The following is a 115,343-nucleotide window of genomic DNA, read 5'->3' on the forward strand; positions in this document are numbered from 1 at the left end:
ACATCCTGTTCGCCAATGCCGGTACCGGCGAGTTAGTACCGCTCGGCGAAATCACGCCGGAGCATTACGACCGGACGTTCGACGTCAACGTGAAAGGTCTGCTGTTCACGGTGCAGAAGGCATTACCGCTGATGCGGTCGGGCGGCTCGATCATCCTCACCGGGTCCAGCACGAGCGTCATGGGAACGCCGCGGTTCAGCGTCTACAGCGCGACCAAGGCGGCGATCCGCAATTTCGCGCGCAGTTGGGCGCTCGATCTGCGCGGCACCGGCATTCGCGTCAACGTACTGTCGCCGGGACCGACCAGGACCGAACTCGCGCTCGAGGTGGTCGGCGAGGATGCGATGGCGGAAATGGGTGCCGGTACCCCGATCGGCCGGATTGGCGACCCCGCCGAGATCGCCGCTGCCGCCGCCTTCCTGGCGTCCGCGGACAGCAGCTTCATGACCGGCAGCGAGATGTTCGTCGACGGCGGCGTCGCACAGATCTGAATGACGCGAGGCTGCGCCGCGAGCGGTGCAGCCTCGCCTAGTTTAGACGGAGCTTCGAAAGGGCCGAACGCGCGCGCTCGTTGCAGTTCGAGCGGACACGAGCGGCGCTTGCGGGAAATCCTGCCGCATCCTACCCCCGTGTCATCGCATCCAAAGGAACACGCGTTGTCCGTCAAACTGCTGCTTGCCGCTTTCCTGTCCGCGACCGTCTGCAGCGCCGCGGCGAGTGCGCAGGCGTTGCCGCCTCCCGTCGCGCAGCCGGGCGAGAGTGCGGACGATGCGCGGCTCAAGCGGGTGTTCTACGACAGCGACGAGGCGAGCCTGAAACGCAATCCGATCGAGGGGATCTTCCGCGGCGATTTGCGCTATGCGGACCGGCTCGGCGATTATCTGACCGATGCGTATCTGGCCGCCGAACGCGCGGCGATCGAGCATGATCTGGCCGCGCTCAAGACGATCGACCGGACGAAGCTGACCGCGACCGACCAGATCGCGTACGACGTGTTCAAGACGCGCAACGAAACCGACCTGGCCGGCTATGCCCCCGCAATCGTCAGGGTCGAGCGCGACTTGCCGATCGACCATTTCAACGGGTTCCAGACCTTCTATCCCGACCTCGCATCGGGCAAGGGCGCGGCGCCGTTCAAGACGCTCGTCGACTATGAGAACAACCTGAAGCGCAACGCGCAATATGCCGCGGTGCTCGACCGCGCGATCGGGCTGTTCCGCCAGGGCATGAAGGACAGGATCGTCCAGCCGAAGCTGGTCGTGACCAACATGATCCAGGAGTTCGACAACCTCATTGCGGAGGGCGTCGAGGGATCGACCTTCTACGGCCCGGTGAAGACCTTCCCCGCGTCAATCCCGGCGGCCGACCAGACGCGGCTGGAAGCAGCCTATGCGGCGCAGATCCGCGATGTCATCACGCCTGCGCACCAGCGGATGCGGGACTTTCTCGCCAAGACGTATTTGCCAGTTGCGCGCGAAACGGTGGGCTTGTCCGCGCTGCCCGGGGGCGATGCTTATTATGCCTATCTGATCCGCAAGAACACCACGCTGCCGATGATCGCAGAGCAGGTCCACCAGCTCGGCCTGTCCGAGGTCGCGCGGATCCTGAAGGGGATGGAGACGCAGAAGCAGGCCGTCGGGTTCAAGGGCGACCTCCCCGCGTTCTTCACCTTCCTGCGAACCGACAAGCAGTTCCAGCCGAGTTCGGTCGCGCAGCTTCGCGACGGCTATCAGGCGATCGAAAAGCGCATCTATCAGCGCATTCCCGAACAATTCTCGCTGACGCCGAAGACCGCACTGGAGATCCGACCGGTCCCAGCGTTCAAGGAAAAGGGCGCGGCCGGCGGCTCCTACGAAGGCGGTACGCCGGACGGATCGCGGCCGGGCGTGTTCTACTACAACAGCTACGACCTGCCCTCGCGCTACATGTGGGAGATGGAGACGCTGTTCCTGCACGAGGGCGTGCCGGGACATCATTTCCAGATCAGCCTCGCGCAGGAAAACACCGCGCTGCCGGCCTTCATGCGGTTCGGCGGCAATACCGCCTATGTCGAGGGCTGGGCGCTGTATGCCGAGAGCCTGTGGAAGGAACTCGGCATGGAGACCGATCCGTATCAGCGGATGGGCGGGCTGAACGACGAGATGCTCCGCGCGATGCGGCTGGTGGTCGACAGCGGCATCCATGCCAAGGGTTGGACGCGCGATCAGGCGATCGACTATATGCTCGCCAATTCGCCGATGGCGCGAACTGATGCGACTGCCGAGGTCGAACGCTACATCGCGATTCCCGGCCAGGCGCTGGCCTACAAGATCGGTCAGCTGACGATCGCGCGGACCAAGGCGAAGGCGCAGGCCGCACTCGGCGCCAAGTTCGATCCGCGTGATTTCCATGCGCAGGTGCTCGATACCGGATCGCTGCCGATGCCGGTGCTCGAACGCAAGATCGACGCCTGGATCGCTGCCGGCGGCGGGGCAGCGAAATAATCGTGCGGGCGCTACCCTGCTAGAATGGTTCGGCTGGCGCCTGGTGGGCGGTTTTACCCTGCCTCACCAAGCGCCGGTCATGAACCGCGGCGGGGACGACGCGTGAGCAGCTTGCCCGCCTAGCGCCTAGGCCTTCCGAAGCGATTTGACCGCATGATCGGCGGCGCGCGCGGTCAGGGCCATGAAGGTCAGCGACGGGTTCACGCACGAGATCGACGCCATTTGCGCGCCGTCGGTGACGTAGAGGTTCGATGCCGCGTGCGCCTGGCTCCATTCGTTGAGCACCGAGGTGCGCGGGTCTCGCCCCATGCGCGCGCCGCCCATTTCGTGGATCGCGTCGCCGGGGACGTGCTCGCTCTCCGAACTCTTGACGTTGGTGAGCCCCGCACCTTTCAGCATCGCCTCGCCCTGCGCCCGCGCATCGGTCATCATCTTCAGTTCGTTGTCGCGGAAGCGGACGTCGAAGCGGACGAGTGGCACACCGAACCGGTCGACCTTGCTGGCGTGCAGCGAAACCTTGTTGTCGGCATAGGGAAGGCATTCGCCGAACGCGCCCATGCTGAACCGCCACGGCGCATATTTGCGCATGCCCTGCTTCATCGACGCGCCGAACCCAACCGGAGCGGCGGGGTTGCGGTACGCGCTGCCCTGATAGCCATAGCCGCGCTTGAAGCCGACGCCCTCGTCGCCACCGATGTTGCGGAAGCGCGGGACGTAGACGCCACCTGGGCGGCGACCGAATTCGATGAACTCCTCCATGCCGGGGATGTCGCCTTCGATTCCGACGCGGAAGATGTGGTCCATCACATAACGCCCGAGCGTGCCGCTCTCGTCGAAATAGCTGCGGTCGCTGCCCGGTGCGCGCGAGTTGAGCAGGATTTGCGTCGAGGCGATTGCCGAAGCACAGAGGAAGACGAGATCGGCGTTGACCGTTTCCGCTTTGCCGGTCTTGGCGTCGATGTAGCGGACGCCGGTGACCATTTTGCGCGTCGCGTCGTACATGAGGTTGGTGACGACCGAGTCCGACTTGAGCGTCAGGCGGCCCGTCGCGCGCGCAGCCGGCAAGGTCACGGCCTGGGTCGAGAAATAGGCACCGAACGAGCAGCCATTGCCGCACTGGTTGCGGAACTGGCATTTCGTGCGGTTCTGGTCGGGCTTGTCCTCGGTCATGTTCGACAGCCGCGTGTTGATCAGTTTGCGGCCGGGGAACTTGGATTCGAGACCTTGCTTGAGCCATTTCTCGGCGACGTTCATCGGCATCGGCGGTTGAAATTCGCTGTCGGGGAGATAGGCGAGGTTCTCGCGCGAGCCGGACACGCCGATGTATTTCTCGACATAGCTATACCACGGCGCGACGTCGTCGTAGCGGATTGGCCAGTCGCCATCGAGGCCGTCGCGCTTGTTCGCCTCGAAGTCTTGCGGGCTCCAGCGGAAGCACCAGCGGCCCCAGATCAGCGACTTGCCGCCAACCGCGCCCGGCCGGATCCAGTAGAATTTGCTGCCCTCGTCATAAGCGTACGGATTCAGCCGGTCGTCGTTGTGGAACTCGCGGTTGCTGGGCTGGACATAGCCGTGCTTGGCGATGAAATAGTCGCTGTCCACCAATGGCTTGGGCATGATGTTGCGCGCGGGTACCTCGTAGGCGGGCTTGCCATCATAGGTGTAGCCTTCGCCGTGCTCGACCATCTTGCCGCGGTCGAGCATCAGGACGCGGAGGCCCTTTTCGGTCAATTCCTTCGCAGCGAAACCGCCGCTGACGCCCGAACCGATTACGATCGCGTCGAACCTGTTGGTCTCAGCCATGATCTTCCTCTCCTAATACTCAGAAACGCGCCTATTCAGCAGCAGCCGATCAGAACCGAAGCGCGCGCAACGTCCGGAAACTCGTGGTGATGTCGGGCAGGTACGGTGCAGGGGCCTGATCGTTCTCGACGTAGAAATGCCGGACGCCGGCGCTGCCCTTCAGCTTGAACAGCGCGGCGAAATCGACCGTCCCCGCGCCGACCGCCGCCATGCTGCGATCGGGGCGCATATCCTTGACGTGATAGGCGTAGATCCGCTGCGACAGGCGCTTGATCAGCGTCGTCAGGTTCTCGCCGGCATGCAGCGCCCAGTAGAGATCGAGTTCGAGCTTCACGAGCGCGGGGTCGGTCTCCTTCAGCAGCCGCTCGTACAGGCTGACGCCCCCTGGCTTCGTGGTGAATTCGAAATCGTGGTTGTGATAGGCGAAGCCCAGCCCGGCCTTTTTCAGGTCGGTGGCGAACCGGTTGAAGTTCGGCAGTGCCGCGGTCCAGCCCGCTTCGTTGCGATGCTCGTCGGTCATGTACGGCAGCACGACCGTGGTCGCGCCGAGCGTCTTGGCCATCGTCACCGACTGGTCGAACCGCTGGAGCAGCGCGTCGTAGCCGATATGCACCGAGGGCGCGGTCAGGCCGAGCTTGTCCATCGTCCGGCGCAGCATCGCGTGATCCATGCCCTCATAGCCGCCACCGCCGAACTCGACCTCGCGGTAGCCGATCTTCGCAACCTGCCCGAGCGTGCCGACCGGGTCTTTCGAGAAGATGTCGCGGATGGTGTAGAGTTGCAGGCCGATCGCCTTCAACTGCGCCGCGGAGGCGGTCGGCACGAACGCGAGCGCTGCGACCGCGCCGGAGCCAGCGAGCAGGTTTCTACGGCTGAGGATCATGCGGAATACACCTTGTTGACCTGAGAATAGGGGAATGCGCCGTTATACTCGCCCGGCACCGGCAGATATTCGCGCTCCTGCGTCATGCCGATCTCCGACGTGTAATAGCCGGTGACGACGAGCTGGCGGAACGCCTCGAAGAAGACGCCGCCCGACGGGATCTGGTCGTTCATCGCCAGCGTGAGCAGCGCGTCCTGCTGCGCCGCGGTCGCCTTTGCACCGGAGATTTTATAGTCCTTCAGGCTGCGCGCTTCGATCGCATCGAGCCCGGCAAGGATCGGCACGCGGTCGGCGGGTACGGCCCAGTCGGCGAGCAGCTTTTCGATATAGGCGGGTACGCCCGCGGCGATGGCGCCCGGCGTATCGGTGGTCGGCAGGACGCGTTCGCTGAGCGCGGTCATCAGCGCGCGCTGGGGGGCTGTGAAGACCGCGACACTTGGCGGGCCTTCGCTGATGACGGGGATGCCCGCCGCCGCGCCCGGTGTTGCCGCGACCCCGGCTGCGCGTGCGATCGGCGCATACAAAGCTGTGCCGAACATGGCGACGACACCGGCGAGTGCTGTTCTGCGGTCGATCATTTACCGTCCTTCTTCAGGTCCTGCGCGATCGCCGCTTCGGTCAGCGGACGGACCCAGATGTTGCGGAACGACACCGGCGAGTCGTGATCCTGGAGCTGGATCGGTGCGGCATCGGCGTGCGCGGTGTAACTGGCCACCTTGCGCCAGATCGTGGTGCCGAGCATCGCCTGGTGGTTCTGGACCAGCACGCCGTTGAGCAGCGCAGTGACATAGGCCGGGCGGAGCAGGCTGCCGTCGGTGGCAAAGCGCGGGCGCTCGAACACGATGTCGTAGGTCTGCCACTCGCCGGGACGCCGCGCCGCGTTCACCAGCGGTGGCTTCCAGCCATAGACCGCGCCGACGGTGCCATCGGCATAGGTCGGGTTCTGCGCGCCATCGAGGATCTGCAGTTCGTAGCGCTGCATGAACCAGATGCCGCTGTTGCCGCGATCCTGCGAGCTCTTGGTCGGCGGGTTGGGCGAACGAAATTCGAGGTGCATCTGCACGTCGCCAAAACTCTGCTTCGAAACGAGATTATTCTCGCCGCCGCTTTTCGCGCGCGAAGGGATCGTGAGCGCACCGTTCTCTATCGGCCATGCGATGCGGTCGGGCTTCCAGGCGTCGAGCGAACGCCCGTCGAACAGCACGACCGCGTCGGCAGGCGGACCACCGGGGGTGGCGGCCGGCGCGACCACGATCGGCGCGGGCCGGTCGGCGTCGTGGACCCGCCATTGTCCGTCGGGCAGCATCGGCGTGTCCTTGAAGCCGGGCTTATCCTGCGCCGCAACTGGCCCCGCCAGCGCCACGATGACGCTCGCCATCAACACCGTCTTCATCCCCATCCCCCTCATGCTGCGTCGATCACGCGGTAGGCGGCGATCAGGCGATCCTCGCCCGCGCGTCCGGCGATCGAATTGCCGTGTTCCATGCCGATCACGCCGGTGTAGCGTTGCGCCTTCAGCCACTTCACGATCGAGGCGAAGTTGATCTCGCCGGTCGACGGCTCGTTGCGACCCGGATTGTCGCCGAACTGGATATAGCCGATCTCGCTCCAGCAGGTGGCCAGCGTCGGGATCAGATTTCCCGACTGGATCTGCTCGTGATACAGGTCGGCAAGGATCTTCACCGCCGGACTGTTGGCCCCGCGCGCGACCGCATAGCCCTGCGAAATCGTCTGCATGTAGACGCCGGGATGGTTGGTCCGCGTGTTGAGCGGCTCCATCACCATCGCCGTGCCCGAGGACGCGACGATGTCGCCGGCGCGGCGCATCACGTCGATCACGCGCGCGGTCTGGATATCGACCGGCACCTTCGGATCCATGAAGCCGGTGACGACGGTCATCCGCGTCGCGTTCAGCCGCTTGGCGACGTCGAGCGAGGCGCGGATGTCGGCGAGGAACGCCTCGCGCTCGGCGCCGTCATTGGCACCGAGCAGCGGCCGCGACTTCGACCATTTGGGCATGCTGGCGACGAACACGCCCATCGTCATGCCGCGTTGCGCGAGCGCCTTGGCCATCTGCTCCTGCTCGGCCACGGACCGCGTTGCCGCCTCGTTGTCCTCCCAGGCGGTGAAGCCCTGGTCGGCGGCGTAGGCGATCTGCTCGATCCGACCGCCGCGACTGGCGAAGCTGCCTTCGTGTGGGGCGTAGCCGAGCGAGAACCGTGCGCCGTTCGAGTTGCGGCGTTGCCCCGCGGCCATGCCGGGTACCAGCGAGGCGGCGGCACCTGCCGCGAGCCCAGCCCCGAGCAGATTTCGGCGGGAGAGCGTCATGCGAGCAGTACCATCATTTCGAGCCCTCGGCCTTGAGATAGGCGATGATCGCCGCGCGCTTGGCCGCATCGGGCGTCGCGATCGGCATCCGCGTGCCCGGCACCTTCTTCTGGGGGGCCGCGAGATATTCGTTGAGCGTCTGCTCGTCCCAGCGCAGCTTCGACGCCTTCATCGCGGCGGAATAATTGAAGCCGGGCGTCGCGGCGGCGGCACGGCCGACCACGCCGTACAGGTTCGGGCCGATGCCGTTGCGGCCACCCTTCACGACGGTGTGACACGCGCGGCAGGCGGCGAACGCCGGGGGTGAGGTTGCGGTGGATTGCGCGGTGGTCGGCACGGATATCGTGACCGCCGCAACCGCCGCGATGCTTCCCGCGACGAAAGCCATGAGCAACTTCATTCATTCTCTCCCGGATTTACTGAAGTCCATTTCTGGTCCGATGCGGCGTTGGCGATCACCGCTTCGATGAAGCGCATCGTGCGCAGGCCATCGGTCACGCCTGGAAACCAGCGGTCGGTGCCATCGCCGCGGATCGCTGAGGCGAATGCGCGATAGAGGTTGGCGAACGCCTCGATATACCCCTCGGGATGCCCCGCCGGAGTCCGCACCAGCGTGGCGGTCGCGTCGAGCATGCCGGGGCCACCGGTTCGCACGATCTCCGCCGGACGGTCGAGCCAGCGCAGCGTCAGCGTGTTCGGCTCCATCTGCGACCAGTCGAGCCCGCCGCGTTCGCCGTGGATGCGGAGTCGCAACCCGTTCTCCTCGCCCGCCGCGACCTGGCTCGCCTTGAGCACACCGCGCGCGCCGCCCCCGAAGCGGAGCAATGCGCTGACGTCGTCGTCGAGCCGCCGGCCTTTGACATGCGTGGTGAGGTCCGCCGAGACCGACTGCACCGACAGCCCTGAGACATGCTCGGCGAGTTGAAATGCGTGCGTGCCGATGTCGCCGAGACACCCGCCGAGCCCCGCGCGGGCGGGATCGGTGCGCCATTCGGCCTGCTTGTTGCCGTCGGTATCGATCGATTGGCTGAGCCAGCCTTGTAGATATTCGACCTGGACTAGGCGGATCGCGCCGAGATCGCCGCGTTCGATCCGAGCGCGTGCCTCTTCGATCATTGGGTAGCCGCTATAGGTGAACGCCAGCGCAAAGTGGCGGCCGCTGGCCTTGGCGGCGGCGGCGATCGCTTCGGCCTCGACGACGCTCATCGCCATCGGCTTTTCGCAGAAGACGTGGAAGCCGGCGTTCAGCGCGGCGATTGCCATGGGCGCGTGGAGGTGGTTCGGCGTAACGATCGCGAGCACTTCGATCCGTTCGTCCACGGGCAATGTGCGTTCGTGCGCGATCAGTGCTTCAAGCGATGGATAGACACGCTGCGCGTCCAGTTCGAGCTGCTCGCCGGTACGCGTGTTGCGCCCGCCATCGGTGCTGAACGCACCCGCCACCAAGTCCCAATCGCCGTCGAGCGCCGCCGCCATCCGGTGGACGGCGCCGATAAAGGCCCCCTCCCCGCCGCCGGCCATACCGAGACGAAGCCGAGTCATGCCTGCTCCTCCGCCAGCCCGAGCAGCTTGCGGATCGCGGCGCGATCGACCCCGCTGGCGGCGAAGTCGTCGAACGGGTGTTCGGTCAGGCGAATGATGTGATCGCGGATGAACGGCGCGCCTTCGCGGGCGCCGTCATCGGAGCGTTTCAACGCGCACTCCCATTCGAGCACTGCCCAGCCGTCATAGCCATACTGCGCCATCTTGCTGAAGATGCCGGAGAAATCGACCTGCCCGTCACCGAGCGAGCGGAACCGGCCGGCGCGGTCGACCCAGTTCTCGTAGCCGCCATACACGCCGGTTCGCCCGTTCGGGTTGAACTCCGCATCCTTGACGTGGAAGCACGAAATCCGGTCGTGATAGCGGTCGATGAAGTCGAGATAGTCGAGCTGCTGCAACACGAAATGCGACGGATCGAACAACAGCCGCGCGCGCGGATGGTTGTCGACGGCCGTCAGGAACCGCTCCCAGGTCGCGCCGTCATGGACGTCCTCGCCCGGATGCACCTCGAACGCGCAATCGACGCCGACATCCTCGAACACGTCGAGGATCGGTGTCCAGCGACGGGCGAGTTCGGCGAACGCTTCCTCGATTAGTCCGGCGGGACGTTGCGGCCATGGATAGACGTACGGCCATGCCAGCGCGCCCGAGAACGTCGCATGCGCGGACAGGCCGAGATTGGCGCTCGCCCTCGCCGCGAGCTTGACCTGTTCGACCGCCCAAATCTGGCGCTCGGCGGGCTTGCCGTGGACTTCGGGGGGCGCGAAGCCGTCGAACAGCGTGTCGTACGCGGGGTGCACCGCGACGAGTTGTCCTTGCAGATGCGTCGACAATTCGGTGACTTCGATGCCGTGCTTTGCCAAACCACCGCGAAGATCGTCGCAATACGTCTTGCTCTCCGCCGCGAGCTTCAGGTCGATCAACTGCGCGTTGCAGGGAATCTGGACGCCGACATAGCCAAGCCCTGCCGCCCATTCCGCCAGACCGTCGAGCGTATCGAACGGTGCCTCATCTCCAAGAAACTGGGCGAGGAATATCCCGGGGCCCTTCATACCGCTCATGCTGCAGTCTTTCTGGTGTCGTCGCGGAACGTGAACTGGAACAGCAGCGCGATCACCGCCGCGGCGATCGCGGGATACCACCACATATGCTGCCAGTCGGCGATCGACGGCGATGCGGGCAATTGCGCATACAACAGCGCACCGATCTGCGATCCGAGCAGCATCCCGACGCCGTAGGTGAACAGCGTCAGCATGCCCTGTGCCTGCGCGTTCACACCCTTGGGCGTGGCGATCGTGCCGGTGTAGATCGCGCCGGCGACGAAGAAGAAATCATAGCACACGCCGTGCAGCGCGACGCCGAGATACACCGCCCAGATCGACGATCCGCCATCGCCGATCGCGAATAAGGCGTAGCGCAACGCCCATGCCGCCATCCCGACCAGCAGCAGCGGCTTCACCCCGAACCTTCGGTACAGCCACGGCATCGAGAACATGAACACGAGTTCGGACATCTGCCCGATCGCGAGCGTCCCGCCGACGTTGCTGATGCCGGTCGCGCCGACATAGGGCGACGCATAGGCGTAATACATCGCCAGCGGGATCGAGATCAGCGTCGCGCAGGTCATGAAGATCAGGAACGAGCGCTGCTTCAGCAATCCGAACGCCTCGACGCACAACACCTGCCGGAGCACGCTCTCGTCCCGCGGCGCATCCGCCGTCACGTTCGGCAGCGTGAAGCTGTAGAGCCCCAGCGCGATCGAGACGACCGCCGCAACGCGGAAGATCTCGGGGCTCGCCGATAGCCCTGCCCATCCGATGATCAGCCCGGCGGTAATCCAGCCGAGCGTGCCGAACGCGCGGACGAACGGGAACTTGTCGGTGCGCTCGCCAAAACTCTTCAGCGCGATCGTGTTCGCGAGACCGACCGTCGGCATGTAGAGAATCATGTAGCACAGCAGCAGCCAAACGAAGGTCCCGCCATTCTCCGGTGTCACCAGCGACGGCAATACGAACAACAGCACGCCGCCGACCAGGTGCAGGATCACCATCAGCATCCGCGGGCTGACATAGCGCGCCGCCGCCATGCCGAGCAGGAACGACCCGACGATCGACGCGATCGGCCCGACCGAGAACGCGTTGCCGATGAGGTTGCCGATCCCGACCGTCTGCATGACGAGGCCAAGCGTGACGGTCCAGGCGCCCCATACGAAGAACTGCATGAACATCATCGCGCTCAAGCGACCTGTCAGCAGACCACCCGACTGGGCCATGCCTGTTGGATATTGTGCAGTGTCCGCAACGGCCATTCGCCACCTCTCCGATCGCAGTTTTACTGCTTGTCGGACATGAAGCTACGGAGCCTCCAATCGAATGTAAAGGATTACATCGGATATAGATCGACAGTGCCGACGACCGGATACATGACGGCCTTATGCCGACGATCATCGAAGTGGCCGCTCTCGCAGGCGTCTCGACCGCCACGGTTTCGCGCGTTCTCAGCCGCCCCGAACAGGTGTCCGAGAAAACGCGGCGACGCGTCCTGGAGGTCGTTCGCGAGTCCGGCTACACGCCCAACGTCGCCGCGCGCAGCTTGCGGACGTTGCGCGCCGCCAAGATCCTGCTGACCGTCCCCGACATCTCCAACGCGTTCTTCGCGAGCGTCATCCGTGGCGCCGAAGAAGCCGCACGTGACGCCGGCTATTCGGTCGTGGTCGGCGACACGCGGCACGATCCGGAGGTCGAGGATCAATATGCTGACATGCTCTCGCGCCGCGAAGTCGACGGGCTGATCTTCCTAGGCCACCGCCTGCCCGCCAGCCTCGCGCCGCTGCTGGCGCGCAAAGGCACCGCCGCACCGATCGTCAACGGTTGCGAATACAGCTCCGACCTCGGCGTCCCTAGCGTCCACATCGACAACGCCGCGGCGAGCGCCGACGCGATCGAGCATTTGATCGGCCTCGGCCACCACCGCATCGGCGTGGTCACCGGCCCGGAGATCAGCCCGATCAGCCGCGACCGCCTTGCCGGCGCGATCGACGCCGCGACCCGCGCCGGCCTGCGCGATGGCCTCCACATCCGGGTCGGCGATTATTCCGCCGGCTCGGCTGTCGACCAGACCCGCGACCTGCTCGCGCACGACGTCACCGCGATCTTCTGCTTTAGCGACGAGATGGCGATGGGTGCGCTCAGCGCCATCCGCGACGCAGGGCTGTCGTGTCCGAGGGACATCTCGGTGATAGGCTTCGACGATCTCCCGCTCGCGCGTTATTTCCAGCCGCCGCTTACGACGATTGCCCAGCCAAAGGGCATGATCGGTCGCCGGACCGTCGAACTTCTGGTCGACATCCTCCGCGGCGTCGAAAGCCCTTCGCCGCAAGTCACGCTCCGCCACGAACTCGTAATACGCAACAGCACCGCGCCCCCTGCTTCGGGCCTTTGACCAGCATCGAACTCAGCGATCGGCACTTTCCGACGAAGGTTCCGACGAAGGGTCTGGCTCTACACTTGTCTCTTGCGGAGAATCGAGTTGGCGACGAACATTGGACGCGATGATCGACGAGATCGTCCACCCGCGGTAAGAGACCTGTCCTAAGCGACCCTAACCCACGAGGCACTCCGAAATTCCGAAAAGCAGCAGGCGGCATGCTTTGATACCGCGAAGCTGAACCTAGCCGCTACAGTCCGGCTGTCATTGTCCGCTATCGGTAAATGGCAGTTCGAACCAGTTTCGAAGATACCGACGATTTCTGTGAGGTGGTGCCGCTTACAGGACTCGAACCTGTGACCCCCGCATTACGAAGGCTAGTGACGCAGCCGGATTTGTCGAACGTTTACATGTGGTTATGCGCCAACACCCTGTGCCCCGGCGGCGGCACCCAGCCGCTTCCCAGTTTGGCATGAGACGGCCAAAAGGTCGCTTCCTAGCGAAAGCGCTCTGGCTTGGGAAAACCGGAAAAGTCGACCTGTGCTATACCTGCGGAGGAACACCAGGATCGTGCAATTCGCCTTTGCTCGAATTTTCTGAGCGTCGACGGGCGGTGAACCTTTCGGCCTCTACAAAATCAATCGCATCGTCCAAAGCGGGGAAGCAATGGCCTTTCCATATATACTGACCGTCAGAACGCTCTATCCCTAAGCTGACGGCATACCGCTTCCGATCAAGACTGCGGGTAGCTGCCGCTTCATCAAACGGATCCACGGCCGGAGCTGCGGGCGCGCCTCGCCTAACAAACAACAATATGACGCCGGCGATGATCATCACGCTTGAAACAATAAGTAAGTTTTGCTGATCTCTCATTAGTCCTAGGTTATTTACTCTTCCGCCGATTGACTGGACGGAGGTATCCATTAATAGGGCGTACCCCATTAAGATCGCCCCGGCGGCTAATACCACTTTTGCGAGACCATTACTCGCCGGTGCATATTCATTTGTGGCCGGAACCTTCTTCGAAGGGTAAAAATAGCCCACACAGCCACCAGCGATTAGCCCGATGATAGGGCCAACGATCGGTACAGGTATGGCAACGACCGCTCCCACTAATGCGCACCCGATAACTCGGCCAGCAGACCCCCGATTCTTTGCCACGTACTGAGACCCCTTCAATGGTTCTTATGGTTTACCGATCATAGGCACCGAGGACCAAGCCTCTTAGGCCTGCCCCGCTGATCGATTGGGCGTGAACGTATCGGATGAAGTCCTCATTTCGAGAATGCTTTAGGACTGATCGTCAGTTGATTGCCGGTCTTTGTGCCCGTGCGCTGTCCAGACCCGAGCAAACTCCATACCTGCTTGGGCGAGGGTAAAGCGGTGAAGGACTGGAAGGATGATACCGTCCCTTCGACGTCCTCCAGAGAAACCGAATATATTCCGCTTTTATTGATCTGTCCCATGATGGACGGATACACGCTGACGACACGACCTGCGTCGTACAACGCGAGCACGTAGCTGCCGGAAGCACCATCTGGTCGATACATCCCGTATTCCATGCGCGCGTCCCCGTCGCGACACCAAGTCGCACGAACGGAAGGCTCGGACTTAGCTTCTGCCTTCTTCTTGGCTGCTAGACTACTGCCCATCAGAGACATCAGCAGGTCTGCTCCATCAGGCTTGGCCAGCTTCGCTTTACCGAACGTCAGGGGTGTCGCGCATACTTTCAACGACGCGGCGGCGGGCGCTTCGGTGCCAACGGCATTAGGCCAACGAATGGCGGCGATCACCTGCTGAAGACGTACGTCTAGTTGCGCCGCCGTCAATGCCTTCGCGCTCATACGAATGCTAACGAGCCAATCACCGACCGGCATTACGGATAGCGCAGTACTCCGGTATTGACCCGCAGGAGTCGCATAGACCTGGCGCAACGAAGACGCAGTCCTCGCGCCGCCGACGGCGAAGGCGATCGGATCGGCGGTCGCGGGCGACGCGTTCTTGAAAAGGTCTCGCGCTTCGAGCGCCGTTTGCGATCGGTCGAACCAGAGACTGACGTCGGCTATCGCGGGGTGAAACAGGTAGATGGTCGCAAAGGCGCTCTTATCCGGCGTGTCATACTGCGCGGCGACGTCGTGCTCAGTCTGCGTCGTATCGGTGAGCGCGGTACGCGACATTCCAGCCAGTTGTGGCATCAGGATCAATCCTGTTTCGGCGTGCTTCCAGCCCTTGTCCGGTGGCACCGCTAAGTCCCGGGCCGATACCGGCATTGCGAGCCCCAACGCGACAGCCACCATCAACCATTTCATGCGCGCCCTCCCCCTGTAGATCGTGATCATGATCGACAGTGTCGAGGACGACAAGCACCACCTGAAGCTCGTGCGGCCTTGCGCCCTGCTCCAAGATCATGGCGGCAGGGGCAGTTGTCCCGTCTCGACATTCAGCGGCTGGTACAGCGCGCTGTAGACGTGTTCGGCAACCTCGCGTCGTGCGTCGGCCCTCAAGCGCTCCTGCGGCACCGTGAGCCCCACTAGAGCCCAGCCTGGAGCCTGCTCGATCAGGTCCGCTATACGTTCGGCGGTGATCGAGCTCGCCATCAACCGAACGTTATCGCATGGGGCTGACCGCCAGTTCTTTCTGAGGCGGGCTTGGTTCAAGTTGGAAAAGGCGAAAGGCAGCCTAACTAGCGCACGAGACTGCGGTCCGTGGACTGACTGACCGTACCCATTGGAGTTGACACGTCGGTAGTCCGCGAAGACATTCCACAGGGGTTTAGGGGGATTACATGCGTCGGTTCATCGTACTTGCTTCGCTTGGGTTCACGACCCCTATCGCGGCACAAACAATCCGTGACTCGGTCGTGCCGACCTTGGGCACTCCCGCGATCGTTTCCGTCGGCGATACGGTGTATGAGAAGAGTCACCTCACGGTACTTCCGGCCTTTGTAGTCGATCAGTCGTTTTCAGGAAAAAACGTTTTTGCGCGGGTTACGGTCTCACCTGGCGACAAGTTCGTACAGGTTTCCAGCAAATCGAATTTGAAGGCGTGCCGCTCGCCATCGGTGGATGCGTTCTTGAAGAAACTATACGACGCTTGCCTGTACGACGATAACGGCGATGGCGCCTTCGATCGATACGGCGGCAACGAAGTTCAGGGGGGTAAGAGCTTGCCGACGCCTATGCCCTATAAACCGTCTGAATTCATCAATCCGACTTCTGATGCCTTGAAGCAGACGGTCATCTTCCTTGGTTCAACCAAGGATTCGCTGCGACTGTCGTATCGAGAGTTCATCAACGACATGGCTCGACCGGCATTCACGGAGGAATACACATTCCCTCTCGGCACGACATTCCCACAAACCATCAGCTTCAAAAGCGTTAAGCTTTCAGTCACCTCCATAGATGGCGAAGGATTACACTACTCGATTGTGTCGGTTCCCGCGAATTAGGCAGACTATGAGGAGCGATTTGTGGTTGAGGATGATCGCGTCGATACCGTCAGGCGGCTGCTCTTCGATTACGTGAAGAGCCCATCTCTACGGCACATCAAAGACCCTTACATGCTGATCAAGCTAGCTCAGGATATCGTCAAGAAGCTCGATCGGGGCAACTCGCCCTGGACGAAGTGGACCGGTCCTCGCGAGCAACTCGTGGAGTCCGCCACCGCCTGCTGGATTCCGATCGGCGACCTGCAGGACCATCTGAACCGCATGGAAGGGCCGAAGCTGTCGATCAGCGACGTGGAGCAACGCCTGAAGGCCTTCGCCGATGAACGCTACAGTGAGTATCCGCGCGACGAGCTACAGGAAGGCTGCCTTGCCGTTTACAAAGCAGAGAAAGCGATGGGGACCGAAATGCCCGCCATCGTTGGCGTGTTGCGGGATCACATCGAGAAGGAGGAAGAGCGACTTAGGTTAGAACAGGACGTGCATTTCCGGCAGCTTAGGGAGGCAGAAGCGGCGGCCGCCGAGCAACGGCTTCTATCAGGCGCGGACTGCAAGTGGACGCCTCGGCAAGGGACCAAGGACGTTTTCTGTCGCGTGAACGGGCGGCTCTACAGGCTGTCGACCACGCCGGATAAACGGGTCGCACTGTATCGGTCGGAAACCCTCGAAGCCGACAAGGGAACGTTGCTCGGTCAGTACTTGAAACGCGGCGACGCGACTAAGGCCGTTGCGCAGATCGCGTATCAACCAGAGTTCCATCGCTGACCGGAGGGGTGCGTCGTATCTTGGGTGATTCTCAATACAACGGCGCCGTCATGCGGCAGCGCACCCATATTTGTCACTCAGGCCTATCGCGGTTGCAAGTTGGCGATGCCCTGCAGGCTCTGCTCCGCCTCTGTAAACAGTTGATCTGCGTGCGGCGGAATAAGCGTCCTACCGATGGCTTCCTGGAAGTCTTCGCCAGCAATGACGTAGACGCCGTTCGATACCGCATCGCCAAGCTCTGACGCTATCTCATCATGCGGAAGCGTAGTTGCCATTACCGGCAAGACACGCACGTGTGTGTGCCCGGACTTCGAAAGTTGCTCCCGCACAGCAGCGGTCCTCGCCAACAGCTTATGCATTTTGCTGTCCGCCTTGAGCGTGCCGATCGTGCACTCGACGACGATGAATTGGCCCGCGGGCGTCTCGCCAAGGATGTCTGGTCCGTCCTGCAAGACCTTCGTCCCGCCCAAATGGCAGGTATTGAAGCCCAGCATCCAGAGCAAGCTAGCAACCGCGGGTTCGACGTCACGGGCCCGTTTCCGGTCGCTGGTGGCCAGTGCCTCAGCGAGCGCCTTCAGCTCGGGATCGAACCGTTCGTATGCGGCCCGCCTCGGGTTCTGAAACAGAGATGGATCTACGATAAAGCCGCTATGGTAGGTGACATCCTCGTACCGAGCATAACAGTTGATAATCGATGCCGGCGGGACTGCGATCTCGGTCGACGCGACGTCGCGCAGCTCTTCCTCGACCCAGTTGAGGACGTCACCAGCTACCGTCATTCTTGCCGTAACCACACCCTTGTCGAGCACGCGGTAGCCGATCGAGACCTTGGACCGATCGACTCCTTTGATCGCCAATATACCGATGCTCGCGGTATCGCCCGTCACTTCGTTGCTAAGGTCGATAGCGACAACATTCGGCGCAACGGCCTCGATGATGGTCGATTGTTCGATCAGGCCGCCAAGTCCGAAGTCGGTACTGAGCTCGTTGAGGTTATCATAGGGAACGTTGGCCGAGCGTAGCGTCCAGTCCAGCACTTGGTTCTGCCAGTGATCGGACTGATCGGTACCGCGAATTTGCAGCACGCCCGTCCGCGACTGCTGCGCGAGCAATTCGGGGTGAAGTGGAATGAAGGTTGCAGCGTAGCCGCCAGTAATCTGAGCGAGGAAGGCGTATTCCCCACTTGGGGTGGCGACCTTCCCGTCCAGCGCCGCATTCACCATGTCGCCTGGAGTTAAGCCGATCGCTGACAGCAGGAACCTCTCTGCGACGATCTTCGGCGACGCGAAGTATCTCGGCGCGAGGTCTGCTCCCTCTCCGTGGAAGTTGAGGCGCGCCTTGATGATGTGTGGCTGGTCGCATCCCACTCTTGCGATATAAGTCAACGACGCGACCATCGTTGTAGGGAGTCCAGCCGTCGCTGCGGCGAACTGATCGAGGGCCCGTTCGTTGCTCATACCCTCAACTGAAGCAAACCGGCGCGCTGGTTACAAGGGACAGCGCCCCGGCCCCAATTATAAACGCAGCGCCGTTCGTCACTTGTAGCAACTTCCACCCTGTGGCTCGCAGCCTGCGATCAAGCTTGTCGATCGGGGATAGCAAATTGACCCGGCCGAACGCCGCCATCCGATTTATTACAGCGGCAAACGAAGCTGCCCCACCTCAACATCGATCCGCCGGTAAAGGGCGCTGTAAACGTGTTAGGCGACCTCCCGTCGTGCGTCTGCCCGCAACCGTTCCTGCGGCACCGTAAGACCCACGAGGGCCCCGCCGGGAGCCTGCTCGATCAGGTCCGCGATCCGTTCGGCGGTGATCGAGCTCGCCATCAACCGAACGTCATTGCGTGGGGCGACAAGCCGCGTCTCGCGAACTCCGCGTCGATCGGCGCCAGCAGGCTTTCGGGGCCGTCCCCCATGCATTGGAAGTACACCGTCTGTATTTCATCGGGCCGCAGTTCAGGCAAGATTTCCGCGATCAGATGGTGCGGCTGAGAGAGCGGTTCAGCGTCATTGCGCATTAACTCGTGTGGGTATTTATAAGAACAAATGTGGAACACTAGGCTGATAGACTCAACGCGGTACGAAAGATCGTTTGACGGCTTAGGAACATGCAAAAGCGCAAAGGCGTCCCGGTCAGCTGATCACCACCTGTGAAGGTTCTGGCGCTCCTGCATCACGCTAAACCGTCAGAATAACCACTGTGAGCTCGCAAGAGGAGGCCCCAGACGCTACACGACGACCCCGTGTTGCGATCTGGCAGCGGTAGTGACATCATGACCGCGATTTTGGGGGGAATCAATGAAGCCTTTTACGCGATCAATCATCGAGCTTTTCGACGGTAAAAAACGGTTCCTCATTCCCCTCTATCAGCGGCAATACGCATGGCGCGTGCAACCGCAATTGGAACTCCTCTGGGAAGACATTGAGCGCGCAGTTGCCCGCGTCGAAACTGACCGGGCATCGCTATCGCCGCACTTTATGGGCGCGATTGTGGTCGCCCAAATCAAAACATATGGCAAGCAAGTCCAAGCTTTCGAAATTATCGATGGCCAACAAAGGCTTACGACTTTCCAACTTTTAATAGCGGCATTTCAGGACGTCGCGAGGGGATCCGACTCGCGTTATGCCGACGAGCTTCGAAAGTATCTCCTCAACGATGGTGTTATGGAAAATCCAGAGGTCGAACGCTTCAAGCTTTGGCCGTCGTTAACAGATCGTCGCGCATTCGCCGTGATCGTCGCGCCTGAAGTGAACCTTGATCGCATCGCGTCAAAGCCAGCTGATGAGGAGGGATATGTTCGGCGCGCCACGAGCGCGTACGAATATTTTCGCGAACGGATCAGTGCCCACGTCTCACCGGATGGCATGTTTCATGAAGAGCGCTTGGAAACACTCTTTGAAGCTATGAAAGACGGGCTTGCGATCGTCTCCATTGAGCTTGAAGGGGGTGATGATCCGCAGACTATTTTTGAAACCTTAAATAGCCGAGGGGTAGATCTGACGGCGGCAGACCTCCTTCGCAATTTTATTTTTCAGCGCGCCAAGGGTCTGGGTCAGAGTAACGGTTCGCTGGTTATCGACGAGCTCTATGAGCAGCATTGGCTACCTCTTGATCGAGCTTTCTGGAGTCAAGCCGCCTCACGCGGACGGCAAACCAGATCACGCCTCGATTGGATGTTGACTGACCACCTATCTATGCATCTTGGCGACATTGTTTCGGTTGAAGTTCTTTTTGAACGGTACCGAAGATGGGTATTAAGCGATCAGCCGTTTTCATCGGTCGCCGATGAGCTTGCTTCAATTTCCGCGACAGCAGCAGTAGAGCGACGTCTTTTCGAACAAGCTGACTTCGATCCCATCGGCGATTTTGGCCGCTTTGCGGACGCGTTCGATGTATCCACCGCAATGCCACTCGTTGTATATTTGGCGACTACGGCACACATTGCCCCCGATTTGCCAAAAGCGTTGAACGCGCTCAAAAGCTATATCCTGCGCCGAGACATCTGCAATCTCGGCACGAAAAGCTACAACCGGTTTTTTGTGGGGATCGTCGATCGCTTGCGGCGCCTTTCGTCGGGGCATATTGATGCATTGATTTCGTACCTTGAGGAGCGGCAACTCGACCTTGATCGATGGCCAGCAGATGACGAGTTGCGCCGGTCCTGGCTTAATCGACCTCAATACAAAGGGCCTCGACAACCTCGACTGAGATACCTGTTTGAAGCAATCGAGCGAGCCAAGCGCACTTCGCTGAATGAAAATATCGAAATTCGATCCGCTCTGACCATTGAGCACATCATGCCCCAAGGGTGGCAAGCCGCTTGGCCTATACGAGGGTTTGGTTCGGCAGATGAAGAAGCACAGAATGACGAGTATCAGCGTGCTAGCGCCGGTCGAGATAACCTCGTCAACACGCTTGGCAATCTAACATTGCTGACACAAGCGCTAAACTCATCGGTTTCTAACGGCCCGTATTCCGTCAAGATGCCAGCTGTGCGAGCACATAGCAGTCTTGCACTTAACCGGGAGCTGGCCGATCGCGACAGCTGGGACGAGGATGCCATTTTAGAACGTGGGAACGCCTTGTTTGCGATTGCAAAACGAATCTGGACTGGGCCGACAGAGCCTCAATTTCCCGTTGGCAAAAGTCAGGATGTTACCGTCTCGGGCTTATCGCTTCATCAAGGCCTACCCCACGATGGCACTGTTTGCCGCTTTGAATACGGCGGAAGGAACTTCCAAGCTATCGTTCAGGGGGGAGCGTTGCGCGTGGAAGGAGACGACGGGCTCTATTATTCTTTCTCAGCCGCATCAAAAGGTGTGACGGGAACAAGCCGAAACGGATGGATGGACTGGCAAATCCAGGCCCCGAGTGGGGAATGGCGGATCGCAGACGACTGGCGGCGTCGGGAAGCCGAGCCAGCAAGAATAGCGCAGGATTGAACCCAATGAATGACATGACGATTGCCAAGGTGGCTACGCGCCGGGAGATTGGAGACAAACTGGATCGCCTCGCCGTCTCCGCGGACGTCAAGCTGCTGATGACGCAGCTGGCGGCTATAACTATGAAGGTCGGAGACGAAGTTGTGGAGGTCGGGCGACGCATCATGTCGTTTGTGTTTGAGACAGTGAAGCTGTTCCCGCACATCACGCTGGGCGTGGTCGTCGGCTTCACTATGTGGTGGCTCATTGGTTCCGCCGCGATCCTAGGCGCTCTGCTGGGACCGATCATCGGCCCGCTGCTCGTCGCGTTCGGCCTCGGGGTGGGTGCGATGGCTGACGTCGCGGACGGCGGTCTTCGTGCCCGGGTCGAGAAATTGGCGCGATCGTTTGATACGCCCGGCCAAGGTTGAACACATGGAAACCGACTTCGACCAGGTGATCGCTGATCCCCTTCGTCTCAAACGCAAGCTGCGCATTGGCGAGGACGCCTACAAGCTTCTTCGCACACGCAAGACGCTGAACTCACTTTGGGAGACCGGCGGCGCAGGCTGGACGGGCGTTGGCGTCGCCAAATCGACGTGGGTCGCGAGTTCGTTCTTTGCCCCCGCGGCTTCCACCGGCGTAATGGGATGGCTTGGTCTTGCGGCTCCCGCCGCCGCCGTCACCCCGATCGGATGGGTGGTTGTCGCCGGCTTGGTTGCCGGCGGTGGCTACTACGGCGTCACGCGATGGCTCGCGAGCGGCACCGACCGCTTCGTCGACACCATCCCGACTTTCATCAACACGCCGATCGACCTGCTCGGAGCAGGACTGTTCGACCTGACGGCTCCACTGGCTATGCAGGTGGCCCGCGCCGACGGTTTCGTCCACGACGCCGAACGCGAGACGATCACCGAGCACTTCGTCCGGGATTGGGGGTTTGATCCGGCTTACGTGGCGGCGGGTTTGCGGCTGATCGAGAGTCAGCCGGACGCCGGACGGGTGACTGGGCTAGCCAAAGCTTTGGCGGAATTCCAGCGAGCGAGCCCCGACTGCAATCCGCGGGCGATGCAGGACGAGTTGATGCAGTTTCTCAGGGAAGTGATCGAGGCCGACGGCGTAATCAATCCGCGTGAGGAGAGGGCGTTGGCCGCGATAGACGCGGTCTTCAAGTCGGAACGGGCTATGGTCTCGCGAGAGACTTCTCGTCGAGCACGGTCGATGGCCATTGGCGTGCGAAACACAATAGAGAAAGGAGCCGCGGCGGCGGGTGCCGCAGTCGTGGACGCGACCAAAGCGGCGGGATCGTCGTTGGAGGTAGCGGCAACCGCGGTGCGTACCACCGCTGAAGAGATGGCGAAGCGCTCCACCGCCGTCGCCGATCGGATCAAGCAAAGTCGGCATCAGGGCTAGGCCATCCACAAACGGACAGATCGCGTGCTTTCGGGTGGCGAACCCGTGGCCGGTTTGGATAAACCAGGAACGTGAGTCGGCGGCATGCGCGGGCAACTCCGCCGAACCTGCCTTCTCGCGCTCCTGGAACAGGCAAATCGAGTTTTCACGAACGTGGCTCGCACATAACCGGGCTCAGCGCGCGAGCCGAGCGCGGCAGCCCTGCATCGCCGCCGTCGCCCCCGGGGGCACAATGACTGCCCGACCAAATTGTCGCCGAGCAGCCACTTAATCAACGTGCTTCATAAGCCGTCTGAATGATGTTGCTTAGAAAGGTCGGGTCTACGTTCAAACGCGGTCGATGACGCCGTATCATGGGCCAGAGTAGCTTTGAGGTGAGTGCCCGAGCTGCCCCGTCGCTACCCATAACGGCCACTTGAAGGCCAAGCTCATCCAGATGAGCGTTAATATATTGCCCAGCGCGATATCGCCGGCCACTGTCGCCGGGGCGGCGAAGATCGTAGAGGCGTTCGAGCAGGCCCGTGTGCATGCCCGCGCCCTTGCCTATGAACATTATCTCACCGTTCAAAGTGGCCCGGTAGAGGCCCGCTTTGCCCCACAACTCTGGGTGCGGCACCGCAAAACCGCCCGGCATATCAACCCAACGATCGTAAGTTTCCAGCGACTTGCCGTCGTACAGCGCCGGTTTCAGTTGTTTGGTCTTACTCATATGAAATCCTCAATCGTCGTCACGCGAGCAAAAAAAAAAAAGGGGTTCGAATGGTTTCCCCTCTCCGCCCACCGACCGAAGTCAGCGAGCAGAGAGGGGAAGAGTTGGTTGATCAGGTCGGTTGCGCTTGCTTGGCGGCGCCCGCCTCGACGGCGGCCAGCAGCGTGTCGTTGGCGAGGTGGCTATACCGGGCGGTGCTGGCGACGTTGGCGTGACCCAAGACCTTGCCCACCGCGAACAGATCGACACCCGAGTTGACCATGAACGAGGCCGCGGAGTGTCTTAAATCGTGAATCCGCAGCCCCGGCAGTCCGGCGACGTCTCGGGCCGTCTGCCACCCGTGCTTGATCGTCGTTAGGTGTTTCGCCGGATCGCGCGGGTTCGGAAACAGAAACTCTCCCCGCGGCAAGTTATCGATGACGTCCACCGCAGCTTGCGCCAATGGGACGAAACGTGAACGCCCCGTTTTCGAGGTCGGCACAAATAGGGTGCGGCGATCGAGGTCAACGTTCGCCCACTTAGCGGACAGCAGTTCCGACACGCGCATGCCGGTGAGCAAGAGGAGGCTTACGATCGCGGCCAACTGCCGGTTGCGGGATGCCTCCGCCGCCGCGATCAATTTTGCGGCTTCGTCCGCCGTTACGTAGCGTTGGCGCGCGTTGTTCACCGGCTTTGACTGCACGGCGCGGATCGGGTTCTTATCACAGCCGGAAATTCCCCAGCGCGCCCCCAGCTCGAACGAGCGGCTGAAAATCATTTTAATCTTCAGCACGGTGGCCGGCGCGAGGCCCTCGTTCCTCTTCGCCGCCAGCCAGTGCGCCACAGACCGGCTGTCGATGTCGGTCAAGCGAACCTTGGCCCACTTCGGAATTATATGCTTTTCCATATATCCTTTAGTGGTGGTGAACGACCGTTGGTGCAGTTCAGCGTCGGCCATGTGCATTGCGGCCAGTTCGGCGTAAACCGGAACTGCTTTCGCTTCCGCCTTCCTCGCGCTGGGGTCACCGCCCATCACGACCTCGGATCGAAGCTTCTGCGCGGCTTTCTTCGCGGCGGCAAATGTAATATCCTCGAAACGCCCTATCTTGAACTGCTTTTGTCGACCGGCCTGGTCAAAGCGAAGGTAATAGCTTTTACCTCCACTAGATCTACATTCTAGTACGAAGCCAGTAACTGTATCATCATAGTAGTCCGTCTTGCGTTTTTTTGGCTCGCATTGGGCGAGTAACGCTGAAGCACTTGTCAGTGTTAATTTGGGCATGAACTGAATCCTTTGTGTTGGTGCGTCGGCGGGGAGCGGCTGAGGGCCCCGAGACGGTGGGTAGATGTTGCGGCCACGGGCCGGCGGGTCGGCGCCGTGAGCTCAGGCAAATCGCGTTCTAGTGAAGGGTGGGCGTGGTCGAGCCGAGTGGTCGGACCGCCCCGAACGCGGTTGCGCACGGGCATCGGGTCGCGACGCATGAGACCGGACACAAACCTTCAGCCAGCCGGGAACGAAGCCCCGAGGTGGAACCGGGACAACACGAAACATTCCAAGCGGTTGGCGAACGCCGGGGCGGTGGTGGGGGGAGGGGCGGCAGCGCGGGAGACTTCTGGTACACCCCGAGGCCCGGTCGACCTGTCCCAGGGGTTTTCAGAATTGCTACCCCTCCCCCCACCTACTCAGTCAAATTTTGACTTATGACCTTCCGATTTCACCGGGGGCGGTACGAGCCTATGTCGAGCGCAGCCAGCAGACCATCAATACTAAAGCCGAAATTATGCTCGACCACTTCATTCCCAGGGTAGTGAACGCCAAGAAGCTGAAGGGCCAGGCGCGCGGCATGGTCGTCACCCAGAATATCGAAATGGCCATCCGCTACTACAAGGCGATCAACCGCGAGCTGGAGAAAATGGGCTGGCCGTTTAGGGCGTTGGTGGCGTTCTCAGGCAGCAAAGAGGTTGATGGTATCGAATATACCGAAGCCGGACTGAACGGAATTTCGGACGACCGGACGCGGGAATATTTCGATGGGTACGACCGCGACGGAAAGCCGATCGTGGTGAACGGTCAGTCAATCGACAATACCTATCGCTTGCTGATCGTCGCCAACAAATATCTTACCGGGTTCGATCAGCCGAAGCTTAGTGCCATGTATATAGACAAGAAACTACAAGGGGTAATGGCGGTGCAGGCACTATCCCGCCTCAACCGATCGGCCTCCAAGCTGGCGAAGAAGACCGAGGACCTGTTCATACTAGACTTCTTCAACACCGTTGACGACATCAAGACCGCCTTCGATCCCTTCTACACCGCCACCAGCCTGTCTGAGGCTACCGACGTCAACGTGCTGCACGAACTGAAGGCCGCACTTGATGACGTTGGCGTGTACGAATGGTCCGAAGTGGAGGACTTCAACACGCGCTATTTCTCGAACGAGGATGCGCAAAGGCTGAGCGCGATTATCGACCTTGCGGCGAACCGGTTTACGAGTGAGTCGGAGCTGGAAATCGACGCCCAGATCGACTTCAAGATAAAGGCGAAGCAATTCGTGAAGATCTACGGCCAGATGGCATCGATTATGCCGTTCGAGGTGGTGGACTGGGAAAAACTGTTCTGGTTCCTAAAATTCTTGATCCCCAAGCTAAAGATCGACGACCCCACGCAAGTCTCCCTCGACGCGCTGCTGGAAGCCGTTGATCTGTCGTCATACGGGCTGGAACGAGTAAAGCTCAATCACGCCATCGGGTTGGACGCCTCGGAGACGGAGCTTGAGCCGCAGAACCCCAACCCCAGAGCATCGCACGATACGGATGAGCAAAGGGACTCACTCGACGAAATCGTGCGCAGCTTCAATGAACGGTGGTTCCAAGGTTGGAGTGCGACGCCAGAAGAGCAACGGGTCAAGTTCGTGAACATCGCCGCCAGCATTAAGGCTCACCCTGATTTTGCCGAAAAGTACGAAAACAACCCAGATCCTCATAACCGAGAATTAGCCTTCGCGAAGATGCTCAGGGAAGTGATGTTATCGCGCCGGAAGGATGAGCTTGAGCTTTACAAGCTGTTCGCAAATGATACCGCATTCAAGGCATCTTGGCAGCAAAGTTTAGAGAGAATGGTAAATAAGCCGTCGCCCGCTAATTTGTGATTCCTAGGCGTACACTTAACCCGCAGATCTCAATAGAATATGGGGCTCCGACAATTGAACGCAGTATTTTAGATCGTGGCAATTGCCAAAGACGATTTACAGGTTGGTCGGAGAGCCTCGCATTTTGGTGGTAATGAACCGCAGATCCCTTCACCCGGCGATGATCTCTATCAGGTCAACTACGGGGTACTCTTTCTGCTGGTGCAGGTCTGTGGCCCGTTCGGAAATCTTTCAAAAGGCCCGCAGACACACCCTGCCCTAAATGGGCACTGCGTAGGTCGAGCCCGCTTCCCTACCAAAGCGTCCCAAGCAGGACCCAAACGGCTGCCCAGCCAAACAACCTTCCAGCCGCAACTGCCGCCGTTCGCTTGTGGAAGTGCCATAAAGTAGGTGGTGCCGCTTACAGGACTCGAACCTGTGACCCCCGCATTACGAACGAAGCCGTTAGCCCGGACTTCTAACGTTCTTGCTTGGGAAACTCTTGGAGCCCTGCACCTGCTAGCCTGCAGAAATCCGTTCTTCAACGCGGACTGCACCGGAAACGCACCGGAGGCGAAACCATCGACATCGAGCCCCGCAATCTCGGCGCCCGCGCCGTTCGATTGCCTGCCATCGACTTCCTCCGGGAGCCGACACGATGTCGAATTCACTGCTCACTGCCACTTCCCGCCGCGCTCCTTCCAGCACGGGCAACATCGCCCGCTCGTTTAGCGAAGTGACCACCGGCATCCGCGACCGCGCGCGATCAAACTCTCCAGTGCGCCGCAACAGCCACAACGCCGGCGGGTCCGAGGCGTCCCTCTGGCGTACACATAACACGTTTCCCAAGACCGAACATAACGCGCGGATGCGCGCAGCCGAGGCGTTCGAGCATGAGACCAAGCTACCGGGCAAGCGCAACGGTGCGCTGGGCGCGATCGGCCTTGAAGTGCTGCGGTGCCTGCTTCGCCTGCGCGGTCGTAAGGACGGCCGGCTTGATCCGACCTATCAGTGGATTGCGGACAAGATACATCGCTCGCGGAGTGCCGTTGGTGAGGCGCTCGATCGACTCAAGGCGTGCGGATTTCTCAATTGGATCCGCCGCTGCATACCGATCGAGAATGCCGAGCCTAACGAGCAACAGAGCGAGCAGATCTCCAACGCCTTCATCCTGCTGCAGCCGCCCACGGTGCGCGAGTGCGTGCGCCGCATGCTCCGTAAGCCGAGCGAGTTTGTCCGCGTTGTTGCCGAGAAGCTCGCGCTCCAGAAGAAGCTGGACACCGCGACGGTCGACGACGTCATCGCCGAGGTCCAGAGTCCCGAGCTGCGCGCCATCCTTGCCCGCGTCCGCGCTTTTGTTCATAGTGCAAATCCGCCGAGCGGTCACACAGAGGCCCTGTAAGATCTAAGAATAGACGGAACGCCTATGGCGTGCGCAGTTTGATGCGCCACCAAGCCTCCGAGGCCTCCCACCCAACGGGTTCAGCATCCGGCGACCGCGGTTGAGCGCGCCGGCTACAGCCGGCACGTGCATCCGGACGGGATGCGCAACTTCGGTGCCGATTATAAAAGGCGTTTTGCACAGACGAGGGTGAACACTGCCCGACCGCTTGGCAGATTCAAAACCCGCATATTGCCTCAAATATGATCGATTTACATTTGAGGTGATCGCAAATGTCTGCCAGCACCGGTCGAGCGCCGGCTGTCGCCAACGCGTTGAATTCCGGGGGGGGGCATTACGTGCGTTTCAGAAGCTTGCTAATTGAGTCTTGGAGACAATTTGATAGGGTTTCCATAGAGTTTGATCAGCGTGTTACGATAATAACCGGGGCAAATGGCGCCGGTAAAAGTACGCTGCTTCGAATATTGTCTCAACATTTTGGATGGCCGCACTCCCTTTTAGGGACACCCAAAATACAGAAAGATGGGGCTCTAGGCTACTCGTACCTGCGCTCATATCAGACGAAACGTGCAGATCCAGTTATGCTCTTCGGCTTATCTGATCGGATCGGTGAACTTACCTACAGTACGGGGTCCGTGACTCCTGTACTGATTCCTCAGTCTGGTGGTGTAATTTACAACGTCGCATTTCCGTATCAACAGACCGTTGATGGCCTTTTTATTGGTTCGCATCGCCCAGTACAGGGCTATCAAGTCGTTTCGAGTATACCGACGACTTCGCTCGGCGCCCAGCAGGCGTACCAGCAATACTATCAAGAATCACTTAATCGTTTTAACAATGGGTACACTCAGTATAGCCCAACCTATCGGATGAAAGAGGCTATTATTTCGATGGCGACTTTCGGGCCAGGCAATCGAAATGTAACGGGAAATCCCGAAACCGACCGGGTTTATTCAGATTTTGAAAAGGTACTAAGACTCGTTCTTCCTGAAAGCTTAGGATTTCAGAGGCTGACAGTGCGAATACCTGATGTAGTCCTCGAAACAACGTCCGGTGAGTTTGTTTTGGACTCAGCTTCTGGTGGCATTATGTCACTGGTTGATTTGGCGTGGCAGGTTTTTCTGTACTCGCAGGGCAAGCAAGAGTATACCGTAATACTTGATGAGCCAGAAAATCACCTACATCCGTCAATGCAACGAAGTATTATACAAAGCTTAGTATCAGCTTTCCCTGAGGCCCAATTTGTAGTGGCAACACATAGTCCATTTGTTGTCTCGTCTGTTAAATCTGCGAAGGTTTACGTTTTGCAGTACGGAACCCAAGTGGGAAGCGGCGAGCGTACCGTTAGTTCGGTACATCTAGATCACTTTAACCGGTCGGGTACCGCAAGCGACATTCTAAGAGATGCTCTCGGAGTGCCGGTTACTATGCCAATGTGGGCAGAGGATGAGCTTCGACGGATCACATCAGATTTGTCGGTGGAAAGCCTTACCGACCAAGGCATAGCAGCTTTACGTTTAAGGCTCCAGGAGGCGGGGCTGGACGAGTTCTATCCAGAAGCTCTGAGCCAGATTGCGCGACAGATATGATCCCGCTGGCGAAGACCGCTGAACCACTGGTCCTCGTAAATAACGGCGTAGCCTGGACCAAAGTTCTGACTGACAAACTTTCGATTGGTGAAAAGCCTACTGATGCGGAAAAGTCGAAATACCGCCACCCTGACATCAAATCCGCTCTAGTTCTTGAGACAAGCAACAAATGTGCTTATTGCGAGAGCAAACTTCAGCACATACATCACGGTGATGTTGAGCATATCTTCCCAAAATCATTGGAGCTATCAAAGATATTGTTATGGGATAATCTCACTCTAGCATGTGAGGTTTGCAACCAAAACAAGTCGAATCTGGACCCTAACGCTAATCTCATCATTGATCCCTACACTACAAATCCACGGAACCATCTGATTTTTCAGGGCTCATTTGTCTTTGCACTCGGCACTGCTACAGGCCAATCGACTGTAGCAATTCTTGATTTAGGACGGCCAGCGCTTATTGAGGAGCGCGGTGAGAGGCTCAAGTACCTGATGGGCATCTTCGAAAATGTCCTCCGAACTGATTTGCCCCTAGCCGCCCGTCGAGCAATCTATAAAAATTTAGTTCAACGAGAGGCGACGCCAGACAAAGCTTTTAGCGCGATGGCAGAGGACGTTATCACGGCAATGATAGCTCATGTGCCAAAGGCCGTACGAAACGGAATTCGTTAGGGGCATGAACCGAAAATAATGAAGTCCGTCCTGAAATCACAGCCGACTTTACCGGAATCATGAACGATCAAGTATGACGGCCGCAACAGCTAAACGGTGTACCCGTCCTGATCTGACTGACCTGCATTGCTTGGGGCGGGCAAGGCGGGTGCGCCTGTGCCACCGATGGCGTTACGGCATTGTTCGGAGAAGATGGGTAACGCCTCTAATTTAAAAGCCAAATGCGCACCAAATTGCACCCCGACGAGGCGGCCTCCGATCATGATGCAGCCCAAGACTTCGCCTGCCTCTTCAACGGTTCTCAAGTGCACCTTTTGCGACACGAAAAGACCGCGGGCGAGGCGGGGGGAAAAGCGTGTTTCTCGGGGTGGCAGGTTCGGGGGGCGGCGGGGCCGGCCTCGTCGATTTTGTAATTTTCTTTCGCGTAATTTTATTGCGTTGACCAGCCCTACCCTGCGCTTGGCGTTCCCTTTCTGTTCCGCTATAGCATCGGCATGGAACACGCACCCGAGTCGATGCGCCACGGCGCACAGCCCTTCAGCCAGACGCACAACCTGATCGCTGAAATCTTGCCCGACATCCGCCCCTGTGAGATGCAGACGATTTACTTCCAAGCAATGGAGGATGGGCCGCAGACGTTGCTCGCGCCGATAGAGGCGGAGTTCGCCCGTCGTGGCCTGTCGCCGTACGCGACCTACTCAACCGACTACCGCTGATGGGTGGCATGATCACCGCGGAGCGGATCGCTTCGCTGATCGAGAATGCCCCGGCGTGGGCGCTGATCGGCCTCGCCGCGCCGGGGGAAAGTCTGCGTGCGGCTGCCCAGCTCGAAGTCGCGCAGCATGTGTACGGCGGTCTATTCCAGCCGACGAATGTCGAAGCGACACAGATCCCTTTGCCTTGGTGACCTATGGGCAACGCGCGCTTCAGGACGCTGGGCGACTTTGCCAAACATGACGCGAATGTCGGTGCTGTCTGTGGCCATTGCGGACGCAAAGGCGTCGTACTTCGAGACGTTCTCGCCCGGTGGTGCTTTCTCAAGCGGGTGAACAGTGTGATCGAGAACATACCGCGATACCTGCGCTGTTCGAAATGCGGAGGCCGGCCGGACAGGATCGTGCCTACGCCACTGCCACCATCCTTTCCGTTATACGGTCGGGACGAACGGCACTGGAAGCGGTTCGAGCGAAGGCTACGAGGCTAGACTGAATACAAACACATTCCCTTTGGACATGTCAGTCGAGGAATTGTAGCGTAATCAAATGGGAAGACTCCTTAAGATTTTGGCATCGACCCTCGGTGGTTTCGGTGCGCTTTTGATCGCTGCCGCCCAAACCAAGCCTGAAGATGCTTTATCAAACGGAGCGGGATGGGCGAAGCTGATCGGGGCAGATCAATTAGTTGAGCTGTTGTCCCGCCCTTATGCCGATCGGGTAATGACCGGCATTGGGGCATGTCTACTTATAGTAACGTTAGTCGCTTGGGTATCAAAACGACCTGCGAAGCAACCTGCCGTCATCGAAGCAGCACCTCCACCGAACACACTGTTATCAACGCATGACGAAATTTTCAAAGACCCCATTGATAAGATTCGGCAAAAGCGAGCAGCGCGACACGTTGAAGAAGAAAACGAGATTGCTCGAAATTGGGCAACAAGGGAGGCTGCTGGAAATCGATTGAAGGACTGGTCCCAGCGACTTGCGAACATAGAAGGGAGCTGGGAGCGATATACTCAAGCTGGTTTACCCGCCGAATATAGTGAACGGTATTGGGAGATATGGCGTGACGACCGTGTGATGGGCAGAGAGGTTTTACCGAGAATAACCGTCGATCTGTCGTATGACGAATATGCTCATCTGGTGGAGGGCAAGCCCCCGCTACAGCGGGCCGGTATCAAACGAACATACCAAAGCTATCAAACCGCCAAACGATCTTTAGAAGCTGGTATAGCGAAGACAAAATCCCAACTAGACCATGCAAGTGAGGCTATTGAGCGCGGGGGGATTTTGGGTCTTAACCGACAATCTGATATTACACAGAGCCACTCCGGTTCTGGGAACAACATTATCAACAGAGGGGGGGATGTGTGAGCGAAAAAATAATTCAAAATCATTCCGGCAGCGGGCACAACATAAGCGCCGAAACGGTCTATTTTGGACGTCCCCAATTCGAAATGACCGAAGATGTCATGCGTGACGTTTTGCAACAGGTGGAGGGCGTCAATGACCTCACTATCCAACCAGTTGGAAGCAACAGATCCGGCGACATGGTACTTAAGCTAATGACCTTTCTCAGGTCAAACGCCGTAAACATTAAGTTGGAGGGAGGTGCACGGTATTTGACCCCACCGCTTGAAAGGCCGATAGAACTGCGTGGCGGACATCGTCTTTTCGTTGATTCTTCGAAATAACGAGCGCTGATGCGCCCGCTCCGATCGCGTGGTGGTTGGATGGTACCAGCCTAACAGCGGTTGAATTCGTTAGCCGGGTGAGGGGCGGCGAGAGGCCGCCCCGGCCGTCATCGTAAGTCGAAGTTCGAGATAATCAGCTCAGCGGCCTTCACGCCCGCGCCTACGCCGACTGTGTAGGTCGTATCAGCCTCGATCATGTAAAACGCGGCGAAAGTCGCGCGCGCACCAGGCGTATCGTTGATCGACAGCAGGAACTTGCCCTTGATGTCGGCGAGCTGCGCCGCGAGCTGGCCGAAGTCGTCGCGGCCGAACACGTCCTGGCCGTAGTCCTTCTCGCATCCCCAGTAGGGTGGATCGAGATAGAACAACATGCCGGCGCGATCGTACCGGCGGATGAACTGGGAATAGCCGAGCTGCTCGATCATAACTCCTGCGAGCCGTTCGTGGATGTCGGCAAGCATTGGCTCAAGCTTCGCGACGTTGAACCGTGCGCCGGTCGTCGTGCTGACGCCGAACGAGCGGCCTGCGACCCGACCGCCGAATGCCAGTCGCTGGAGATAGAGAAAGCGGCATGCGCGTTCGAGATCGGTCAGCGTCTCGGCCGGTGTAGCCTTCAGCCGCTCGAACTCCGCGCGGCTGGCCACACGGAACCGCAGCATGTCGATCATGTAGGGATAGTGCCGTTGCAGCACGCGGAAGAACGTCGCGACGTCGCCCGACACGTCGTTGATGACCTCGACCTTCGGTCGCGATCGGCGGCGGAGGAAGACGCCGCCCATCCCCACGAAGGGCTCGGCATAGCCGTCATGGTCGACGCGCTCGATCATCGCGACCAGGCGCGATGCCAGATTACGCTTGCCGCCAATATATCCCGCCGCGGGTGCGACGGGACGAATAAGATTTAGAGTGTTCACTTTACGTTCTCGCGTCATAAGTGCCGCACCCCGCGAATCGTGGGGTGCGGGACGGCCGGTGGCCGATGGTCGTGGCGAGAGTGATCCTCGTCGGTTTGCCGGGCTCCACCCCGGCATCCCCCGCTCGGCTATGCCGGACGTGAAAGCTTAGCTGGCTGGTGCTGGCACCCGCCGCGGCGCGAAGGCGACGGCTTCGACGCCCACCGCCTCGTTGATGTCCAACAGGCGTGCCTGGATCGGTTCGATCTCCAGCTCGAAAAACATATCGACCGCTTCGCTGGGCTTGCCGAGCGTCGAGCCCTGCGCCGGCACAATGCCCAGCAGCACAGGGGGCGTGCGGTGCGCCGCCAGTACGTCGTCGCGCGTCGCGTTCTTGATCCCCATGAACTCGTCGTTCGCGCCGACCTGGGCGATCGGCAGTATCTTGATCCCGCCATCCTTGCCGCCAGGCTGGTGGACGAAGAGGTTGCGGAAGTTACCCGGCCCCTTTGACCGCTTCAGCGCGTCGCGGATCGCATTGACGTCGCCATCGGAGAATTCACCGGTCGCATGTAAAATGAAACCGGCATGACTACCATTCAGATAGTATTTGCGGCGAAACAGGGTGGCGGCTTCATTGAGCAACGCGGATTGTAGCGCAGAGATATACTCCGGCACGCCATAAATCTCTTGGTTGATGTCGGGCTGCATGATCTGGATAACGCTGCCGGGTCGAAACTCGAATTCCGTCGCTAGGTTTTCCACGAAGAAATACCGGCCCTCTTCGATCCCGCGGCGTGTGAATTTAGCCAGGGAATGATCGAGGCGCATGAGTCCGCCTAGGACACTGCGGCGCTGCTCGACGAAGCCGAAGCCGAACACCAGATAATCAAACACCAGCTTTTCGAACGCGCCGCGCGACAGCCACGGCGTCGGCGTGAACGACCGCACCAGCAAATTGCGCTTCAGCAGGATGGCCGAGCTATGATGCGGGCTCGCGCGAAACGATCGGGCCAGGCCATCGACGCTGATCGGCGGTTCGAACCATCGACCGTTATGAGGGCATTCGAGCATATCGAGGATCTCGCGCCGGCTGTTGACCGGCTCGGGATCCCCAAACGAAAACGCCGCTACCGACGTCAACTTCTCCGGCGTCGTGACGATCGCGCCGGCTCGGCCGGCCTCGTGACGGCCCATGCGGCGTGCCTTGCCCATTATAGAATCTCCATAGTCGACTTGGGCGCTTCGCGGCCGTCGAGCGGTTCGTTGTTAAGGACGTGCATGATCGACCAGGCGAGATCCGCGTGGCCGTCGTCGCCGCCCCGGCCGGCCTTGAACGTGACGTTCCGGCCGCTGGTGGTCAGCGTTTTCTTGATCGAGACGAAGGACGAGACGACATCGAGCCAGCTCGCATCGAACGTCATGCGCCCGCGCGAGATCACGTTCTGCGCCTTCATGATCATCATCGCCTTCACCTCGAGCGAATATTCGATCTTGGTGACGCCCTTGATCCCGGCATCGGGTTTGGCGAGCAGCTGGTAGACGCCGGCGCCGACGCCCGACGCGTCGATGCCAAGGAACGTGCAATTGTACCGCGACAGCATACCCTTCACGAAGGTGGCCTGCTGTTCGAAGTCGAGACCGCGCAGCGGGTGGCGTTCGAGCAGGCGGAAAGCGCCGCCCTGGACGAGCGGCGGTGCCATGATCGACAGCGACGCATTATCGCCGTTCTCACTGTTCTGCGGATCATAGCCGGCCCACACGGGGCGCTCACCGTACGGGCGTGCGGCCTCCGGATTGAAGTCGGTCCAGTCCTCCATAGAGTCGCAGCCGCATTTAATCAGGTCGTTGAACCGGAACGCGGACAGGCTGTCGTCGACGAAGTCGCAGTCGAACAGGTTGGCAAACTCGTCTGGCGCATAAGCGACCAATCTACAAGCCACTTCCCGCCCGCCAAGTGCAACGCCAGCGGCGCACCCGAATCGGTGTCGAGGAACTGGCGAAGATGTTCGCCTACCTGTTGCGCCACAGCCTCGCGACGCTCGTCCGTAACAATGGCGCGAAGAAGTGGGACCTGGAGGGCTTCATGGGCCACCGCGACGGAAGCCAGACCGAGGTCTACGCGATTGGCGAATTCCCCACCGTCGTGCGCGCCCTGAATCGCATCATCGCCAAGATCGAGAAGCTTGCTCCGGGCTCAACGCACCGGAACCCTACCGGAGTCGGCGTCGCCGAAAACTCGGCGGGAGTGATAAAAATGTGAGTTAAATCAACCACTTGTCGATGGTGCCGCTTACAGGACTCGAACCTGTGACCCCCGCATTACGAATGCGATGCTCTACCAGCTGAGCTAAAGCGGCCCGACGACGGATGTATCCGGTCGAGGGGGCGGCAACTACCAGCGGTTTTGCGGGCTGACAAGCGGTTTGCGAGTTTACTCTGTGTTTACCAAGAGCAGTGCACAAGTGCGGTAACGATACGGGGATCTTTGGGCATGACGACGGCGCGCAGCGTAGAGGATGGACGCGCGGCGGACGCGGATAGCGTGACGCTAGCGCGGGATGCGTTAACGACGCCTGCACATACCGGCGCGTCCGATTCGACCGATGCGGGCGTCAACGACGTGATGTTCGATCTTGGCGGCGATGAACGGCGGATGCACGTGCGCGCCTACAACCATTGGGTGTCGCTGCTGAAGGATCGGCCCTACCCGTCGATCGCCGATCTCGAGCCCGAGACGATCACCGATTTCGGGCCGCACAGCGTGCTGCTCGATTTCAGTCAGGGCATGGGCGATCCGAAGATCGCGTATCTCGGACGGGCACTGCGCGAGGAGTGCGGGCTCGAGGGGCCGATCGCGACGATCGCGGACGTCCCGAGCCGGTCGCTGCTGTCGCGGTTGACCGATCATTACCTGCAGATCATCGCCAATCGCGCTCCAATCGGCTTCGAGGCGGAGTTCGTCAGCAGCCGGGGGCGGACGACGCTGTACCGCGGGATCCTGATGCCGTTCGCGTCGGGTGGGGTGACGATCGACTTCATCTACGGCGTGATCAACTGGAAGGAGCTCGCGGACGCGGATCTTCAGGCGACGCTGTCTGCCGAGCTGGATGCCGCCGTGCATGCGTCTCCGCACGGCTCGGGCGCGACCGCGCAGGTCTGGGCGGATGGGCCGAGCGGTGGCTTCGATATCATGCCTGCCGAGCCGACGCCTGCGGCCATGCAGGAGCTGGTGTTGGATGACCCCTTGCCCGCCGACTATGTGCTTGTCGGGCGGCTTGGCGAGCAACTGGCGATGGCGCGGGAGAGCGCGGCGCAGGTCCGTGCGGCCGAAGCGCGTAGTCGTGCGGCGCTGCACCGGACGCTAAGTCGGGCGCATGATCTTGCGGTGTCGGCCGTGCAGGACGACGATGATTTCAGCGCGATACTCTCTGCTGCCTGCATGCCGGGTGGGACGGACGCGATGACGCAGATCGTCGCGCTTGTGTTTGGCGCAAATTTCGAGGCAGCGCGGTTGGAGACATTCGCGACGGTGCTGCGACACGCCCAGCGGCATCAGGTGCCGACAGGTGGTTTCGCGAGCTTTCTCGGCGGGTTCGACGGTGATCTGGCCGCAATTGCAGTGGCCGAGCGGTCTGAATTCTAGGTGCGCCGCAGCATAACCCTTCGCACCTGCCACAAGGGTTGAGATAGGCGAATAGCGGGCGCATAGGCCCTGACCTATGGCGAACCAATCGTTGAACACGCTCACCGAGACCCTTGCGGGCCGGTTGACCGAACGGGCCCTTCCGGGCGAACTGAGGGACTTCGGGGCAAGCGAGGTCGCGCAGGCCGCGGCGTTCGTTGCCGCGACTGCCGCACACCGCGACGACGGTGCGCCGGCAATCGCGATCGAGCCGATCAGTGGCGACGACACGCGGCGGCGAATGCGTCTTGCGATCGTCAACGACGACATGCCGTTCCTGGTCGATTCGATCGCAGCGGCGATCGGCGCGCAGGACATTGCGGTCGACCGGATCATCCACCCCGTCGTCCGCACGACTCGCGCGCCCGACGGCACGCTGCATGCTATCGACGCCGATGGCCAGGGTGCAGGCCGCCCCGAATCGATGATCTATCTGGAGATGGAGCGCGCCGATGCGCGTGACCGTCGTGGGCTGATTGAGGACCTCACTGCGGTGCTGGCCGACGTCCGTGCGGCGGTAACCGACTGGCGCGCGATGCAGGCGGCGCTCGACGACGATATTGCGATGCTGCCCGAGGGCGAAGGTGCTGCGCTGCTGCAGTGGTTCCTGAACGGGCATCTGACGCTGCTCGGGCATCAGATCTGGCATCGTGACGGGAGCGGTCACGCCGCGCTCGGTATCGCGCGCAACGAACATCGCGTGCCGATCCTTGCCGAGGCCTCGCGCGCACTCGCGATCGAATGGTTCGAGGCGGGCAACGATGCACCGTTGCTGCTGAAGTCGAATCTTATCTCGACCGTGCACCGTGCGGTGCCGCTCGACCTCGTCGTGGTGCCGGTGATGGAGGGCGCGACGGTCGCCGGGCTGTCGATCTATAGCGGGCTTTGGACCAGCGCTGCGCTCGCCGCGATGCCGCGCGACGTGCCGGTGTTGCGCACGCGACTTGCGGCGATGAAGGCGAAGTTCGGCTTCGATCCGCGCGGTCATGCCGGCAAGGCGTTGACGCATGCCTTCACCGCGCTCCCGCACGACTTGGTCATAGCGTTCGCGCCCGATGCGCTGGAGGATCTGGCGCTGACCGCAATGAGCATCGCGGATCGGCCGCGACCTGCGCTCGTGCTGGTGGAGTCTGCGCTCGGGCGGCATTTGTTCGGCTTCGTCTGGTTGCCGCGCGACGACGTCACTACCAGCCGCCGCGTCGCTATCGGCGACATGCTGGCCGAGGCAGCGAATGCGAGCGTGCTCAACTGGTCGATCGCGCTGGAGGACGGCGAGGTTGCGATGATCCGCTACACGCTCGATCTGCGCGGCGATGGCCGGATGCCCGACGTCGCGCCGCTCGCGCTCCGGTTGCAGCGGATGGTGCGCGGCTGGGTGTCGGACGTCGAGGCCGCCTTGGTCGAGACGTTGCCGCCGCCGCGTGCCGCGCGGCTTGCGCTGAAATGGGCGGCGGCGTTCCCGCAGAATTATCGCAACCTCAGCACGCCTGCGGAGGCTGCCGAGGATATCCAGCGGATCGCCGCGCTGGCCGATACGGACGCGCGTGGCGTGCGCCTCGTCCCGGGTGAGGCCGGTGCCGATCCACAGCTGAAGATATACAAGCTGGGTGGCGCCCTCCCCCTGTCGGACGCCGTACCGGTGCTGGAGAATTTCGGCTTCCGCGTGATCGGCGAACTGCCGACGCGGTTGCGCGACGACAGCGTGCCGTTCGTGCATGACTTCGTGCTGGAGGCGAACGACGCGGCGCAGCAGAGCGACGCGCCCGTGCTCGAAGGCGCGATCGCGGCGGTGCTGGAGGGCGCGGCCGAGAATGATGCGTTCAACCGGCTGATCGTCGAACTCGGGATGCGCCCCGAGGCGATCGTGCTGTTCCGCGCGTGGTTCCGGTATCTGCGTCAGGCCGGGCTTCCGTACGGGCTGACCACCGTAGTCGATGCGCTGCGGCGTGCGCCGAAGGTCGCGGCCGCCCTGATCGCGCGGTTCACCGCGGTCCACCATCCAGATCATCCCGGCAATGCGATCGAGGCGGATCAGGCGATCGAAGCCGGGCTCGACGCGGTCACCGCGATCGACGACGACCGTATCCTGCGCGCGTATCGCAACCTGATCGCGGCGACACTGCGGACCAACGCGTTCACGCCGGCCGCGTCGGAAGCGCTCGCGTTCAAGCTCGACAGCCATCTGATTCCCGGCCTGCCCGCCCCCGTGCCGTGGCGCGAAGTCTGGGTGTATTCGCCGCGCGTCGAAGGCATCCACCTCCGCGCCGGCCCGGTCGCACGTGGCGGCCTGCGCTGGTCCGATCGTCGGGACGACTTCCGCACCGAGATCCTCGGGCTGATGAAGGCGCAGCGCGTCAAGAACGCGGTGATCGTGCCGACCGGCGCGAAGGGCGGCTTCTATCCGAAGCAGCTCCCCGCCCCGTCGAACCGCGACGCATGGCTCGCCGAGGGTACCGAGAGCTACCGGATCTTCATCCGCACCTTGCTGTCGATCACCGACAACATCGTCGAGGGCAAGGTCGTCCATCCGGACGGCGTGACGATCCTCGACGGCGAGGACCCATATTTCGTCGTCGCCGCCGATAAGGGCACCGCAACGTTCAGCGACGTGGCGAACGCGCTCGCGCTCGAACGCGGCTACTGGTTAGGCGACGCGTTCGCGAGCGGTGGCTCGGTTGGGTACGACCACAAGGCGATGGGGATCACCGCCAAGGGCGCATGGCTCAGCGTCCAGCGGCACTTCGCCGAACGTGGCCTCGACGTGCAGAGCGAGAGCATCACCGTCGTCGGCTGCGGCGACATGTCGGGCGACGTGTTCGGCAACGGCATGCTGTTGTCGAAGACGTTGAAGGTGATCGCGGCGTTCGATCACCGCCACATCTTCCTCGACCCCGATCCCGATCCGGCGACCAGCTGGGACGAGCGCAACCGGATGTTCGCGCTGCCGCGGTCGAGCTGGGCGGACTACGACGCCAGCCTGATCTCGAAGGGCGGCGGCGTGTTCGCGCGCACCGCCAAGGTCGTGAAGCTGTCGCCCGAGGTGCAGGCTGCGCTCGGCGTAACGGCGAGCGAAATGGAGCCGGGCGCGCTGATCTCGGCGATCCTCAAGGCGCCCGCCGACCTGCTCTGGTTCGGCGGCATCGGCACCTATGTGAAGGCCGCTTCCGAGGCGAACGTCGCGGTCGGCGATCCGGCCAACGACCGCCTGCGCGTCAATGCCGAGGATCTGCGCGTGATCGCGATCGGTGAGGGTGCGAATTTGGGCGTCACGCAGGCGGCGCGTATCGCGTTCTCCGCGCGGGGCGGGCGGATCAACACCGACTTCATCGACAATTCGGCGGGCGTCGACTGCTCGGATAACGAGGTCAACATCAAGATCGCGCTCAACCGCGAGATGATCGAGGGGCGGCTGGAGTACGAGGACCGCAACACGTTGCTCGCCAGCATGACCGACGACGTCGCGCATCTGGTGCTGGAGGACAACCGTCTCCAGACGCTGGCGCTGTCGATCGCCGAGGCCGACGGTGCGGTGGCCGTGCCGAGCTATGTGCGCGTGATCGAGATCTTCGAGGGCGGCGGCAGGCTCGATCGTGCGGTCGAGGGGCTGGCGTCGAACGACATCCTGCTGCGTCGAGGCCAGGATGGGCTGGGCCTCACGCGGCCTGAGCTGGCGGTGCTGCTGGCGACGGCCAAGCTCGGGTTGCAAGATGCGATCGAGCATAGCGACATCGCCAAGGACGACGCACTCAAGCCCGACCTGCATGCTGCCTTCCCGGCAGCGATGCGCGAACGGTTCGCGACGGCGATCGACGAGCATCGGCTGCGGCCGGAGATCGTCGCGACCAAGCTCGCCAACCGGATCGTCAACCGATTGGGCATTCTCTACCCGTTCGAACTGGCGGAAGAGGAAGGCGCGGCGATGGGCGATATCGCGGCGATGTTCGTCGTCGCCGAGCGCCTGTTCGACCTGCCCGCGTTGTGGGCGGAGATCGAGACCGCGGTGATGCCCGAGGCGGCACGGATCGCGCTGTTCGACGAGGTCGCGGTCGCGACCCGCTCACAGATCGCCGACCTGTTGCGCGTGTCGGCGCCGGGCGCCGTGCCAGGCGAAGTCCTCGCGCGGCTGGCGAAGGGGATCACGCAGCTCGACAGCCAGACCGCGGCGCTGCTGCTCGAAGAGGCGAGCGCGCAGAGCAGCCGTATTGCGGGGCAACTCGAAGCGGTCGGCGCGCCGGGCGATCTGGTGCGGAAGGTCGTTCGCCTGTTCGAGATGGACGGCGCGGTCGGGCTGGCGGATCTCGGCGAGCGGATGGCGCTCGACGAGGCGGTGGTGACGCGGGCCTTCACGCATCTCGGGCAGGCGCTGGGGCTCGACTGGGCGCAGGCGAATGCGGCGCGGATCAGTCCGACCGATCCTTGGGAGCGGTTGCTGGTTGCCGGGCTGGCGCGCGATTTCCAGCAATTGCGGCTGGAGTTCCTCGCGCGGTGCGGTGCGCAGGATCCGCAGGGTGCGGTCGAGAAGTGGCTGCTGACGAACGCCACGCGGGTGGCGCAGTTCAAGGCGGTTATCGACCGTGCGCGCCATGCGGCAGTGCCGAACGCGGCGATGCTGGCGCAGATCGCCGGTCAGGCGCGGGTGTTGCTGGGGCGGTGACTTCGAAACCCCTCTCCCCGCCGGGGGGAGGGAGGGGCCCGCGTGCTCTTGCGCGTGGGAGGGTGAGGGAATGAGGCTCGGGACGCGAGTCCCCACCACCCCTCACCCTCCCGTCGCCGAGAGGCTCCTCCTTCCCTCTCCCCGAAGGGGCAAGGGGCGAGTCACGTCCGTCGCGCCGCCAGTTCCGCCTTCCACTTCCGCGCGCGCCACCACATGATCACCCCGGTCACGGCCAGTACCGCGGGCAATATCCCGCCCAGGAAGATGATCACCTGCCACAGCGCACCCATGTCGGTGCCATCGTGGATCCGTCGCATCCACGGCGCCACGCCGCCCTGAGGCCGCGCCGGTGCCGCGGTCGCGCCGCCGGTGTCGTCCGCCACCTTCACCCCGATCGGCGCGCCGCCGTTCTGGCCCCTGCCCTGAAACGTCACCGTCCAGTCCGCGCTGAGGTCGGTCGGCCACGTGACGCTCCGTAACGGTGCATTATCGACGATGCCGCGGGCCTTGCCGATCGCCACCGCCAGTGGCTGCGCGGGCGACGCCAGCGGTTTTGCGCGCATCATCGCGCCGCGGTCGGGCCCCCCTCTCGGCCGCGACGTCTCGCCGGTGAGCTTCCCGAAAAACTGCGGGAATGAGATCCACGCGCCGGTCAGCGACAGCACGAACAGCGGCAACGCGATCCAGAACCCGAACAGATGATGCAGGTTGGTCTCGACGTCGCGGTGTCGCCGGAACCGGAACCCGCGCGTCCACTTCCCGACCGTCGGCCACCACAGCCACAGCCCGGTAAAGCACGACACCATCATCGCCACGCCGATCCAGCCGACGATCGAACGCCCGATGCCGGATAGTTGCAGGCTTCCATGCAGGACGTGGAGGAACCGCACGAGCCCGCCGTTCGACGGCGACACCTCCAGCACGCGCGCGGTCGGTGGATCGAGATACACCATCGTCCGCTGGGGAGGCCCTGGCCGGGTCGGCGCGCTGGCTGAACTGGCCGCAACGACCACCGGACCGCCGTCGTCGGGCATCGTCAAATTCGCGATCTGCTCGCCATTCCTCAGTACCGCGCGTGCCGCGGCGACATAGCTGTCCGGCCCAACCACGGTCTTGCCCGAGACTGCATAGCGCGCCGGATCGACGATCCGGTCGAGCGCGTCATGCCAGACCAAGGCCGCACCGCTGAGCGACAGCGGGATGATCAGGATCGCCAGCACCAGCCCGATCCACTTGTGGACCTGGAACCACGCGCGCCGCATCGCCAGCTTGTTCATTATCTACTCCCTGTGTGGGGAGCGTGGCATGGCGAGTGCGCGCAAGTCCATCCACACACACCCGTCATCCTGACGAAAGTCAGGACCCAGGCTCACGCGCGGTGCACTGCTTTGCTCTGGGTCCTGACTTTCGTCAGAATGACGGGGCGGGATTACGCGTCGGCCCAGCGGCGCAGGAGATTGTGGTACACGCCCGTCAGCCGCACCGTGGCCGGATCGCCCTGCCCTTGTGCCGCCGCGACCGCCTGCACGCCTTGGTCGAGATCGAACAGGATCCGCCGGGCGCCGTCGTCACGCACCATCGACTGGAGCCAGAAGAACGACGCAGTACGCACCCCGCGCGTGACCGGCGTCACCCGGTGCAGGCTGGAAGCGGGGTAGAGAACCATATGCCCGGCCGGTAGCTTGACCGATTGTGGCCCGAACTGGTCCTCGATCACCAGCTCGCCGCCGTCATAGGTCGCGGGGTCGTCGAGGAAGAGCGTTGCGGACAGGTCGCTGCGGATGCGAAAATCGGTGCCGCGCTTCATCCGGATCGCGTTGTCGACGTGCAGCCCGAAATCCTGTCCGCCGGTGTAGCGGTTGAACAGCGGCGGGAACACTTTAAGCGGGAGCGCCGCCGCGACGAACAGCGCGGACCTGCCGAGCGCATCGAGGACCATCCCGCCAGCCTCGCGCGCGGCGACCGAGTCCTCGGGCAATTGCTCGTTGCGCTTGGCGAGCGCGCTCTGTGGCCCCGACGTCGCGTTGCCGTCGATCCACTCGGCGTGATCGATCAGCGTGCGGACACGGGCGACGCCAGCAGCATCGAGGACATCAGGGATCGCGATCAACATGGCGTCACTCTAGAATGCGGCGGCGATACCGGCAAACTGCCCGCGTCGCCGCCGAGCCTCACAGGCTGTAGAACAGCGTCAGCCGCACCGAACGCGCCTCGCCCGGCGTCGCCCAGCCATTGTTGCGGATGCCGGTGTAGTATTTTTCGTTGGTGAAGTTCTGCACGTTGAGCTGCGCGGTCAGGCCGTTGCCGACGGTGTACGACAGGAACGCGCGGTGCGTTAGGTAGTCCGCCGAGTCGAAGACGGGAGTCACCACGGTCGTCGGCGCGAGTGGGGTGGCCAGCGCGCTGTTGTTGAGCGCGAACGCCCCCTGATAGGTCAGGCCGTAGCCGAGCTGGAGGCCGAACGGCAGCGTGTAGGTAGTGAACAGGCTGCCCGAATGCTTCGGTGTGTTGGTGAGCTCCTGCCCCGCCTGCGTATCAAGGATCGCGGCCGAGTTGCCGCATGGGTTGGTCGTCGTCGTGGTCGTGCCGACGGTCGTACGGACCGGACCCGGATTGGCGAGACAGAAGTTCGAGACGCTCTGGATGACCTTCGCCTTCAGATACGTGTAGTTGGCGAAGATCGAGAACGCGTGCGAGATGCTGCCGCTGGCGCCCAGCGCGATGCCGTCGACGCGCGAACGGCCGTCGTTGACGCCCAGCGTCGTGACGATCGGGTCGTTCGTGGCGACACGGTAGTTGGTACGCTCGTTGCGGAACACCGCCGCCGTCAGCTGCAGCTTGCGCGAGAACAGGTCCGCCTTCGCGCCGAATTCGTAGTTCACCGCCTTTTCCGGCTTCACGTCGCATGGGTCGAGCTGGCCCGCGGGTGCGTTGATCAACGTACCACAGCCGAGCCGGACGGTCGCCGACGTCGGCGTGGTCGCGTTGCCGTACGACGCGTACAGGCTGACGGTCTCGATCGGCTTAAAGTTAATGCCGCCGCGGTACGAGAACAGCGTTTCGTCGCTCGTCTGGTTCAGGCCGCGTGCATAGGTGCCGAGCGTCGCGTCGGGCACGACCGAGAAGGTATCGGCGCGGAAACGGCCCTTGGCATGCTCGTAGCGCAGGCCAAAATTGACCTCGATCTGCGGGATCACCTTGATCGTATCGAAAGCGTAGACCGCCGCATTGCTCGTCGTGCCCTCCGACCGGCCGGCCTGGATGAAGTTGAACGGGCCGGTGTAGTCGGTGTTCGGGTTGGCGAGGTTGATCGGCGGCTGGGCGACCGTTGCGCCGGCCGCGGTACGCAACGTGTTGCCCGTGACGATCGTGTAATCCTCCTGCGAGACCGACGCGCCGAGAACCAGCGTATGCTCGAGTCCCGCGGTATCGAAGACCGAACGGAGATCGGTCTGGTTATAGAGGATCTGGTTTTCCTGGTTTCGGACGAAACCGCGAGGGCCGCTCGGGTAATAGGAACCGGGTATGTTCTGACCCGGAGCGGTTGCCGTCGGGGCGGGACAGGCCGCCGGCGTCGTCGCGACGTTGGTCAGCGGCTGGGGCTGGAACCCGGTCGACAGGCAGAACACACCTTGCGGGGCGCTCGTCAACGAGTCCTGCTGGACGCGCTGCCACCGGCTCAGGTTGCGGATCAAGACCTTGTCGGAGAAGCTGTGGCTGACCGTCGCGGTGGCCTGGTCGACGGTGATGTCCTGCTTGTCGAGATTCCGGATGCCGTAATAGGCGGAGTTGTCAGCACCCGGCAGCGGCCCGTTGTTCACCGCATTGCGGAAGTACGGCACGCCGTAGACGGGGACGTTCTCGTCCTCCTGATGCAGATATTGCAGCGTCAGGCTGGTCGGGCCCTCGACGCCGACGATCAGCGACGGCGCGACCGCCCAACGCTTGTTGTTCTCGACGTCGCGGCCGGGAATGTCGTTCTTGTGCGCGACCGCATTCAGACGGACCGCGACGAGGTCACTGACGCGGACGTTCGAGTCGAGTGTCGTGCGATAATAATCGTCGGTGCCGACGCCGCCGGACACGACCGTCAACGTTTCCGCCTGCGGGCGCTTGGTGATGAGGTTGATCGTGCCGCCGACCGATCCGCCACCGCCGAACACGCTGTTCGCGCCATTATAGACCTCGACCTGTTGCAGGTTGAACGTCTCGCTGCGGCTATACTGCGCGCTGTCGCGGACGCCGTCGATCGTGATGTCGTTATTGGCGGAATAGCCACGCAGGTTGATGCTGTCGCCGTAGCCGCCGCCGCCTTCGCCCGCACCGAAGGTGATGCCGGGGATCGTCTGCAGCACATCGCGCAAGGTGAGCAGGTTCTGCTTGCGGATCGTCTGGTCGCCGATGATGGTGACCGTCTGCGTGGTGTCGAGCAGGCTGCGCGTCGCCTTCGGGCTCTCCAGCGTGGTCGCGGGAACGGTCTTGCCGTTGACGACGATTTCGTTGCGGTTGAGCTGCTTTTCCTGGTCGTCGGCCGCGTGGACCTTTGCCGATTCAGCTGGGCGGTCGGCAGCGTAGGCTGGTGCGCTGGCAATGAACCCTACGCACGAAAGCGCAAGAAATGCAGGCGCGACGGACGAACGCGACGAAGGACCAGACATGCGAAACCCCTTATTGTTGCGGGTTCGCTATTGAGAGTCGTTTTCACTGTCAACGCTATTGCGACTAATTCTCATGAATCGTTCGAGAACAGCCATGATCTCAAGGCGCTAGCGAGATTGGGGGGATCGTCAGCCAAGATGCGTATCGCGTCGATTTCTGCGACCAGCGCAGACAAGGGCAACGCGAGGCGCGCCGCAGAAGCCTCCAGCGCTTGCCAGAAGATGGGTTCGAGGCTGATGGACGTCTGGTGGCCTGCAATGGTGATCGAGCGTTTGACGGGTCCGTGGAACCCGCCCGCGGGCGCCGTAATGCCGCCGCCCGCGATCACCGGCGGATCATTCGGTATCGAACAGCGAGGCCAACTGCTCGATAATCGTGCCGCCAAGCTGTTCGACGTCCATGATCGTGACGGCGCGCGCGTAATAGCGGGTGACGTCGTGGCCGATGCCGATCGCGACCAGCTCGACCGGCGACTTGCTCTCGATCCAGCCGATCACCTGGCGCAGATGGCGCTCCAGATACGAGCCGGAATTCACCGAGAGCGTCGAATCGTCGACCGGTGCGCCGTCGCTGATCACCATCAGGATGCGACGCTCTTCAGGCCGCGCGACCAGCCGCGCGTGCGCCCACATCAGCGCCTCGCCGTCGATATTCTCCTTCAGCAACCCCTCGCGCATCATCAGCCCGAGTGAGTTGCGCGCGCGGCGCCACGGCTCGTCGGCGCGCTTGTAGACGATGTGGCGAATGTCGTTGAGCCGACCCGGCTGCGGCGGACGCCCGGCGGCGAGCCAGGTCTCGCGGCTCTGCCCGCCCTTCCAGGCGCGCGTTGTGAAGCCGAGGATCTCGGTCTTCACACCGCAGCGCTCCAGCGTGCGGGCGAGAATATCCGCGCTGATCGCCGCGATCGAGATCGGGCGGCCGCGCATCGAGCCGGAATTGTCGATCAGCAACGTCACGACGGTGTCGCGGAAATCGGTCTCGCGCTCGGCCTTGTAGCTCAGCGACAGCGTCGGGTTGACGATCACGCGCGCCAGCCGCGCGGCGTCGAGGATGCCCTCCTCCTGGTCGAAATCCCACGACCGCGACTGCTGCGCCATCAATCGCCGCTGAAGCCGGTTGGCAAGCTTCGATACGGTCGATTGCAGATGCACGAGCTGCTGGTCGAGATAGCCGCGCAACCGCGCCAGTTCGTCGGCGTCGCACAGCTCGGTGGCGGCGATCACCTCGTCGAACTGCGTCGTCCACGGCTTGTAGTCGAACGCGCCGCCCATGTCCGCGAACGGACGGTTCGGGCGGACCGGCTGCATGCCTTCCTCGCCGTCGTCACCGGGCTCGCCGTCGATGTCGTCCATCGATTCGTCGCTCTGCTCCTGGCCGTCGCTTTCCTCGTTCTGCTGCTCCGACTGTTCGCCGCGCGCCTCGACTTCGCCCTGGCCGTCCTCGCCCTGGTCGTCGCCTTCGTCGCCCTCGTCCTGCTGCTGTTCGTCGGTGCCCTCGTCCTCGGAGCCGCCTTCGTCGCTTTCTTCTGGGACCTGATCGCCTTCGACCAGTTCGAGTTCCTGCAGCATTTTCCGCGCAAGGCCCTGGAACGCCTTCTGGTCGTCGAGCGCATAGGCGAGCGCGTCGAGATCGGTCTTGCTCTCGATCCACTCGCGGACCAGCGCGAGACCGGGTGCGGCGATCGCGGGCGATTCCTGCCCGGTCAGCCGCTCGCGCACCATCAGGCCGAGCGCGGTTGACAGCGGCACCTCGTCGCGATTGCGCGCGCGTGTGATGGGGTCTGCACGCAAACGAACGTCGAGCGCCCGTTCAAGGTTCTCGGTAATCCCCGCATAACCGCGCGACCCAAGCGCCTCGACCCGTGCGGTTTCGACCGAATCAAACACGGCGCGCGCAACCGCCTCGACCGGCGCCGCACGGTTGTGCAGCGCGATGTCGTGATGCTTCAATCGCAGCGCGAAACCGTCCGCGAACCCACGCGCCTCGGCGACCTGCTCGAGCGGCAGGGCACGCGCGGGCATCGGCACCTTGATGTGCTTGCCGCTCTGAGTCGGCGCGTCCGCGGTGAAGGCGAGTTCGACCTCCGGCTCCTCCGAAATCGCACGCGCGGTGCCGGCAAGAACCGCCTTGAAGCGATCGAGAGGGGTTTCGTTGGCCAAAGGTTTAGGCCTTGCCCACCACGCTCTCAGGCAAGTCCTTGCCGAACACGCGCTGGTAATATTCGGCGACCAGCGGCCGTTCCGCCTCGTCGCACTTGTTGAGGAACGACAGGCGGAACGCGAAGCCGACATCGCCGAAGATCAGCGCGTTCTGTGCCCAGGTGATCACCGTGCGCGGGCTCATCACGGTCGAGATGTCGCCGTTGACGAAACCCTTGCGCGTCATGTCGGCAACGCGGACCATGTTCTCGACGGTCTTCTTACCCTCGGGCTTGTCGTATTCGCCGGACTTGGCGAGCACGATCTGCGCCTCGACCTTGGCGGGCAGATAGTTGAGCGTGACGACGATGTTCCAGCGGTCCATCTGGCCCTGGTTGATCTGCTGCGTGCCGTGATACAGCCCGCTCGTGTCGCCGAGGCCGACCGTGTTGGCGGTCGCGAACAGGCGGAACCATGGGTTCGGGCGGATCACGCGGTTCTGGTCGAGCAGCGTCAGCTTGCCCTCAGTCTCCAGCACGCGCTGGATCACGAACATCACGTCGGGGCGGCCCGCGTCATATTCGTCGAACACTAGCGCGGTCGGGGTCTGCAACGCCCAGGGCAGCAGGCCTTCGCGGAACTCGGTGATCTGCTGGCCGTCCTTCAGCACGATCGCATCGCGCCCGATCAGGTCGATACGGCTGATATGCGCGTCGAGGTTGATGCGGATGCAAGGCCATTTCAGGCGCGCCGCAACCTGCTCGATATGCGTAGACTTGCCGGTGCCATGATAGCCCTGGACCATCACGCGACGGTTATGCGCAAAGCCCGCCAGCACGGCGAGCGTCGTGTCGGCATCGAAGACGTACGCCGGATCGAGATCGGGCACGCGCTCGTCGGCTTCGGAAAACGCGGGCACTTCCATGTCAGAATCGATCCCGAACATCTCTCGCACCTTCACCATGCGGTCAGGTGCGTCGAGGATCGTGGTCTCGCGGCTGTCGGGCTGGGTATTCGGGATATCGGTCATGTTGGCCTCGTGTTCCCGGTAGCTCTAGGCCAAGCGCGGGCAGTTACTCAACCGCCGCTGTACGATTGGTCGGGCGATTGACCGGAAGAGTTAGACGAACCGCTCGCCAGCCGTGCGGTTCCGGCTGGCGGGTCGTGAAATATCGATCAGAGTAAGTATGGATCACATTCCCGCTTCGTCAGGCAAACGCGGTCGCGCCTTTCAGGTGCTGGTAGGCCGCGATCACCTTCTGCAATTCCGCTTCGTGCGCCCGGTCGCCGCCGTTGCGATCGGGGTGATAGCGGCGGACGAGTTCGCTGTAGCGTTTGCGCAGCGCCGTCCGGTCGGTGTCCGTGCCGAGCCCGAGCACGCGCAACGAGCGCCGCTCGCCGTCGGACAGCACGCGGCCGTCCTTGCGCGCCGCCGCCATCCGCTCACCAAAGCGCGCGCCGATCGCGTCGATCGGATCGGCGAAGTCCGCCCATTTCGGCGGCGTATCGCCGCCGCCGTGCGCGAAAGCGCGCGTCTCGCGTTCCCAGCCCGCCAACGGGCGCTGCGCGTAGTGGATCTCGTCCGCGGTCATGCCGTCGAAGAAATTATACCCCGAATTGAATGCGCGGACATGCTCGAGGCAGAACCAGCGGAACTGCGGCGGGCCGCCGTCGCTCGGTCCTTCGAGCGGGGGCGCACGAAATTCGCCAGGCTCCTGGCAGTCGCGCCACATGCAGACGCGACCCGTCCCTTCCACGCGGCCGTGAAACCTTGGACTGGGGCGCTCTTTCCGCTCTTTTCGATCCTCGTCCGCCACCGGCTCCCCGCGCTTCCAAAACGGGCTATATAGGGAGCATGACAGACCTCGCCACCGGCTCCGTACAGGACCAGATCACCACCCGCCTCACCGCGACCCTCGCCCCGACGCACCTGACCGTCGTCAACGAGAGCGGGCTCCACGCCGGCCACATGGGCGACGACGGCACCGGCGAGACGCATTTCCGCGTCGAGGTGGAAACGTCGGCGTTCGAAGGGCTTAATCGCGTCGCGCGCCAACGCCTCGTGAACCAGGCGCTCGCCGAACTGTTGAGCACGAAGATTCACGCGCTCGCCATCAAGGCCCGCGCGCCCGGGGAAAGCTGATGTCCTACAAGCTCTGGTACTGGCCCTCCATCCAAGGGCGTGGCGAGTTCGTCCGGCTTGCACTCGAAGGCGCCGAGATCGCCTACGAGGATTGCGCGCGCAGCGTAGGCGAAGAGGGTTTGCTCGCCGATCGCACCGGCCGTACGCCGTTCGCACCGCCCTATCTCGAACTCGACGGCCTGGTGATCGCGCAGGTCGCCAACATCCTGATGTATCTCGGCGAGCGTCACGGTCTTGCGCCGTCGAACATGGCGGACCGGCTGTGGCTCAACCAGCTCCAGCTGACGATCGCCGACCTCGTCGCGGAGGTCCACAACGTCCACCATCCGGTCGCGATGATGGACTATTACGACGACCAGAAGCCCGAGGCTGCACGTGCCGCAAAGCAGTTCCGCGAGGCGCGGATGCCGAAGTATCTCGGCCATTTCGAGGATGCCGCGCAGGCCAACACCGGCGACTGGCTGATCGATCACAAGTGGACCTACGCCGATACGTCGCTGTTCCAGGTGATAGAGGGGCTGCGCTACATGTTCCCGAAGCGGATGAAGACGCTAGAACCCGATTACCCGAACCTGGTCCGCATCCACGATCAGGTCGCCGAACTGCCCGGCATCAAGGCCTATCTGAAGAGCGACCGCCGCCTCGCCTTCAACACCGACGGCATCTTCCGCGCTTATCCAGAGCTGGATTCGGCATGAGGCTTGGCAGCGTCCTACTCAGCACCTCGCCAACCAGCACCTCCCTGGCGAAGGCCGGGGTCCAGTTGGGAAACAGGGGTAACGACGGGCTGCCCTCCGCCATATCGACCTTTCCAACTGGGCCCCGGCCTTCGCCGGGGTGGTGCTGGCTGTGAGAACCCCACGCCCAGCCGCGCGCATCCTGCTCGTCGACGGCCAAGACCGCGTCCTGATGTTCCGCTTCACGCCGACCGATCGCCCCCCGCTCTGGTGCACGCCCGGCGGCGCAGTCGATCCCGGCGAGAGCTACGCCGCCGCTGCTCGCCGCGAACTCTGGGAGGAAGTCGGCCTCGACATCGACTGCGGCCCCGAAGTCGCGCGCCGCGTCGTCGACTTCCGCACCTTCGAGGGCGTCGAGGTCACCGCCGACGAACGCTATTTCCGGATCGACGTCGACACCTGCGACGTGAAGGCGGGCAACCTCACCGAACAGGAGAAGCAACTGCTCGTCGGTCACCGCTGGTTTTCCCGAAACGACATCGCGGGCTTCCACGAAACGCTCTATCCAGCAGACTTGGTCGAGCTTCTCGACGCCACGGAACCTGCCAAGGGATAACGCCATGCTCGATGATTTCGTCCTTCAGACCATCCTGCCGTCGACGCACGATCTCGGCGGGTTCAAGGTCCATCGCACGCTGCCGAACAAGGAGCGGACGATGGTCGGCCCGTTCCTGTTCTTCGACCAGATGGGCCCGGCGCATCTCGACATCGGCCAGGGCATCGACGTGCGCCCGCACCCGCATATCAACCTGTCGACGGTTACCTATCTGTTCGACGGTGCGATCGACCACCGCGATTCGCTCGGCACGCAGGCGCGAATCGAGCCCGGCGCGGTCAACCTGATGACCGCGGGCCACGGCATCGTCCATTCCGAACGCTCGCCCGGCGACGAGCGTGCCGAGGGCCCCAACCTGTCGGGCATCCAGACCTGGCTGGCGATGCCCGAGGCGGTCGAGGAGATCGATCCCGCGTTCGAGCACGTCACCAAGGCGCAACTGCCGACGATCGAGGCGCACGGCGCACGCTCGCGGATCATCATGGGCAGCCTGTGGGGCCAGACCGCGCCGACGACGACCTATTCGGGGACGATCTACGCCGACATCGCGCTCGATCCTGGCGCGAGCGTGCCGATCGACGCGGCGGCGGAGGAGCGCGCGATCTATCTTGCGATGGGCGAGGCGACGCTGGAAGGCGTGACGCTGGAGCCGCAGGTGCTGTACGTGCTCCGGCCCGGTATCGCGGCGACGCTGCGGTCTGCGACTGGCGGTCGCGCGATGCTGTGCGGCGGCGATGCGTTCACGACGCCGCGCCATGTGTGGTGGAACTTCGTCAGCTCGAACCGGGATCGTATCGAACAGGCCAAGCGCGACTGGAATGCGGGCAACTTCCCGAAAGTGCCCGGCGATGAAAAGGAGTGGATCGAAATCCCCGCGATCCCAAAGACGGTCAGCTATCCGTAACTCCTCCCCTCCCGTTTACGGGAGGGGGTAGGGGGTGGGCACGTGCTATCGCCGCCCGCTCCGTTTGAAACTGGCCGCGAGCCCACCCCCGGCCCCTCCCGCGTGCGGGAGGGGAGATACGTCTTCTGCTCCCCTCCCGCTTGCGGGAGGGGTCGGGGGAGGGCATGCTCCAAGGGCAGCGCGACGGGCAGGCCCTCCCCTACCCCCTCCCGCCAGCGGGAGGGGAACGATGACACTGAAACGCATCCCATTATCCCCCGGAGTCGACCTGGACGTCGCGATCAGCGGAGACCCCACGAACCCGCCCGTCATTCTCCTCCACGGCTTCCCCGAATCGCACCGCACCTGGCGCGCCATCGCCCCGGACCTCGCCCGCGACCATTACGTGATCGCCCCCGACCAGCGCGGCTTCGCGCGCTCCTCCAAACCCGAGGGCGTCGACAGCTACACCCCCGACAAGATCGTCGCAGACCTGATCGCGCTCGCCGATCACCTGGAGATCGACCGCTTCACACTGGTCGGCCACGACTGGGGCGGCGCGGTCGCGTGGATGGCCGCGCTGCGCCACCCCGAGCGCATCGGCAGGCTCGTCATCATCAACGCCCCCCACCCGCTCGTCTTCCAGCGCACCATGTTCGACGACCTCGAACAACGCGCCGCCAGCCAGTATATCCGCGCCTTCCGCAACCCCGATCTCGAAAAGCATATCGAGTCGATCGGGCTCGAAACCTTCTTCGACACCAGTTTTTCGAAGCACGCCGATCTCGCTGCGATGGCCGAGGACAAGGCCGCCTATCTCGATGAATGGGGCCAGCCCGGCGCGATCACCGGCATGCTCAACTGGTACCGCGCGAGCGCGATCGTCGTTCCCGAAATGGACGAGACGCCGCCCCGCCCCGCCTTCCTCGATGCACCGTTCCCGCCGACCAGGATGCCGGTGCTGGTGATCTGGGGAATGCAGGACAGCGCGCTGCTCCCGAGCCAGCTCGACCTAGCCGATTACGTGCCCGACCTGACGATCGAAAAGATCGATGCGGGGCATTTCGTGCCGTGGCAGAAGCCCGACGCTGTGATCGCCGCGATGCGCCGCTGGGGTGTCTGAGCACTCTTCCAATCCTCCCCCGCAAGGGGGAGGTGGCGCCGAGGGCGTCGGAGGGGGAGGACGCGGAACAGAGGTTGCCCTAACCGCCCCCTCCGTCTGGCAAGCGCCAGCCACCTCCCCCTGGCGGGGGAGGATCAAGACATTGCCGCTGATCCGTATTCGACCGTGCCTTCGCCACCTGTCTGAATCCTGACCAGCGCATTCTGTGATCGTTCAGCGGCGCTGGAGCAAAAGCCCGTCCATGCCGTTGATCCGGCGTCGATACAGGAGAGCAATCATGCGTAAAATGATCCTTGCGGCCGTAGCCGCCGCCACCCTCGTCCCCACCTTCGCGACCGCGCAGAGCTATGGCGAAGTCCGCCGCGACCAGCGCGAGATCCGCGAGAGCCGTCGCGACCTCGATCGCGCCCGCCGTTACGGTGACCGCGGCGACGTCCGCGAAGCCCGCCAGGAACTGCGCGAGGATCGCCGCGAGGCGCGCGAGGACTGGCGCGACTATCGCCGTACGCACGGCAACCTCTATCGCCGCCCGGCCTATGCCGGCCCGCGCGGCTATCGCTATCGCCCGGTGAGCGTCGGCTACCGGTTCGCGCCCGAATATTACGGCCGCAACTATTGGGTGAACGACTACCAGACCTATCGCCTGTCGCGCCCGGCCTACGGCTATCAGCGCTGGGTCCGCTACGGCCGCGACGTCGTCCTCGTCGACACGCGCAACGGCCGCGTCGCACAGGTCAACAACGGCTTCTTCTACTAAGACCTTCTACCAAGTTTGGGCGGCCCGGGAGCGATCCCGGGCCGCTCGCGTATCCGACGCCTCAGTCCTTCTCGTAGGCGCCACGTCGCATGACGTAGTCCCGCGTCTCGTACGGCGCCGAGAGCCCTTCGACCCAGGCGCCATGCGCATGTGTCAGCGCGACCAGTTCCATCGGCCGTTCGCCCGGCCAGCCGCGTACGCGGACCTCGTGGCGGTGCAGATCGCGGTTCGGCTCCATCATCACCCAGCCGAGCGGTCGCTCCACCGTCGCGCGCGCGCCCGCTGCGTCCATCGCGACCCGGATCCGCTCGCGGGAGGTCGCGGGCAGATACTGCCACACCACCGAATGCATCAGCACGCGCGTAACGCCGTCGGGCTGCGGTTCGGCCAACCGAGCCTCGACCCAGTCCGCCGCATCGCCTTCCGCCAGATCGACGCCGCCGTCGCGCACCATCGTAATCGCCGCAGCCAGCCGCGCCTGCCGCTCGACCGCGTCGACCCAGACATACGCCTCGAGCCGCGCCGCTGCGGCCGGATCGGCGACGTCGACCGGGTGGATATCGACGCCGCGTGTCGACTCGATCTCGACCGGAGCGCCTGGCGGCGGTGTACCCCGCCATTCGGGGTGGATGGTCACAGGCGACGCCGATGGCCCGACATCCACACCGCCAAGGTCGAACCGATAGCGATCGATCAGCAGATTGAGTCCCGCGCTCGAGCCGATCTCCAGCACCTCGAACCGCGGCCCGTACCGCTCGGCCAGATGCAATATGCCGGTCATCATCCCGGCGGACCGCGCCGCCTCGTTGGTCTGCGGCGGTCCGTCGAGCCACGGCAGCAACGCCGCATCCTGTGCGACGAGCGTTGCCTTTAGTATCGCGACGATCCGCGCCGGGTCGGTTTCTACGCCGGCGAATACGGCAGCAAGCTCCGGATCGACGCCCGCGCGATGCAGCGCGTGCAGTCCACCCACCAGCCGTAACGCCAAGGCATCCGCGACCGGCTCGCCCGACCAGTCGAGCACCCGCCGCCCCGTCTCGCTGTCTCGATCGAGCGCGTCCGCCAGCGCGCCGCAAACCCGCGCCGTGATCGGCGCGTCCATCGCGGCGCAATACCCCGCCTGGATTCCGAACGCGGAGCAACTTGCCATTACATTTGCCATACGCACGTTGTTGCACCCGCCATGCCCCCCCCGTAAAGCCCGGCGCGTGCCAGAGTCCCAGATCATCATCGCCGTCCCCAAGGGACGTATCCTCGCCGAGGCCCTGCCTTTGCTCGCGCGCGCCGGGGTGCATCCCGAAGCGTCGTTCTCGGACGAAAATTCGCGTGCGTTGCGCTTTGCGACCAACGATCCTGCGATTTCGCTGATCCGGGTGCGCGCGTTCGACGTCGCTACCTTCGTCGCGCACGGGGCGGCGCAATTCGGCATCGTCGGGTCGGACGTGATCGCGGAGTTCGGGTATTCGGAACTGTACGCACCGGTCGATCTGGGCATCGGCCATTGCCGGCTGTCAGTCGCCGAGCCTGCCGAGATGGCGGCGCGGGACGATCCGCGCGGCTGGAGCCATGTTCGGGTCGCGACCAAATATCCGCATGTTACCGCGGCGCATTTTGCCAGCCGTGGCGTGCAGGCGGAGTGCGTGAAGCTCAATGGCGCGATGGAGTTGGCGCCGACCTTGGGATTGGCGCCGCGGATCGTCGATCTCGTTTCGTCGGGGCGGACGTTGCTGGAAAACGGACTGGTCGAGGTCGAGACGATCATGGAGGTCACCAGCCGCCTGGTGGTCAACCGCGCCGCGATGAAGACGCGTGCCCGGGTGGTGCCGCTGGTCGAGGCTTTCCGTCGCGCGGTCGATGCGCAGGAGATGGCAGCATGAGCGCGCTGTTCTGCTCCCCTTCCCGCATGCGGGAAGAGGTCGGGGGTTGGGCTCGCGCTATCCTCAGCCGTAATGCCCGCGGTGAGCGCGTGCCCACCCCCAGCCCCTCCCGCTCGCGGGAGGGGGGCAAGTGATCCGCCTCTCTACCTCGGATGCGGACTTTGCAACGCGCTTCACCGTGCTGGTCGAGGACCGTCGCGAGTCCGATGCAGGCGTCACGCAGGACGTCGCCGCGATCATCGCGGCCGTCCGCCGCGACGGTGAAACCGCGATCCGCGACCTGACGCAGAAGCACGACCGCCACGACCTCGAAACCACCGGCTGGAAGATCGACGCTGCCGACTGCGAGGCCGCGTTCAAGGCGCTTGATCCGGACCTGCGCACCGCGCTCGAACTCGCCGCGACCCGCATCCGCGCGTATCACGAGAAACAGCGTCCACTCGACAGCGACTCGGTCGACTCCGCGGGTGTGAGGCTCGGCGCGCGCTGGCTCCCAGTTGACGCCGCTGGCATCTACGTCCCCGGTGGACGTGCCGCCTACCCTTCGTCGCTGCTAATGAATGCGATCCCCGCCAAGGTTGCGGGCGTCGGCCGTCTCGCGATGGTCACGCCGACTCCGGACGGCCAGATCAATCCGCTGGTCCTTGCCGCCGCGCACCTCGCCGGCGTCGATGAAGTGTGGCGCGTCGGTGGCGCGCAGGCTGTCGCCGCGCTTGCGTACGGCGCGGGCCGGGTCAAGCCGGTCGACGTCATCACCGGCCCCGGCAACGCCTGGGTCGCCGAGGCCAAGCGCCAGGTCTACGGCGTCGTCGGCATCGACATGGTCGCGGGTCCCTCGGAAATCGTCGTCGTGGCGGACGCGCTCAACGATCCCGAATGGACCGCCGCCGACCTGCTCAGCCAGGCCGAGCACGATGTGACCACGCAGTCGATCCTGTTCACGGACGATGCCGCGTTTGCCGACAAGGTCGCGGATGCCGTCGACCGCCAGTTGCGCGAGCTGGCTACGGAGGCGGTCGCGCGCGTTGCTTGGGAAACCAATGGGGCGATCGTGGTCGTCGACACGCTGGCGGACGCGATCCCGCTGGTCGACCGCCTTGCCGCCGAGCATCTCCAGCTGGCGATCCCCGATCCGCAGGAATTTTTCGACCGTATCCGCCATGCGGGTTCTGTATTCCTTGGCCGCTACACGCCTGAGGCGATCGGCGATTACGTCGCGGGGCCGAACCACGTCCTCCCGACGGGCCGTCGGGCGCGGTTTGCCTCTGGGTTGTCGGTGCTCGACTTCATGAAACGCACCAGTTTCCTTGCTCTGGACGAAGCCGCCTTGCGCGAACTCGGGCCTGCCACCGTCGCCCTCGCGAATGCCGAGGGCCTTCCCGCACACGCAAAATCAGTGGCTTTGCGGCTGCGGCTCAACAGTTAGTTTGGTTCACGCGGAGGCGCGGAGACGCGGAGGTATCGACCTCGCCGCGTAGCGGCCCTTCAATCACTAGCGGATGAGGAGATCGAAGCGGCTGCGCCGCACGCAACAGCTCCGCGCCTCCGCGTGAACAAACCTTCTTGCCGTTCCGTTCGAAACGCAAAGGGCTGACACACACGCGCCCCGCGCCTACAGGCAACCGCTTATGACTCGAACCGCCCCCCGCACCAAGGCGCGTGCCGCCGCTCGCCTCGCCGCCGTCCAAGCCACGTACCAGCACGAGATGGAGGGCACCGCGATGCCCGTCCTGCTCAACGAATTCCACCAGCACCGACTCGGCGCGACGATCGAAGACGTCGAATATGCCGAGGCCGACGTCGATTTCTTCGACGACCTGGTGTCCGGGGCCAACGCGCGCGCCGGCGAGATCGACGTGCTGATCGAGGGCAAGTTGGCCAAGGGCTGGACGCTCGCCCGCCTCGACAAGCCGATGAAGGCGATCATCCGCGTCGGGACCTATGAGTTGCTCGCGCGCCAGGACGTGCCGGTCGCGGCCGTGATCAGCGAATATGTCGACGTCGCGCACGCGTTCTACGACAAGCGCGAGTCGGGCTTCGTGAATGGGTTGCTCGACGGCATCGCGAAAGAGGTGCGGGCGTAATCTCCCTCTCCCCGAAGGGGAGAGGGAGCAGTTGGTGCCCCTCTTCCCGAAGGGGAGAGGGAGCAGTTGGTGCCCCTCTCCCCGGAGGGGAGAGGGAGCTAAGAATGACCGAAGCCGAGTTCATTGCGGCCTTACGCGAACTCCCGCTGCATCCTGCCGCGCGTAGCCTCAATGACGACACTGCGCTGCTCGACGCCGGCCCGCTCGTCGTCACCACCGACACGCTTGTCGAAGGCGTCCATTTCCTCCCGACCGATCCCGCGCAGGACGTCGCGTGGAAGCTGGTCGCGACCAACCTCTCCGACCTTGCCGCCAAAGGTGCGAAACCGGAAGGCATCCTCCTCAACTACCCGCTGGGCGACGACGCGTGGGATCGCGCGTTTCTCGAGGGGCTCGCCGACGTCCTGGCGACGTTCGACACGCGCATCATCGGCGGCGACACCGTCACGCTTCCCGCGAACGCCCCTCGCGTCCTGACCGTCACCGCGTTCGGGAGCGATGCCGCAGCGCCCGCCCGTAGCGGCGCACGTGAAGGCGACGCGCTCTACGTCACCGGCACGATTGGCGATGCGGGCGCGGGGCTCGCTATCGCGCTTGCAAAACAAGGCCCGGCCGAGCTCCTCGCTGCCTATCGCCGTCCGCAGCCGCGGCTCGCCGACGGGCGCATCCTGGCCCCGCATGTCCGTGCGATGATGGATGTGTCCGATGGCCTGCTGATCGACGCGTCCCGCATGGCGCGCGCCAGCGGCCTAGCCGTCACGATTGACCTCGCTCGGGTTCCGCTTTCCTGCGCCTATCGCACCTTCTCAGGCGACCGCCTCGCCGCAGCCACGGCGGGAGACGACTACCAACTCCTCTTCGCGGCGCCCGAAGAGTTCGTCACCGACGCCACCCGCATCGGCGCGTTCTCGAGCGGCTCAGGCCTTACCCTGCACGACGCGGGTGTACCCGTCCTGCTGCCGCCAAGTCTCGGCTACGAACACCGTCCGCGCGGATAGCTTGCGCAATGCCCCTGCACTGATAGGTTCCTTACATCGGGACTCGGCAAAGCCGGGACCGGAGAGGACCTGAAAAGAGGGATAGCGCCGTATGACGACCGTCTATTTGGCCATGATCTGCGGCGTGATCGCCGTCCTATATGGTTTCGTCACCAGTCGACAGGTGCTTGCCGCCTCCCCCGGCAACGAGAAGATGCAAGACATCGCCGCCGCCATCCAGGAAGGCGCGAAGGCGTATCTCGGACGGCAATACACCACGATCGCGATCGTCGGCGTGATCGTCGCGGCGATCCTTCTCTTCACGCTCGGCTATATCTCGACGGTCGGCTTCGTCATCGGCGCGCTGCTGTCGGGCGTCGCCGGCTATGTCGGCATGAACATCTCGGTCCGCGCCAACGTGCGCACTGCGGAAGCCGCGCGGACGTCGCTGCAGGCCGGGTTGACGATGGCGTTCCGATCGGGCGCGGTCACCGGCATGCTCGTGGCGGGTCTCGGCCTGCTCGCGATCAGCGCGTTCTTCTGGTACCTTACCGGCCCTGCAGGCCATGCCCCCAACGACCGGATCATCGTCGAGGCGCTGACCGCGCTCGCGTTCGGCGCGTCGCTGATCTCGATTTTCGCGCGATTGGGCGGCGGCATCTTCACCAAGGCGGCGGACGTCGGCGCGGATCTCGTCGGCAAGGTCGAGGCGGGCATCCCCGAGGACGACCCCCGCAACCCCGCCGTCATCGCGGACAACGTCGGCGACAATGTCGGCGATTGCGCGGGCATGGCGGCGGATCTGTTCGAGACCTACGTCGTCACCTTGGGTGTGACGATGATCTCGATCGCGCTGCTGATCCAGGCGAGCGGCGCCGAGCTGATGCGGCTGATGACGCTCCCGCTGCTCGTCGGCGGCGTGTGCATCGTCACCTCGATCATCGGTACGTACATGGTGCGGCTCGGTGGGGGCAGCATCATGGGGGCGCTGTACAAGGGCTTCTTCACCTCGACGATCCTGTCGATCCCGGCGATCTATCTCGCGACGCAGTACGTGCTCGGCGACCTCCACCGCGTGATCGGTGGCGCGGGGTTCCTCGATCCCGCGAGCGACGATCTCACGACGCAGGCCGCACCGTCGCTGACGCAGAGCTTCACCGGCATGGACCTGTTCTGGTCGATGATGATCGGGCTCGTCGTGACTGGGCTGATCGTGTGGATCACCGAATACTACACCGGCACCAACCACCGCCCGGTCCAGTCGATCGCGAAGGCATCCGAGACCGGCCACGGTACCAACGTCATCCAGGGCCTCGCGATCAGCCTCGAATCCACCGCGCTGCCGACGCTGGTCATCGTCGTCGCGGTGATCGTCGCGTACCAGCTGGCCGGGATCATCGGCATTGCGTTTGCGGCAACGGCGATGCTCGCGCAGGCCGGCATGGTCGTCGCGCTCGACGCCTACGGCCCGGTCACCGACAACGCAGGCGGGATCGCCGAGATGGCCGGGCTGCCCGACGACGTCCGGCAGAGGACCGATGCGCTCGACGCGGTCGGTAACACTACCAAGGCGGTCACCAAGGGCTATGCGATCGGCTCGGCCGGGCTCGCCGCGCTGGTGCTGTTCGGCGCCTACACTACCGATCTTGCTACGTACTTCCCCGACGTCACGGTCGATTTCAGCCTCAGCAACCCGTACGTCATCGTCGGCCTGCTGCTCGGCGCGCTGCTCCCGTACCTGTTCGGCGCGTTCGGCATGACCGCCGTCGGTCGCGCAGCCGGTGCGGTCGTCGAGGAGGTCCGCGAGCAGTTCCGCAACAATCCCGGCATCATGCTGGGCACGAGCCGCCCTGATTACGCACGGACGGTTGATCTCGTCACCAAGGCGGCAATCCGCGAGATGATCGTCCCGTCACTTCTTCCGGTCCTGAGCCCTCTCGCGGTGTATTTCATCATCACCGCAGTCGCGGGCCAGGCCGCCGGCTTCGCGTCGCTCGGCGCGATGTTGCTGGGCGTGATCGTCTCCGGGCTGTTCGTCGCGATCTCGATGACGAGCGGTGGCGGCGCGTGGGACAACGCCAAGAAATACATCGAGGACGGCCATCACGGCGGCAAGGGGTCCGAAGCGCACAAGGCCGCGATCACCGGCGACACCGTCGGCGATCCGTACAAGGATACTGCCGGCCCTGCGGTGAACCCGATGATCAAGATCACCAACATCGTCGCACTGCTGCTGCTCGCAGCTCTGGCCGGCGGCGGCGTGGGGTGAACTGAACTGGATCGCCGATCGGTCAGCTACGCTGGCCGCTCTGCGATCCATTCACTGCCCGGTGCTTCAATGTTTGCCATCCATTCCCGCGCGATAACAAGGCAGTGCGCCGCGCGCGCAATTTTCGCTCAGTCCGATCGACCTCGGCGCTGCACTGATCCGCTGCAGCCTCCTCTTGTGCCGGCTACCGAACGCGATACTCTGCGTAAACGGTCGTTGGGGAATGGCCGGGGGGGACTGATGATGACGTGGCGTATGGGTCTGCTGGCCGGTGCAATGATACCGGCGATCGCGGCGGCACAGACCGCGCCACCGCCGGCCGCCACGCCGAAGGCGAACGCCACGCTCTCGGACCGGGTGCCGGTCGAAACCTTTGCCAAACTGCCCGGCATCGCCAATCCGAAGCTATCGCCCGACGGCAGACGTATCGCCGCGAAGATGGCGATCGACGGCGTCCAGGTGCTGGTCGTCGCGCCGCTGTTTCCCGGTGGCAAGCTCACCGCAATCAAGGTCGGGGCGACGGTCGACATCAACTGGTGGCGCTGGGTTGGTGACGACTGGCTCGCGGTCGGCATCGGATCGCAGGACATGCTGTACGGCGAGGAGATCTACGTCACGCGCACGCTGGGCGTCAAAGCCGACATGACCAAAATCAACCGAATCGACTGGAAGAATTCGGGTGTCCGCGCGGACGAAATCCTGTGGGCGGCGCGCGACGGCACACCGCGTGTCCTGCTGTCGCGCCAGACCGGGATCGAAAGCGAAAGCCAATGGTATCCCTCGGTCTCCGAGGTGGATCTGTCGACCGGCAAGACCAAGACCGTCGCCGGCAGCCAGACGAACGTCTTTGACTGGTATGCCGATGGAGCAGGCGTCGTCCGGATGGGCTATCGGTACGAGGACGACACCCGCAAGGGCTCGCTTCTGTATCGCAGCGCCAATCGCGATCCGTTCAAGGTCATCGCATCGGCCCGCGGCAAGCAGGATATCGTCATCCCGCTGACGTTCCGCGCCGACGGCACGGCCATCGCGACGGACGATTCGGGCGGTCGCGACGAAGTGTTCGAGGTGTCGCTGCCCGATCTGAAGCTCGGCAAGAAGCTGTACGGCGCGGACGGCTACGACGTCGATGGCGTGGTCGAGAACGCGACTGGCGACGACATCGACGGTATCACCGTCACCGATCGCTTCGGCCATACCGTCTGGCTGAACCCCAAGCTGAAGGAAATCCAGGACTCGGTCGACAAGGCGGTCGGCGAGCGACGCGCGCGCATCGTGTCCTGGGATCGCACCCGGTCGAAGTTCCTGGTACAGGTCGGCTCGCCGTCGCAGGCGGGCGCGCTGTATTTCTACGACCCCGCGAACGGATCGATGCAGCGCTATTCCTGGCAGAACAACGATCTTAAGGCGCGGACGCTGTCGCCGGTATCGACGATCCGGTACAAGGCGCGCGACGGCGTCGAGATCGAGGCGCTGCTGACCCTGCCGCGAGGACACAGCCCGAAGAACCTGCCGCTGATCGTATTGCCGCATGGCGGCCCGTTCGCACGCGATTCGGAAGATTGGGACTGGTGGACTCAGTATCTGGCGGAAACCGGCTATGCCGTCGTCCAGCCCAATTACCGTGGATCATCGGGGTATGGCACCAGTTTCGCCAAGCTCGGCGAGGGGCAATGGGGCCTGAAGATGCAGGACGATCTCGACGATGCGATCACGCATCTGGCCAAGCAGGGCATCGCCGATCCGAAACGCGTCTGCATGGCGGGGGCGTCCTATGGCGGCTATGCGGCGATGCGCGCTGTGCAGCGGAACGGCACCGGCGACGCGGCGCTCTATCGGTGCGCGATCTCTTATGCCGGCGTGTCCGATCTGCAGGCGATGCAGCGCTATGACGGCAAGTTCCTGTACGGAAAGACTCGCGGCGACTGGCTGAAGAAGCAGGCGCCCGATTATCGCAGCGTCTCGCCGCGCTTTGGTGCGCAGACCTTCTCGATCCCCATCCTGATGCTGCACGGCAAGGAGGACAAGCGCGTGCCCGTGAAGCAATCGCGGATGATGGCAGCGGCACTCAAAGAGGCGGGCAAGCCGTTCGAGTATGTCGAACAACCGCTCGGCGATCATCATTTCACGCGTGGCGAGGACAGACTCGAGTTCCTGAAGGCAATGGGTGCATTCCTGACGAAGTATAATCCAGCATAACGCACGGATACTGCCCGCCAAAACTCCATAACGGAGCATATACGCCGACTGTGGATGCATCTTGTTTGGACGAACGCAGTTTTGTCTCCGCATCATCACCGAATGAGCAACCGTCCCGAGAATCACCTCTTCTACGGCGACAACCTCGCCGTCCTTCGCAAGGAGATCGCCGACGAGAGTGTCGACCTGATCTATCTGGACCCGCCGTTCAATTCGAACGCGAACTACGGCATCCTGTTCAAGGAACCCGACGGCAAGTCCTCCAACGCGCAGATCGAGGCGTTCGAAGACACCTGGCACTGGAACGAGACCGCCGAGGACGCCTTCGACCAAGTCGCGCGGAGCGGCAGCACCAAGGCGTTCGACCTGTTGAACGCGATGCGCGGGTTCCTCGGCGACAACGACATGATGGCGTATCTGGCGATGATGGCGGTCCGCCTGCTCGAGTTGCACCGCGTGCTGAAGCCGACCGGCAGCCTGTATCTCCACTGCGATCCGACCACGAGCCATTACCTAAAGCTCCTGCTCGACGCGATCTTCGGCAAGCGGCACTTCCAGAACGAGATTATTTGAAGCTATCGACGGTGGCCATCGATCTCGCATCGGTTCCAGCGGATGCACGACTGCCTGCTATTCTATACCAAGAGCGAGACAGGCAATCTGTTCAACACGCTCACTGGGCCGCAATCGCCGAGTTCGCTCAAGCGATGGAAAGGCGCGATGCAGAAGGTCACATTCATGCCCGACGGCACGCGGAATCCTACCCGGGAATCGGGTATCTCGCTGGGCGTCGCGATGAACGACGTCTGGGAGATCCCAATTATCGCGCCGGTCTCGAAGGAACGGCTCGGCTATCCGACGCAGAAGCCGGTAGCGCTGCTGGAGCGCATCATCGCCGCCTCGTCGAACGAGGGCGACGTGGTGCTCGACCCGTTCTGCGGCTGCGGCACGGCCGTGCACGCCGCGGAAAAGCTCAAGCGGCAATGGATCGGAATCGACGTCACGCATCTTGCCATTTCGCTGATCGAAAAGCGGATGAAGGACGCGTTTCCCGCCGTCACGTTCACCGTCGAGGGAACGCCGAAGGATCTCGCCTCCGCCTATGATCTGGCGTTGCGCGACAAATACCAGTTCCAGTGGTGGGCCGTCTCGATGGTCGACGCACTGCCGTACGGCGGCAGGAAGAAGGGCGCGGATGGCGGGATCGACGGGCTGATCTATTTCAACGACCATGACCAGGCGTCGGGCAAGATGGTGACGCACCGCGCGATCGTGTCGGTGAAGGGCGGCCTCAATCCCGACACTGCGATGGTCGAAACGCTCGCCGCGACGATCGCGCGCGAGAAGGCGCCGATCGGCATCTTGATCATGAATGCCAAGTCAACGCGCGAGATGGAGCGCCGTGCCGCTGCGGTCGGGATCTACCGCGCGGGTGTCGACGAGGCGTTCCCCAAGCTCCAGATCCTGACGCTCGCCGATCTGTTCCAGGGCAAGCGGCCACGCATCCCCAATGTCGACCGTGCCGCGTTCCGGCGCGCTGCGCGGGAAGCGACCGCACTCCAGCCGAGCTTGCTATGAGCCGCATGCCGCCGTCCGCTCGTCATTCCGCGGAGGCGGGAACCCGGACTGGCTAGCCTCGCGATAGATCGTGGACCGTAGAGGATATGGGCCCCCGTCTCCGCGGGGATGACTGAGCGGTAGCGGGACGGCAGAAGCGACGAGATCGGACGCCCTTGTTTCCACCGCGCGGAACGCCGATATCTCGTTCACGCGCGGGTATGGGCATCAGGCCTGTGACCGTGCGTCGGCCGTGCTTTCCTTTTTCGCGAACCTGCGGTAAGGGCGCTCGTCCCGAAATTCCCCCAATTCAGAGATTATATTTGGCCAAGGAAGAACTGCTCGAGATGCGCGGCCGCGTGGTGGAACTCCTCCCCAACGCGATGTTCCGGGTTCAGCTCGAAAACGACCACGAGATTCTCGGTCATACCGCCGGCAAGATGCGCAAGAACCGCATCCGCGTGCTGGTCGGCGACGAGGTGCTGTGCGAACTCACGCCGTACGATCTGACCAAGGGTCGCATCACCTACCGCTTCAAGTAAAGCGCCACGCGCCGTTCGCGCGGCGCGTAGCCCAAAGATCGAGGCACCAATGCTGGTCCTAGCCTCTTCCTCGCCCCGCCGCCGCGACCTGCTCGCGCGGCTCGGCGTCGTGCCGTCGCGCGTGGAATCCCCCGACATCGACGAGAACCCGCGCAAGGCTGAACCGCCCCGCGCCTATGCACTGCGCCTCGCCGTCGAAAAGGCCAGCGCCGTTGCGCGTGCCGAGGGTGAGATCGTGCTAGCCGGCGACACGACGATCGCGCTGGGCAGCCGTATCCTGCCGCCCGCCGACACGATCAAAATCCAGCGCGATCTGCTTGGCAAGCTATCGGGTCGACGTCACCATTGCCTGTCCGCGGTCTGCGTGATCGACGCGGCCGGCAAGGTGCGGACACGGATCGCCGACACGATCGTCGCGTTCAAGCCGCTCTCGCCTGCCGAGATCGACGATTATCTCGCGTGCGGCGAAGGTCTCTGCAAGGCCGGCGGCTATGCGATCCAGGGCCGCGCGGAGGCGTTCGTTCGCTTCCTGTCGGGGAGCCATTCAGGCGTTGTCGGTTTGCCCCTGTTCGAGACGCGGGCGCTGTTGAAGACCGCTGGCGTCGCACTTGCCTGATACGGGGCCTGCATGGCTCTACGAGGCCGGTATCGGCGAAGCGCGCGCCGCGCTGGTGGACGATGATCAGATTGTCGAAGCTGCGATCGAACTCGACACTGAGGCGCTGAAGGTCGGCCTCATCGCACGTGCGCGGCTCGTCGAACTGCTGCCGGGCCGCCGCGGTCGCGTCACGCTCGACGGCGGCGAGGCGCTGATCAACCACCTCCCCCCCGGCATCACGCAGGGCGCCAGCCTTACCGTCGAGATCGTCCGAGAAGCCCTCCCCGAAGCGGGTCGTGCGAAGCTCGCCAAGGCCGTCCCCAGCTACCTGCCGCCCTGCCCCGCCCCGACGCTGTACGAGCGCCTCGTGGTGACCGGCCTACCTGTCCTGAGCCCCCGCTCCCACGAAACTGACGCGCTGGAAGCGGCGGGCTGGTCCGAACTGCTCGACGAAGCAGTGAGTGGCGAGATCGTATTTCCACTCGGCGCGCTCCGCCTGTCACCGACGCCGGCGATGACGCTGTTCGACGTCGACGGCGCACCGCCGCTGGACACGCTCGCGATCGCCGCCGCGCATGCCGTGGCGCGGGCGATACGCCGACACGGCATCGGCGGCTCGATCGGGATCGATTTCCCGACCATCGGCGGCAAGGCGCAACGCAATGCCGTCGCCGCCGCGATCGACGAATCGTTGCCACAGCCGTTCGAGCGGACCGCGATGAACGGGTTTGGGTTCCTGCAGATCGTCCGGCCCCGCCCGCGCGCGTCGATCCCTGAGATCCTCCGCGCTGATCCGGTAGGTGCAACGGCCCGCGCGACACTCCGCACGCTCGAACGCACCCCGCCGACCGCCTCGCGCCGTCATACCCTGCCCGCAACCGTCCACGCGCGCCTCATGGCGCGTCCCGCGTGGCTGGCGGAACTCTCGCGCCGCACGGGCGTCGTCCACGAACTGGAGAGCGCCTAATGCCTATCAAATGCCCGATCTGCGACCAGCCCGCGGTGCCCGAATACAAGCCGTTCTGCTCGAGCCGGCACCGCGACCGCGACCTGTTGCAGTGGCTCGGCGAAGGCTATCGCATTCCCGGCCGCGCAATCTCGCAAACGGGGCTGGACAGCGCCGAAGACCCCGACTAAACGCGCCCTTCCGATCGCAAGGTCGGACGCTTCTCCGGTCCCCGACCGGACGTGCCCGGATAGCTCAGTTGGTAGAGCATGCGACTGAAAATCGCAGTGTCGGCGGTTCGACCCCGTCTCCGGGCACCATTTTCTCACCTGATGATCAGCGCTGCGGTCTTGCTCTCGGAGGCACGCATAATGCTGCCCAAAATCCGTTCGTGCTGAGCGAAGTCGAAGCACTTTCGCTTGGGGCACACCCTTCGACTTCGCTCAGGGCGAACGGAGGGAGTCTCGAACGGAATTGGGGGGTATCCCTCTGATGGGGAGCCTTTAGCGGCGGATCCGGGTGACGTGACCCATCTTACGCCCAGGCCGCGCTGTGCCCTTGCCGTACAGGTGGAGATGCGCGCCGGGCTCGGCGAGCAGCTCCGCCCAGCGGTCCGAATCGTCGCCGATCAGGTTTTCCATCGTCGCCTCACGCCCGGTCAGCGTCGTCGCGCCAAGCGGCAGGCCGCAGATCGCACGGATGTGGTTTTCGAATTGCGAGCATTCGGCGCCTTCGATCGTCCAATGGCCGGAATTGTGTACGCGGGGGGCCATCTCGTTGAAGACCGAGCCGTCGGCGCCGACGAAGAACTCGCAGGCCAGCACGCCGACATAGTCGAGTTCGGCAGCGATTCGTTCGGCTAGGGCGGCGGCTTCGTCGGCCTGGGCCAGTACCTCGGCGGGTGCGGGCACCGTGGAATGCCGGAGGATCGCATCGCGGTGGACGTTGAGCGGCGGGTCGTAGCGCGCGATGCTGCCGTCGAGGCCGCGGGCGATCAGGATCGAGAACTCGTGCTCGAACGGTACGAAGGCTTCGAGCACCGCGGGACCGCCGATCGTGTCCCAGGCGGCCTGCGCGCCTTCGGGCGTGTCGATCTTGACCTGCCCCTTGCCGTCATAGCCGAAGCGGGCGGTCTTGAGGATGGCGGGGGTGCCGATCGCTTTCAGGCCCGCCTCCAGGCTATCGAGGCTGTCGACCGCGGCCCAGAGCGCCGGACGGCCGCCGACGCTCTCCACGAAGCGTTTTTCGCCGATCCGTTCCTGTGCGACGCGGAGCGCGCGGGGGCTCGGGTGAACGGGGACGCGGTCTGCGAGCCATTCCACGGGCTCGACCGCGATGTTCTCGAACTCGTAGGTGATGACGTCGCAGGCGTCGGCGAAGTCGGCGAGGACGATGCGGTTGTGATAGTCGGCGCGCGTCATGGTCGAGGCGGACTGCGCGGCGACGCTCTCCTGGTCGGGCGCGAGGACGTGCGTGTGATAACCGAGCTGTGCCGCGGCGGTCGCGAGCATGCGGCCGAGCTGGCCTCCGCCGAGGATGCCGATGGTCGATCCGGGGGGAAGCGGCGTCATGTCAGCGTCTTTCAGGCTATCGTCTTCAAGCGGGGTCGGTGGCGACGGCGTCGGTCTGTGCGGCGCGCCAGGCTTTGAGGCGTTCGGCGAGCGCGTCGTCGGAGGTGGCGAGGATCGCGGCGGCGAGCAGGCCGGCGTTGATCGCGCCGGGCTTGCCTATGGCCAGCGTGCCGACCGGGATGCCGCCGGGCATCTGGACGATCGAGAGCAGGCTATCCATGCCCTTGAGCGCCTTCGATTCGACGGGGACACCAAGCACCGGGAGATGCGTCATCGAGGCGGCCATGCCGGGGAGATGCGCCGCGCCGCCTGCACCGGCGATCACCACCTTGAGGCCGCGGTCGGCGGCAGTCGTCGCATAGTCGTAGAGGCGTTGGGGCGTGCGATGCGCGGAGACGACCTTGGTCTCGTAGGCGACGTCGAGCGCATCGAGCGTCTCGGCGGCGTGGCGCATCGTCTCCCAATCGGAGGTGCTGCCCATGATGATGCCGACTAGAGCCACGATCGCCCCCTGGTTCAAGGAGCGCCGTGCCTAGCGACGTGGGGGGGCTAGGGCAATGTTGTTGGTGCACTGCTCCCCTCCCTGGAAGGGAGGGGTTGGGGGTGGGTTGGCTACTTGGCAACCACGACGTCCGCCAACCGGCCGCCCCACCCCCGGCCCCTCCCTTCCAGGGAGGGGGAAGTAGAGGCGCGGTGTCAGCGCTCGCTGAGGTAGTAGCGGTCCGTGGCGTTCAGGTCGGCGTCGAGTTCGTAGACGATCGGCTGGCCGGTCGGGATCTCGAGGCTGGTGATCTCGTCGTCGGGGATGTTCGAGAGGTGCTTGACCAGCGCGCGGAGCGAGTTGCCGTGCGCGGAGATCAGGATGCGCTGGCCGTCCTTGAGCGCGGGGGCGATGCGCTCGTCCCAATAGGGGAGGACGCGCGCGATGGTGTCCTTGAGGCTCTCGGTCTTGGGGATGGCGATGCCATCGTAGCGCCGGTCCTTGGACAGGTCGAATTCGCTACCGTCGTCGAGCACGGGCGGCGGGACGTCGAAGCTGCGGCGCCAGATGTGAACCTGCGCGTCGCCGTGCTTGGCCGCGGTCTCGGCCTTGTCGAGGCCGGTGAGGCCACCATAGTGACGCTCGTTGAGACGCCAGTCCTTCTCGACCGGGAGCCAGAGGCGGCCCATCGCCTCCAGCGCGATGTTGAGCGTCTTGATCGCACGGGTCTGAAGGCTGACGAAGGTCTGGTCGAAGTCGAGGCCCTTGGCGGCCATCAGCTCGCCTGCGGCCTTGGCCTCGGCCTCACCCTTGGCGGTCATGTCGACGTCCCACCAGCCGGTGAAGCGGTTCTCGAGGTTCCAGGTGGACTGGCCGTGGCGGATCAGGACTAGTGTCGGCATTCGGGCTCCTGCGATGGCGGGACTGAACGGAAGGGTTCAAAGGTTAGGATAAGGTTAGGCCAACGCACGGTCCGCAGCGCTTGAACCCAAGCCTCCAAACCGTGCCAAGCCGTTGTTATCGGGTCAGATTTCGTCGATCATGCCGGCGAGTGTCTCAAGCATCGCATGCGCGAGCTGTTTCGAGCGCTCGGGCGACCAGCCGAATTCGGGATCGGCATTGGCGTCGTGATCCTTGAACGGCATCTCCAGCGTCATCGACACCGCGCCGAAGCGCTCGGCGAGCTGGTTGGTCGACATCGACAGGTTCGCGGTCCCAGGTGCGGACTTGGGATAGCCCTTCTCGGTCTGGAAATCGGGCGTGTGCGCCGCGAGCCGACGGCCGTACTCGTAGAATTTCTCGCCGTGCGCGTCGGTCCAGGACGGGATGCCTTCGAAGCCGGCGATGAAGTTCGCCGGGATCGCCTCGTCGCCGTGGATGTCCATCGCGACGTCGACGCCGGTCAGGTCCATCGCGTTGCGCACGCACAGGACTTCGGGGCTCTTCTCCGGCGTCGGCGTGTGCCATTCGCGGTTGAGGTTCACCCCGACCGCATTGGTGCGCAGATGACCCCGGCGCGTGCCGTCCGGGTTCATGTTGGGGACGACGTTGAAGGTCGCCTTCGCCAGCAGGTCCGCCGTGATCGGGTCGGCCGAATCGGTCAGCCGCTCCAGCGCGCCTTCCATCCACCATTCGGTCATCGATTCGCCCGGATGCTGGCGCCCATAGATCCAGACCTGCTTCGGGCCCGAGCCGATCGTGAAGCAGTCGATCGCCTGCCCGTCGAGCGACTGGCCGAGTTCGCGGTGCACGACACCCGGCAGCAACGCGGTGCGCGCCACCAGAGCCTCGTGCATCTCCATCGTGTACGGCGCGAAATACGCGAACCAGGCGAGATCCGTGTCGGCGGTGAAGTCGAATTCGAGCACGCCATTGTCATAGCGCGTCTCGATCATCCGCCACGCCTGGTGATCGGTGCTGGCGCGCGTCTTGTAGCCGGGCCAGCCGAACGGATAGGCCGACTTGCCCGCATTCAGGATGCGGTAGGTCAGCGTGCGGCCGGCCGCGCCCGCCACGCGGAAGTAGAACCACTGGAAGAAATCGGACTGGAAATCGGTGACGATCTCCAGATCGATTCGGTCCCCCTCGATGACGACAACACGGATGTTGCCGCCATCGAAGGCTGCGTTGACGGTGACGGGGTTCATGGTCTGTGCGTTCATTTCACCTGGATAGTGCGACCGGACTCGCCGGGGAACCCCATGAACAATGCGCGGGCGAGCTTGTCGGCCTGGATATCGGTCCGGGCGTCCTCCTTGCGAGCGTCGGCGAATGACTGCGCGCGACCTTCCCAGACGGGCGACTGGTCGGCGGTGCGCTTGATCGTGACCGACAGTTCGGAGACGAGGATCGCGGTGCTGCCGCCGCCGCCGATCGGGAAGCCGACGCCACCACCGAGCCCGACGCCACCGCCGCCACCACGACGACCACCGCCGCCGCTGAAGCCGCCGCCACCGATGCCGATGCTGATCGGCGACTGCTTGGGTGGCCCTGCCTGCGTGGTGCGGGTGAAGCCGACGGTCGCCACCAGCAGCGGCTTGGCGCCGGGTGCGGGGACGCTGTAGCCGGCCTGGAGCAGCTGGCCCTGTACGGCGGCGGCATAGGTCTTGAACTCGATGCTGGCCGGGCCGCCGGCGGTCAGCGGCTGGACGGCGATGGTGCCGCGGTCGATCGGCTCGCCGAGGTGATAGCGCAGCACTTCCGTGGGCGGCAGCGACGGGCCGGTCGCACACGCGGTGAGGGATGCGCTTGCCAGCGCCAGGACCAGGATCGAACGAACCGCCATCGGGACTTCCTTAGAATGTTGCGCTATAGTAACGCTCCGACCAGCCGAGTGGGTTCCCGGATGGTAGGAGCGTGTCCGTTGCTTGACTTGGACACACCCCGCCATTAGGCGATCCCGTCTTTCCGCACACCTAGATTTGAAAAGAAGCGAATCGATCATGAAGATCCGCAATTCCCTGAAGTCGCTCAAGGATCGTCACCGCGATAACCGCGTGATCCGTCGTCGTGGCCGTACCTACGTCATCAACAAGACCAACCGTCGCTTTAAGGCACGCCAGGGCTAAAGCCCTGATAACGGCCGTCATCTTCGACGTCGGTCGTGTCCTTTACGACTGGGATCCCCGGATCCTGTACGAGCGCCTGATTGATGACGATCGGGCGCTCGACGCGTTCCTGCGCGACGTCGTGACGATCGATTGGCACTTCCAGCACGATGCTGGCCGCGACTTCGCCGACACCTCGGCGGAGCTGGCCGCGTTGCATCCGCAGCATGCCGACTTGATCGCCGCCTGGGGGCCGCGATTCAACGAGAGCATCGGTGCGCGAATCGCCGGGATGCAGGAGATCGTCGAGGAGCTCGACGCGGCCGGCGTACCGCTGTTCGCGATCACGAACTTCAGCCACGAGTTCTGGCCACCCTTTCGCGCGCGTGAAGCACAGCTGTTCGACCGGTTCCGCGACGTGGTCGTATCGGGCGAGGAGAAGATGGTGAAGCCGGATGCGGCGATCTATCGGCTCGCGCTGGAGCGATTCGGGTTGGCGGCGGAGGAGGCCGTGTTCGTCGACGACAATGCGGCGAACGTGGCGGCGGCGCGGGCTTTGGGAATCGAATCGGTGCTTTTTACCGATGCGGCGGATTTTCGCGCGCGATTGGTTAAGCTTGGGCTCCCGATCGCGGCTTAGCCGTTACCCGGCCAAAGTTTGTTTCCCCGCGAAGGCGGGGACCCAGTCTGGGCTCCCGCCTTCGCGGGAGAACAAGGAAGGGATTACTGCCCTCCCCTATCGGCATCACTGCTCGAGCGAAATCGACTGGCGCAGATTCGCCACCGCCGTCTCCTGATCCGGGACCGGTGCTTCCGGGGCCATCCCACCCTCGAAATCGTCCGTCACCGTCACGGTCGTTCCCAGCGTCGTCACCCCGAACAACTGCTTGGCAAAGCCGAGCGGGACGCGGATGCAGCCGTGCGATGCGGGGAAGCCAGGGTTGCGCCCCGCGTGGATCGCGATGCCGTCCCAGGTCAGCCGCTGCATGAACGGCATCGACGCATCGTCGTACAGGCTCGACTTGTGGACGGCGTTCTTCTGCAGGATCGGATAGGTGCCGACCGGCGTGTCCTTGCCGTCCTTGCCACTGGAGATCGTTGTCGCCGCGATCATCGTCGACCCGCGATAGACGAACGCGCGCTGCTCCTGCAGGCTGACGACGATGCTGACGGGCTCGCTGGAGCCATTGTCCTTCCAGACGAACTGGTTGGGCGAGAGTTCGGTTGCGGCCTGTTCGATCGGCATCGCAGCGATGGCGGCAGCCGATGCGGCCTGCGCGGGATTTGCGCCCGCAAGGATCGCAAAGGTCAGCCCCATTGCCATGAAAGACCGCGCCATCCCGTTCGCCATCTTGCCCATCGTCGCGTCCGTCCTCGAATCCCGATATTTTCGCCCAACGCGCGATTCTCGAAAACGTGCCGTCGGACGATTGAGTCGACGAACCGACCCCAAGCCGGGGTAGTTCGAGGGAACGGACCCACAACCAATGGAAATGGTTGCAGAATATTCACGGAAAATCGGCTATACGGGTTCCCAAGAAACGGGGCAATTTCGGGAAAATCGATGCACGACGAGCAAGGTCTTGTGCGCGAACGACGCGCGCTTCTGAAGAATGGTTTGGTATTGGCGGGGGCTTTGGTGGTGCCGGGGGCAGTGTCGGCGACGACGCGTCTCGGACGTCCGCTGACCGCACGTGATTTGAAGCCGATGACGCAGCCACCGCTGCCGCGCACCACGGTCGCACTGACCTCGCCCAAGGTGGTTCGTCCAGATCTGCTGCGCCAGGCGATGGCGTCGCTCAGCCGTCACGGCAGCCGCATCCAGCATCATGACCGCATCGCGATCGCCGATTTCGCGGCACCGTCGGGCAAGCCGCGGTTCCACTTCGTCGACCTCGCCAGCGGGCGCAGCACGTCGTTGCTGGTCGCGCACGGCAGTGGTTCGGATCCGGCGCATACCGGCTATCTCGAGCGCTTCTCGAACCGCTTCGGCTCGAACGCCTCGTCCGAGGGCGCTTTCGTCACGGACGATTATTATGTCGGCAAGCATGGGCGTTCGCAGCGCCTGATCGGTCTCGATCCGACCAACGACAACGCGCTCGATCGTGCGATCGTCGTGCATTCAGCATGGTACGCGAACAAGGACATGATCGAGAGCCACGGCATGCTCGGTCGCAGCCAGGGGTGCTTCGCCGTTGGCGAGCGCGATCTGGACCAAGTGTTCGCGCGGCTCGGTGCCGGTCGGATGATCTACGCCGCCAAGGTCTGAAATACCGGCCCGGACCGCGCTACTCCGCGGTCTGGGCCATGCGGCTCTGCTGCATTCTCCGGCGGGCGCGTCTGACGCCGCCGATGAGCCCCGACCACAACAGCGCTTCGACTCCGGCATAGCCGAGCCCGAGATGATCGGGGCGCACCGCCAGCACGTCTTGCAGGCTGACCGTCCCAGCGCGTAGCCCTGCCCGGCCGATATCGCCCCAGCGTCGTGCGGTCTCCCAGCGGATCAGGCGAATGTCATGCGCGGAACAGTCGTGCGTCGCCAGAAAGTCCGCCTGGATGACGCTCAGCGCACTGCCCAGGGTCGCCAGTGCGGCGCGATCGGGCACGGGGCGCTTGGCCATGTTGTGCAGCGTGATCAGCCTCGCGATTCGCTCCGCGCGATCGTCGAACAACCGGGCATAGCGTTCGGTCAGGACGCGGACCGACGCCGCCTCCATCGTATCGACGAACCGCTTCGAGACACCGCCGGGGTGGACGCGGTACAGCACCAGCGCCTCGTCAAGCCGCGCGATCGCGCCGAAATGCTGGATCCGCTGGTACAGGTCGAAATCCTCGGCATACAGGAGCTCCGGCCGGGTCACCGGGTCGAGCTGTCGCGCCACCTCCGTCCGCATCATCGTCGACGACCAGACCAGGGGGTTCTCGATACAGGTCAGCCATGCGACCAGCGCGGGCGTGGTCGTCGGCGCGTAGCTCGACGGACCGACCACGCCGGACGTCAGGAGTTCGGCGGCGGTGCCCAGCAAGACGGTGTTTGGATGCGCGTCGAGATACGCGACCTGACGGGCGAAGCGATCGGGGCGGCAGATGTCGTCATGGTCGAGCGCGGCGATGTAGCGGCCGCGCGCCTCCGCAAACCCGCGGTTGCGCGCGAGCACCGGGCCGCCGTTCTTCGCCATCTGGACCAGTCGGACGCGGGGATCTGGCCAAGCGTGCACCACCTTGCGCGTGTCGTCGGTCGAGCAGTCGTCGACGACGATCACCTCGAAATCGGTGAACGTCTGTGCTTGCAGGCTGGCGAGCGTCTCCTCGATCAACCCGGCGCCATTATACGCCGCCATGACCACGGTGACGACGGGGCTAACGGCGGGGCTCACGACGGGATCAGCCGTTCGATCGTCCGACGTCACGCTGCTGCCAGTGCCTTCGATGCCATCACCTGATCGATTATCATCAACCCCACGTCGTTCTGCCAGAGCCATAAGCCATTGGCTTGCCCGGAGAAACTGGATTCGCCACCGAGAGCGCCCCAAGGCACGAAGCCGGCGGCCAGGCCGAGCCCGTACAAGCCCGGGATCGGTGCGCCCTGATCGTCGACGATCCGGCAGTGGCGGTCGACCATCGGCTTTCCGTCATGGGCGGCCAGCGGTATCCGTGCGCCGTCGCGGTCGGCGAGCGGCATCGCGATCGGTCGATAGCCCAGCGCCGCGATGACGAGGTCGGCTTCCGCGATTGCCGCCCGTGCGCCCGCATCGTCGTCGCCCGTGATCCGGTGTAGCGCGACGCGGGGATCGGGCACGCGGCCGTCTATACCGAGCATCCGCAGCACGAGGTCGCGCGCCTCGAGACGGAAGCCGGCGAGGCGGTAGACGAACCCCGACACCGGACAGATGTCGTTGGGGCCGAAATCGGTGAACCCCTCGGCATGCGCGGCCTCGACCGAATGGTAGAAGGGGCGCAGCGGCTTGCGGTGCAGCAACGTGATCGCCCCTGCCCCCAACGGCAACGGCGGCTGGCTCTTGAGCAACAGCGAGATCGTGGTCAGCGCGCTGGTCGAACCGCCGATCACCGCGATCTTCGGGGCGCGCTTGCCGGTCAGGATATCGGCGACCTTCTCGAACCCGCCGGTCGTCAGCACGTCGTCGGACTGGAGCAGGCGCCCGCTCGCCAGCTCGATCAGGCCGGCCCCCGCGACCTGCTGCGTGGCGAGCCGGTCGAGCGGCTGGTGACCGCCGGTCGCGACGACGATGTTGCGCGCGAGCTGCTCGAAGACATGGCCATCGGCGAGGCGGCGGACCTGTACGCTCCACAGGCCTTCGCCGACGCGTTTCGCACCTAGTGCCTCGTGCCCGGTCAGCACGACGCCGCCATTGCCGCGAACGATATCGGTCAGCCGGTCGCCGGTCGCGCGCAACAGCGGCCCGACCTCGGTCAGCGGCACGCCCAGCGCGCTCTCATGTGCCGCGACCGCACGTCCGGCGGGATGATCGACCAGCCGCGCGAGCTCGGGATGCACGTTGCCTCGGACCGCGGTCAGGAAGGTCTGCGCGGTCGAATCCGACGTGATCGCATAACGCCCGAGCCGCCCGCCGCCGATCGCGTTGCCGCGCTCGATCACCATCAGCCCGGACGCGACGAGATCGGGGAGCAGGCCGCGCTTTGTAGCCGAGGTGAGCATCGCCGTCCCCGCGGGGCCGCCGCCGATCACGATGACCGAGGCGATCTTGCCGTTGGCACCGCGCACCGACGCACGCCGGTCGAGCGGCCGGACGATCGCGGCGCAGGCGTTCGCGAGCGCTTCGGCAGCGCGCCGCGCGTCGGCGACCGACATCGCATCGGTGATCGGCAGCGACAGCATCCGCCCGGCGATCTTGTCGGCGACCGGGGTGGGCTCGATCATCGCGGTCGCCTGGAACCAGGGCTGTTCGCCGAGGTGCGGGCTGAAATAGCGGCCGCAGCCGACTCCATCCGCCTCGATCGCTTCGACGATCGCGTCGCGGTGATGCGCGATGTGCTCGGGAAGCAGTACCGGCATGAACTGCATCGAGCGGCGCCGGCCCGACACCGCCTGGAACTGGAAGTCGGGGAGCGTGGCGCGGTAGGTTTCCTCCAGCACGGCGCGGTGGTTTGCGATTGCGTCGATCTCGGCCAGCTTGGTCTGCGCCATGATCGCGGTGATCTCGGGCAGCTTGGCGTTGATGCCCGGCAAAGTCGCGTTGCGGCTGCCTTCGAACCCAAAATTTCCCATCGAGCGCAACGTCGCGATCAAGTCGCCGTCGCCGCTGTGGATCAGACCGCCCTCGCCCACCGCGAACGTCTTTGTCGCGTGCATCGAATGGACCACCGCGAACGGCGCGCGCGCACCGAAGCCGAGCCCTGCACCGTCGAGCGTGCCGAGCGACGAGGCCGCGTCGATCACGATTCCAACGCCGTAGCGGCGCTGGAAATGGACGTAGCGGTCGAGGTCGATCGCGTTGCCGAACGTTGCGTACGGCACGACCACGCCGATCCGCTCGCCGTGGCGCTGGAGCAGCCGCTCCTCCTCGAGCGCGCACGCACCCCAATCGTTTGCGTCGATGTCGCATACCAGCGGCGTCAGCCCCGCCCATGCCGCCGCCTGCGCGGTCGCGGCGAAGGTGAGCGCGGGCATCAGCGCAAGCGTGCCCTGCTTTGGGTTCAGCCCGCCGGTACGCATCCCCGATGCGTGGCGGATCGCGAGCATCAGCCCGAGCGTGGCATTGCCGACCGCAAGGCTGGCACCGTGGCCGCCGAAGAGCTTATCGGTGACGCCAGCCTCGAACGCGCGAACCTCGGGGCCGTTGTTGCTGAACACGCCCGACGCCTCGACACGGCGCAATGCATCGAGGTGCTCGCTCAGCCGCGGCGGGTTCGGCGCGATCAGGGGGAGGCGTTTCATCGGCGATCCGGTCTGTTGTGCCGCAGACCTATGATCCACGGCCTCCTAAGAACCAGTAAAGCTGCCACATTTCGACCGATGCCGGGCGATGTTTTCCTTACATCATCCCGGCACGTGTCCGGGATGATGCAAGACTAATCAACGTATTAGCGGAAGGCTGATGTAGCTTTCGTCGGGTCCGGCGACCGTCACCTTCTGCGTCGCCTTCACGTAATCCTTCGGTTGCGCGAAGAAGATGTTCGGGACGAAGGTCTGCGGATTGCGATCGTAGAGCGGGAACCAGCTCGACTGGACCTGCACCATGATCTTGTGGCCGGGCAGGAAGACGTGGTTAGTGGTCGGCAGCGCGAACTTGTATTTCAGGGGCACGTTCGCGGCGATCGGCTTGGCCACGGCCAGGCTCTCACGATAGCGGCCGCGGAAGATGTCCATCGCGACCGACAGTTGATAGCCGGCCATCGCCTTGTCGCCGGAATAAACGTCCGGATACACGTCGATCAGCTTCACCACCCAGTCGCTGTCGGTGCCGCTGGTCGAGGCGGTCAGGTTCACCTCCGGCACGCCTGCGATCGTGGTCGGCGTGGTGAGCGCATTGGTGGTGAAGGTCAGCACGTCGGGACGGCCGGAGACGGCGCGCTGATCGTCGACCAGCCATTGTTTCCACGTCGATCCGCTCGCATAGGTCGGCAGCGTCGGGCGCACGCGGTAGCTGACGGGTGCGGCGGGGTCGGAGATATAGTCCGCGGTCGTCGCCGCGCCGCCAGCCGCCTGGAAGCCGAGCGCGCCACCGGGCTTGAGGTATAGCGGCGTGCCAGCCGCGGATGCGGTCGGCCACTTGTCGAGCCTCTGCCATTCGTTGCGACCCGACTGAAACATCGTCACCGGGGCGACGTCCATCGCCGGCTGGTCGCTCTTCAGGTAATGCGCGAGGAACGGCGCGAGGACGTGCCAGCGCCACCATTTGGCGGTGTCGGCATCCCATTTGATCGCGCCGAGCGCGCTGCCGTCGCGCACTTCCTGCCCGTGATACCAGGGGCCCATCGACAGGTAGACCATGTCGTTGGCGGTGTCCTTGGGCTCCAGCGCGCGATAGACCGCGGGCGCACCGTAGATGTCCTCCTGATCCCACAACCCGCCGACGATCAGCGTCGGTACCTTGAGTGGCTGGCCGGCAAGCACGGTGTCCATCGCCTGGGTCGACCAGAACGAGTCGTACGCAGGATGCTGCGTGATCTTGCGCCAAAAGCCGAGCTGTTCGAGGCCCTGCGCCTTGCCGATTGCGCCCGCGGAACCGCCCTTCAGGTAATAGTCGTAATCGTCGGCGGTGTCGGTGATCCAGGGTGTGCCGGCATCCTTGGTCGCTTCCTGACCGAGGACGTAGGGCATCATGCCCTCGCGGAACGCGCCGTTGTGGAACCAGTCGTCGCCACGCCAGCCATCGACCATCGGGTTCATCGGCACCGAGACCTTCAGCGCCGGATGCGGATTGATCAGCGCCATCAGCGGCAGGAAGCCGTCATAGCTGATCCCGCTGATCCCTACGCGGCCGTTCGATTCGGGGACGTGCTTCACCAGCCAGTCGATCGTGTCGTAGGTGTCGGTCGAATCGTCGGTCTTGGTCGGGTTCTGCGGCGTACCGGCGCGCGCCGGGTTCATCATGTAGATGCCCTGCGATCCGTGCATCCCGCGGACGTCCTGGATCACGCGGATATAGCGTGCCGCGGCGATCACGTCGCCCGCGCCGTCGCCGTGTTCGAGGATGCCGGCATAGGTGCCGCTGTCGACCTTGGTCTGGCCGTCGGCGTCGTAGGGCGTGCGCGTCATCAGGATGCCCGCGTCCTTCGCGCCCTTCGGCACGATGATGACGGTATGGAGCTTCACTCCGTCGCGCATCGGGATCTCGACGACTTTCCGCACATAATCGTAGCCGACGTCGCGCGGTGCTATCTTGGCGGGGCGTTCGTCGTAATTCTGTGCGGTCGCGGGGGTGGTTGCGGTAGCCAGCGCGGCAATCGCGCAAGCGGCAAACAGACGGGTCGTCGATTTCATTTTCTTCTTCCTTCCCTCCCGGACTGAAAAAGAAAAAGGCCCGCCTTTCCATGTGGAAAGACGAGCCCCTCTCGTAGCAATTCAGGCGATCAGGCCGTCCGCGTGCCGGTCAGCGGGAAGCTGCCGAAGGCGCCGGCCGCGACGCTGCCCTTGAGGACGTCGTCCTCGACGGTCGCCTTGCAGTCGAGCGTCATCGGCATCGGCACGGTCATGCTCTGCTTCCAGGTGATCGTGTCGCCATCGACGTCACCGGTGACGTCCATGCCGCCCATCGCGCCCGACACCGCACCGGTGAAGGTGCTACCGGCGCTGTTGACGGTCAGCGTCATCTTCTGGTCGCCCAGCGGCGACTTGACCACGCAATCCCAGCTGCCATCGACGTTTGCCATTGCTCTCTCTCCTGAAATTATTTGGCGCCGGCAACCGACGCCGCGGGAATGACCTCGACCGGGAGGCCGATGCTGTCAAGCTGCGGGCGCACCGTCTTCGCATCGCCGACCACGACCCAGATCGTCTTCTTCGGGTCGAGCGCCTGCTGGATCGCGGTGTTGAGTTGCGGCAGGTTAAGACCCTGGTATCGCTGCGTGATCGTCGCGTAGTAATTGTCGGGACGCTTGAGCAGATCGTTCTGCTGCATCGCGCCCAGCACCGCGTCCGATGTCTCGAAATTACCCGAAAGCGAGCGGATCGCGCCGTTGATCGCCCGATCGAACTCCGCCTGGGTCATCGGCTCCTTGCCGAGGAACGCACCGATATCGGTCCGCAGTGCAGCGATCGACGGGCCGGTCTGGTCCGCCTGAACGGGCGCCGACAGGATGTACGGCGCGGCGTTCTCCGACTGCTGGAAGCGACCCGAGACGCCGTAGGACCAGTGCTTGCTCTCGCGCAGGTCCATGTTGACGCGGCCGAGGAAGCTGCCGCCGAGCGCATCGTTCGCGGTCGCGATCGGCAACAGGTCCTGCGTGCCCTTCAATCCGGTCGGTACGCCCGCGATGATCAGCGACTGCGGGCTGTCCGGCCGGTCGATCAGCACGATCTTCGGCGCGGACGGCGTCACGGTCGCCGGGAACGCCTTGACGCCCGCCGCCCCCGTCGGCCGCCATGTTCCGAAGCGCGCGTCGAGCGTCGCCTTCACCTCGGCGAGCGGACGATCGCTGACGACGAAGATCTTCGCCTTGTCCGGCCGCAGCCACGCCTGCTGGAACGCGACCAGATCGGCGCGGGTCAGCGCCGCGACCGCCTTGGGATCACCACTGCCCTGCGCCTTGGCATAGGGCGAGGTCGGCCCGAGCAGCTTCGGCAGGACGCGAGTCGCCAACCCCTGCGGGCTGGTCAGTTCCTGCGCGATCTGCGCGAGTTGCTGGTTCTTGACGCGCGCGACCTCGGCATCGGCGAAGGCCGGGTTCTGCGCGATATCGGCGAACAGGTCGACCGCGGGCGCGAGGTTCGCGCTCGGCACCTGCAACGACAGGAAGGTCCGGTCGTTCGACGCGCCCGAACCAATCTCCGCGCCAAGACGCTCCTTGGCTTCGGCGAGCGCGACCGAATCGCGGGTCGGCGTTCCTTCGTCCATCATCGACAGCGTCAACTTCTGCGTACCGAGCTTGGTCGGCACGTCCGCCGCCACGCCTGCATCGAAGCTCAGTACCGCCTGCGTCACCGGCACCGCGGTGCGCTGCGCGTAGACCACCTCGATACCGTTCGACAGGCGGGTGCGCTCGACGGCCGGGAAGCTCAGGCCGGCAACCGTGCCGACGCCGGGCAGCGGCCCGCGCGTGCCCTTAGGCGGCGCCTCGGGTGCGGGCACCACGTCGACCTTGGGCGGCACGACCGCGTTGGCGTACGCATCGCGCGCGCCGGGTACGACGGTGAGCGAATAGGCGGGACGCGACAGCCACTTCGCCGCAGCGGCCTTCACGCTCGCGGGCGTCTCGGCGGCCAGCTGCAACAGCTGTTTCTTGTAATAGCCCGGATCGTTCGAATAGAGCGCGCCTTCGGCCAGCGTGACCGCCTTGCCGCCGAACCCGCCGACGGACTCGAGCCCCTCCATCGTGCGCGATGCGGTCGTCGTGGCGACGCGGCTGACCTCATCGGCGGTGGGGCCGTTCTTGAGGAAGTCGGTGAGGATCTCGTCGATCCGCTTCGACACCAGCGCAGGGTCGACGCCCTCGCGGACGATCGCCTCGATCTGGAACATGCCGAGCTGGCTGAAGCTGTTGTTCGACGCGGAGATGCGCGTGACCAGCTTCTCCTTCTTGACCAGCGCGGTATCGAACCGGCTGCTCGCCAGACCTCCGAGCACGCCCGCCGCGACGCTGAGCGCGGTGCCGTCCTTGTCGTTGAGGCCGGGGACCACCCAGTTGCGGCTGATCATCACCGCGGCGACACGGTCCTTGATCGTCTCGGCGACGGGCGACGGCAGGGTCGGGATCGGTGCGGGCGGGACGATACTCTCGGCGCCCTTCGGGATGCCGCCGAAATACTTCTCGGCGAGGCGCTTGCCGGTCGCCGCATCGACGTCGCCGGCGAGCACCAGCACCGCGTTGTTCGGGCCGTAATGATCCTTGAACCAGTCCTTCACCGTCTGCAGCGAGGCGGCGTCGAGATCGGCCATCGAGCCGATCGTGGTGTGGCCGTAAGGGTGCGTCGCGGGGAACAGCCCCTCGGTGATCTTGTATTCGGTCAGGCCATAGGGCTGGTTGTCGCCCTGGCGCTTTTCGTTCTGGACGACGCCGCGCTGCTCGTCGAGCACGCCCTGCGTGATCGCGCCGGTGAGATAGCCCATCCGGTCGGATTCGAGGAACAGCGCGCGGTCGAGCGCCGCGGTCGGCACCGTCTCGAAATAATTGGTGCGGTCGTAATAGGTGGTGCCGTTGAAGTCGGTCGCGCCGACCTGCTTCAAGGGCTCGAAGAAATCGCCCGGTGCGTTCTCGGAGCCGTTGAACATCAGATGCTCGAACAGATGTGCGAAGCCGGTCTTGCCCTTGGGTTCGAACTTCGAGCCCACATTATACCAGACGGACACGGCCACCACCGGCGCCTTGCGATCGGTGTGCACGACGACGCGCAGGCCGTTCTTCAGCGTGAACTGCTGGTAGGGGATATCGACCGACTTCACGAGCTCTGCGACCGGCGCAGGCTTTGCCGCAGGAGTTGCTGTGCGCTGGCCCTGACCGAATGCGGGCGAGACGAGAGCAATTGCGGCGACGCCGGCAAGCGCGGTCATTTTCAAAGCCATATGCGAACATTACCCCGTGTTTCAGAATGATATCGTCGCAGCATAGCCACGCTTTGTCGCCGGGCAACAGATAGATACGTCGAGTTTCGAGGCGATCCTCGTTGGTACGCCGGGACGTCTCACAGGTATTGCCACCACCAGCCGGTATGCGTCCGTTTGAACCGTCCGAACCACCGGCACGCGAACCAGCACGGCACGGCGGCGGCGGCGGCAACGAGCCAGATCGACGCGACGTTGGGGACGCTGACCAGCCCCTTGGTCGCGCCGCCCGTCACCGCACCGGTCAGGTGGTTCACGCCGTGGAGGAGATAGAGGTGCAGGATGTAGAAGAACAACGGCGCCGACCCGAACACCACCAGCACGCCGTTCAACCGCACAGATGTGCGCTCGAACGCCGCCAGAAGCAGCAGGCCGATGCCGAGCGTCAGCAGGATGAAGTCCGCGGACGGCGGATATTTGGTGAGGTTGAGAACGCTCATGACCGTTGCGAGCGGCGTTGCGCCCGCCTGCCACGGCAGTGGTTCGCCGTAGCCGTTGATCGCCCGCAGCACCGCGAACAGCGCGAGCGCCGCAGCGCCGGTCACCACCAGGCGACGGCGACGAACGTCCTGGTCGACTTGCCGCGCGAACCACGGCCCGATCGACCAGCCGAGTGCGATGACGCCGATCCAGGGCAGCAACGGATAGGACGTCCGCGCCCGCGCGCCGAACGGCAAGTCGATGAACCCGCGGTCGTGCAGCATGCTCCACGCGACATAGCCCGGCTGGTCGGGCGTGAAGGTGATCGGATCGAGCAGATTGTGGCCCAGCACGATCGCCAGCCCGAGGACGAGCACGGCGATGCGCGGAAGATGGACCAACGCCGCCAGGGCGATCATCGCCAGCCCGATCACCCAGATCACCTGGAGATAGACGATTGCGGGGGTGGGATCGAACGACCAGGCGAAATTGACGACCGTCACTTCGAGCGCGACGAGGAACAGCCCGCGCTTCAACAGGAACGACGACGCCGCTGTCCTGCCGCCGCCAGCATCTCCGCCGCGCGAGTCCGCGTACAACGATGCCGCGAGCCCGGTCAGCAACACGAAGACGGGCGCGCACAGGTGCGCCGTGAGCCGCGTGAAGAACAGGGTCGGCGGCGTCGCGGGCAGCGCCATCGGGTCGCTCACTTGCATAGGGTAATAGAAGAGTTCGCGGGTGTGATCGACGAGCATCAGCAGCATGACGAACCCGCGCAGCGCATCGACCGAGACGATCCGCGACCGCTTGGACGGCGCGCCCGTCGGAGCTTCCACATGGGTATCGGACGCCGCGGCCGGCGTTCCGGCGACGTTGGGTATCGGACTTAAAACGGTTGACAAGATCGAAGCACCTCCGCCAATCGCGATGTTACATCATCACAGAGAAGGCAACATTTTTTGTCGACGCGTCCACGATCGATCGCCTTCGCGAGCATTTTTCTGCTGCTCGCCTGTCCCGTTCCTGCCGAGGCGCAGGACAAGACCGACCGCGAGCCGGAGCGCGAGGAACGACAGGTCGATGACGAGGCCGAGACGATCGTGGTTCTCGGCACGCGCAGCACGCGGGCGGATCGCACCCTGTCGTCGGACCTCGCCACCGAACGCATGTCGCAATCCAGCCGCTCGCTCGAGCGCGACCTGCTCACCGCGGCGGGGACGTACCGGCTCGGCGATGCGCTCGAACTCGTCAGCGGGGTTAGCAACCAGAACAACCGCGGCGGCTTCCTCGACAATTTCGCGATCCGCGGGTTTCTCGGCACGCCCGACGGCGGCGCCGAATATTATGTCGATGGGTTCCTCGCCAATCGTGGCCTCGCGCCCCCGCGCGATCCGGCGACGACCGAGCGGATCGAAGTGTTGAAGGGCCCGGCCGGCGCGCTGTTCGGCGACATCGATCCGGGCGGCCGCGTCAACATCGTCAGCAAGACGCCGCGCTTCACACCCAGCGCGACCGCGACCTTCACCTATGGCTCGTTCGACACGCGCCGGGTCGAAATCGACGCGACGGGTCCGCTGTCCGACACGATCGCGGCGCGGATCGTCGTCGCCACCGAGGACAGCGATGGCTGGCGCGAATTCGTGCCGTTGCGTCGCCGCGTCGTCGCGCCCTCGCTGACCTGGGCGCCACGCGATGGCCTTCGGCTGACCTATGTCGGCGAGATCACGCGGTTCGACGCGCCGTTCGACCGCGGCATCCCGGCGATCGGCGGTGACGCCAATGCGTTGCCCCGGTCGCGCTTCTACGGCGAGCCCGGCGACGGGACGACGCGGTTTCGCAACCAGCGACACCAGCTGACCGGCGAGGCCCGGCTCGACGACCGCATCTCGCTTAACGGTGGCGTGGCCTGGCGGACGGGATCGCTGCGCGGGTTCTCGTCCGACCAGTCGCGGCTCGTCGGCGGCCAGACGCTGTGGCGCCAGCGACGTGCGCGCGACTACACCGTCGACGATCTGTCCGCGCGGCTGGAACTGACCGGACGGTTCGGCGCGCACCGTGCCAGCGTCGGCGTGAAGGGCTATACGCTCGACTATCACGAGGGGCTGTTGCGGCGGAACCCGACCGCGGCCAACCCGTATGCGATCGACGTGTTCGCGCCGGTCTATGGCGGGCAGGCGCTGCCGCTGGCGCCGTTCACGGACAATGACGAGACGCGGCGGTCCGCCACGCTGTATGCGCAGGACATGTGGGACGTGACCGATCGGTTCACGCTGACCGGCGGCGTCCGCTTCGACGCGTATCGCCAGCAGATCCGCAACAACCGTACCGGCGTGGTCGGACGCACGGTCGACGAGCCGGTGAACTTCCGGCTGGGCGGCCGATATGCGCTGAGCGACGTGTTCGCAGTCCATGCGAACTGGGGCGAGAGCTTCCTGCTCAACTCGGGCACGGGGCGCGACAACCAGGGCTTCGCACCCGAACGCGGCAAGGGATACGAGATCGGCGCCACCGCCGCCTTGCCGGGCGTCGACGTCGCCGTGACGTATTTCGACATCGCCAAGCGCGACATCCTGACCAACGACCCGGTCGATCCGAACTTCCTCGCGCCGGTCGGCAAGCTGTCGAGCAAGGGGATCGAGTTCGATGCGTCGGTGCGCCTGGCGAAACGCTGGCAGGTCGTCGCCAACTATGCGTGGACGCGCGCGCGAACAGACGACAGCATTTTCGCGACCGACCGCGTGTTGAACGTGCCCGAACATGCCGCGACGCTGTTCGCGATCGGACGCTTCCTCGACGACGAGGGGCGTGGGCCCTCGATCAGCGCTGGCGCCAGCTACATAGGCAAGCGGGCGGGCGCGATCGACACAAGCGGGCTCGTCCTGCCCGACTATGTGAAGGCCAAGGCGGCGGTCGAATACGCGGTCTCGCGGCGCCTGTCGGTGCGCGCCGAGGCCGACAATCTGTTCGACGCCCGGTTCGCGCAGAGTTCGTACAGCCCGGTGTGGATCTTCCCGGGGGCGCCGCGGACGGTGCGGCTGTCGGTTCGCTTGAGCCAGTGATTCGCGGCGACCTCGGTCCCCGTTAGAAGAACAGTTTGCGGATGCTGAGGCGGACGGTGCGGCCGAGCGGGTCGAGATAGTCGGGCTGGTAGGTGTTGGGAACAACGCCCGTCGCGTCGGTGACGCGCTGGCGGGTGTTGAAGACGTTGTCGACCGACAGGCTGACGCGCATGCCGCGCAGCCATGGATGCGCCTTCACCCATTCGAGGCGCTGGCCGAGATCGGCGAACAGGCGGGCGTTGGCGGTGGCGAGGCCGCCGAAGTTGAGCGTCTCGGGCGCGGCGATCGTGCCGCCGTTGACGCGCGTGCCGGTCGCGTAGTTGGCGGATATGCGCGCGCCGAGGCCGTTGTTGGTGTACCCCGCCTGCGCCTCCAGTTCGTGACGCGCCTGCCCGCCGCTGTTGCCGATCGCGTCGCCGTTCAGCAGGTTCAGGCTAGGCCCGCCGTCTGCGACGAGGACGCGGTCGGTGAAGTGCCAGGTGTGGTAAACCGCGAACTGGATGCGGCCACCGGCTTGCCCGCCACGCCCGCCGAAGCCACGCCCGCCGCCTCCGCCGCCGGGACCACCAGCGCCGGGACCACCGGCACGCGCACCGTCGCCGCGCGCACCCTCACCGCGCGGTCCATCGCCGCCTGCGCCACCGGGACGACGGCCGCCGGGGGGTTGCAGGCCTTCGAACGGGTTGGGACCGGTGCCGGCACGATACGCCTCGAGTTCACGCTGGATCTTCGACTTGAGCGGTGCGGAGAAGTTGATCCCCCAGCGCAGTTCGGAGCGATCGCTGCGCGCGAAATTGATCGGCCGCCGATCGACCTGCAATAGGTTGCCACCCGCGTCGCGCTGGAAGCGATCGGGGAACGCCGCCTCGATCGCCGCGGTCGCTGCCGGGAAGGCTGCGATCGGGTTGTCGACCCGGCTCTCGACATAATTGGCGGTGATCGAGAGGTCCTTGGCGGACCAGGGCTTCAGCGTTAGCCCGACTTTCTTGACGTGATTGTTGTCCGCGACCAGCCCGGGATTGCCGCCGCTGATCGTCGTGACGGTCGCGGTCTCGCCGCGCACGTAATCGAACACGCGGACGTTGGGCGTGGTGATCGACGGGTTGCCAAGCTGCTGCGCGGTCGGCGCCTCGTCGGTGTCGGTTACGGATGCGATCACGCGCACGCCTTCGATCGGCGACCAGTTCGCGCCGTAGCCGAGTGTTTGCAGCGTGCCAAAGTCCGAGAGGTGATCCTCGGCGAGGTTGAAGTTCGCCGACAGCGTGCCGAGGAACGGCAGCACGTCCTTCGACCGGCTCGTCAGCGGCACGTCGACATTGACCTGGCCATTGACCGTGTCGCGCGACACCCGGCCCTGCGTATCGACCCCCAGAAGATTGACGGTGCGGTACGAGCGGCTTTTGAAATCGGCGGTTTCGGCACCGAGCTTGATCGTCGTCGAGACTGCGCCTGCAGGAAGCGAGAAGAGATTGCCGTTCGCGACCGCGTCGAGTTCGCCGGTGCTCTGCGTCGCATAGGCGCGGTTGCCGGGCAGTGCGCCGAAGTCGCTCGCGCTCAGGCGGCCGAACGGGTTGGCGGTCGGATCGCCAGCGCGGATGCGGGCAGCGAAAGCGCTCGCGTCGACGCCGGTCTCGGTGAAGGTCTGCGTGTCGCTGCGATCGTAATTGCCCGTCACGTTCCACCGCCACGTGCCGATATCGCCGTTGAGCGTGGTGCCGAGATGCGCGGCGATCGACGAGGTCCGCTGGGTCAACGGCAGGACGCCGTCGTCTTCGATCGCGCGATTGACGGACGTGGTGCTGCCGAACGGTGTCAGCGCGACGACGGGCAGGCCGTTGAGGCTGCGGCTGTCGGTCGATTCGAGGCGGCCGTTGATCGTCGCGCCGATATTGCCGAAGATGTTGCGCGCATAGACGCTGTTCGCGGTGAAGGTGCTGGTCGCGGACTGGAGCGTGCGGAACGGCCGCTGGTCGACGACATTGCCATCCGCGCCGAGCCCGCTGTTCGCGGTGCGCTGAGGCTGGAGGATGTCGCGCTGCGATTCGGTGAGCGGCTCGCTCGACGTGTATTCGACGTGCAGGTTGAGCCGGCGATCGCGCGCGATGTTGAGCATGTCTAGCGAGCCCTTGGGGGTGTTGCCGCCGCCCTCGGTCGCCTGCGTGTCGGCGGCCTCGGCAGTCACCGCGCGGAAGCGGCGGCGCAGGACGAAGTTCACGACTTTCTGGTCGGCGCGATAGCCGTATTTGAGCGCGACCTCCTCGGGCAGGATCTCGACGCGCTGGATCGCCTCGGTCGGGATGTCGCGAATCTCGCTGAAGCTGGAGATGCGGCGGCCGTTGAGCAGCACGACCGGCGCGCCGCCGCTGCCGCGACCGCTGGTGGTCTGCGGGCTGAGTTCGTTGAGCAGGTCGGAGACGGTGCTGACGCCGTAGGATCGAATCTCGGCCTGGCCCAGCGTCTGGTCGGGTGGGATGTCGCCGATCACCGCGCCGGGGAGTTTGCGCGAACCCGTGACGACGATCTCCTCGGATTCGGCGCCCTCGTCCTGTTCGGGCGATTGCGCGGCGGGTGCGGCGGCGGGACGCGACGGTGCCTGTTGCGCGGCCGCCATTGCGGGCATGCTCACTGCCAGAACCAGACCCAAACTGCGCATACCCGTTCCACCCCGATGATCGAGCATGCCGATTAGGCGGCAATTGTCGCAGGATTGTGCCGGTTCGGCGGTGCTTTCGTCACAAGCGCGGCTTATCGCGACATATGCGCTTCCATCTCCTCCAACGGCACGCCCTTGGTCTCGGGAAAGTATAGGAACACGGTCACGAACTGCACCGCCATCATCGCGGCGAAGAACAGGAACGGGGCGCCTGCCGACCATGCCGCAGCGATGGGGAAGACCTGCGCGATCACCGCGTTCCAGCCCCAGTGACTCGACGACCCGATGCTCGACCCGCGCGCGCGGACGTTCTGCGGGAAAACCTCCGAGATATAGACCCAGATCACCGCGCCCGAGCCGGGGGCGAAGAACATGATGAACACGATCAGCGACGGCAGCAGCAGCCAGTTGGGCAGGACTCCCAATAGCGCCAACCCGCCGACGGTCAGCGCCGCGGTCATGCCGGCCGAGCCCCACAGCAGGAGCGTTCGCCGCCCGATCCGGTCGATCAGGAGCATGCCGAGCAGCGTGAAGACCATGTTGGCGACACCGATCATCACGGCTTGCAGGTCGGGCGAAAGGCTGCCGCCGGACGCCTTGAAGATGTCGTTGAGGTAATAGAGGAACGCGTTAATGCCGCTGAACTGGTTGAACATCGCGACCAGGAAGGCGAGCGTGATCGGCTTGCGGTGGCGCGTCCAGGACAGCGACGCTTCGCCCTTCGGCGCATCGAGGTCCGCGCACGCGACGTCGGGACTCATTCCGACCAGCGCCAGCACGTCCTTCGCCTCGACGTCGCGACCCTTGGCGAGCAGCCAGCGCGGCGAATTGGGAATGCGGAACAGCAGCGCGGAGAAGACCAGCGACGGTGCCGCGACGATCCCGAGCTTCCACCGCCACTCGACATCGCCGAGATCGAGCGAACCGATGACCGCGTTCGAGACATAGGCGAGCAGGATGCCGAGGATGACCGCGAACTGGAACCCGCCGACCATTTTCCCGCGCTGTGCTGGCGGCGCCAGCTCGGCGATATAGGCGGGTGCGAGCACCGACGAGCCGCCGATCGCGATGCCGTTGATGAAGCGGAAGCCGATGAAGCTGTGCCAGTTCCACGCCAGCGCACAGCCAAGCGCGGTGACGACGTACAGGAAGGCGAGCATCCGCAGCACGTTGCGACTGCCGTAGCGATCGCCGAGCGTGCCCACGAACAGCGCACCGATCAGCGTACCCCAGAGCGCGGACGAGACGGTGAAGCCTAGCCACGCCTCGCTCAGCGCGAACTTCGCCTTCAGTGCGCCGGTGACGCCGGCAATCACCGCGGTGTCGAAACCGAACAACAGGCCCGAGAGCGCGGCAGTGGCGACGCTCGCGATCAGGACGGTGCTGGGCTGGGCCGAAGGGCGAGATGCGGTGGGCGCGATCGTCATGTCCGGCACGTTTCAACAGTTTGACGGCCGCCGCAAGCGCCGCAAGGCCGCCGACACCTTCGCGATGAACCGGTTCGACGAAAACACCCATTTCAGGTCTTTGAAAGCGCGTTAACGAATCGCCGACTAGCCCGTGCACATTGACAGGCGCAAAGGGGCGAGGCGTTGCCGACCGCAGTGATGAGAATCGTGATGGCAGCTGCGGCGTCGGTGGCGGCGATCGCCGTGCCGGGGACCGCCTGGGCTGCCTGCGGTGTCGCGAAGACCTCTTCCGCCGATGTCGGTACCTTCTCGCCGGCCGCGCTCTATTCGACCGACACGGTGCCGTCGGCGATGCCCTACGTCGCGACCACCGGGTCGTTCGGCTGCGCGAACACCACGCTGCTGGCGCTGATGTCGAACGATTCGCTGGTCGCCACCGTCAAGGCGGGTACGGTCCTGACGCTGAAGTCCGGCACGTCGACCGCTACCTACCTGTTGGCGGCGGACCAAGGCGGCCAGTATCCGATCGTTCCGGGCACGCCGCGCACGCTCGTCAACGGCACCGGCTTGGCGCTGCTCAGCAACGGGCGCGCTGCCGTGCCGATCTACCTGAAGGCGCGGAGCACGACCAGCCTGGCACCCGGTGTCTATACCGGCAGTTTCGAGGTGAAGTGGGACTGGTCGTTCTGCACGCTGCTCGGGCTGGACGCGCTTGGGCTGGTGAATATTTGCTTAAACCGCGATAGCGGCAGCGCCAGCGGGACCGTCGCCGTCACCATGACCGTCGCCGAAAAGGGCGCGATCGTCTCCGTCTCGCAGCGGACCACATGGGAAGCGTCCGCATCGACCAACAACCCCAAGGCCATCCCCGGCTCGAAATTGCGGATCATGATGCGGATCGAAAACCCCGACATCGTGCCGCTCGACCTCAACACGCTCGCCGTGACGCTGCCCACCCCCGCCGGGCTGCGCATCGCGCTCGACGGGGACGGCACGGGCAACGGCCCGGTCGTGCGGGGTGACGATACCACCGGCACGACCGGGTTGCGGTTCAGCTATGTATCGCCGTCTGACGGCGGCGACGACGTCGATTTCGCCACCGGCAGCAACGTCTGGGGCTACACCCCGGTCGCCGGCGATGCGACGACGCAAGGGCTGGTCACCGCGGTAAAGTTCAATCCGAAAGGCAAGATGGCCGCCGGCACCGCCTATACGATCTCGATTCCCTATTCGGTCAAATGATCAGGCCGGCACGTCGGTAGCAGGCGAAGCAGGCATGCCGCCGACGATCTCCATCTTGGTCGCGGTCGAGCCGACTTCGATGCCCGCCTCGCGGAACTGGCGGAGCAGCGTGAACAGCAGTTCGCTGCGCATCGGATAGGCATCCCGCGGGCTCGCCACGTACGCGAAGCAGTTGAACTTGGCGCGACCGGCATCGATCGAATCGATGAACACCTTGGGCTCGGGATCGTCGAGCACCTCGTGCTTCTCCGCGAATGCCGCGAACAGCATCGTCCGCACCGCATCCAGATCCTCCTCGAGCGGCACCGAGAATTGAAGCTGGATCCGGCCGATCGGCGCTGCCAGCGTCATGTTCTGGATGGTCTTGGTGATCAGCTCCGAATTCGGGACGATCAGCGTCGAGCGGTCCGCCACCTGGATCTCGGTCGAGCGGACGTTGATCCGCTTTACGTCGCCCTCCATGTTACCGATCCGGACGAGATCGCCGATCTTCACCGGGCGCTCGGCGAGCAGGATCAGGCCTGAGACGAAGTTCTGCGTGATCGCCTGGAGGCCGAAACCGATCCCGACCGACAGCGCGCCGAGCACTACGGCAAGCTTCTCCATGCCAATCCCGAGCGCGCCGAGCGCCCACAGCACCGCGGCGATGATCCCGGCATAGCGCGCGACCATCATCACCGAATTCTGCGCGCCGGCATCCATCGCGGTGGTCGGCAGATAGCTGTTCACCAGCCAGTGCTGCAGCCCGCGCATGATCGCGAGCGCGACGAACAGCACCGCGATCGAGCGCAGCACCGCGCCCGGCGAGATCGTGACCTGGCCGATCGTCACGCCGTTCGCGACCGTCCCGAACAGCTCGAACGCCGAGCCGACGCCCGCCCCGAACGGCGCCATCACCGCGCCGACCGCGAGCAGGATCAGCAGCAGCCGCAACACCGCGGACAGCAGTACGCCGATCTGGTCGACGGTCTTGTTGTCGACCCCGAACCCGCTGTTCGCCGAACGCCCGAGACGGTTGCCGCTCGACAGCAGCGTCCGGCACGCATCGTCGGTGAACGTCATCATCAGGTACAACGACGCGCCGACGATCGCCCCCCACAGCAACCACGTCGCGACCTTCAGCGCGAAGTTCACATAGCCGATCAGCCCGGCGATCAGCGTCACGAGCAGGACCAGCCAGACCAATGTCGCGACGATCGCGAGCAGCGTGTTGCGCGCGGGCTTTGTCGGGTCGGGCAGCGCGGCGGCGCGCAACCGGCCTAGCGTCACCAGGATCGCGCCGAGCAGGACGATGTGGAGCAACGCAACGACCGCGTTGGCCGCGCTCGATGCCGGCGCGCTGATGCCGATCAGCGTGTTCGTCGCGATCAGCAGCTGGCCGAAAAAGATCAGCCCGGCGGCCATCCAGGTGTACGGGCGCAGCGCCTGCGCGGCCGGGTCGCCGATCGGCAGCAGCCGCCATGTGGACTGGCCGCGCAGCAGGAGCGCACCGCCGAGCGACGACACGAACGCGCAGAACCATGTGATCCCGACGAAGAGCGCGCCGAACCGGCTCCAGGCGGGCGATACCAGCCCGGCCCAGCGCAGCGAGGCGACGATCGCCCAGGCGGCGAGGCCGGGCAGCGCGGTGCCGATCACGACCAACCACAGCGCATAGGCCGAGCGTCGCAGGCGACCGCCGGGCGCGTGGTTGGTCGCGTAGCGCCGGCCGACGCCGTGCAGCCAGCGTCGTAGCGGCACGATCAGCACCAGCGCGGTTAGGATCCCGATCAGCAGGCCGGTGCCGGCGCGCATGTCGAACCGCGCGCCGAACTGGCGGATCTCGACATTGGCGAACCGCATCATGCGCGCGGTGTCGCGCGGCAGGTGATCGACGATCGCGGCCCATAATGTCGGCGACAGCGGCGAGCCGGTGTTTTCGGACAGTTGCTGGCCGAGTTCCTCCGCCTCGGCCGCACCGATATCGTCGATCTGCTGCTTGGCCTCGATGCCGATGAGGCGGGCGCGCTTGATCGCGGAGTCGATCGCGGACTGGCTCTGCGCGAGGAGCTTGCGTTGCTGGCGGATCTCGGGCGCTTCGACCACGCCGGGGGTGGCGGCGCCGAGCTCGGTGACGCGCGCCTGGACGAGGGCCATCTCGGGGGTGAGGGTGCGGACTGCGTCGGCGGCGGTGGTCTGCACGGTTTGCGCGCGGGTACGGAGGGCTTGCCGCGCCTTGTCGTCGCGCGCGGCGGGGGTGGCGTCGTCGATCGCCTGGAGTTCGGCGGAGGCTTGGGTGAGGCTCGCTGCGACGGTCGCGACCTTGGGCTCGTCCTGCGCGATCGCGGGGAGCGCGCTGGCTAGAAGGAGGAGCGTGGCGAGGTAACGGAAGAGGGTCATCCGGGGTGCTGTACAGCTATGGGGTCGGAAACGGGAGGGGGTGGCGTTGGGCTTGGGTCTCGGCACCGCTGCCGCTGTTTTCAGCAAGTCTCAGGACGAGCGCCTGCCCATCGCACGTCCATCCGACAAACAGATGTACTACCCCGGCGAAGGCCGGAGCCCAGATGGAAAGGTCGCTGTAACGAAGCGCTGACCTAGATCACCAGCCGCTCTCAACTGGGCTCCGGCCTTCGCCGGGGTGGGTGATTGGAACGCGGTACTGGAAATGCAGCCGCCGGCTAGACCCTACTTGTTCTCCCGCGAAGGCGGGAGCCCAGACTGGGTCCCCGCCTTCGCGGGGAAACAAGAAGTGCGGTCCGCTGCGCCATGATGGCCAGCAGGAAAGCGGCCCCTTTCCCCCTCCGTCATCCCGGCGGAGGCCGGGACCCACCGCTCCGCACATTCAATTCTATCCGGTATGCGGAACGGTGGATGCCGGAACGAGTCCGGCATGACGGGGCGGGATGGGCGTTTACTGGGGCGGAACTGGACCGCGCGTCGCTCAGTCCAGTTCGAGAATAACCTGATCCACAGCCAGGCTGTCCCCGGTCTTCGCCGCAACCGACTTCACCGTCCCCGTCTTCTCGGCGCGCAGGATGTTCTCCATCTTCATCGCCTCGACTACGGCCAGCGCCTGCCCCGCCTCGACCTTGTCGCCCGCCGCGACGTCGAGCCGCACCAGCAGCCCCGGCATCGGGCAGATCAGGAACTTCGACAGATCGGGCGCGACCTTCTCGATCAGATGCGCCGTGTACGGCGCGACGCGGGCGGGCAGCACGCGGGCAACATGGCTCGCCCCTCGCGCCGTAAGCTTGAAGCCGGCGCGGGCCTTGGCGATGCGGATCGTCAGGTGTTCGTCGCCATCGGTCCCGTGACCGTCGGCGACCACCATGCGATCGCCGGGCGTGTATTCGAGCGCCAAGTCGAGCTCTTCGCCGTCGACCATGATGCCGTCGGTCGAGACCGTCACCGCGTGGTCGATCTTGTCGATGGTCACCACCCAGTCGGCGGGCGGGCGGAGGCGCTTGCCGAGCTGGCCATCGATGCGGCGGGCGCGGTCGGCTTCTGCGGTCGCGGCGAAGGCAGCGACGGCGGCGAGCGTCTTCAGCAATTCGACGTCGGCGGGCGCTCCGTGGAAGCCCTCGGGATATTCCTCGGCGATGAAGCCGGTGGTGAGCGCGCCCGACTGGAAGCACGGGTGCTGCATGATCGCCGAGAGGAAGTCGATGTTGTTGCCCGGCCCCTCCAGCTCGAACGCATCGAGCGCAGCGATCTGCGCGGCGATCGCGCCGTCGCGGGTGGGCGCCCAGGTAATGAGCTTGGCGATCATCGGGTCGTAGAACATGCTGACCTCGCCGCCCTCGCGGACGCCATCGTCGACGCGGACTCGGGGTTCTTCTGCTCCCCCTCCCGCAAGCGGGAGGGGAGAAGCTTCGGGCGGGTTATACCGGACCAGGCGGCCGATGCTCGGCAGGAACCCGCGATACGGGTCCTCGGCATACACCCGGTTCTCGATCGACCAACCGTTGAGCTTCACGTCATCCTGCGTGAACCCGAGCGGCTCCCCCGCAGCCACCCGGATCATCAGCTCGACGAGGTCCAGCCCGGTGATCTCCTCCGTCACCGGATGCTCGACCTGGAGCCGGGTATTCATCTCGAGGAAGTAGAACCCCTCCCCCGTCGTATCCGCGCCCGAGACGATCAACTCGACCGTTCCCGCCGAATAATAGCCGACCGCCTGTGCCAGCGCGACCGCCTGCTCGCCCATGGCTTTCCGCATCTTCGGCGTGACGAACGGCGACGGCGCCTCCTCGACGACCTTCTGGTGGCGGCGCTGGATCGAGCATTCGCGCTCGTTGAGATAGACGATGTTGCCGTGCTGGTCGCCGATCAGCTGGATCTCGATGTGACGCGGGCTTTCGATGAACTTCTCGATGAACACGCGGTCGTCGCCGAAGCTGGCGAGCCCTTCCCGCTTGGTCGCCTCGAAGCCTTCGCGGACGTCCTGTTCGCTATACGCCAGCCGCATGCCCTTGCCGCCGCCGCCGGCCGATGCCTTCATCATCACCGGATAGCCGATGCCACCGGCGATCTCGACCGCGTGGTCGGTGCTGTCGATCTCGCCGAGATAGCCCGGCACGACGTTGACGCCCGCGGCCTTGGCGAGCTTCTTCGATTCGATCTTGTCGCCCATCGCGGCGATCGCGTTGGGGGGAGGCCCGACGAAAGCAATCCCGGCCTCGCCGCAGGCCAGCGCGAAACTCTCGCGTTCGGAGAGGAAGCCGTAGCCGGGGTGGATGCAGTCCGCGCCGGTTTCCTTGGCCGCGAGCAGGATCAGCTCCGCCTTGAGATAGCTCTCCGCGGCGGGTGCCGGCCCGAGCCGGACCGACTCGTCGGCCATCAGCACATGCGGCGCGCGCGCGTCGGCGTCGGAATAGACCGCGACGGTCTTGATGCCCATCGCCTTGGCGGTCCGCATGACCCGACATGCGATCTCGCCCCGATTGGCGACCAGGATTTTCTTGAACATCACTCGCCCTAATCTGTGCCGTCTTGCCGGACGCGGTCCGGGTGCGGACTGGTTATTGGTACCACATCATCGTCTTGAGTTGCTTCGTGCGAGCCTGCGTGAGGTCGGTCCGACACCCCGCCGTCGTCGGGCCCTGCGCCGAACCACCGGCATATTGCCCGCCTTCGATCACGCACTGCGTATCGCGGAACTTGAGCCACGCGCGCTGGCTCTCCAACAGCGCGGCCGCATAGCCAAACCCGCTGCCGCGCGACCCGTCCTGCGCGTCGCGCCCCTTCATATAGGCGTAGGTCCGCCTCCACTGCGCGGCCATCGCCGCATCCGCCCGCGCATAACTCGTACCGGCGGACGCGTTCATCGTCGCCTGCGACTGCATCGGCGCCGCCACGGTCATCAGGAGTGCGATCAGCAGCATGTCTTGGCCTCTCTCATCGGCTCCGCGCCGACCATCGGTTTCATCCCAAGCTTTGCCAGCAGCGTCGCATCGGCACTGTCGCCGGCGTTGCCGGTGGTCAGCAGCTTGTCGCCGGTGAAGATCGAGTTCGCGCCCGCCATGAAGCACAGCGCCTGGGTCGCCTCGGACATGCTCTCGCGCCCTGCCGACAGGCGCACCATGCTGAGCGGCATCGTGATGCGTGCGACTGCGACCGTCCGGACGAACTCGATATCGTCGATCTGCGCCATTGGCGTGCCGGCGAGCATGTCGCCGAGCGGCGTGCCCTTGACCGGGACCAGCGCGTTGACGGGCACGCTCTCGGGATGGCGCGGCAGCGTGGCGAGCGCGTGGACGAAGCCAACGCGGTCGCTGCGCGTCTCGCCCATCCCGACGATCCCGCCACAGCAGACCGAGATCCCGGCGTCACGGACGTTCGCCAGCGTCTCCAGCCGGTCGCCGAAGGTGCGCGTGGTGATGACGTTGCCGTAGTTCTCCGGCGAGGTGTCGATGTTGTGGTTGTAGTAATCGAGGCCGGCGTCGGCGAGCTGCTTGGCCTGGTCCGCGTCGAGCATGCCGAGCGTCATGCACGTCTCGAGCCCCATCGCGCGGACGCCCTCGACCATCGCCACGACCTTCGGCATGTCGCGCGGCTTCGGGTTGCGCCAGGCGGCGCCCATGCAGAAACGCTGCGATCCCGCGGCCTTGGCCTGCGCGGCGTCGGCGAGGACCGCGTCGACGTCCATCAGCTTTTCCGCCTTGAGGCCGGAGTCGGACGAGGCGGACTGCGAGCAATAGCCGCAATCCTCGGGGCAGCCGCCGGTCTTGATCGACAGCAGCGTGCAGAGCTGGACCTCGCCGATCGCGTGATGTGCGCGGTGGACGGTCTGCGCGCGGTACATGAGTTCGTCGAACGGGAGGTCGAACAGCGCGGCGATCTCGGGGCGTGTCCAGTCGGTGCGGGAAACGGGAGCATCGCGCACCAGGCTCGGAGCCACTGCATGGGCGAGCGTACGGAGGAGGGTATCGGTCATTCGGCGGCTTCCTCTTGCGGGGCCATGTTGTGGCCGAGGAGTTTCAACACGTCCTCGGCGGCCTGGATCAGGTTGGTGCCGGGGCCGAAGATCGCCTGGACCCCGGCATCGCGCAGCGCCTGATAGTCCTGTGCGGGGATAACGCCACCCGCGATCACCTTGATATCCGCGCGCCCCGCCTCGCGGAGGTAGCCGATCAGCTCGGGGATTAGCGTCTTGTGGCCGGCGGCGAGCGACGAGGCACCGACGATGTCGACGTCGTTTTCCAGCGCGAGTGCGGCGGCTTCGGCGGGGGTTTGGAACAGCGGGCCGGGTACGATCTCGAAGCCCAAGTCGCCGAACATCGACGAGACGAGGTTCGCACCGCGGTCGTGGCCGTCCTGACCCATCTTGGCGACGAGCATGCGGGGTTTGCGGCCGAGGCGGCGTTCGGTGGCTTCGACGCCGTCGGTGAGGCGGGTCCAGCGTGCGTCGTCCTCGTACGCGCCGCCGTAGATGCCGGAGACGGGGGTCGGTTGCGTGCCGTAGCGGCCGAACACGTCCTCCATCGCGGACGAGATTTCGCCGAGTGTGGCGCGGGCTCGGGCACAGTCGACGGCGAGCGCGAGGAGGTTGTCGGAGCCCTTCGCCCCTTCCCGCAACGCGTCGAGCGCAGCCCGGCACACGGCTTCGTCGCGCGTGGCCTTTACGCGGTTGATGCGTTCGATCTGGCCCGCCCTCACCGCGACGTTGTCCACGTCGAGGATCTCGATCGCGTCCTGTTCGGCGAGCTTGTACTTGTTCACGCCGACAATGACGTCCTCGCCGCGATCGACGCGCGCCTGGCGGCCGGCGGCGGCTTCCTCGATCATCGCCTTGGGCCAGCCTGCCGCGACCGCCTTCGCCATGCCGCCTTCGGACTGGATCCGCTCGATCAGGGTCCATGCGCCGTCGACCAGCGACTGCGTCAGGCTCTCGATATAATAGCTGCCGCCGAGCGGATCGACGACCTTGGTCATCCCCGTCTCTTCCTGGATCACGATCTGCGTGTTGCGCGCGATCCGGGCGGAGAAGTCGGTCGGCAGTGCGATCGCCTCGTCGAGCGCGTTGGTGTGGAGCGACTGCGTGCCGCCCAACATCGCCGCCATCGCCTCGATCGTCGTGCGCATGACGTTGTTGTACGGGTCCTGCTCGGTCAGCGAGACGCCCGACGTCTGGCAATGCGTGCGGAGCATCTTCGAGCGCTCGTCCTGCGCGCCCAATTGCGTCATCGCGCGGTGCCAGAGGACGCGGGCGGCGCGGAGCTTGGCGATCTCCATGAAGAAGTTCATGCCGATCGCGAAGAAGAACGACAGCCGCCCGGCGAACTTGTCGATGTCGAGTCCGGACGCGACGCCGTATTTCACATATTCCATGCCGTCGGCGATCGTGAAGGCGAGCTCGTGGAGCTGCGTCGCTCCCGCCTCCTGCATGTGATAGCCGCTGATCGAGATGCTGTTGAACTTGGGCATCTCGCGGCTGGTGTAGCCGAAGATGTCCGAGATGATCCGCATGCTCGGCTCGGGCGGGTAGATATAGGTGTTGCGGACCATGAACTCCTTGAGGATGTCGTTCTGGATGGTCCCGTCGAGCAGCTTCCGGTCGACGCCCTGCTCCTCGCCCGCGACGATGAAGAAGGCGAGGATCGGGATCACCGCGCCGTTCATCGTCATGCTGACCGACATCTTGTCGAGCGGGATGCCGTCGAAGAGGATCTTCATGTCCTCGACCGAATCGATCGCGACGCCCGCCTTGCCGACGTCGCCGGTGACGCGGGGGTGGTCGGAGTCGTAGCCGCGGTGCGTGGCGAGATCGAACGCGACGCTCAGCCCCTTCTGGCCGGCGGCGAGGTTGCGGCGGTAGAATGCGTTCGAGGCTTCGGCGGTGGAGAAGCCGGCGTATTGGCGGATCGTCCAGGGGCGGCCCGCGTACATCGACGCGCGGACGCCGCGGGTGAAGGGGGCGAAACCGGGGAGGCCGGGGTCGGCGGTGACGTCTTCCGCGGTGTAGAGCGGTTTGACGTCGATGCCCTCGGGGGTCGGCCAGGTGAGGTCGGCGCCCTTTACTTCCTTGGTAGCGGCGGCCTGCCAGTCGGCGAGCGTGGGGGCGGATTCGGGCTTGTCGGTCATGCGAAGAACTTCACCCCGGCGAAGGCCGGGGCCCAGTTGGAAAGGTCGAAATAACGCAGCGCAGCACCAGCCAATCGACCGTTGCCCAACTGGCCCCCGGCCTTCGCCGGGGTGGTGTTGGACGCGGAGGTCACTTGCCCGTGAACACCGGCTTGCGCTTTTCGAGGAACGCGCAGCCGCCCTCCATCGAATCCGCCGACCCCCGCGCGTCACGCTGGTTCGCCGCCTCGGCCTGCATTGCGGTCGCGTAATCCGTCTCGTACGCGGCGGTGATCGCCCGCCGCATCAACCCGAGCGCGACCGTTGGCATCGCCGCCAGCCGCTCGGCCAGCGCGAACGCCTCGGCATCGAGCGCGTCGTCCGCGACGACCTTGTGCACCATACCCCAGTCGAGCGCCTTGGCCGCCGGCACGCGCTCGCCGAGCATCATCATTTCCGTCGCCCGCGCCTTGCCGATCAACCGCGGCAGCATCCACGACGCGCCGCCGTCCGGCACCAGCCCGATGTTCACGAACGCCTGCAGGAAATACGCACTCTCGCTCGCGACGCAGAAATCGGCAGCGAGCGCGAGGCTGCAGCCGATCCCCGCAGCCGGCCCGCGCACTGCACTCACCACCGGCACCGACAAGTCGGCGATCGCCATCATCGTCGGATTGTAGCTTCCGGTCAGCGCCGCGAACGTCGCCTCGCCCGGATTGTCCGAACCAAGCGCCCCGCCGCCGACATCCGCGCCCGAACAGAATGCGCGCCCCGCGCCCGCGATCAACACCGCCCGCGCCCCATCCAGATCGCCCAGCGCCGCGCGCAGTTCCTCGAACATCGCGGGGGGCGCGGCGTTCAGCCGGTCGGGCCGGTTGAGCGTCAGCACCAGCACGTCGCCGCGCCGTTCGCTGAGGATATGCTCGTACGCGGCCATCAGATCTCTCCTAGTGCGCGCCGGTATCGCCCGGCGTCTCCATCAACTCGACCAGCATGCCGCCAAAGTCCTTCGGGTGCACGAACACGATCGGCGTGCCATGCGCGCCGATCCGCGGCTCGCCCAGCACGGTCGCGCCCTTCCCCTTCAGGTCGGCGACAGCGGCGGCGATATCGGCGACCTCGAAGCAGACATGATGCTGCCCGCCTGCCGGGTTCTTGCGCAGGAAGCCAGCGATCGGCGAACTCTCGTCATACGGCTCGATCAGCTCGATCTGCGCGTTCGGCGCATCGATGAAGCACACCTTCACTCCCTGTGCCGGCAGGTCGAACGGCTCACCGATCGCGGTCGCACCGAGCAGCAGGCGATACGTCTCGACCGACTTCGCGATCGACGGCGTCGCGACCCCGACATGGTTAAGGCGGCCCAGCGTCATTGCGCATCCTTCGATGGGGGCGGCGGCGTGGGAACGACACCGAGCGTGTAACCACATACACCGAGCACCTGCCGGATCATCGCATCACCGGTCGGTGCGATGAAATTCGCCTGCACCGCAAAGCTTGCGCCGTTGGTGGTCTCGACCCGTACCGTCTTCGATTTTACGAGAAACGTGGTCAACCTGGTGATTGCCTCGGGATCGGTGACGTAGGTGCCGGTGCCCGGAAACTGCCAGCTGTAATTGAACGCAGGCCCGCCGTCGAAGCGCACCGCGACAAGCTTGTCCGGCCCCTGCCCGAGCGGCTGCGGCTGGATGAACTGGATCGACACGATCGGCTCGGACGCAACGTCGCACTTCACGACGAACCGCGACAGACCGTCATTGCCTGTGACCGACGCAGAGATGCTGCGCACGCCCGCCTGATTGGTGCGATCTGCGAGCTTCCAGGTTGGTGCAGGTGCCGCCACGGCTGCGGCTTGAAGCAGAAGAAACGCGATCATCCCTCAATCCTCCGCTGCTGGGCCGCCGCCATTGCGGCACCTTCGATCACCCCTTCCAAGCGAGACACTCGATCGCGGAGATCACCATGCGCGCCGGCAAGACCGGCAAGTCGCCCGCCAAGCTGGGCCACGTCCCGATCAAGGCCATCGAGCTGATCCTTCAGCGTCAGGATCGTCTTGAAAACGCCGAATGCCCTTTCGCCTGCACTCACGGTCTTTCGCCCGCCAGCACCGCATCGACCACAGCGCAGGTGCGCGCGATATTCTCACGCATCGACTGGATGGACATCTTCATGTCGTCGACAGCGGCCTCGATCTCCGGTGCGAGAAACGCCAATGCCGCTTCCTCGTCGCGCGATGCCGGTGTCGCGATATACCGCGTCGTTGCTTCGCGCACGACGCGGCCGACGGACATGCCGCTGTTCGCCGCGAACGCATCGAGCGCGGCCTTATGATCGGGCGTAGTCAGAAACGTCACGCGTTCGGTCTGCATGTCACGACTCCTTCGCATGACATGATAATGTGCTTATCATCATGCAACAAGCCGCTGGATCACAGCGGGATGTTGTCATGCTTCTTCCACGGATTCTCCAGCGCCTTGCCGCGGAGCTTCCGTAGGCCGAGCGCGATGCGGCGGCGGGTCGAGTGGGGCTGGATGACCTCGTCGATAAAGCCCTTCGACGCGGCCACGAACGGGTTCGCGAACCGCGCCTCGTATTCCGCGGTGCGCTCGGCGATCTCTTCGGGCGTCTTGCCGCGGAAGATGATCTCGACCGCACCCTTCGCGCCCATCACCGCGATCTCAGCGGTCGGCCAGGCGTAGTTGAGGTCGCCGCGCAGGTGCTTCGACGCCATCACGTCGTACGCGCCGCCGTAAGCTTTGCGCGTGATGACGGTGATCTTGGGCACGGTCGCCTCGGCATAGGCGAACAGCAGTTTCGCGCCGTGCTTGATGATGCCGTTATGCTCCTGCGCGGTGCCGGGCAGGAAGCCGGGGACGTCGACGAAGGTGACGATCGGAATCTCGAACGCATCGCAGAAGCGCACGAACCGCGCCGCCTTCTTCGAGCTGTTGATGTCGAGCACGCCGGCGAGCACCATCGGCTGGTTCGCGACGAAGCCGACCGTGCGGCCCTCGATGCGGCCGAAGCCGGTGATGATGTTGGCCGCATGCGCCGGCTGAGTCTCGAAGAAATCGCCTTCGTCGACGGTCTTCCGGATCAGCTCGTGCATGTCGTAGGGCTGGTTCGCCGACGCCGGGATCAGCGTGTCGAGGCTCTCCTCGATCCGGTCCCATTCGTCCGCGGTAGGACGCTCGGGCACGCCGTCACGGTTGGACGACGGCAGGAAATCGAAGAAGTCGCGCGCGGCCAACAACGCCTCGATGTCGTTCTCGAACGCGTTGTCGGCGACCGACGTCTTGGTGGTGTGGGTCACCGCGCCGCCGAGCGCCTCCTGCGTCACGACCTCGTTGGTCACCGTCTTGACCACGTCGGGGCCGGTGACGAACATGTAGCTCGAATCTTTCACCATGAAGATGAAGTCGGTCATTGCGGGGGAATAGACCGCACCGCCTGCGCACGGTCCCATGATCAGCGAGAGCTGCGGCACGACGCCGGACGCGAGCACGTTGCGCTGGAACACCTCGGCATAGCCGCCGAGCGAGGCCACCCCCTCCTGGATGCGTGCGCCGCCGCTGTCGTTGAGGCCGATGATCGGTGCGCCGACCTTCATCGCGCTGTCCATCACCTTGCAGATCTTCTGCGCGTGACGTTCGCTCAAGGAGCCGCCGAACACGGTGAAGTCCTGGCTGAAAACGAAGACGAGGCGGCCGTTGATCGTGCCCGAGCCGGTGACCACGCCGTCGCCAGGGATCACCTGGTCCTGCATGCCGAAATCGACGCAGTTATGCTCGACGTACATGTCGAGCTCCTCGAACGATCCCTCGTCCAGCAGCACGTCAAGGCGTTCCCTTGCGGTGAGCTTACCCTTGGCGTGCTGCGCTGCGATCCGCTTGAGGCCCCCGCCGACTCTGGCGGCTTCGCGGCGGCGTTCAAGCTCTTCGATCGTGGATGACATCGTCTCTCCGTCCTGCTGATTGCCTTCACAGAGCGGGATGCGATGCGCAAATGCAATGTTGCAAACTTGCTGACGTGAGGTTTGCAAACTAGGCACGGATATGACTTTGCCCGCGCGTCGCCTCTTCGTCGGACACCGCCTGCGCGACCTGCGCCGCGTTCTTGGAATCAGCCAGGCGGCGATGGCCGCGCGGATCGGGCTGTCGGTAAGCTACCTTTCGCAGATCGAGAATGGCGACCGCCCGGTGACCGAGGGCGTGCTGATTACGCTCGCGCGCGAGTTTCCGGCGGACTGGGGGAGCATCGATGCGGCGGACGATACCGCATTGCTGATCGCGACGCTGGAGGCGGTGTCGGACACCAGTGTGGAGGCGCCGGCGCTCGACGAGACCGCGGTGCGGCGGGCGGTGAAGCACCAGCCGTTGTTGGCGCAGCGCCTCGTCGCGATGCACGATGCGTATCGGCGCGCGCAGGAGCAGTTGCGGGCGCTGGACGACCGGCTGGTGGCGGGGTCGGGGGCGCCGGGGTTGCTGCCGTGGGAGGACGTGCGCGACTGGTTTAATGCGGCGGGCAATTATGTCGATGCTCTCGACCGGCGGGCGGAAGACATCGGCGAGACTTTGGGCACGGACCGGGTTGCGGCGCTGGAGGCTCGGCTTGCCGCGCGAGGCGTGTCGGTCGCGATCTCGGGTGCGCTCGCCGCACCGTTGCGCGATTACGACGGCGCGACCCTAAGGCTCGACGGATCGCAGCCGGGCGAGACGACCTTGTTCTCGCTCGCGCACCAAGTCGCGCGGCACGAGTTCGGCGACGTCATCGGCGGGATCGTAGCAGCGTCCGAGATGGCATCGGAGACGGCGCGCGCGCTGCTGACCGCGGGGCTGACCAACTACGCGGCCGGGGCGATCGTCATGCCGTATACGCGCTTCCGCACCGAGGCACGGAGCGTCCGCCACGACATCGACCGGTTGCGGCGGATCTTCGGGACGAGTTTCGAGCAGACCTGTCACCGCCTCTCGACGTTGCAGCGCCCCGGCGCGCTCGGCATCCCGTTCTTCTTCTGCCGCGTCGATATGGCTGGGAACATCACCAAGCGTCACTCCGCCACGCGATTGCAGTTCGCGCGGTTCGGGGGAGCTTGCCCGTTGTGGATCGTCCACGAGGCGGTGGCGATCCCCGACCGAATCCTGACTCAGCTGATCGAGACGACCGACGGCATCCGCTACGTCTCGATGGCGAAGGGATTGGTGAAGCCGTCCGAGACGTACACGCGACCGGCGCGGCGCTATGCGGTGGCGCTGGGGTGCGAGGAGGCGAACGCGTCGGAGTTCATCTATGCGGATGCGCTCGGGACGGGCGGGATCGCGACGCCGATCGGGACGTCATGCCGCATCTGCCTGCGCACCGACTGCGACCAGCGCGCGTTTCCGCCGGCTGCCAGCGAGATCCGGGTCGATCCCGACCGCCGCGGCGCCGTGCCGTACGAGGTGGTTTAGCCCCTTCGGAACTCGATCGAAGCCCCACTTCGATCGCCATAAAAAAGGCCCGGTGTGTTTCCACACCGGGCTAAGGTTGTCCGCAGGAGGAACGTCGTGGGTGCGGGCTCGACTGGCCCGCTACCGATCAGTTGTAAGCGCGCTCGCCGTGCTCGCCGATGTCGAGACCCTCGTGCTCGACTTCCGGCGAGACCCGCAGACCGGTGACGGCCTTGGCGACGTAGATCGCGATCGTGGTGCCGATCGTGGCCCAGATGATCGTGACGATCACCGCCTGGAGCTGCACGAAGAGCTTGGCGCCCATCGCATAGTCCGCAGCACCAGGGCCGCCGAGCGACGGGGCGTAGACGACCGCGGTACCGATCGCGCCGATCATGCCGCCGATGCCGTGGATCCCGAAGGCATCGAGCGAGTCGTCGTAGCCGAGCATCGGCTTGAGCTTCGACACCGCCATGAAGCAGACGAGCGAGGCGATCGCGCCGAGGACGATCGCGCCGAACGGGCCGGAGTTGCCTGCGGCCGGCGTGACGGCGACGAGGCCGGCGACGATGCCCGAGCAGAAGCCCAAAGCCGAACCCTTGTGACCCGAGAGCTTCTCGGCAAGCATCCAGAACAGGGCGGCAGAGGCCGTGGCGACGAAGGTGTTCAGCATCGCAAGCGCGGCCGAACCGTTCGCCTCGAGCGCCGAGCCGGCGTTGAAGCCGAACCAGCCGACCCAGAGCAGCCCGGTGCCGATGCCGGTCATGACCAGCGAGTGCGGTGCCATCGGCTCCTTCGGATAGCCGATACGCTTGCCGAGGATCAGGGCCGCGACCAGCGCCGAGACGCCGGCGTTGATGTGGACCACGGTGCCGCCGGCGAAATCGAGTGCGCCCGCCTTGAAGAAATACCCGCTCGATGCCCACACCATGTGCGCGATCGGGAAGTAGACGATCGTTAGCCAGACCAGGCCGAACACCATCACCGCCGAGAACTTCATGCGCTCGACGACCGACCCCAGGACCAGCGCGATGGTGATCGCGGCGAAGGTCATCTGGAAGCAGATGAAGACATATTCGGGAATCTCGACGCCCGCGGTGAAGGTCGCTGCCTGCGAGGCGGGCGTGACGCCCTTCAGGAACGCCTTGTCGAAGCTGCCGATGAAGTTGCTGAGCAGCGGGTTGGTCACGTCGGGACCGAACGCCAGCGTGTAGCCCCACATCACCCAGATCAGCATCGCGAGCGCCGCGACGGCACCGATCTGAGTCATGGTCGACAGCATGTTCTTCGACCGCGTGAGGCCGCCGTAGAACAGCGCGAGGCCTGGGAGGATCATCATCAGGACGAGGATCGTCGAGGTCATCATCCAGGCGGTGTCGCCCTTGTTCACGGTCGCGACGACAGGCGCGACCACCGGTGCGGCTGCGGCCTGTGCCCAGGCGGGTGCGGCGGCGATCATCGTCGCGCCGAACCCTAGAGCCGCGACGGCGGCCTTCTTCAAATCATGCTTCATCTCGTCCCCCCTCAGAGCGCTGAATCGTCGGTTTCACCGGTGCGGATGCGTACCGCCTGGCCGACGTCGAGCACGAAGATCTTGCCGTCGCCGATGGCGCCGGTGTTCGCCGATGCCTGGATCGCCTCGACCACGCGATCGGACAGGCTGGCGGCGCAGACCACCTCGATCTTGATCTTCGGCACCATGTTGGTGCTGTATTCGGCCCCTCGATAGATCTCGGTCTGGCCCTTCTGACGGCCGAACCCCTTGACCTCGGTGACCGTCATGCCCGCCACGCCGATCGTGGTGAGCGCTTCGCGCACCTCGTCGAGCTTGAACGGCTTGATGATGGCAATGACGAGTTTCATCGCGCCCCTTCCCCTTGTTACCGGGGGCGCCTCGCAATGTGCGTGCCAATTGGGGTGTGGAGGGGTGGGTGTGCTTGCGGGGCGAGCAGCGGGGGTTTTGGGGTTAAAACTTGTGCAGTGCGGTGGAGGTGCCTGTTTTATGGGCAGTCTTGCCGCGGCGGCTGTTCTCCCGCGAAGGCGGGAGCCCAGGGTTACAAGCGATAGCGTTTGTGGTCCTGGGCCCCCGCTTTCGCGGGGGAACGGTTAGCGCAAGCGATCCGAGCATGTCGAACTCAGTGGCGGAAGTGGCGCATGCCGGTGAAGACCATTGCGAGGCCGGCTTCGTCCGCTGCGGCGATGACGTCGGCGTCGCGGATCGAGCCGCCGGGCTGGATCACTGCCGTCGCGCCGGCCTCGACCGCGGCCAGCAGGCCGTCGGCGAACGGGAAGAACGCATCCGACGCGACCGCCGAACCGATCGTGCGCGGGGTGGACCAGCCGGCCTTCTCGGCTGCGTCCTTCGCCTTCCACGCGGCGATGCGCGCGGATTCGAGGCGGTTCATCTGGCCCGCACCGATGCCTGCGGTGCTGCCGTCCTTAGCGTAGACGATTGCGTTGGACTTGGTGTGTTTGGCGACGGTCCAGGCGAAGCGGCAGTCGATCAGCTCCTGCTCGGTCGGCTGGCGCTTGGTGACGACCTTCAACTCACCCGGCGTGCCGTTGTCGCGACCCTGGACGAGCCAGCCGCCGGCGATCGACTTCGCCGTCAAGCCGAGGCGGGCGGGATCGGGGAGGTCGCCGGTGAGCAGCAGGCGGAGGTTCTTCTTGGCGGCGAACAACGCGATCGCTTCCTCGTCGGCATCGGGGGCGACGACGACTTCGGTGAAGATGCCGGTTATCTGGCGCGCGGTTTCGGCGTCGAGCGTGCGGTTGACGGCGATGATGCCGCCGAATGCCGAGACCGTGTCGCAGGCGAATGCCGCGGCATAGGCTTCGGCGAGGGTGGCGCCGGTGGCGACGCCGCAGGGGTTGGCGTGCTTGACGATCACGACGGAGGGCGCGGCGTCGCGGAATTCGGCAATCAGCTCGAGCGCGGCGTCGGCGTCGTTCAGGTTGTTGTAGCTGAGCGCCTTGCCCTGGAGCTGGCGGGCCTGGCCGATGCCGCGGACGGTGCCGGTTGCAGTGTAAAACGCGGCGGACTGGTGCGGGTTCTCGCCGTAGCGAAGCGTGTCGCCGCGCTTGAGCGTGATCGGCAGGGTGGCGGGGAATTCCTCGGCCTGGTCTACCGTGCCGAACCAGGTCGCGATCGCCGAGTCATAGGCTGCGGTGGTGGCGAAGGCCTTGGCGGCGAGCTTTTTGCGGTCGTCGAGCGTGGTGGTGCCGCCGGAGACCAGCGCATAGTCGGCGGGGTCGGTGACGATCGCGACATAGGCGTGGTTCTTGGCCGCCGAGCGCACCATGCTGGGGCCGCCGATGTCGATGTTCTCGATCACCGTGTCGCGGTCGGCGCCCTTCGCGACGGTGGCCTCGAACGGGTAGAGGTTGACGATCACGAGGTCGATCGCGCCGATCTGGTGCTCGGCCATCGAGGCGGCGTGGCCGGCGTCGTCGCGGACCGCGAGCAGGCCGCCATGGACCATCGGGTGGAGCGTCTTGACGCGGCCGTCCATCATTTCGGGGAAGCCGGTGAGTTCGCTGACGTCGCGGACTTCCAGGCCTGCTGCGCGGAGGGCGGTGGCGGTGCCGCCGGTGGAGACGAGCTCTACGCCGTTTGCGGCCAGCGCCTTGCCGAGATCGACGATCCCGGTCTTGTCGGAAACGGACAGGAGCGCGCGCTTGATCGGGATGCTGGTCATGGGAGTCTTTCGTGTTCCGGGGAGGCCACCGTGCGGCGGTGCCTTAGCGTCGGTTGGGGTTTGGGAACAGGGGGCGAGGAACGGGGGGACGCTGCTCCCCTCCCTGAAAGGGAGGGGTTGGGGGTGGGTCGGGTTCCGCATATTCGAACCGTTGGGGCTTGAGCAGGCCTACCCACCCCCGGCCCCTCCCTTCTAGGGAGGGGGAAGATTTCAGGCCTTCTTCAGCGCCCAGCTCACGCTCGCGCCGCCGGCCGCGGCTTCGCCGGTGATCATCAGTTGCTCCGTCGCGACCGGGCGGCCGTCCGCGTCGATCCACACGCTGTCCTCGACCACCAGCGCGCCGCCGCGGCAGCGGAATTGCCACAAGGCGCCGCCGGGGAGGCGGAGGATCGCGCCGAGGCCGTCCGCGGTGGGGGAGACCTGGACGCCCTCCCCTAGGTGGAAGCGGATCGCGAATAGCGACAGGCCAGTGCGGCGCTTGCGACCCTGCGGCAACAGCGCGTCCTCGCCGCGGAGTTCGCGGCCGTCGCCGGTGAGCATCAGCTGACGGCGGTGGAGGAAGCCCCAGCGGCGGACATAGCCGTCGTGGCTCGCTTCGATCCGGCTGGCGGCCTCCGATTCCTGGCGGCTGAGCTCGACCTCCCCGACGCCGCGACCAAGCGTCCCGTCGGCAAGGATCGCAGTCGAGTTGCTGTCCGCGATCGTCAGCGTGGAGTGTGCCGCCGTCGAGCGCAGGCCCTCGACCATCGCGGGCGGGAGCTGCGCGATGCCCGCCCGCGCGCCGCCGCAATTGACGACGATGCGTGCGGGGCCGTCGGAGAATTCGAACGCTAGCGTCGAGGCGCAGCCGCCTTCGACGAAGCGCGCGATCGGCGGCGGGGCGGCGTCGACAATGAGCACCGCGGTACCGGCGGCGAGGCGCTGATAGCCCCAGTCGCGCGCCTGGCGGAGCGGGCGCGTGCGGACACCGCTGGCTTCGATGACGGCTGCGACCTGCGTTTCGCTGGCGGGGCCACCACCCTGCCAGCTCGACAGGCCGCGATCGGCGTGCGCGACGCCGAGCAGCGCCGCGACCATCCGGGTCAGCGTAACCGCCACCGTCTCGGGCAGTTCGGTGCCACGCGCGGCGTAGCTTTCCTGAAGCAGCGTCAGCAACTGGATCGAATCGAGCAGCATCGCCGGGCTGCGCGAGACCGAGCCGCCATCGTCGAACAGGCCGGTGCCGAGCGCGCGGAGCAGGCCGGCCTCGCCGAACGCCTGGCGGGGCTCCCCGCCGGGGATGAGGAGCCCGGCCGCGACGACTCCGCACCATGCGGCGATGCGGGGCGCGCCGGCGGGGGCCTTGTCGCCATTGCGATCGAGGTGAAGTGCGCCCTTTGCGAGCGCGTTGAGCACTTTCGAGCGGTAGATCTGGTCGGTGGACGACAGGATCAGCGGCGCGTGCGCGGTCCACGCGAGGATGCGACGGCCCCACATGTCGGGGCGCCAGGCGATCCCGCCCTGAGTGTCGGCGTGCGCGGTCAGCCAGAGGCCCATGAGATATTCGGCGATCGGGGCGCCGCGCGCGCGGGTCGCGACGGTCGAGAGATCGCGAAGCCACGCGAAACTGTGCAGATATTCGGCGAAGGGTTTGGGAAGCGGCTTGGCAAGATCGAGCGTCTCGATATCGCGCGCTTCGCCGCGGAACGAGAGGACGCCTTCCAGCAGCATCGTGCCGCGGGGAATGTCGCCGAGGATGGGGTCGTCGGGGACCGCGATCAGCTTCAGCGGGTAGCGCCCCTTGAGGCGCAGCGTGTGGAGCGGGGTGCGCCATGTCAGGCGGTGGAAGCGCTCGGCCAGCCGATCGGCGAGCGACAGACCCTTGTCGCCGCCGAGACGGATCAGGCGGCGGCCTTCGTCGATCCCGTCGGGGGCGGGATCGGTCACGGGGTCGTGCGGTTCGTTCACCCCCGCAACGCGGCGATGTTGGCGGCGTAGTGATCGGGGCCGCCGCGGAAGACCGAGGTGCCCGCGACCAGCGCGTCGGCGCCGGCCTCGATGCAGCGCTTGGCCCACTCCGCGTCGACGCCGCCATCGACTTCGAGATCGATCGCGCGGCCGCTCTTTTCGATCATATTGCGGATCGCGCTGATCTTCTTGAGCTGGCTCGGGATGAAGCTCTGGCCGCCAAAGCCCGGGTTGACGCTCATCACCAGCACGAGGTCGACCATGTCCATGAGGTAGTCGAGCATCTTCGCCGGTGTGCCGGGGCAGATCACGACGCCGGCGCGCTTGCCGAGGCCCTTGATGTGCTGGAGCGAGCGATGGATGTGCGGCCCGGCCTCGTAATGCACGGTGATGCAGTCGGCACCGGCCTCCGCGAACGCGTCGAGATAGGCGTCGACGGGCGAGATCATCAGGTGGACGTCGAACGGCTTGGTCGTGACGCCGCGGACCGACTTCATGACCGCGGGGCCGAACGAGATGTTGGGGACGAAATGGCCGTCCATCACGTCGATGTGGATCCAGTCGGCGCCGGCTGCGTCGATGGCGCGGACTTCCTCGCCAAGCTTGGCGAAATCGGCGGAGAGGATCGAGGGGGCGATGCGGACGGGTTGCATGATTTTGTCCTAGCGCGGGATTGTCGGGGGCGGAACTCCCCGTTTGTTACTGTACGCGCTTCTTGTTTTCCTGCGCAGGCAGGAATCCAGAGTTACGGGCGGATCGCTGAGTAATCCTGGGCCCCCGCTTTCGCGGGGGAACAAGTAACTGCTCTTGCTTAGCTGCGCTTGAGGCGGGCGATGAAGAAGCCGTCGCAGCCGCCTTGGTCTGCCAGCATGCCTGGGAGGGTGCGGATGGTGCCGGTTTCCGTGGGGGTGATGCCGGCGGGGAGTTCGGACTGGTCTACCGGGGCGATCGTGTAGTCGCTGCGGGCGGACAGGAACGCGTCGAGCTGCGCTTCGCCTTCAGACGGCTCGAGCGAACAGGTGGCGTACACCAACGTGCCGCCGGGCTTTACCCAGTCCGCCGCCCTCGCGAAGATCCGCGCCTGCAACGCCGCGGTCTCGGCGATGATCGAGGGGCGGACGCGGTGGAGGACGTCGGGGTGGCGACGGAAGATGCCCGTGGCGCTGCACGGCGCGTCGATCAGGATCGCGTCGGCGGGCTCGGTCGGCGCCCATTCGAGGATGTCGGCGTTGACGACCTCGGCCTTCAGGTGCGTGCGGTAGAGGTTTTCGCGCAGGCGCTTGATCCGGCTTTGCGAATTGTCGACCGAGGTGACGGTCCAGCCGGCGCTCGCGAGTTGCAGCGTCTTGCCGCCGGGCGCCGCACAGAGATCGAGGACATGGCCCTCCCCTTTCCCAAGCAGACGCGCGGGGAGCGAGGCGGCGATGTCCTGCACCCACCAGGCGCCGTCGCCGAACCCGGCCATGTCGGGGACCGAGTCGTGGTCACCCAAACGCAGGTGACCGGGCATGAAGCTCTCGCCGCCGAGCTTCTCGCGCCAGCCTTCTGTTTCGGACGGGTCGGCGATCGTCAGGTCGAGCGGCGGCACCTGCGCGATCGCGCGGCCGGCGGCGTCGACCATCTCCTCACCCCACGCGGCTTCCCAGCGGAGTTCGACGGGGGCCGGCAGCGTCGGCACCTCGGGGAGCAGCATGTTGGCGCGGAACAGCGTGCCGAACACGCCGTGGACGAGTTTGCGCGGGCCGCCGTCGACCAGCGGCAACACGGTCGAGATCGCGGCGTGCGAAGGCGTGCCGAGGATCAGCACCTGGACCAGCGCGATCCGCAGCGCCATCCGCGCCTTCGCATCGTCGGGCAGATTGGTCTTGGTGACCGAGTCGATCATCGCGTCGAGATCGGGCAGGCGACGGAGCGTCTCTGCGGCGATGGCGTGCGCGAGGCCGCGGTCTGGGCCGTGGATGGCGCGGGTCGCTGCCGGCAAGGCGGATTCGAGCGACTCGCCGCGACGCAGTACGGCGTCGAGCAGGCGGAGCGCGGCGCGGCGCGCGGGAACGCCGAGCGGCTCGGGGGCGTGCGTGTAGTCGGGCATATGAAGGTCCTTCGCGTTCGGTTTGCCGCGCGGCGGCTGTGGCAAAGCGGCGCGACAGGGCCCATGTGGCGGTTACGACGCCAACACGCAATCCGGAGAGCCGCGATGGGCCAGCGCCCCGATCACGTTAAGCCACCTGAATATCTGGCGAAGAATACGCCGGTGCCGCAACCCGAGGCGATCGTGCCGGACAAGGATCCCGAGCCGCGCGACCCGACCCGCTATGGCGATTGGGAGCTGAAGGGCATGGCGATCGATTTCTGAGAACCGATCGCCGGAGGCCGGTCGCCTTGGGACCGTCAGTCCCTGAGGTCGGCCTTCGGGAAGAAATGCTCGACGACGCTGTTCGCCAATCGCGACGGGCGGAGCGTCTCGGCATCGAGGCAGCACCAGCTCGACTTCACCTCGGCCAGCACATCCTCGCCGCGCTTGATGATCGTCTCGTAGAACGCGCGCGCGCCCTGGACCTTCTCGAGCAGGACCGTCGCAATGACGTCGTCGTCGAGGAACGCGGGTTTGCGGTACGTGATCTCGTGCTTCAGCGCGACCCAGAGGTGCCCGGCCACCGCCTCGGCGGGCGCGAGGCGCTGCCAATGGTCGATCACTGCGGCCTGTACCCACTTCAGATAGTTCGCGTTGTTGACGTGACCCATGAAGTCGATGTCGGCCGGCTCGATGCCGATGGCGTAGGTATGGGGGAGCGCTGTGGACACGCGCTGCATATAGCATGCGAACCTGAACATAGCGATGACGGGGCGGCTTCGATACCGACAATAAACGCTATTCCTGGCGTGACGCCGGGGCCCTAGCATCCGACCTGCGCCCGCCTCTTGTGTT

General features: G+C 64.6%; 102 protein-coding genes, 2 tRNA genes and 2 pseudogenes (1 of these 106 cut by a window edge). 45 read left to right on the top strand and 61 right to left on the bottom strand.

What is annotated here, in order from left to right; all coding sequences use genetic code 11:
- Nucleotides 1–491 carry the 3' portion of an SDR family NAD(P)-dependent oxidoreductase gene (locus tag C8J39_RS11780; RefSeq protein ID WP_120300665.1) on the top strand. The gene continues 244 nt to the left of window position 1, outside the view, so the window shows 491 of its 735 coding nt (coding positions 245–735); the start codon falls outside the window, past its left edge; the stop codon is at nt 489–491.
- Between the two features lie 165 nt (nt 492–656).
- Nucleotides 657–2,483, top strand: a complete 1,827-nt coding sequence (locus C8J39_RS11785) for a DUF885 family protein (RefSeq protein ID WP_243650040.1) — start codon at nt 657–659, stop codon at nt 2,481–2,483.
- 126 nt (nt 2,484–2,609) lie between these two features.
- Here C8J39_RS11785 and C8J39_RS11790 read toward each other — a convergent pair whose 3' ends face one another.
- The 9 genes from C8J39_RS11790 to C8J39_RS11830 are packed head-to-tail and all read right to left on the bottom strand — an operon-like array spanning nt 2,610 to nt 11,311.
- Complete coding sequence (locus tag C8J39_RS11790; RefSeq protein WP_120300667.1) at nt 2,610–4,286, bottom strand: GMC family oxidoreductase; 1,677 nt, start codon at nt 4,284–4,286, stop codon at nt 2,610–2,612.
- A 49-nt stretch (nt 4,287–4,335) separates the two neighbouring features.
- The gene (locus tag C8J39_RS11795) at nt 4,336–5,169 is read right to left on the bottom strand and encodes a sugar phosphate isomerase/epimerase (RefSeq protein WP_120300668.1); all 834 of its coding nucleotides are present in this window, start codon (nt 5,167–5,169) and stop codon (nt 4,336–4,338) included.
- Nucleotides 5,166–5,747, bottom strand: coding sequence for a gluconate 2-dehydrogenase subunit 3 family protein (locus C8J39_RS11800; RefSeq protein ID WP_120300669.1), 582 nt, complete (start codon nt 5,745–5,747; stop codon nt 5,166–5,168). The genes C8J39_RS11795 and C8J39_RS11800 overlap by 4 nt, the downstream gene beginning before the upstream one ends.
- Nucleotides 5,744–6,562 carry a DUF1080 domain-containing protein gene (locus C8J39_RS11805; protein WP_243650038.1) on the bottom strand — a complete coding sequence of 273 codons (819 nt, stop codon included), beginning with the start codon at nt 6,560–6,562 and terminating at the stop codon, nt 5,744–5,746. Before C8J39_RS11805 ends, C8J39_RS11800 begins: the two co-directional genes overlap by 4 nt.
- An 11-nt stretch (nt 6,563–6,573) precedes the next feature.
- Nucleotides 6,574–7,497, bottom strand: coding sequence for a hydroxypyruvate isomerase family protein (locus C8J39_RS11810; RefSeq protein ID WP_120300671.1), 924 nt, complete (start codon nt 7,495–7,497; stop codon nt 6,574–6,576).
- Nucleotides 7,498–7,510: 13 nt separating this feature from the next.
- Nucleotides 7,511–7,897, bottom strand: a complete 387-nt coding sequence (locus C8J39_RS11815; protein ID WP_243650037.1) for a cytochrome c family protein — start codon at nt 7,895–7,897, stop codon at nt 7,511–7,513.
- Nucleotides 7,894–9,039 (bottom strand): Gfo/Idh/MocA family protein, encoded by a 1,146-nt coding sequence (locus C8J39_RS11820; protein ID WP_120300672.1) that lies wholly within the window; start codon nt 9,037–9,039, stop codon nt 7,894–7,896. The genes C8J39_RS11815 and C8J39_RS11820 overlap by 4 nt, the downstream gene beginning before the upstream one ends.
- Entirely contained in the window at nt 9,036–10,100 is a 1,065-nt protein-coding gene (locus C8J39_RS11825; RefSeq protein WP_120300673.1) for a sugar phosphate isomerase/epimerase, read from the bottom strand. Before C8J39_RS11825 ends, C8J39_RS11820 begins: the two co-directional genes overlap by 4 nt.
- Complete coding sequence (locus C8J39_RS11830; RefSeq protein ID WP_120300674.1) at nt 10,097–11,311, bottom strand: MFS transporter; 1,215 nt, start codon at nt 11,309–11,311, stop codon at nt 10,097–10,099. Before C8J39_RS11830 ends, C8J39_RS11825 begins: the two co-directional genes overlap by 4 nt.
- 161 nt (nt 11,312–11,472) lie before the next feature.
- Between C8J39_RS11830 and C8J39_RS11835 the strand changes: the two genes are divergently transcribed.
- Nucleotides 11,473–12,480 carry a LacI family DNA-binding transcriptional regulator gene (locus tag C8J39_RS11835; protein WP_120300675.1) on the top strand — a complete coding sequence of 336 codons (1,008 nt, stop codon included), beginning with the start codon at nt 11,473–11,475 and terminating at the stop codon, nt 12,478–12,480.
- A 528-nt stretch (nt 12,481–13,008) separates the two neighbouring features.
- Here C8J39_RS11835 and C8J39_RS18515 read toward each other — a convergent pair.
- From C8J39_RS18515 to C8J39_RS11845, 3 genes are all read right to left on the bottom strand, one after another.
- Nucleotides 13,009–13,509 carry a hypothetical protein gene (locus C8J39_RS18515; RefSeq protein ID WP_132833590.1) on the bottom strand — a complete coding sequence of 167 codons (501 nt, stop codon included), beginning with the start codon at nt 13,507–13,509 and terminating at the stop codon, nt 13,009–13,011.
- A gap of 230 nt (nt 13,510–13,739) precedes the next feature.
- The gene (locus C8J39_RS11840; RefSeq protein WP_120300676.1) at nt 13,740–14,804 is read right to left on the bottom strand and encodes a hypothetical protein; all 1,065 of its coding nucleotides are present in this window, start codon (nt 14,802–14,804) and stop codon (nt 13,740–13,742) included.
- Between the two features lie 66 nt (nt 14,805–14,870).
- Nucleotides 14,871–15,062, bottom strand: coding sequence for a DUF6771 family protein (locus C8J39_RS11845; RefSeq protein WP_120300677.1), 192 nt, complete (start codon nt 15,060–15,062; stop codon nt 14,871–14,873).
- 188 nt (nt 15,063–15,250) lie between these two features.
- Between C8J39_RS11845 and C8J39_RS11850 the strand changes: the two genes are divergently transcribed.
- Together C8J39_RS11850 and C8J39_RS11855 are read left to right on the top strand one after the other, a co-directional pair.
- Nucleotides 15,251–15,913: a hypothetical protein gene (locus tag C8J39_RS11850; RefSeq protein WP_120300678.1), complete on the top strand. Its 663-nt coding sequence runs from the start codon at nt 15,251–15,253 to the stop codon at nt 15,911–15,913.
- Between the two features lie 21 nt (nt 15,914–15,934).
- On the top strand, nt 15,935–16,675 hold the full coding sequence (locus C8J39_RS11855) for a hypothetical protein (protein WP_120300679.1): 741 nt from the start codon (nt 15,935–15,937) through the stop codon (nt 16,673–16,675).
- An 83-nt stretch (nt 16,676–16,758) separates the two neighbouring features.
- On the opposite strand, the gene C8J39_RS11860 is transcribed toward C8J39_RS11855, so the two are convergent.
- The 3 genes from C8J39_RS11860 to C8J39_RS11865 form a co-directional block, all read right to left on the bottom strand.
- A complete protein-coding gene (locus C8J39_RS11860) occupies nt 16,759–18,132 on the bottom strand; it encodes a hypothetical protein (protein WP_120300680.1) in 1,374 nt (457 codons plus the stop codon).
- Between the two features lie 243 nt (nt 18,133–18,375).
- Entirely contained in the window at nt 18,376–18,501 is a 126-nt protein-coding gene (locus tag C8J39_RS19310; RefSeq protein ID WP_404969339.1) for a DUF6771 family protein, read from the bottom strand.
- Nucleotides 18,501–18,692: a hypothetical protein gene (locus C8J39_RS11865; protein ID WP_120300681.1), complete on the bottom strand. Its 192-nt coding sequence runs from the start codon at nt 18,690–18,692 to the stop codon at nt 18,501–18,503. The genes C8J39_RS19310 and C8J39_RS11865 overlap by 1 nt, the downstream gene beginning before the upstream one ends.
- A 280-nt stretch (nt 18,693–18,972) precedes the next feature.
- On the opposite strand from C8J39_RS11865, the gene C8J39_RS11870 reads away from it, so the two are divergent.
- From C8J39_RS11870 to C8J39_RS11880, 3 genes are read left to right on the top strand one after another with little or no spacing between them, the layout of a single operon-like run.
- Nucleotides 18,973–21,117 (top strand): DUF262 domain-containing protein, encoded by a 2,145-nt coding sequence (locus tag C8J39_RS11870; protein WP_120300682.1) that lies wholly within the window; start codon nt 18,973–18,975, stop codon nt 21,115–21,117.
- Between the two features lie 5 nt (nt 21,118–21,122).
- A complete protein-coding gene (locus C8J39_RS11875) occupies nt 21,123–21,527 on the top strand; it encodes a hypothetical protein (protein ID WP_120300683.1) in 405 nt (134 codons plus the stop codon).
- 4 nt (nt 21,528–21,531) lie between these two features.
- Nucleotides 21,532–22,509, top strand: coding sequence for a TerB family tellurite resistance protein (locus C8J39_RS11880; protein ID WP_120300684.1), 978 nt, complete (start codon nt 21,532–21,534; stop codon nt 22,507–22,509).
- A gap of 271 nt (nt 22,510–22,780) precedes the next feature.
- Here C8J39_RS11880 and C8J39_RS11885 read toward each other — a convergent pair whose 3' ends face one another.
- Both C8J39_RS11885 and C8J39_RS11890 read right to left on the bottom strand, forming a co-directional pair.
- The gene (locus C8J39_RS11885; protein WP_120300685.1) at nt 22,781–23,218 is read right to left on the bottom strand and encodes a hypothetical protein; all 438 of its coding nucleotides are present in this window, start codon (nt 23,216–23,218) and stop codon (nt 22,781–22,783) included.
- Between the two features lie 112 nt (nt 23,219–23,330).
- Complete coding sequence (locus tag C8J39_RS11890) at nt 23,331–24,479, bottom strand: site-specific integrase (RefSeq protein WP_120300686.1); 1,149 nt, start codon at nt 24,477–24,479, stop codon at nt 23,331–23,333.
- A gap of 412 nt (nt 24,480–24,891) precedes the next feature.
- On the opposite strand from C8J39_RS11890, the gene C8J39_RS11895 reads away from it, so the two are divergent.
- The 8 genes and pseudogenes from C8J39_RS11895 (at nt 24,892) to C8J39_RS18520 (ending at nt 32,080) form a co-directional block, all read left to right on the top strand.
- The gene (locus tag C8J39_RS11895) at nt 24,892–26,346 is read left to right on the top strand and encodes a type I restriction endonuclease subunit R (protein ID WP_207896970.1); all 1,455 of its coding nucleotides are present in this window, start codon (nt 24,892–24,894) and stop codon (nt 26,344–26,346) included.
- Nucleotides 26,347–26,983: 637 nt separating this feature from the next.
- Complete coding sequence (locus tag C8J39_RS11900) at nt 26,984–27,727, top strand: hypothetical protein (RefSeq protein ID WP_147420674.1); 744 nt, start codon at nt 26,984–26,986, stop codon at nt 27,725–27,727.
- Between the two features lie 272 nt (nt 27,728–27,999).
- Nucleotides 28,000–28,185, top strand: a pseudogene (locus C8J39_RS19315) (ATP-binding protein); the annotation flags it as partial.
- A 177-nt stretch (nt 28,186–28,362) separates the two neighbouring features.
- Nucleotides 28,363–29,316, top strand: coding sequence for an AAA family ATPase (locus C8J39_RS11905; RefSeq protein ID WP_259457541.1), 954 nt, complete (start codon nt 28,363–28,365; stop codon nt 29,314–29,316).
- Nucleotides 29,313–29,990 (top strand): HNH endonuclease, encoded by a 678-nt coding sequence (locus C8J39_RS11910; RefSeq protein WP_120300688.1) that lies wholly within the window; start codon nt 29,313–29,315, stop codon nt 29,988–29,990. Before C8J39_RS11905 ends, C8J39_RS11910 begins: the two co-directional genes overlap by 4 nt.
- Nucleotides 29,991–30,484: 494 nt before the next feature.
- Nucleotides 30,485–30,706: a hypothetical protein gene (locus C8J39_RS11920; protein WP_120300690.1), complete on the top strand. Its 222-nt coding sequence runs from the start codon at nt 30,485–30,487 to the stop codon at nt 30,704–30,706.
- Nucleotides 30,706–30,897 (top strand): DUF6771 family protein, encoded by a 192-nt coding sequence (locus tag C8J39_RS11925; RefSeq protein ID WP_120300691.1) that lies wholly within the window; start codon nt 30,706–30,708, stop codon nt 30,895–30,897. Before C8J39_RS11920 ends, C8J39_RS11925 begins: the two co-directional genes overlap by 1 nt.
- A gap of 376 nt (nt 30,898–31,273) precedes the next feature.
- Nucleotides 31,274–32,080 (top strand): hypothetical protein, encoded by an 807-nt coding sequence (locus C8J39_RS18520; protein WP_147420675.1) that lies wholly within the window; start codon nt 31,274–31,276, stop codon nt 32,078–32,080.
- Nucleotides 32,081–32,507: 427 nt separating this feature from the next.
- Here C8J39_RS18520 and C8J39_RS11930 read toward each other — a convergent pair whose 3' ends face one another.
- The 3 genes from C8J39_RS11930 to C8J39_RS11940 all read right to left on the bottom strand — a co-directional run bounded on the left by C8J39_RS11930 (nt 32,508) and on the right by C8J39_RS11940 (nt 35,224).
- Entirely contained in the window at nt 32,508–33,314 is an 807-nt protein-coding gene (locus tag C8J39_RS11930; RefSeq protein WP_404969340.1) for a DNA adenine methylase, read from the bottom strand.
- A 147-nt stretch (nt 33,315–33,461) separates the two neighbouring features.
- Nucleotides 33,462–34,508 carry a phage portal protein gene (locus tag C8J39_RS11935; protein WP_259457542.1) on the bottom strand — a complete coding sequence of 349 codons (1,047 nt, stop codon included), beginning with the start codon at nt 34,506–34,508 and terminating at the stop codon, nt 33,462–33,464.
- Nucleotides 34,508–35,224: a hypothetical protein gene (locus tag C8J39_RS11940; RefSeq protein WP_259457543.1), complete on the bottom strand. Its 717-nt coding sequence runs from the start codon at nt 35,222–35,224 to the stop codon at nt 34,508–34,510. The genes C8J39_RS11935 and C8J39_RS11940 overlap by 1 nt, the downstream gene beginning before the upstream one ends.
- Nucleotides 35,225–35,298: 74 nt before the next feature.
- Between C8J39_RS11940 and C8J39_RS11945 the strand changes: the two genes are divergently transcribed.
- Nucleotides 35,299–35,556 (top strand): hypothetical protein, encoded by a 258-nt coding sequence (locus tag C8J39_RS11945; RefSeq protein WP_259457544.1) that lies wholly within the window; start codon nt 35,299–35,301, stop codon nt 35,554–35,556.
- A 21-nt stretch (nt 35,557–35,577) separates the two neighbouring features.
- Here C8J39_RS11945 and C8J39_RS11950 read toward each other — a convergent pair.
- Nucleotides 35,578–35,653: transfer RNA gene (locus tag C8J39_RS11950), tRNA-Thr, on the bottom strand.
- A gap of 134 nt (nt 35,654–35,787) precedes the next feature.
- Here C8J39_RS11950 and C8J39_RS11955 point away from each other — a divergent pair.
- Nucleotides 35,788–36,939: a hypothetical protein gene (locus C8J39_RS11955; protein WP_120300693.1), complete on the top strand. Its 1,152-nt coding sequence runs from the start codon at nt 35,788–35,790 to the stop codon at nt 36,937–36,939.
- 76 nt (nt 36,940–37,015) lie between these two features.
- On the top strand, nt 37,016–41,632 hold the full coding sequence (locus C8J39_RS11960) for an NAD-glutamate dehydrogenase domain-containing protein (RefSeq protein ID WP_120300694.1): 4,617 nt from the start codon (nt 37,016–37,018) through the stop codon (nt 41,630–41,632).
- 161 nt (nt 41,633–41,793) lie between these two features.
- Here C8J39_RS11960 and C8J39_RS11965 read toward each other — a convergent pair whose 3' ends face one another.
- The 7 genes from C8J39_RS11965 to C8J39_RS11995 all read right to left on the bottom strand — a co-directional run bounded on the left by C8J39_RS11965 (nt 41,794) and on the right by C8J39_RS11995 (nt 50,162).
- Complete coding sequence (locus tag C8J39_RS11965) at nt 41,794–42,909, bottom strand: PepSY domain-containing protein (protein ID WP_120300695.1); 1,116 nt, start codon at nt 42,907–42,909, stop codon at nt 41,794–41,796.
- Nucleotides 42,910–43,061: 152 nt separating this feature from the next.
- Nucleotides 43,062–43,745: a Fe2+-dependent dioxygenase gene (locus tag C8J39_RS11970; RefSeq protein ID WP_056063827.1), complete on the bottom strand. Its 684-nt coding sequence runs from the start codon at nt 43,743–43,745 to the stop codon at nt 43,062–43,064.
- A 58-nt stretch (nt 43,746–43,803) separates the two neighbouring features.
- Nucleotides 43,804–46,290, bottom strand: a complete 2,487-nt coding sequence (locus C8J39_RS11975; RefSeq protein ID WP_120300696.1) for a TonB-dependent siderophore receptor — start codon at nt 46,288–46,290, stop codon at nt 43,804–43,806.
- A 71-nt stretch (nt 46,291–46,361) separates the two neighbouring features.
- On the bottom strand, nt 46,362–46,619 hold the full coding sequence (locus C8J39_RS11980; protein ID WP_404969341.1) for a ribbon-helix-helix domain-containing protein: 258 nt from the start codon (nt 46,617–46,619) through the stop codon (nt 46,362–46,364).
- 7 nt (nt 46,620–46,626) lie between these two features.
- Nucleotides 46,627–48,450: a cobaltochelatase subunit CobT gene (gene cobT / locus C8J39_RS11985; RefSeq protein ID WP_120300697.1), complete on the bottom strand. Its 1,824-nt coding sequence runs from the start codon at nt 48,448–48,450 to the stop codon at nt 46,627–46,629.
- Between the two features lie 4 nt (nt 48,451–48,454).
- A complete protein-coding gene (gene cobS, locus C8J39_RS11990) occupies nt 48,455–49,459 on the bottom strand; it encodes a cobaltochelatase subunit CobS (protein ID WP_056052421.1) in 1,005 nt (334 codons plus the stop codon).
- Between the two features lie 178 nt (nt 49,460–49,637).
- On the bottom strand, nt 49,638–50,162 hold the full coding sequence (locus tag C8J39_RS11995) for a J domain-containing protein (protein WP_120300698.1): 525 nt from the start codon (nt 50,160–50,162) through the stop codon (nt 49,638–49,640).
- Nucleotides 50,163–50,284: 122 nt separating this feature from the next.
- On the opposite strand from C8J39_RS11995, the gene C8J39_RS12000 reads away from it, so the two are divergent.
- The 6 genes from C8J39_RS12000 (at nt 50,285) to C8J39_RS12025 (ending at nt 54,628) form a co-directional block, all read left to right on the top strand.
- Complete coding sequence (locus tag C8J39_RS12000; protein WP_120300699.1) at nt 50,285–50,572, top strand: BolA family transcriptional regulator; 288 nt, start codon at nt 50,285–50,287, stop codon at nt 50,570–50,572.
- Nucleotides 50,572–51,270 carry a glutathione S-transferase gene (locus C8J39_RS12005; RefSeq protein ID WP_120300700.1) on the top strand — a complete coding sequence of 233 codons (699 nt, stop codon included), beginning with the start codon at nt 50,572–50,574 and terminating at the stop codon, nt 51,268–51,270. The genes C8J39_RS12000 and C8J39_RS12005 overlap by 1 nt, the downstream gene beginning before the upstream one ends.
- Nucleotides 51,271–51,415: 145 nt before the next feature.
- Nucleotides 51,416–51,865, top strand: a complete 450-nt coding sequence (locus C8J39_RS12010) for an NUDIX hydrolase (RefSeq protein ID WP_120300933.1) — start codon at nt 51,416–51,418, stop codon at nt 51,863–51,865.
- 4 nt (nt 51,866–51,869) lie between these two features.
- Complete coding sequence (locus tag C8J39_RS12015) at nt 51,870–52,769, top strand: pirin family protein (protein WP_120300701.1); 900 nt, start codon at nt 51,870–51,872, stop codon at nt 52,767–52,769.
- 229 nt (nt 52,770–52,998) lie between these two features.
- On the top strand, nt 52,999–53,871 hold the full coding sequence (locus tag C8J39_RS12020; RefSeq protein ID WP_120300702.1) for an alpha/beta fold hydrolase: 873 nt from the start codon (nt 52,999–53,001) through the stop codon (nt 53,869–53,871).
- A gap of 277 nt (nt 53,872–54,148) precedes the next feature.
- Nucleotides 54,149–54,628, top strand: coding sequence for an RcnB family protein (locus tag C8J39_RS12025; protein WP_120300703.1), 480 nt, complete (start codon nt 54,149–54,151; stop codon nt 54,626–54,628).
- 61 nt (nt 54,629–54,689) lie between these two features.
- Here C8J39_RS12025 and C8J39_RS12030 read toward each other — a convergent pair whose 3' ends face one another.
- Nucleotides 54,690–55,790, bottom strand: a complete 1,101-nt coding sequence (locus C8J39_RS12030; RefSeq protein ID WP_120300704.1) for a DUF2332 domain-containing protein — start codon at nt 55,788–55,790, stop codon at nt 54,690–54,692.
- A gap of 46 nt (nt 55,791–55,836) precedes the next feature.
- On the opposite strand from C8J39_RS12030, the gene hisG reads away from it, so the two are divergent.
- The 12 genes and pseudogenes from hisG to C8J39_RS12090 all read left to right on the top strand — a co-directional run bounded on the left by hisG (nt 55,837) and on the right by C8J39_RS12090 (nt 67,997).
- Nucleotides 55,837–56,505 carry an ATP phosphoribosyltransferase gene (gene hisG, locus C8J39_RS12035; protein WP_183037990.1) on the top strand — a complete coding sequence of 223 codons (669 nt, stop codon included), beginning with the start codon at nt 55,837–55,839 and terminating at the stop codon, nt 56,503–56,505.
- Between the two features lie 130 nt (nt 56,506–56,635).
- Nucleotides 56,636–57,931: a histidinol dehydrogenase gene (gene hisD, locus C8J39_RS12040; protein ID WP_120300705.1), complete on the top strand. Its 1,296-nt coding sequence runs from the start codon at nt 56,636–56,638 to the stop codon at nt 57,929–57,931.
- Between the two features lie 202 nt (nt 57,932–58,133).
- Entirely contained in the window at nt 58,134–58,589 is a 456-nt protein-coding gene (nusB, locus tag C8J39_RS12045; RefSeq protein ID WP_120300706.1) for a transcription antitermination factor NusB, read from the top strand.
- Between the two features lie 104 nt (nt 58,590–58,693).
- Nucleotides 58,694–59,587 (top strand): thiamine-phosphate kinase, encoded by an 894-nt coding sequence (gene thiL, locus C8J39_RS12050; protein WP_120300707.1) that lies wholly within the window; start codon nt 58,694–58,696, stop codon nt 59,585–59,587.
- A 91-nt stretch (nt 59,588–59,678) separates the two neighbouring features.
- Nucleotides 59,679–61,835, top strand: coding sequence for a sodium-translocating pyrophosphatase (locus C8J39_RS12055; RefSeq protein ID WP_120300708.1), 2,157 nt, complete (start codon nt 59,679–59,681; stop codon nt 61,833–61,835).
- Nucleotides 61,836–62,075: 240 nt separating this feature from the next.
- Entirely contained in the window at nt 62,076–64,034 is a 1,959-nt protein-coding gene (locus C8J39_RS12060) for a S9 family peptidase (RefSeq protein ID WP_243650035.1), read from the top strand.
- A 102-nt stretch (nt 64,035–64,136) separates the two neighbouring features.
- Nucleotides 64,137–65,612: pseudogene (locus C8J39_RS12065) on the top strand (DNA methyltransferase).
- A 302-nt stretch (nt 65,613–65,914) separates the two neighbouring features.
- Nucleotides 65,915–66,133, top strand: a complete 219-nt coding sequence (infA, locus tag C8J39_RS12070) for a translation initiation factor IF-1 (protein ID WP_031441079.1) — start codon at nt 65,915–65,917, stop codon at nt 66,131–66,133.
- A gap of 49 nt (nt 66,134–66,182) precedes the next feature.
- Nucleotides 66,183–66,749 carry a nucleoside triphosphate pyrophosphatase gene (locus tag C8J39_RS12075; RefSeq protein WP_120300709.1) on the top strand — a complete coding sequence of 189 codons (567 nt, stop codon included), beginning with the start codon at nt 66,183–66,185 and terminating at the stop codon, nt 66,747–66,749.
- On the top strand, nt 66,742–67,698 hold the full coding sequence (locus C8J39_RS12080) for a ribonuclease (protein ID WP_120300710.1): 957 nt from the start codon (nt 66,742–66,744) through the stop codon (nt 67,696–67,698). The genes C8J39_RS12075 and C8J39_RS12080 overlap by 8 nt, the downstream gene beginning before the upstream one ends.
- Nucleotides 67,698–67,868 (top strand): DNA gyrase inhibitor YacG, encoded by a 171-nt coding sequence (locus C8J39_RS12085; RefSeq protein WP_120300711.1) that lies wholly within the window; start codon nt 67,698–67,700, stop codon nt 67,866–67,868. Before C8J39_RS12080 ends, C8J39_RS12085 begins: the two co-directional genes overlap by 1 nt.
- A gap of 53 nt (nt 67,869–67,921) precedes the next feature.
- Nucleotides 67,922–67,997, top strand: a tRNA-Phe gene (locus C8J39_RS12090).
- Between the two features lie 183 nt (nt 67,998–68,180).
- Here the strand turns inward: C8J39_RS12090 and C8J39_RS12095 are convergent.
- From C8J39_RS12095 to C8J39_RS12115, 5 genes are all read right to left on the bottom strand, one after another.
- The gene (locus C8J39_RS12095; RefSeq protein WP_120300712.1) at nt 68,181–69,248 is read right to left on the bottom strand and encodes a 5-(carboxyamino)imidazole ribonucleotide synthase; all 1,068 of its coding nucleotides are present in this window, start codon (nt 69,246–69,248) and stop codon (nt 68,181–68,183) included.
- 25 nt (nt 69,249–69,273) lie between these two features.
- The gene (purE, locus tag C8J39_RS12100; RefSeq protein WP_120300935.1) at nt 69,274–69,729 is read right to left on the bottom strand and encodes a 5-(carboxyamino)imidazole ribonucleotide mutase; all 456 of its coding nucleotides are present in this window, start codon (nt 69,727–69,729) and stop codon (nt 69,274–69,276) included.
- Nucleotides 69,730–69,944: 215 nt separating this feature from the next.
- Entirely contained in the window at nt 69,945–70,631 is a 687-nt protein-coding gene (gene gpmA, locus C8J39_RS12105; protein ID WP_056063882.1) for a 2,3-diphosphoglycerate-dependent phosphoglycerate mutase, read from the bottom strand.
- 123 nt (nt 70,632–70,754) lie between these two features.
- Nucleotides 70,755–71,891, bottom strand: a complete 1,137-nt coding sequence (locus tag C8J39_RS12110) for a M14-type cytosolic carboxypeptidase (RefSeq protein WP_243650033.1) — start codon at nt 71,889–71,891, stop codon at nt 70,755–70,757.
- Nucleotides 71,888–72,514 carry a DUF4136 domain-containing protein gene (locus C8J39_RS12115; RefSeq protein ID WP_056063889.1) on the bottom strand — a complete coding sequence of 209 codons (627 nt, stop codon included), beginning with the start codon at nt 72,512–72,514 and terminating at the stop codon, nt 71,888–71,890. The genes C8J39_RS12110 and C8J39_RS12115 overlap by 4 nt, the downstream gene beginning before the upstream one ends.
- Nucleotides 72,515–72,671: 157 nt before the next feature.
- On the opposite strand from C8J39_RS12115, the gene ykgO reads away from it, so the two are divergent.
- Both ykgO and C8J39_RS12125 read left to right on the top strand, forming a co-directional pair.
- On the top strand, nt 72,672–72,797 hold the full coding sequence (gene ykgO / locus C8J39_RS12120; protein ID WP_003046794.1) for a type B 50S ribosomal protein L36: 126 nt from the start codon (nt 72,672–72,674) through the stop codon (nt 72,795–72,797).
- 4 nt (nt 72,798–72,801) lie between these two features.
- Nucleotides 72,802–73,416 carry an HAD-IA family hydrolase gene (locus C8J39_RS12125; protein ID WP_120300937.1) on the top strand — a complete coding sequence of 205 codons (615 nt, stop codon included), beginning with the start codon at nt 72,802–72,804 and terminating at the stop codon, nt 73,414–73,416.
- 105 nt (nt 73,417–73,521) lie between these two features.
- Here the strand turns inward: C8J39_RS12125 and C8J39_RS12130 are convergent, their stop codons facing one another.
- Entirely contained in the window at nt 73,522–74,136 is a 615-nt protein-coding gene (locus tag C8J39_RS12130) for a L,D-transpeptidase family protein (RefSeq protein ID WP_243650031.1), read from the bottom strand.
- Between the two features lie 204 nt (nt 74,137–74,340).
- Here C8J39_RS12130 and C8J39_RS12135 point away from each other — a divergent pair, with 204 nt between their 5' ends.
- On the top strand, nt 74,341–75,045 hold the full coding sequence (locus C8J39_RS12135; RefSeq protein ID WP_120300713.1) for a murein L,D-transpeptidase catalytic domain family protein: 705 nt from the start codon (nt 74,341–74,343) through the stop codon (nt 75,043–75,045).
- 19 nt (nt 75,046–75,064) lie between these two features.
- Here C8J39_RS12135 and C8J39_RS12140 read toward each other — a convergent pair whose 3' ends face one another.
- The 6 genes from C8J39_RS12140 to C8J39_RS12165 form a co-directional block, all read right to left on the bottom strand.
- Nucleotides 75,065–76,153: a glycosyltransferase family 2 protein gene (locus C8J39_RS12140; RefSeq protein WP_243650029.1), complete on the bottom strand. Its 1,089-nt coding sequence runs from the start codon at nt 76,151–76,153 to the stop codon at nt 75,065–75,067.
- Between the two features lie 29 nt (nt 76,154–76,182).
- A complete protein-coding gene (locus tag C8J39_RS12145; protein ID WP_120300714.1) occupies nt 76,183–78,693 on the bottom strand; it encodes a DegT/DnrJ/EryC1/StrS family aminotransferase in 2,511 nt (836 codons plus the stop codon).
- A gap of 138 nt (nt 78,694–78,831) precedes the next feature.
- On the bottom strand, nt 78,832–80,742 hold the full coding sequence (locus C8J39_RS12150; RefSeq protein WP_120300715.1) for a CocE/NonD family hydrolase: 1,911 nt from the start codon (nt 80,740–80,742) through the stop codon (nt 78,832–78,834).
- Nucleotides 80,743–80,831: 89 nt separating this feature from the next.
- A complete protein-coding gene (locus C8J39_RS12155) occupies nt 80,832–81,131 on the bottom strand; it encodes a hypothetical protein (RefSeq protein ID WP_060525867.1) in 300 nt (99 codons plus the stop codon).
- A gap of 17 nt (nt 81,132–81,148) precedes the next feature.
- The gene (locus tag C8J39_RS12160) at nt 81,149–83,980 is read right to left on the bottom strand and encodes a pitrilysin family protein (protein ID WP_120300716.1); all 2,832 of its coding nucleotides are present in this window, start codon (nt 83,978–83,980) and stop codon (nt 81,149–81,151) included.
- Between the two features lie 119 nt (nt 83,981–84,099).
- On the bottom strand, nt 84,100–85,275 hold the full coding sequence (locus C8J39_RS12165; RefSeq protein WP_243650027.1) for a DUF1624 domain-containing protein: 1,176 nt from the start codon (nt 85,273–85,275) through the stop codon (nt 84,100–84,102).
- A gap of 123 nt (nt 85,276–85,398) precedes the next feature.
- On the opposite strand from C8J39_RS12165, the gene C8J39_RS12170 reads away from it, so the two are divergent.
- Nucleotides 85,399–87,498: a TonB-dependent siderophore receptor gene (locus C8J39_RS12170; RefSeq protein WP_243650026.1), complete on the top strand. Its 2,100-nt coding sequence runs from the start codon at nt 85,399–85,401 to the stop codon at nt 87,496–87,498.
- A gap of 22 nt (nt 87,499–87,520) precedes the next feature.
- On the opposite strand, the gene C8J39_RS12175 is transcribed toward C8J39_RS12170, so the two are convergent.
- Together C8J39_RS12175 and C8J39_RS12180 are read right to left on the bottom strand one after the other, a co-directional pair.
- Complete coding sequence (locus C8J39_RS12175) at nt 87,521–90,118, bottom strand: TonB-dependent receptor (protein WP_310793833.1); 2,598 nt, start codon at nt 90,116–90,118, stop codon at nt 87,521–87,523.
- A gap of 125 nt (nt 90,119–90,243) precedes the next feature.
- Nucleotides 90,244–91,578: a sugar porter family MFS transporter gene (locus tag C8J39_RS12180; RefSeq protein WP_120300718.1), complete on the bottom strand. Its 1,335-nt coding sequence runs from the start codon at nt 91,576–91,578 to the stop codon at nt 90,244–90,246.
- Between C8J39_RS12180 and C8J39_RS18800 the strand changes: the two genes are divergently transcribed.
- The gene (locus C8J39_RS18800) at nt 91,508–91,693 is read left to right on the top strand and encodes a hypothetical protein (RefSeq protein ID WP_165895190.1); all 186 of its coding nucleotides are present in this window, start codon (nt 91,508–91,510) and stop codon (nt 91,691–91,693) included. The genes C8J39_RS12180 and C8J39_RS18800 overlap by 71 nt on opposite strands.
- Before the next feature lie 65 nt (nt 91,694–91,758).
- Nucleotides 91,759–92,802, top strand: a complete 1,044-nt coding sequence (locus C8J39_RS12185) for a spore coat protein U domain-containing protein (RefSeq protein WP_147420676.1) — start codon at nt 91,759–91,761, stop codon at nt 92,800–92,802.
- Here C8J39_RS12185 and C8J39_RS12190 read toward each other — a convergent pair whose 3' ends face one another.
- From C8J39_RS12190 to C8J39_RS12235, 11 genes are all read right to left on the bottom strand, one after another.
- The gene (locus C8J39_RS12190; RefSeq protein ID WP_120300720.1) at nt 92,803–95,181 is read right to left on the bottom strand and encodes a DUF3772 domain-containing protein; all 2,379 of its coding nucleotides are present in this window, start codon (nt 95,179–95,181) and stop codon (nt 92,803–92,805) included. It abuts the gene before it with no gap.
- A 541-nt stretch (nt 95,182–95,722) separates the two neighbouring features.
- Complete coding sequence (locus C8J39_RS12195; RefSeq protein ID WP_120300721.1) at nt 95,723–97,750, bottom strand: acetyl/propionyl/methylcrotonyl-CoA carboxylase subunit alpha; 2,028 nt, start codon at nt 97,748–97,750, stop codon at nt 95,723–95,725.
- Between the two features lie 52 nt (nt 97,751–97,802).
- Nucleotides 97,803–98,165: a lysozyme inhibitor LprI family protein gene (locus C8J39_RS12200; RefSeq protein ID WP_120300722.1), complete on the bottom strand. Its 363-nt coding sequence runs from the start codon at nt 98,163–98,165 to the stop codon at nt 97,803–97,805.
- Complete coding sequence (bioB, locus tag C8J39_RS12205) at nt 98,156–99,217, bottom strand: biotin synthase BioB (RefSeq protein WP_120300723.1); 1,062 nt, start codon at nt 99,215–99,217, stop codon at nt 98,156–98,158. The genes C8J39_RS12200 and bioB overlap by 10 nt, the downstream gene beginning before the upstream one ends.
- Nucleotides 99,214–101,364 (bottom strand): methylmalonyl-CoA mutase, encoded by a 2,151-nt coding sequence (gene scpA / locus C8J39_RS12210; protein ID WP_120300724.1) that lies wholly within the window; start codon nt 101,362–101,364, stop codon nt 99,214–99,216. Before scpA ends, bioB begins: the two co-directional genes overlap by 4 nt.
- Nucleotides 101,365–101,494: 130 nt before the next feature.
- Complete coding sequence (locus C8J39_RS12215) at nt 101,495–102,280, bottom strand: enoyl-CoA hydratase-related protein (protein WP_120300725.1); 786 nt, start codon at nt 102,278–102,280, stop codon at nt 101,495–101,497.
- A 10-nt stretch (nt 102,281–102,290) separates the two neighbouring features.
- Complete coding sequence (gene mce, locus C8J39_RS12220) at nt 102,291–102,716, bottom strand: methylmalonyl-CoA epimerase (protein ID WP_120300726.1); 426 nt, start codon at nt 102,714–102,716, stop codon at nt 102,291–102,293.
- A complete protein-coding gene (locus C8J39_RS12225; protein ID WP_120300727.1) occupies nt 102,713–103,219 on the bottom strand; it encodes a hypothetical protein in 507 nt (168 codons plus the stop codon). The genes mce and C8J39_RS12225 overlap by 4 nt, the downstream gene beginning before the upstream one ends.
- Complete coding sequence (locus C8J39_RS18525; RefSeq protein ID WP_132833587.1) at nt 103,216–103,431, bottom strand: hypothetical protein; 216 nt, start codon at nt 103,429–103,431, stop codon at nt 103,216–103,218. The genes C8J39_RS12225 and C8J39_RS18525 overlap by 4 nt, the downstream gene beginning before the upstream one ends.
- Nucleotides 103,428–103,712 carry a hypothetical protein gene (locus tag C8J39_RS12230; RefSeq protein WP_056063948.1) on the bottom strand — a complete coding sequence of 95 codons (285 nt, stop codon included), beginning with the start codon at nt 103,710–103,712 and terminating at the stop codon, nt 103,428–103,430. The genes C8J39_RS18525 and C8J39_RS12230 overlap by 4 nt, the downstream gene beginning before the upstream one ends.
- 59 nt (nt 103,713–103,771) lie before the next feature.
- Nucleotides 103,772–105,298 (bottom strand): acyl-CoA carboxylase subunit beta, encoded by a 1,527-nt coding sequence (locus tag C8J39_RS12235; protein ID WP_120300728.1) that lies wholly within the window; start codon nt 105,296–105,298, stop codon nt 103,772–103,774.
- 100 nt (nt 105,299–105,398) lie between these two features.
- Here C8J39_RS12235 and C8J39_RS12240 point away from each other — a divergent pair, with 100 nt between their 5' ends.
- Nucleotides 105,399–106,793 carry a short-chain fatty acyl-CoA regulator family protein gene (locus tag C8J39_RS12240; protein WP_120300729.1) on the top strand — a complete coding sequence of 465 codons (1,395 nt, stop codon included), beginning with the start codon at nt 105,399–105,401 and terminating at the stop codon, nt 106,791–106,793.
- A gap of 127 nt (nt 106,794–106,920) precedes the next feature.
- Here C8J39_RS12240 and C8J39_RS12245 read toward each other — a convergent pair whose 3' ends face one another.
- From C8J39_RS12245 to C8J39_RS12270, 6 genes are all read right to left on the bottom strand, one after another.
- Nucleotides 106,921–108,285, bottom strand: a complete 1,365-nt coding sequence (locus tag C8J39_RS12245) for an ammonium transporter (RefSeq protein ID WP_120300730.1) — start codon at nt 108,283–108,285, stop codon at nt 106,921–106,923.
- An 11-nt stretch (nt 108,286–108,296) separates the two neighbouring features.
- Nucleotides 108,297–108,635 carry a P-II family nitrogen regulator gene (locus tag C8J39_RS12250; RefSeq protein WP_056053652.1) on the bottom strand — a complete coding sequence of 113 codons (339 nt, stop codon included), beginning with the start codon at nt 108,633–108,635 and terminating at the stop codon, nt 108,297–108,299.
- 272 nt (nt 108,636–108,907) lie between these two features.
- The gene (purH, locus tag C8J39_RS12255) at nt 108,908–110,470 is read right to left on the bottom strand and encodes a bifunctional phosphoribosylaminoimidazolecarboxamide formyltransferase/IMP cyclohydrolase (RefSeq protein WP_120300731.1); all 1,563 of its coding nucleotides are present in this window, start codon (nt 110,468–110,470) and stop codon (nt 108,908–108,910) included.
- Nucleotides 110,471–110,680: 210 nt separating this feature from the next.
- Nucleotides 110,681–112,396, bottom strand: a complete 1,716-nt coding sequence (locus tag C8J39_RS12260; protein WP_243650024.1) for a heparinase II/III family protein — start codon at nt 112,394–112,396, stop codon at nt 110,681–110,683.
- Between the two features lie 17 nt (nt 112,397–112,413).
- On the bottom strand, nt 112,414–113,070 hold the full coding sequence (gene rpe, locus C8J39_RS12265) for a ribulose-phosphate 3-epimerase (protein ID WP_120300732.1): 657 nt from the start codon (nt 113,068–113,070) through the stop codon (nt 112,414–112,416).
- Between the two features lie 158 nt (nt 113,071–113,228).
- Nucleotides 113,229–114,506 carry an RsmB/NOP family class I SAM-dependent RNA methyltransferase gene (locus C8J39_RS12270; protein WP_120300943.1) on the bottom strand — a complete coding sequence of 426 codons (1,278 nt, stop codon included), beginning with the start codon at nt 114,504–114,506 and terminating at the stop codon, nt 113,229–113,231.
- Nucleotides 114,507–114,611: 105 nt separating this feature from the next.
- Between C8J39_RS12270 and C8J39_RS12275 the strand changes: the two genes are divergently transcribed.
- Nucleotides 114,612–114,770 (top strand): DUF1674 domain-containing protein, encoded by a 159-nt coding sequence (locus C8J39_RS12275; protein WP_120300733.1) that lies wholly within the window; start codon nt 114,612–114,614, stop codon nt 114,768–114,770.
- 35 nt (nt 114,771–114,805) lie between these two features.
- On the opposite strand, the gene C8J39_RS12280 is transcribed toward C8J39_RS12275, so the two are convergent.
- Nucleotides 114,806–115,219, bottom strand: a complete 414-nt coding sequence (locus C8J39_RS12280; RefSeq protein ID WP_120300944.1) for a thioesterase family protein — start codon at nt 115,217–115,219, stop codon at nt 114,806–114,808.
- Between the last annotated feature and the right edge of the window lie 124 nt (nt 115,220–115,343).

Origin of the sequence: Sphingomonas sp. PP-CC-1A-547, from assembly GCF_003610375.1 — a bacterium.
In the GTDB taxonomy this organism is placed as follows: domain Bacteria; phylum Pseudomonadota; class Alphaproteobacteria; order Sphingomonadales; family Sphingomonadaceae; genus Sphingomonas.

Bases quoted from the DNA above. Each gene is read 5' to 3' on its own strand.
- C8J39_RS11880 (WP_120300684.1), top strand. From the start codon at position 21,532: ATGGAAACCGACTTCGACCAGGTGATCGCTGATCCCCTTCGTCTCAAA.
- C8J39_RS12200 (WP_120300722.1), bottom strand. From the start codon at position 98,165: ATGCTGCTGATCGCACTCCTGATGACCGTGGCGGCGCCGATGCAGTCG.
- purE (WP_120300935.1), bottom strand. From the start codon at position 69,729: ATGGGCAGCACCTCCGATTGGGAGACGATGCGCCACGCCGCCGAGACG.
- C8J39_RS12225 (WP_120300727.1), bottom strand. From the start codon at position 103,219: ATGATCGCGTTTCTTCTGCTTCAAGCCGCAGCCGTGGCGGCACCTGCA.
- C8J39_RS11910 (WP_120300688.1), top strand. From the start codon at position 29,313: ATGATCCCGCTGGCGAAGACCGCTGAACCACTGGTCCTCGTAAATAAC.
- C8J39_RS11820 (WP_120300672.1), bottom strand. From the start codon at position 9,039: ATGACTCGGCTTCGTCTCGGTATGGCCGGCGGCGGGGAGGGGGCCTTT.
- C8J39_RS11845 (WP_120300677.1), bottom strand. From the start codon at position 15,062: ATGGCGAGCTCGATCACCGCCGAACGTATAGCGGACCTGATCGAGCAG.
- C8J39_RS11865 (WP_120300681.1), bottom strand. From the start codon at position 18,692: ATGCGCAATGACGCTGAACCGCTCTCTCAGCCGCACCATCTGATCGCG.
- C8J39_RS11970 (WP_056063827.1), bottom strand. From the start codon at position 43,745: ATGTTGATCGCGATCCCTGATGTCCTCGATGCTGCTGGCGTCGCCCGT.
- C8J39_RS11800 (WP_120300669.1), bottom strand. From the start codon at position 5,747: ATGATCGACCGCAGAACAGCACTCGCCGGTGTCGTCGCCATGTTCGGC.
- C8J39_RS11840 (WP_120300676.1), bottom strand. From the start codon at position 14,804: ATGATCACGATCTACAGGGGGAGGGCGCGCATGAAATGGTTGATGGTG.
- C8J39_RS12215 (WP_120300725.1), bottom strand. From the start codon at position 102,280: ATGGCCGCGTACGAGCATATCCTCAGCGAACGGCGCGGCGACGTGCTG.
- C8J39_RS12020 (WP_120300702.1), top strand. From the start codon at position 52,999: ATGACACTGAAACGCATCCCATTATCCCCCGGAGTCGACCTGGACGTC.
- C8J39_RS11875 (WP_120300683.1), top strand. From the start codon at position 21,123: ATGAATGACATGACGATTGCCAAGGTGGCTACGCGCCGGGAGATTGGA.
- C8J39_RS11960 (WP_120300694.1), top strand. From the start codon at position 37,016: ATGGCGAACCAATCGTTGAACACGCTCACCGAGACCCTTGCGGGCCGG.
- C8J39_RS11815 (WP_243650037.1), bottom strand. From the start codon at position 7,897: ATGAAGTTGCTCATGGCTTTCGTCGCGGGAAGCATCGCGGCGGTTGCG.
- scpA (WP_120300724.1), bottom strand. From the start codon at position 101,364: ATGACCGACAAGCCCGAATCCGCCCCCACGCTCGCCGACTGGCAGGCC.
- C8J39_RS12185 (WP_147420676.1), top strand. From the start codon at position 91,759: ATGAGAATCGTGATGGCAGCTGCGGCGTCGGTGGCGGCGATCGCCGTG.
- C8J39_RS12250 (WP_056053652.1), bottom strand. From the start codon at position 108,635: ATGAAACTCGTCATTGCCATCATCAAGCCGTTCAAGCTCGACGAGGTG.
- C8J39_RS11850 (WP_120300678.1), top strand. From the start codon at position 15,251: ATGCGTCGGTTCATCGTACTTGCTTCGCTTGGGTTCACGACCCCTATC.
- C8J39_RS11870 (WP_120300682.1), top strand. From the start codon at position 18,973: ATGAAGCCTTTTACGCGATCAATCATCGAGCTTTTCGACGGTAAAAAA.
- C8J39_RS12000 (WP_120300699.1), top strand. From the start codon at position 50,285: ATGACAGACCTCGCCACCGGCTCCGTACAGGACCAGATCACCACCCGC.
- ykgO (WP_003046794.1), top strand. From the start codon at position 72,672: ATGAAGATCCGCAATTCCCTGAAGTCGCTCAAGGATCGTCACCGCGAT.
- C8J39_RS12085 (WP_120300711.1), top strand. From the start codon at position 67,698: ATGCCTATCAAATGCCCGATCTGCGACCAGCCCGCGGTGCCCGAATAC.
- C8J39_RS12275 (WP_120300733.1), top strand. From the start codon at position 114,612: ATGGGCCAGCGCCCCGATCACGTTAAGCCACCTGAATATCTGGCGAAG.
- C8J39_RS11925 (WP_120300691.1), top strand. From the start codon at position 30,706: ATGGGTGGCATGATCACCGCGGAGCGGATCGCTTCGCTGATCGAGAAT.
- C8J39_RS11885 (WP_120300685.1), bottom strand. From the start codon at position 23,218: ATGAGTAAGACCAAACAACTGAAACCGGCGCTGTACGACGGCAAGTCG.
- C8J39_RS11810 (WP_120300671.1), bottom strand. From the start codon at position 7,497: ATGACGCTCTCCCGCCGAAATCTGCTCGGGGCTGGGCTCGCGGCAGGT.
- C8J39_RS12160 (WP_120300716.1), bottom strand. From the start codon at position 83,980: ATGGCTTTGAAAATGACCGCGCTTGCCGGCGTCGCCGCAATTGCTCTC.
- rpe (WP_120300732.1), bottom strand. From the start codon at position 113,070: ATGCAACCCGTCCGCATCGCCCCCTCGATCCTCTCCGCCGATTTCGCC.
- C8J39_RS11920 (WP_120300690.1), top strand. From the start codon at position 30,485: ATGGAACACGCACCCGAGTCGATGCGCCACGGCGCACAGCCCTTCAGC.
- C8J39_RS12245 (WP_120300730.1), bottom strand. From the start codon at position 108,285: ATGAAGCATGATTTGAAGAAGGCCGCCGTCGCGGCTCTAGGGTTCGGC.
- C8J39_RS11860 (WP_120300680.1), bottom strand. From the start codon at position 18,132: ATGAGCAACGAACGGGCCCTCGATCAGTTCGCCGCAGCGACGGCTGGA.
- cobS (WP_056052421.1), bottom strand. From the start codon at position 49,459: ATGACCGATATCCCGAATACCCAGCCCGACAGCCGCGAGACCACGATC.
- C8J39_RS19310 (WP_404969339.1), bottom strand. From the start codon at position 18,501: ATGGCGAGCTCGATCACCGCCGAACGGATCGCGGACCTGATCGAGCAG.
- C8J39_RS12015 (WP_120300701.1), top strand. From the start codon at position 51,870: ATGCTCGATGATTTCGTCCTTCAGACCATCCTGCCGTCGACGCACGAT.
- C8J39_RS12180 (WP_120300718.1), bottom strand. From the start codon at position 91,578: ATGACGATCGCGCCCACCGCATCTCGCCCTTCGGCCCAGCCCAGCACC.
- C8J39_RS12115 (WP_056063889.1), bottom strand. From the start codon at position 72,514: ATGGCGGTTCGTTCGATCCTGGTCCTGGCGCTGGCAAGCGCATCCCTC.
- thiL (WP_120300707.1), top strand. From the start codon at position 58,694: ATGACCGAAGCCGAGTTCATTGCGGCCTTACGCGAACTCCCGCTGCAT.
- C8J39_RS12005 (WP_120300700.1), top strand. From the start codon at position 50,572: ATGTCCTACAAGCTCTGGTACTGGCCCTCCATCCAAGGGCGTGGCGAG.
- mce (WP_120300726.1), bottom strand. From the start codon at position 102,716: ATGACGCTGGGCCGCCTTAACCATGTCGGGGTCGCGACGCCGTCGATC.
- C8J39_RS11955 (WP_120300693.1), top strand. From the start codon at position 35,788: ATGACGACGGCGCGCAGCGTAGAGGATGGACGCGCGGCGGACGCGGAT.
- C8J39_RS11935 (WP_259457542.1), bottom strand. From the start codon at position 34,508: ATGGGCAAGGCACGCCGCATGGGCCGTCACGAGGCCGGCCGAGCCGGC.
- bioB (WP_120300723.1), bottom strand. From the start codon at position 99,217: ATGACCGATACCCTCCTCCGTACGCTCGCCCATGCAGTGGCTCCGAGC.
- C8J39_RS12190 (WP_120300720.1), bottom strand. From the start codon at position 95,181: ATGACCCTCTTCCGTTACCTCGCCACGCTCCTCCTTCTAGCCAGCGCG.
- C8J39_RS11945 (WP_259457544.1), top strand. From the start codon at position 35,299: ATGTTCGCCTACCTGTTGCGCCACAGCCTCGCGACGCTCGTCCGTAAC.
- C8J39_RS12135 (WP_120300713.1), top strand. From the start codon at position 74,341: ATGCACGACGAGCAAGGTCTTGTGCGCGAACGACGCGCGCTTCTGAAG.
- C8J39_RS11965 (WP_120300695.1), bottom strand. From the start codon at position 42,909: ATGAACAAGCTGGCGATGCGGCGCGCGTGGTTCCAGGTCCACAAGTGG.
- C8J39_RS12055 (WP_120300708.1), top strand. From the start codon at position 59,679: ATGACGACCGTCTATTTGGCCATGATCTGCGGCGTGATCGCCGTCCTA.
- C8J39_RS12060 (WP_243650035.1), top strand. From the start codon at position 62,076: ATGATGACGTGGCGTATGGGTCTGCTGGCCGGTGCAATGATACCGGCG.
- C8J39_RS12195 (WP_120300721.1), bottom strand. From the start codon at position 97,750: ATGTTCAAGAAAATCCTGGTCGCCAATCGGGGCGAGATCGCATGTCGG.
- C8J39_RS12025 (WP_120300703.1), top strand. From the start codon at position 54,149: ATGCGTAAAATGATCCTTGCGGCCGTAGCCGCCGCCACCCTCGTCCCC.
- nusB (WP_120300706.1), top strand. From the start codon at position 58,134: ATGACTCGAACCGCCCCCCGCACCAAGGCGCGTGCCGCCGCTCGCCTC.
- C8J39_RS12230 (WP_056063948.1), bottom strand. From the start codon at position 103,712: ATGCAGACCGAACGCGTGACGTTTCTGACTACGCCCGATCATAAGGCC.
- C8J39_RS11975 (WP_120300696.1), bottom strand. From the start codon at position 46,290: ATGTCTGGTCCTTCGTCGCGTTCGTCCGTCGCGCCTGCATTTCTTGCG.
- C8J39_RS12270 (WP_120300943.1), bottom strand. From the start codon at position 114,506: ATGCCCGACTACACGCACGCCCCCGAGCCGCTCGGCGTTCCCGCGCGC.
- C8J39_RS11830 (WP_120300674.1), bottom strand. From the start codon at position 11,311: ATGGCCCAGTCGGGTGGTCTGCTGACAGGTCGCTTGAGCGCGATGATG.
- C8J39_RS11795 (WP_120300668.1), bottom strand. From the start codon at position 5,169: ATGATCCTCAGCCGTAGAAACCTGCTCGCTGGCTCCGGCGCGGTCGCA.
- C8J39_RS12150 (WP_120300715.1), bottom strand. From the start codon at position 80,742: ATGAAATCGACGACCCGTCTGTTTGCCGCTTGCGCGATTGCCGCGCTG.
- C8J39_RS11835 (WP_120300675.1), top strand. From the start codon at position 11,473: ATGCCGACGATCATCGAAGTGGCCGCTCTCGCAGGCGTCTCGACCGCC.
- purH (WP_120300731.1), bottom strand. From the start codon at position 110,470: ATGACCAGCATCCCGATCAAGCGCGCGCTCCTGTCCGTTTCCGACAAG.
- C8J39_RS12075 (WP_120300709.1), top strand. From the start codon at position 66,183: ATGCTGGTCCTAGCCTCTTCCTCGCCCCGCCGCCGCGACCTGCTCGCG.
- C8J39_RS11995 (WP_120300698.1), bottom strand. From the start codon at position 50,162: ATGTGGCGCGACTGCCAGGAGCCTGGCGAATTTCGTGCGCCCCCGCTC.
- C8J39_RS12240 (WP_120300729.1), top strand. From the start codon at position 105,399: ATGACTTTGCCCGCGCGTCGCCTCTTCGTCGGACACCGCCTGCGCGAC.
- C8J39_RS12235 (WP_120300728.1), bottom strand. From the start codon at position 105,298: ATGTCATCCACGATCGAAGAGCTTGAACGCCGCCGCGAAGCCGCCAGA.
- C8J39_RS12110 (WP_243650033.1), bottom strand. From the start codon at position 71,891: ATGAACGCACAGACCATGAACCCCGTCACCGTCAACGCAGCCTTCGAT.
- C8J39_RS11790 (WP_120300667.1), bottom strand. From the start codon at position 4,286: ATGGCTGAGACCAACAGGTTCGACGCGATCGTAATCGGTTCGGGCGTC.
- C8J39_RS11805 (WP_243650038.1), bottom strand. From the start codon at position 6,562: ATGAAGACGGTGTTGATGGCGAGCGTCATCGTGGCGCTGGCGGGGCCA.
- C8J39_RS12095 (WP_120300712.1), bottom strand. From the start codon at position 69,248: ATGACGCCGCTTCCCCCCGGATCGACCATCGGCATCCTCGGCGGAGGC.
- C8J39_RS12145 (WP_120300714.1), bottom strand. From the start codon at position 78,693: ATGAAACGCCTCCCCCTGATCGCGCCGAACCCGCCGCGGCTGAGCGAG.
- C8J39_RS12130 (WP_243650031.1), bottom strand. From the start codon at position 74,136: ATGGGCAAGATGGCGAACGGGATGGCGCGGTCTTTCATGGCAATGGGG.
- C8J39_RS11890 (WP_120300686.1), bottom strand. From the start codon at position 24,479: ATGCCCAAATTAACACTGACAAGTGCTTCAGCGTTACTCGCCCAATGC.
- gpmA (WP_056063882.1), bottom strand. From the start codon at position 70,631: ATGCCGACACTAGTCCTGATCCGCCACGGCCAGTCCACCTGGAACCTC.
- C8J39_RS12030 (WP_120300704.1), bottom strand. From the start codon at position 55,790: ATGGCAAATGTAATGGCAAGTTGCTCCGCGTTCGGAATCCAGGCGGGG.
- C8J39_RS12175 (WP_310793833.1), bottom strand. From the start codon at position 90,118: ATGCCCGCAATGGCGGCCGCGCAACAGGCACCGTCGCGTCCCGCCGCC.
- C8J39_RS12155 (WP_060525867.1), bottom strand. From the start codon at position 81,131: ATGGCAAACGTCGATGGCAGCTGGGATTGCGTGGTCAAGTCGCCGCTG.
- C8J39_RS11825 (WP_120300673.1), bottom strand. From the start codon at position 10,100: ATGAGCGGTATGAAGGGCCCCGGGATATTCCTCGCCCAGTTTCTTGGA.
- C8J39_RS11900 (WP_147420674.1), top strand. From the start codon at position 26,984: ATGTCGAATTCACTGCTCACTGCCACTTCCCGCCGCGCTCCTTCCAGC.